Raw genomic sequence first — 112,425 nt, 5'->3', positions numbered from 1 at the left:
TGCCGGTAGTGGATGAAGAACAACAATACATTGGCATCATTTCCAAACGGATGTTGCTCCAGGCTTTAGATCGCGAGGGGGTGAATCATGGCTGATCAGACCAATCCGTGGGGCAGCGCCCCGTCAACCGACAGCGCCGCGCAGGCTGCCGATGCCTGGGGTGGCGCCTCTACTGCCGCGCCGGCTAATGGCGGCGGCGCCGACTGGCTGCACAGCGCCCCTGCGCCGCAGCCGGAACAGTTCAATATCATGGATCCGTTCCATAAGACCCTGATCCCGCTCGACAGCTGGGTGACCCACGCCATCGACTGGATCGTGCTGCACTTCCGTCCGCTGTTCCAGGGGATCCGCGTGCCGATCGACTACATCCTCAGCGCCTTCCAGCAGCTGCTGTTGGGGATGCCGGCGCCGGTGGCGATTATCGTCTTCGCGCTAATCGCCTGGCAGATCTCCAGCCTCGGCATGGGGGTCGCCACTCTGGTATCGCTGATTGCCATCGGCGCCATCGGCGCGTGGTCGCAAGCCATGGTCACTCTGGCGCTGGTCCTCACCGCCCTGCTGTTCTGCATGGTTATCGGCTTGCCGCTGGGGATCTGGCTAGCGCGCAGCCCGCGGGCGGCGAAAATCATCCGCCCGCTGTTGGATGCCATGCAGACCACGCCGGCGTTCGTCTATCTGGTGCCGATCGTGATGCTGTTCGGCATCGGCAACGTACCGGGCGTGGTGGTGACGATTATCTTCGCCCTGCCGCCGATCGTCCGTCTGACCATCCTCGGGATAAACCAGGTACCTGCGGATCTGATCGAAGCGTCGCGCTCATTTGGCGCCAGCCCGCGCCAGCTGCTGTTTAAGGTGCAGCTGCCGCTGGCCATGCCCACCATTATGGCCGGGGTTAACCAGACCCTGATGCTGGCCCTGTCGATGGTAGTGATCGCCTCGATGATCGCCGTCGGCGGCCTCGGCCAGATGGTGCTGCGCGGTATCGGCCGCCTGGATATGGGCCTGGCGACCGTCGGCGGGGTGGGGATCGTGATCCTGGCGATTATTCTTGACCGCCTCACCCAGGCCGTCGGTCGCGACGCCCGCAGTCGCGGCAACCGCCGCTGGTACACCACCGGCCCGCTGGGGCTTATCACTCGCCCTTTCTGTCGATAAGTCGATAACAGCGCCGCTCCCCGGCACCAGCCGATGCCCGGGAGCGGCCCTTCCCGTTAAACAATAAGAGGAACCACCATGCGACATAGTACGATGTTGGCCACCGCCGCCTTTGCCACCCTGCTCGCCACCAGCGCCTTCGCCGCCGACCTGCCGGGTAAAGGGATTACGGTGAAGCCCGCTCAGAGCACTATCTCCGAAGAGAGCTTCCAGACCCTGCTGGTCAGTCGCGCGCTGGAGAAGCTGGGCTACACCGTCGAGAAACCCAGCGAAGTGGACTATAACGTTGCCTATACGTCGATTGCCGCCGGAGATACCACCTTTATCGCCACCAACTGGCAACCGCTGCACGATGACATGTACGCCGCGGCGGGCGGTGATAACAAATTCTATCGCAAAGGAGTGTACGTCTCAGGCGCCGCCCAGGGCTATTTGATCGACAAAAAAACCGCTGAGCAGTACCACATCACCTCCATCGATCAGCTCAAAGATCCGCAGATCGCCAAACTGTTTGATACCAACAATGACGGTAAAGCGGATCTCACCGGCTGTACCCCAGGATGGGGCTGCGAAGCAGTGATTAACCATCAGATTGACGCCTATGGCCTGAGCAAAACCGTCACCCATAACCAGGGCAACTACGCGGCGATGATGGCCGACACCATTGCCCGGTATAAAGAGGGTAAACCGGTGCTCTACTACACCTGGACGCCGTACTGGGTTAGCGACGTGCTGAAGCCTGGCAAGGACGTCGTCTGGCTGCAGGTGCCGTTCTCCTCCCTGCCGGGCGAGCAGAAAAACATCGACACCAAACTGGCCAACGGCGCCAACTATGGCTTCCCGGTGAACACCATGCACATCGTCGCTAACAAAGCCTGGGCGGAGAAAAATCCGGCCGCCGCCACTCTGTTTAGCGTCATGAAGCTGCCGATCGCCGACATCAACGCCGAGAATGCGATGATGCATGAAGGCCATGCTTCCGAAGCCGACATTAACGGCCACGTTGATGGCTGGATCAAAGCCCACCAGCCGCTGTTCGACAGCTGGGTGAAAACCGCCCTCGCCGCGCAGCAGTAAAACCGTTCACGGATAAGGCCCAGCGCCTTATCCGGCCCCCTTGCCCCTTTCTCGTGGCCAGGTCATAGAAAAGCGATTCCAGGAATTTCCATAGTGTTAAGGCGCATCGCGCTCTGTTAAGGTGGAGACATCGGTCAAATTGCCACCTTCACATGGATCCAGCGATAAGTTATTCATATGGAAAACCCCGCGCCCTTAACCTGTGCCTTACCTGAACGCGTCGCCACCGTCGGCGAAGGCATCAAAGACAGTCTCCCCATCGTCATCAGCTACCTTCCGGTGGCATTCGCCTTCGGACTCAATGCCACCCGGCTGGGCTTCACCCCGCTGGAAAGCCTGTTCTTCTCCTGCATTATTTACGCCGGCGCCAGCCAGTTTGTGATCACCGCCATGTTGGCCGCCGGCAGTTCGCTGTGGGTCGCCGCCCTAACGGTGATGGCGATGGATGTCCGCCACGTGCTGTATGGCCCCTCATTGCGCAGCCGCATTCGCTCAGCGCTGGATAAAAAGAAAACCGCCCTCTGGGCCTTCGGCCTGACCGATGAGGTTTTCGCCGCCGCTACCGCCAGGCTGGTTCGCGATAACCGCCGCTGGAGCGAAAACTGGATGCTTGGTCTCGCTTTTACCTCGTGGGCATCGTGGGTGTGCGGCACGCTGGCCGGCGCCTGGTCCGGCAACGGCCTGCTGGTGGATTATCCGGCGGTGGAAGCCGCCCTCGGCTTTATGCTGCCGGCGCTGTTTATGAGCTTCCTGCTGGCCTCTTTCCAGCGTCAGCAGTCACTCTGCGTCACGGCGGCGCTGGCGGGCGCGCTGGGCGGCATTCTGTTATTTTCCATTCCGGCGGCGATCCTCGCCGGAATTGTCTGCGGGTGTCTGACGGCGCTGCTTCAGGCCATGCTCAAGGGGATGCCGGATGAACAGTGAAGTCCTTCTGCTCGGGGTGATAGTCGGCGGCGTCAACTATCTCTTTCGCTATCTTCCTCTGCGTTTGCGCGTCGGCCACGCCCGTCCTGCCCGCCGCGGCCCGGTCAGCGTGCTGCTGGATACCATTGGCATCGCCTCGATTTGCGCGCTGTTGGTGGTCTCCAGCGTGCCGGAGATCCTCGCCGATGCCCATCGCCTGGCGCCGACGCTGACCGGCTTCCTGGTGCTGGGGGCCGCCTTCTGGAAAACCCGCAGCATCATTGTCCCGACCCTGCTGTCGGCGTTTGCCTATGGTCTGGCATGGAAAATCACCAACGGGCTCTAAGCTTTACGTATCAATCTTGGTCAATAATTCATTTGATTTATTTGTCACAATAGTTATTATATCGGCTGTAATTAATGAGGTCATACCCAAATGGATAGTTCGTTTACTCCCATTGAGCAAATGCTCAAGTTCCGCGCCAGCCGCCATGAAGATTTCCCGTTTCAGGAGATCCTGTTAACTCGTCTTTGCATGCATATGCAAGGTAAGCTGCTGGAAAATCGCAATAAAATGCTCAAAGCGCAGGGAATTAACGAGACATTATTTATGGCGCTGATTACGCTGGAGTCACAGGAAAACCACAGCATCCAGCCGTCCGAGCTGAGCTGTGCGCTGGGCTCGTCACGTACCAACGCCACCCGTATCGCTGATGAACTGGAAAAACGCGGCTGGATTGAGCGCCGCGAGAGCGATAACGATCGTCGCTGTTTGCATCTGCAACTGACCGAAAAGGGCCATCAGTTTTTGCGTGAAGTCCTGCCGCCGCAGCATAACTGCCTGCATCAGCTGTGGTCTTCACTTAGCACCAGCGAAAAAGATCAGCTCGAACACATCACCCGCAAACTCCTGAGCCGCCTTGATCAGATGGAAGAAGAAGGCGTGCTAGCGGACTCTCTACGCTAAGGGCGGCGTCGCTCAGCCCATTTTTACGTTGCAAGGAAAACAGCCAGGCCAGCAGATCTCTGCTGGCCTTTCTGATAAACAGGTCGGCTCAGCCGATGTGAAATAATAAGATCGTGGAGAATAACATGAGTGCAAATGCGGAGAGCCAAACCCCGCAGCAACCAGGCAGCAAAAAAGGAAAGCGTAAAGGCGCCCTTCTGTTGTTGACATTGCTCTTCATTATTATTGCCGTGGCATATGGGATTTACTGGTTTCTGGTACTGCGTCACTACGAAGAGACCGACGATGCCTACGTGGCAGGGAATCAGGTACAAATTATGGCTCAGGTCGCGGGCAGCGTGACCAAAGTCTGGGCTGACAACACGGACTACGTGCAGAAAGGCGATCCGCTGGTCACGCTCGATCGGACCGATGCCCAACAGGCGTTTGAAAAGGCTAAGACCCAACTGGCCGCCAGCGTGCGTCAGACCCGCCAGCAGATGATCAACAGCAAGCAGCTGCAGGCAAATATCGACGTCAAAAAAACCGCCCTCGCCCAGGCGCAGGCTGACCTGAACCGCCGCATCCCGCTGGGCGCCGCGAACCTCATTGGCCGCGAAGAGCTGCAGCACGCCCGCGATACCGTCGCCAGCGCACAGGCCGAACTCGACGTGGCAATCCAGCAGTACAACGCCAACCAGGCGATCGTGCTGGGCACCAGGCTGGAACAGCAGCCGGCGGTGCTCCAGGCGGCCACTGAAGTGCGTAACGCCTGGCTGGCCCTGCAGCGTACGCAGATCGTCAGCCCGATTAGCGGCTACGTTTCCCGTCGCTCGGTACAGCCTGGCGCGCAGATCGGCACCACCACGCCGCTGATGGCGGTGGTCCCCGCGACCAACCTGTGGATCGATGCTAACTTTAAAGAGACTCAGCTGGCGCATATGCGTATCGGCCAGCCAGCCACCGTGATCAGCGATATCTATGGCGATGACGTGAAATACACCGGTAAAGTGGTCGGTCTGGATATGGGCACCGGCAGCGCCTTCTCTCTGCTGCCGGCGCAGAATGCTACCGGCAACTGGATCAAAGTGGTACAGCGTTTGCCGGTTCGTATCGAGCTGGATGAAAAACAACTAGCGGAACACCCGCTGCGCATCGGCCTCTCGACGCTGGTGGAAGTCAACACCACCGATCGCGATGGTGAAATGCTGGCCAGCCAGGTGCGGAGCTCCCCGGTTTACGAGAGCAATGCCCGTGAAATCGCTCTCGATCCGGTTAATAAGCTGATAGACGAGATCATTCAGGCCAACGCCGGATAATTCGGGGTGAGTGTAATGCAACAGCAAAAACCGCTGGAAGGCGCGCAGCTGGTCATTATGACCATTGCGCTGTCGCTCGCGACGTTCATGCAGGTGCTGGATTCCACTATCGCCAACGTGGCGATCCCGACCATTGCCGGCAACCTTGGCTCGTCGCTGAGCCAGGGGACCTGGGTCATCACCTCGTTCGGGGTCGCTAACGCCATCTCCATCCCGATCACCGGCTGGCTGGCCAAGCGCGTCGGCGAGGTGAAGCTGTTCCTGTGGTCAACCACCGCCTTCGCCATTGCCTCCTGGGCCTGCGGCGTCTCCAACAGCCTGACGATGCTGATTTTCTTCCGCGTCATTCAGGGGATTGTCGCCGGGCCGCTGATCCCGCTGTCGCAAAGTCTGCTGCTCAGCAACTATCCCCCGGCGAAGCGCTCTATCGCTCTGGCGCTGTGGTCAATGACGGTGATTGTCGCGCCCATCTGCGGTCCGATCCTCGGCGGCTATATCAGCGATAACTATCACTGGGGCTGGATCTTCTTTATCAACGTGCCCATTGGCGTGGCGGTGGTGCTGATGACCCTGCAGACCCTGCGCAACCGGGAAACCAAAACCGAACAGCGGCGGATCGACGGCGTCGGTCTGGCGCTGCTGATCATCGGTATCGGTAGCCTGCAGGTGATGCTGGACCGGGGTAAAGAGCTGGACTGGTTCTCCTCCAATGAGATTATCATTCTGACCATCGTGGCGGTGGTGGCGATAAGCTTCCTGATCGTCTGGGAGCTAACCGACGATAACCCGATTGTCGATCTGTCGCTATTTAAGTCGCGCAACTTCACCATCGGCTGCCTCTGTATCAGTCTGGCCTATATGCTCTACTTCGGCGCCATCGTACTGCTGCCGCAGCTGTTGCAGGAGGTCTACGGCTACACCGCGACCTGGGCCGGCCTGGCGTCGGCGCCGGTGGGAGTGATCCCGGTCATTCTGTCGCCGATTATCGGCCGCTTCGCGCATAAGCTCGACATGCGGCGGCTGGTCACCTTCAGCTTTATTATGTACGCGGTCTGCTTCTACTGGCGCGCCTGGACCTTCGAACCGGGGATGGACTTTGGCGCCTCGGCGTGGCCACAGTTTATCCAGGGCTTCGCGGTGGCCTGCTTCTTCATGCCGTTGACCACCATCACCCTCTCCGGCCTGCCGCCGGAGCGGCTGGCGGCGGCGTCGAGCCTGTCGAACTTCACCCGTACCCTTGCCGGCTCCATCGGGACCTCGATCACCACCACCCTGTGGACCAACCGCGAGGCGCTGCATCATGCGCAGCTCACCGAATCGGTGACCCCCTTTAACCCCAACGCGCAGCAGATATACGATCAGCTGCAGGGCATGGGAATGACGCAGCAGCAGGCGTCCGGCTGGATAGCGCAGCAGATAACCAACCAGGGGCTGATTATCTCCGCCAACGAAATCTTCTGGATTTCTGCGGCTATTTTCATCCTGCTGTTGGGGCTGGTGTGGTTCGCCAGACCACCGTTCAGCGCCGGCGGCGGCGGCGGCGGCGCGCACTAAGCCTCACATAAAGGGACCTCCGGGTCCCTTTTTTACGGCGTCAGGTTGTCCAGTTCTCGCTAGTTTCTGTCTCGTTTGCGAAAGCCCGTCACCCTGCGCTCGGGCAGGATAAAGGCTGACCATTAAGGAGAACACTATGCTGAGCCATCCTGCTGAAAAGTACCGTCCCTATCCGCCGATCGCCCTGCCTGACCGCCGCTGGCCAGACCGGCAAATCAGTCACGCCCCGCGCTGGCTGTCGACTGACCTGCGCGACGGCAACCAGGCGCTGGCGGAGCCCATGGACAGCGCCCGCAAACTGCAGTTCTGGGATCTGCTGCTGGAGTGCGGCTTTAAAGAGATTGAAGTCGCCTTCCCTTCCGCCTCACAAACCGATTTCAACTTTGTCCGCCAGCTGATTGACGAACAGCGCATCCCGGAGGATGTCACCATCCAGGTGCTGACCCAGGCGCGAGACCCGCTGATCCTGCGCACCTTTGAGGCGCTGCGCGGCGCCCGCCGGGCTACCGTCCACCTCTACAATGCCACCGCGCCGCTGTTCCGCGAGCTGGTTTTCGGCATGGACAAGGCCGAGGTGATCGCCCTCGCGACCCGCGCCACCCGGCTTATCCGTCAGCAGTGCGAACAGCAGCCGGAGACCCGCTGGCAATATGAATATTCGCCTGAAACCTTCTGCTTCACCGAGCCCGAGTTTGCGCTTGAGATTTGCGAAGCGGTGGCGGATGTCTGGCAGCCCTGCGCCGAGCGACCGATGATCGTCAATCTGCCGGCGACGGTGGAAGTCAACACCCCCAACGTCTATGCCGATCAGATCGAGTATTTTTGCCGCCACTTCTCCCGCCGCGGCGAGGTCTGCATCAGCGTGCACCCGCATAACGATCGCGGCACCGGCGTCGCCAGCGCCGAGCTGGCGGTGATGGCCGGCGCCGATCGGGTAGAAGGCTGCCTGTTTGGCAACGGCGAACGCACCGGCAACGTCTGTCTGGTGACTTTGGCGATGAACCTCTACAGCCAGGGCATCGACCCTGAGCTTCGCTTCGAGCAGATGAACCGGGTGGTGGAGGTGGTGGAAAACTGCAACCAGATCCCCGTTCACCCGCGCCACCCGTGGGCGGGAAGTCTGGCTTACACCGCCTTCTCCGGCTCCCATCAGGATGCGATCAAAAAAGGGTTTGATGCCCGTCAGCCTGGCGATCCGTGGCAGATGCCCTACCTGCCCATTGACCCGCAGGATATAGGCTGCAGCTATGAGGCGGTGATCCGCGTCAACAGCCAGTCGGGGAAGAGCGGCAGCGCCTGGCTTATCGAACAAAATCATGGTCTGAAACTGCCCCGCGGGCTGCAGCAGGACTTCAGCCAGCACGTTCAGCAGGCCACCGATAGCGACGGCAAAGAGATGACCCACCATGCGCTGTGGCAGCTGTTCCGCACGCGCTACGGGCTGCAGGCGCAGCCGGCGCTGACGCTGCTCGATTATCAGAGCGCCAGCCAGCAGGATGGCCAGCTTTCCCTGCAGGCAACGCTGCGTCACCACGGCGAAACCCGACGCCTGCAGGGCCAGGGCAACGGCCTGCTCTCCGCCGCAGCCAGCGGGCTCAGCGCGCTGTTTCGGCAGCCGTTTATGATCAAGGACTATCATGAGCATACCCTCGGCGCGCGCAGCGACAGCCGGTCGGTGGCCTATATCCGCTGCGTTTTTCCGCAAGGAGAAAGCTACTGGGGCGTGGGTATCGATAATGACGTGGCGCGCGCCTCGCTGCAGGCGCTATGCAATGCGCTCAGCGCCGCCGATCAGGCCGGGGGACGAAAATAGTCGCTGGGGGCGACGCCCATCACCCGACGAAACATGGCGCTGAAGGCGCTGTGGCTACCGTAGCCCAGCTCCAGCGCCACCCGCAGCACGGAGTGGCCCTGCGCCAGGCGCACCAGCGCTTCCATTAGCTTCGCCCGGCGCACCCACTCGCTCCACGTCAGGCTAGTCTGCTGCTGAAAATGGCGGTTTAGGGTTCGCTCGCTCATGCTGCACGCCTTCGCCGCCTGGCCGCTGCTCCAGGCCTCGCCCGGCGCCTCGCGTACCTGCTGGCACAGCCGACGCAGCGTTTCGCTTTGCGGCTCCGGCAGGCCAAACGGCAGGATCGCCATCCCGCGGATCTCATCGAGGATCAGTTCATAAATTCTTTCGTCGCGGCTGGCGGGGGCATAGCGTTCCGCCAGCGCCAGGGATGACACGATCAGTTCCCGCAGCAGCGGCGTGATCTGTACGATCTGGCAGCCCGCCGGAAGATCGGCGCGCGCCAGCGGATCGATAAACAGGGTGCGCGCCGCCACGTTGCCGGTCATGCGCAGCGCGTGCGGCGTTCCCGCCGGCAGCCAGACGCCGCGCCCGGGCGGCACCACCCAGTAGCCTACCGGCGTCGCGACCCGCACCACGCCGCTTAGTATATGCAGCAGTTGGGCGCAGTCATGCTGATGCCAGTCTTCCTGGTCACCGTGGGCATAATCATGGGCAAAGGGCACCAGTGGGCGGTGCTGAAAGGAGAAGGAAAGCGTCGTCGTCATCGCGGCGTCAGAAGAGCGGCCCGGCGACAGGCGTCGGGCCGTGGCGGAAGCACTAGATGTGCAGTTCCTGCAGTTTTTCTTTCGGCAACGCCAGTTCGTCGTTGCTGTTGATGCGCACATCGCGCTCAATGATATGACGAGCGATGTCCTGGGCCTCTTCCAGCGAGTGCATGGTGTAAGTCCCGCACTGGTAGACGTTGAGCTCCGGGATCTGGTTCTGATCTTTCACCTTCAGCACATCGGCCATCGCCGCTTTCCAGGCGTCAGCGACGCGCTGCTCGTCCGGCGTACCAATCAGGCTCATATAGAAGCCGGTGCGGCAGCCCATTGGCGAAATGTCGATAATTTCCACGCCATTCCCGTTCAGATGATCGCGCATAAAGCCCGCGAACAGATGCTCCAGGGTGTGGATACCGCGTTCCGGCATCACTTCCTGGTTCGGTACGCAGAAGCGCAGATCGAAAACGGTGATTTCATCGCCATGCGGCGTGTTCATTTTCTTCGCGACACGCACCGCTGGGGCTTCCATTCGGGTATGGTCGACTGTGAAACTATCTAACAACGGCATTCGTCACCTCCGGGAGTGAATTTTTTTAAAATAAAATGAACTCTTTGTTCAGCCGCGAGTCTCAGTATATGAAAGACGCGCATTTATTATCATCATCATCCCTGAATCAGAGATGAAAGTTTGGCCACAGTGATGTGGCCTTTTTCTTTTCCAGCGCTACGCGTGCCGCGCCAGCAGCGCCTCAAACGGCTCGCTGTCTTCAGCTTCCACTTTCTTCTGTCGCGCCACCGACGCGTCGCGCTCGGCGATAAAATCGTCTTCGCTCAGGATCTCCAGCGGCTCTTCGCGCAGCTGCGTCCGGTAACGATCGGCAAGCGCACGGCCGGTACCGCCAATGCCTTCTTCAATCATAGAACGCAGAATGCGGGCTGAGAAGGTTAATTCCGGATCGTCAAAGCAGGCCAGCAGCTCGTCGCAGACCTGCTGATATGCCTGGCCACCGTGGATACTGTCCAGGGTCTGAGCCACGCGGCGTAAATCGCGGAACAGATCTTTGCCCACCTGAGCCAGCGGGAACTGCGCGCTTTCGCAGCCAATCCCCAGCGTTAAGCCCGGCTTACGCCCTTCCAGAATAACCCGATTCCAGTTGGTGCGGGTGCACAGCAGCTCATCGCTGCTCATCTCCGGCGCGTCGGCCAGCGCGCACCAGACCATAAACAGGTCGAGGAAACGCACCTGCTGGGCGTCAACGCCGATCGGCGAGAACGGATTGATATCCAGCGAACGCACTTCGATATACTCAATACCACCGCGCAACAGCGCATCGGACGGGGTTTCGCCCCGACGGGTGACGCGTTTCGGGCGGATCGGCGCATAAAGTTCATTTTCAATCTGCAGAATGTTGCTGTTGATCTGCAGATACTTGCCGTCTTTCTGCAGCCCGATTTTGGCGTACTCTTCCGACGGCGTTTTAATCGCCCGCTTCAATCCTGCCACATACTCGTGCAGATCGTTAAACGTAATTCCGAGATTGCTTTGCGACTTATTGGTATAACCAAGGTCGCTGAGGCGCAGCGAGGTGGCATACGGCAGGTAATACATGCCGTTGCCCGTTTCCTCAAAGGGCAGCGTTGTCGGTTTGCCTTGCAGGAATGAGGAGCAAATCGCCGGCGAGGCGCCAAACAGATAGGGGATCACCCAGCCAAAGCGATAGTAGTTACGAATTGAGCGGAAATAGCCCGCCGAAATGGCCTCTTTACCACTCTCGGCATCTTCCACACCACATTTTGCCTGCCAGAAGGCCATCGGTAGGGAGAAGTTATAGTGCACGCCGGAGATAGTCTGCATCAGCGCGCCATAGCGGTTCTTCAGCCCCTCGCGATATAGCGTTTTCAGGCGCCCCACGTTAGAGGTGCCGTACTGCGCCAGCTCAATATCCTGACCGGGGGCGATATAGCATGGCATACTCAGCGGCCACATCCGCTCGTCGCCAAGCTGACGCGCGGTATAGCGATGGACATCGCGCATAAAGGTCAGCATATGCTCAATATCGCCATCTACTGGCGTAATGAACTCAAGTAAAGCTTCGGCAAAATCGGTGGTAATCCATTTATGCGTCAGCGCTGAGCCTAACGCCGGAGGGTGACCGGTCGTTGCAAGGGTGCCGTCTGCGTTCACGCGCAGCGTTTCCCGCTCCAGACCACGTTGAATACCCTGCAGAGCCTGCGGATGTTTTTCCAGCCAGGCCAGCGCCTGTGATACGTCCGGGATCAATTTGACCTCCCGCCTGTCGAAATCGTTTGAATAAGCATAATTGTAATGGATGAACTGTCAGTCCAATTAGTGCCACCACGTCATGCCCTGAAGCGTCGCTGCCGCAATAGCGATATAGCGCAGCGCCTTACCAAGGCATAAGAAAAAGAGTACCGGTCCCCAGGAAATGCGCATCCATCCCGCCAGCAAACACAGTAAATCGCCGACAACCGGCGCCCAGCTCAGTAAGAGCGTGACCGCGCCGTAGCGCTTAAGCCAGCCGGCCGCCCGCTCCTGCCAGCGCGAGGTTTTGCGCAGCGGAAACAAGCGCCCCAGAATAACGTTAGTTACCCCTCCAAGGCTATTGCCGATTGTTGCTATTAATACTAACCACCACGGATGACTGACCCCCGCAAGTAGCATAGCCACCAGCACAACCTCCGAATTGCCGGGGAGCAGCGTGGCGCTTAAAAAGCTACTGGCAAACAGCGAGGTGAGTGACAGCGCGTCGCTCACAGCAAACGCACGTCAACTGCGTCCATTCCCGCGCGCTTCGCCGCCTGCAGACCAAAGTCGGCATCTTCGAAGACGACGCATTTTTCCGGCGCGACGCCCATGCGCTCGGCGCACAGCAGGAAGGTATCGGGCGCGGGTTTATGGTTGACCACATGATCGGCCGCCACCACCGCGGAGAAGTAATGACGCAGCCACAGGTGCGCCAGCAGCGCTTCGGCGACGGCGCTCTCGCTGCCGGTTCCCACCGACATCGGGCGACGGCCGTGCCATGCCTTAACCACCTCAATCAGCGGCAACGGGCGTACGCTGTCCAGCAGCATCGCTTTGACGGCCTGGGTTTTTTCCTGCGCCAGGCGATGTGGATCGAGATCGGCCTGGTTGAGTTCGATAATCGCCTGGGCGATTCGCCAGGTTGGTGAGCCATTGAGCGCGACCATCGCCTGTTCGTCGAAACGCATACCGTAGCGGCCCAACACCTCGTTCCATGCCTGCCGATGGGTCGGCTCGGTATCGAGAATGGTGCCATCCATATCAAAGATCAGTCCTGCGTAACCTTCGTACATTGTCTTCTCACCAACCGGTTTGGGAATGATTACTGTAACGCAAAAGCCCGCCGTTGTCGCGGCCAGCGGCGCAGACGACAAAGGCGCCCTCAGGCGCCCCCAAACATTAGGCCGGATAACCAGCCTTATTTAATACGCAGATCGTTCTCGACCATTCGCACGCCCTGCACTCGGCGTGTGACTTCTACGGCTCGTTTAGCGCTCTCCGCGGAGGAGACAAATCCGCTCAGCTGGACGCGGCCTTTAAAGGTCTGGACGCTAATTTCTGAGGACTTAATGTCTTTATCGTTAAAGAGCGCCGTTTTCACCTTGGTGGTCACCACGGTATCGTCAATATAGCCGCCCGTACTCTCCTTTGTAGCCGATCCCGCACAGCCAGCGAGGGCCGTCGTTACCAGCAGCGTCGCGCAAAAAGCAGGTATTGCTTTGAACCATTTCATGGATTTCTCTCCTTGCATTTATCTCAGCCTGATAACGCTGATATACAAGGATAAATTATAGTGGAAAGCGCGTCTTGCCAATAAAAAAGTCAGGATGAAGCCAGTGATGGAAAACGAGGTAATCGGGATGGTGAGAGAAGAGTGAAGATTATGCATTCAGAACGGGTGCTGCGATAATTTCGCAGCCTACGCAACAACATCGTCGTTGTTACTGAGGAGAATATGGTGCATCCGGGAGGATGACTCGGCTACGCCTCGCCCTTTGGGCCGTTGCTTACGCAACGTTATCCCCCCTGGTGCTGGCGATGATTTCGCAGACCATAAAACAACATCGTCGCTGTTACTAAGGAGAATATGGTGCATCCGGGAGGATTCGAACCTCCGACCGCTCGGTTCGTAGCCGAGTACTCTATCCAGCTGAGCTACGGATGCATCGGGAAAGCTATTTTACTGCGGGGTTACTCTCCTGGCACTTACGATGGTTTCGCAAACCAGATAACAACAATGTTGCTGTTACTAAGGAGAATATGGTGCATCCGGGAGGATTACTCGGCTGCGCCTCGCCCTACGGGCCGTTGCTTACGCAACGTTATCCTCCCTGGTGCTGGCGATAATTTCGCAGACCATAAAACAACATCGTCGCTGTTATCAAGGAGAATATGGTGCATCCGGGAGGATTCGAACCTCCGACCGCTCGGTTCGTAGCCGAGTACTCTATCCAGCTGAGCTACGGATGCATCGGGATTAATGCTGTAATTCTGATATCAAATTTCGCGATTTGCCATTCTTATTAAAGAATGGTGCATCCGGGAGGATTCGAACCTCCGACCGCTCGGTTCGTAGCCGAGTACTCTATCCAGCTGAGCTACGGATGCATCGGGAAACTTGCTTTACTACGCGTCAGTGTCACAACTAACACATGCCACACTGAGTATGATGGCCTAATCGGTAGAGTGACTCGATTATGCCTCGCACTGCGGGCCGCTGCTTTCACAGCGCTCTTCTCTCTTAATTCAGAAAGAAGATGGTGCATCCGGGAGGATTCGAACCTCCGACCGCTCGGTTCGTAGCCGAGTACTCTATCCAGCTGAGCTACGGATGCAAAATGGCGGTGAGGCGGGGATTCGAACCCCGGATGCAGCTTTTGACCGCATACTCCCTTAGCAGGGGAGCGCCTTCAGCCTCTCGGCCACCTCACCACACACGCCTCTTTCGAGTGCTTCGAAGAACTTGTTTCTGCTCTTCGTCGCTGCGATGGCGCACATATTACTTTCTGGTACTTATAAGTCAAACACTTTTTCGAGACCTTTTTTCGTTTGCACACTTCGCACGCAATTCGCGTGCAAAAACGGCAAAAAGGGCAATTTATCAACAGGAAATCAGCCCTGACGCTGGCATAACGCCAAACGACCAAAGCGGCAAAGGGTAATGAAAAGCGGTATGGCGCAGGGGGAAAAAACAGAAAAAGGGAAAAAGCGGCGGTAAGTGATGCGCCTCACTGCACAGCGAGGCGCGGAAACCTTAGTAACTGGACTGCTGGGATTTTTCAGCCTGAATACGCTGGTAGATCTCTTCACGGTGAACAGACACTTCTTTAGGGGCGTTTACGCCAATACGAACCTGGTTACCCTTCACCCCTAAAACTGTCACAGTGACCTCATCTCCAATCATGAGGGTCTCACCAACTCGACGAGTCAGAATCAGCATTCTTTGCTCCTTGAAAGATTAAAAGAGTCGGGTCTCTCGTATCCCGGCATTATCCATCATATAACGCCAAAAAGTAAGCGATGACAAATACCTTAGGGTATAAGCAGTCATGGCATCACATTCTGTTAAACCTAAGTTTAGCCGATATACACAATTTCAACCCGACTTTATCGTTATCAGTGTTTCTGACGCAAGGTGCCATAAGCCTCTGGTTATGGCACCTATACCCCTCATACTTAAAGTTGCATGTGTGTTGGCTTTCCTCGCTCACCCCAGTCACTTACTTGAGTAAGCTCCTGGGGATTCGCTGCGTCGCCGCCTTCCTGCAACTCGAATTATTTAGGGTAAATGCGTTTATAGTTATTACAGTTTTGCGCTGACCCAGCCTTTCACACTGGCTAACGCTGCAGGGAGAGCAGACGCATCGGTACCACCGGCCTGCGCCATATCCGGACGACCGCCCCCTTTACCGCCCACCTGCTGGGCGACCATACCAACCAGCTCCCCTGCTTTCACGCGGTCTGTCACATCCTTAGACACACCTGCAATCAGAGAAACCTTACCATCCGCTACCGTAGCTAATACAACGATCGTCGAACCGAGCTGGTTCTTCAGATCGTCAACCATGGTACGCAGCATTTTCGGCTCAACGCCGGTCAGTTCGCTGACCAGCAGCTTAACGCCGTTAATCTCTTCCGCTTTGCTGGAGAGGTTTGCGCTCTCCTGCGCCGCAGCCTGCTCTTTCAGCTGCTGCAGCTCTTTTTCCAGCTGACGGGTACGCTCCAGCGCGGCGCGAACCTTCTCGCCGAGATTGTGGCTGTCACCCTTCAGCAGCTGAGCGATATCATTGAGCTGATCGTTCTGCGCATGCAGGATGGCCATCGCGCCTTCGCCAGTCACCGCTTCGATACGGCGCACGCCAGCAGCGGTGCCAGACTCTGACGTGATGCGGAACAGGCCGATATCGCCGGTACGCGCCGCGTGAGTCCCGCCGCACAGCTCCGTGGAGAAGTCGCCCATCCGCAGAACGCGCACGCGATCGTCGTATTTCTCGCCAAACAGCGCCATGGCGCCGGATGCGCGCGCGGCATCGATATCCATAATGTTGGTTTCGATAGCCAGGTTACGACGGATCTGCGCGTTGACCAGGTCTTCCACCGCACGAATTTCTTCCGGCTTCATCGCTTCAAAATGCGAGAAGTCAAAGCGCAGCGCTTTATCATTGACCAGCGAACCTTTCTGCGCCACATGGGTGCCGAGCACCTGGCGCAGCGCCGCGTGCATCAGGTGCGTCGCGGAGTGGTTGAGACGGATACGCTGACGGCGAGCCTCATCTACGTCGGCCTGCACCGCGTCACCTACTTTTAGTGAGCCGCTGGCGACTTTACCGATATGACCAATAGCCTGGCCGTACTTCTGCGTGTCGCTGACTGCGAAGGAGAAGCCCGCGCCTTTTAATTCGCCTTTATCGCCCACCTGGCCGCCGGACTCCGCATAGAACGGGGTCTGATCAAGGATCACCACCGCTTCCTGGCCAGCGCTAACGCTATCCACCGCTTTGCCGTCGATAAACAGGGCGGTAACCTTGCCGTTCAGCTCCAGATGATCGTAGCCTTTAAATTCAGAGGCGCCGTCAACGCGGATCATCGCATTATAGTCGGCGCCGAAACCACTGGACTCGCGCGCGCGGCGGCGCTGCTCTTCCATTGCGGCTTCAAAACCAGCTTCATCAACCTTGATGTTGCGCTCGCGGCACACATCGGCGGTCAGGTCGACCGGGAAGCCGTAGGTGTCGTACAGACGGAAGGCGGTTTCGCCGTCCAGGGTGTCGCCTTTCAGCTTCGACAGCTCCTCATCCAGCAGCGCCAGGCCGCGCTCGAGGGTGCGGGCAAACTGCTCTTCTTCGGTTTTCAGCACCTGCTCAACCTGAGCCTGCTGCTGCTTCAGCTCGTCGCCGGCGGAGCCCATCACATCGATCAGCGGGGCAACCAGTTTCCAGAAGAAGGTGTCCTTCGCGCCCAGCATGTTGCCGTGACGGATCGCGCGGCGAATGATACGACGCAGCACGTAGCCGCGGTTTTCATTCGACGGGATCACGCCGTCGGCAACCAGGAAGGCGCAGGAGCGAATGTGGTCGGCGATAACGCGCAGCGACTTGTTCGTCAGATCGGTCGCGCCGGTGACTTTCGCCACGCTGGCGATCAGATCGCGGAACAGGTCGATGTCATAGTTGGAGTTAACGTGCTGCAGCACCGCGGCAATACGCTCCAGACCCATACCGGTGTCGACGGACGGCTTCGGCAGCGGCTCCATGGTACCGTCAGCCTGACGGTTGAACTGCATGAAGACGATGTTCCAAATCTCAATGTAACGGTCGCCATCTTCTTCCGGGCTTCCCGGAGGGCCGCCCCAGATATGATCGCCGTGGTCAAAGAAGATTTCGGTGCACGGGCCGCACGGACCGGTGTCGCCCATCTGCCAGAAGTTGTCAGAAGCAAACGGCGCGCCTTTGTTGTCGCCGATGCGGATAATACGCTCGCGCGGAACGCCTACTTCATTGGCCCAGATGTCGAAAGCTTCGTCATCGGTCTCGTAAACGGTAACCCACAGTTTTTCTTTCGGCAGCGCGAACCAGTTCTCACCGGTCAGCAGTTCCCACGCGTATTTGATGGCATCCTGCTTGAAGTAATCGCCAAAGCTGAAGTTGCCCAGCATTTCAAAGAAGGTGTGGTGACGCGCGGTGTAACCGACGTTTTCCAGATCGTTGTGTTTACCACCCGCACGCACGCAACGCTGTGCGGTGGTCGCACGCGAATAATTACGTTTGTCGAGACCAAGGAAGACATCCTTGAACTGGTTCATCCCTGCATTGGTAAACAGCAGGGTCGGATCGTTGTGCGGCACCAGGGAGCTGCTGGCAACTACCTGATGTCCCTTGCTATGGAAAAAGTCGAGAAACGCCTGACGGATCTCAGCGGTGCTCTTGCTCATAATTATCCTGAAATCAAGCTACACGTCATCCTTCAAGTCGCCTCTGTCCTGGCTGCGCTTGCTCTTCCGGCACCGAACTGACGTGCGTTGCGAAAGAGAGTCTCTCTTGCCGCCCTGATGCAGCTTGAATGATTTTGTGTAAAGGAATAATCGCCCAGGCCGCTGCCTGCACAGTCACAACCAGCGGCCCGACGGAATAAAGTGGGAATAAGATAAGTTTTCTTTACGGCGAAGTAAAATCCCGGATGGGTCAATCTGCAAAATTTCGCCAGATTTCCTGGATATCTTCCATCAGGTAGCCGCGGTAAAGCAGGAATCGCTGAACTTTCACTTTTTCAGTAAAGGCGGAAGGTAACGGTTCGCCGTATTTACGCTGTGCCTGCTCCCTGGCAAGGCTCACCCAGTCGATATCGCATTCGCGCATCGCCTGGTCAACGACCTGGCGCGCAATGCCTTTCTGGCTGAGCTCCTGGCGAATGCGCGCCGGACCATAGCCTTTGCGGCTCCGGCTGGCGATGAACTGGCCGACGAAGCGGTTGTCGTCAAGGTAGCGGTTTTCGATACACCAGGCGACAACCTGCTCCAGCTCGTCGGGGGTGGCGTCCAGCGCCTCAGGACCGTTTTTGCTCATCACCGGAGCGACCAGCTTGCGTCGCAGCTCCTGCTCGCTGTGGTCGCGCATCGCCAGAATGCGGATAGCACGGTCCAGCAGGCGGGCGTAGCCGGAGCGGCGTGATGAAGGTTCAGTCACAGGCACCTCGATAATCTCACAAAGCAAAAGGGCTGCCTAAGCAGCCCTGTCAGTCTTGCAGACGATATCAGAAATCCTGTTCGGTTTCTTCTGCGTCGTTGCCGTCAACAACGAAGTCTGGCTTCGCATCCTGATTGTTGAGCAGCAGTTCGCGCACTTTCTTCTCAATCTCTTTCGCCGCCGCCGGGTTCTCTTTCAGCCAGGTGATCGCGTTCGCTTTACCCTGACCGATTTTGTCGCCGTTGTAGCTATACCAGGCACCCGCTTTCTCAATCAGCTTCTCTTTCACGCCGAGGTCTACCAGCTCGCCGTAGAAGTTGATGCCTTCGCCGTAGAGGATCTGGAATTCGGCCTGTTTAAACGGCGCGGCGATCTTGTTTTTCACCACTTTGACGCGGGTTTCGCTGCCGACGACATTGTCGCCCTCTTTCACCGCGCCGATGCGGCGAATGTCCAGACGCACAGAGGCGTAGAACTTCAGCGCGTTACCACCGGTAGTGGTTTCCGGGTTACCGAACATCACGCCAATTTTCATACGGATCTGGTTGATAAAGATCAGCAGCGTGTTGGACTGCTTCAGGTTACCCGCCAGCTTACGCATCGCCTGGCTCATCATACGCGCCGCAAGGCCCATGTGAGAGTCGCCGATTTCGCCTTCGATTTCCGCTTTCGGCGTCAACGCCGCGACGGAGTCGACGACGATAACATCAACCGCACCAGAGCGCGCCAGCGCGTCACAGATCTCCAGCGCCTGCTCGCCGGTGTCCGGCTGAGAACACAGCAGGTTGTCGATATCGACGCCCAGTTTGCGTGCATAGACCGGATCCAGCGCATGTTCAGCATCGATGAACGCACAGGTTTTACCTTCACGCTGCGCTGCGGCGATAACCTGCAGCGTCAGGGTGGTTTTACCGGAGGATTCCGGACCGTAGATCTCGACGATACGGCCCATTGGCAGACCGCCGGCGCCCAGCGCGATATCCAGAGAAAGCGAGCCGGTGGAGATGGTTTCCACATCCATGGTGCGGTCTTCACCCAGGCGCATGATGGAGCCTTTACCGAATTGCTTTTCGATCTGGCCCAGTGCAGCCGCCAACGCTTTCTGTTTGTTTTCGTCGATCGCCATTGTTACTCCTAATCATGCAGGGTAAAGCGTGTTCGCTTCGCCGTTAATATTTGTTCAGTTGAGGCAATTATACTGTATAGTCATACAGTATCAAGTGTTTTGTAGAAATTGTTGCCAGAGCAGATTTAGCGCATAGGCCGTCGCCTGACGACGCACCGCTTCGCGGTCTCCGGCAAAACATTCCCGCCGCGTCACCCCTTGCCCGCTCACGCTGGCGACGCCGAACCATACCGTGCCGACCGGCTTTTCGACGCTGCCGCCATCCGGCCCGGCGACGCCGCTAACGGAGATGGCATAATCCGCACGCGCCGCGCGCAGCGCGCCAATCGCCATCTCCACCACCACCGGTTCGCTTACCGCGCCGTTGTCGCGCAGCGTCGCTTCGCTGACGCCGATCATTTGCGATTTAGCTTCGTTGCTGTAGGTGACAAAGCCACGTTCAAACCACGCCGAGCTGCCGGCAATATCGGTGATCGCTTTCGCAATCCAGCCGCCGGTACAGGATTCCGCCGTGGTCACCGTCGCCCCACGCGCCTTCAGCGCCCGGCCAATCTTCTCGCTTAGCTGCATTAATTCTGAATCGGTCATTATCGCCCCGCTTTGCTCTGGATAAAGAGGCCATCAAAGATAGCACTTTCGACAGAGATATGGGGATGAAGTGGCGATTTTACGAGGGGGGATCCAGAAATGGGTCGTCCTGTGATAACCAGGACGACCAGACAACCTGTTACTTCATGCTGTTAGCGATAAGCTCAACGTTGTGACGCATCATTTTGACGTAACTATCGGCGACGCCGCCCGGCTTAGATAGCGCTTCCGGATAGAGTTCGCCCCCCGGCTGCGCGCCGGTGGCGCTGGCAATCTGCTTCACCAGCCGCGGGTCAAGCTGGTTCTCCATAAACCAGGTATGGACGCCATCCGCTTTGATTTGCTTAATCAGCGCCGCCACCTGCGCCGCGCTGGTCTCGCTCTCTGAAGAGAGCCCCTGTGGCGCGAGGAAGGTCACGTGATAAGCCCGGCCAAAATAGCCGAAAGCGTCATGGCTGGTCAGGACCTTGCGCTTGGCCAGCGGAATGGCGCTGAACTGCGCTTTCGCCCAGCCGTCGAGAGACGTCAGCTGGTCGATATAGCGCTTGCCGCTGCTCGTCAACGCCGCTTTATCTTCCGGGTCGGCTTTCACCAGACCTTCGAGGATATTCTGCGCATACAATGCGCCGTTCGCTGCGCTGTTCCAGGCGTGGGGATCGGTCACCGTTTTACCCTCTTCATCAAGGGTATGGGTCTTGACGCCTTTCGATGCCACCACCAGCTCGCCCTTAAAACCAGAGGCCTTAATCAGGCGATCCAGCCACCCTTCCAGCCCCAGGCCGTTAACCACCACCACGTCGGCCTTGCTGAGCAGCGCGCTATCCTTCGGAGACGGTTCGAAGGTGTGCGGATCGCCGTCCGGGCCGACCAGGGTATCCACATGGACATGCTCCCCGCCGACCTGCTGCGCTATATCACCCAACACCGAAAAACTGCTTACCACATTCAGCGTTTTCGCCATGGCCCCCTGCGCCATCAGGCCGAGGGCCAGCGCGACCACTATTGCACTACGTTTCATCATTTCCTTACCCCATCAATGTGCGCCAACCGACCAGCAGCCGGCTGCGCGTGCCAAAAAATAGCGAAACAAAAAACAGTGCGCTGGCGGTCAGCACAATAGCGGGCCCGGCGGGAAGACTAATCGCCCAGGAGAGGCTTAATCCCAGCCAGGCGCAGAGCGCGCCCATTCCCGCCGCCAGCAGCAGAATGCCCGGCAGCGTGCGCGCCCAGCAGCGCGCGGCGACCGCCGGGAGCATCATTACCCCTACCGCCATCAGCGTGCCGAGCACCTGAAACCCGGCCACCAGATTAAGCACCAGCAGCGCCAGAAAAAGCCCATGCAGCAGCGCAGGCAGCCGCCGGTGATTCACCTGCAGCCAGGCGCTGTCGAACGCCTCGCTGACCAGACCGCGGTAGCACAGCGCAATGCACAATAGCGTCAGGCTGGCGACGCCGCTGACAAACAGCGCCGCATCGCGGTCGACCGCCAGAATGGAGCCAAACAGCAGATGCAGGAGGTCCACGCTGGAGCCGCGCAGCGACACCAGGGTGACGCCCAGGGCCAGCGAGCCCAGATAAAATCCGGCAAAACTGGCGTCCTCTTTTAACGGTGTCCGCCGGCTCACCCACCCGGCCACCAAGGCAACCACGATACCGGCGATGAAGCCGCCGAGGGTCATGGCCAGCAGCGACATGCCGCTCAGCAGATACCCCACCGCCACGCCGGGGAGAATGGCGTGCGACAGCGCATCGCCCATCAGGCTCATGCGCCGCAGCAGCAGGAAGACGCCCAGCATGGTGGTGCTCAGCGACAGCGCCAGACACACCACGAGGGCCCGACGCATAAAGCCGAATTCAATGAAAGGCTGAAAGAAGGTGTGCCAGATCATGCCGACCTCACATGACTGAAGGCCGGGAGCACCGCCCGGGTAGCGCCCCAGCAGGCGCGCTGGGGAGTCAGCAGCAGCGTCTCGGGGAAAAAGTCGGCCACCCGCTGGTTATCATGCAGCACCGCCAGGATGGTCTGTCCCTGCCGGTGCATCTCGAGGATCAAATCCATTAGTTCGCGACTGGTCGCTTCGTCGATACCGGTGAAGGGCTCGTCGAGCATCACCAGCGGCGCCTGCTGCACCATCACCCGGGCAAATAGCATGCGCTGAAACTGGCCGCCGGAGAGCGCTTCGATCGGCGTTTTCGCCAGGCCCGCCAGCCCGACCCGCTCCAGCACCGCGCCGATGCGTCGCCGGGTGCCGCCCCCCAGACCGCGCAGCAGCGACACGCCGGGCCATGCGCCCTGGCTTACCACATCCTGCACGTTGAGAGGAAACTGCGACTCGAGGGCATGGCGCTGCGCCAGCCAGCCGATCACCGGCCGTGTTCCCTGCCAGCGCAGGCGGCCACTGACCGGCGGAAGAAACCCGGCGAGGGTTTTCAGCAGCGTTGATTTTCCGCAGCCATTGAGGCCAACAATTGCCGTCAGGCTGCCGGGGCATATCATCCCGCTCAGCGGAGGGGTGATCGCTACCCCGTCATAGCCGGCAACCAGCTGCTCCAGTTCAATCATGGCAGCGTCACCGCCCACCAGGTTGCTAACCATAGCGCCGCCAGCAGCACGCCTGCGATAGCCGCGCGCGCCGCGCCGGATGCCATAAAAATCGATGTGAACATATCCCCGCCTCAATTTAATGTTATAACATAACAATAACGAAGCGAAGAAAGAATGTAAATCAGCGTCAGTCAGCGGAAATGTAACAAAGGTCAACAAGAGGCATGGAGACGGGAAAAAACGGGGGGATAAGCGCGGCCTCCCCGGCGTCATCCCCCGGTCGCGCTGCGCTTACCGGGGCTAGCAACCGGATACCGGACCGTAGCCCGGATAAGGCGCTACGCGCCGCTATCCGGGGAGGCTGGGAAATTGTCAGCCGGATGAAAGGATTAATAACCGCCGCGGGCCTGCGCAACCGCCAGACCCAGCTGCCAGACGGCCATCGCGTAGTGGGTGCTGTGGTTGTAGCGGGTGATGGTGTAGAAGTTCGGCAGCCCGTACCAGTACTCATAGCCGGTGCCGACGTCCAGCCGCAGCAGGCTGGCCTGCTGATGGTTACCCAGCGGCTGGGTCGGGGTCAGCCCTGCGGCCGCCAGCTGCGAAACGCTGTATTTAGTCTTGAAACCATTCTCCAGCCCCGGGGCCTGCCCCAGCGCCTGCACCGCCACCAGATCGCCGCTCACCCAGCCATGCTGTTTGAAGTAGTTGGCCACGCTGCCGATAGCATCCACCGGGTCCCACAGGTTGATATGTCCGTCACCGTTAAAATCGACCGCATACTGCTTATAGGAGGACGGCATAAACTGACCGTAGCCCATCGCCCCGGCGAAAGAGCCTTTCAGATCCAGCGGGTCGTCGCTTTCGCTGCGCGCCATTAGCAGGAAAGTTTCCAGCTCCGACGAGAAGTATTCGGCGCGGCGCGGGTAGCTAAACGACAGCGTCGCCAGCGCGTCGAGGATCCGGGTTTTGCCCATCACCCGGCCCCAGCGAGTCTCCACGCCGATAATGCCGACGATGATTTCCGGCGGCACGCCGTAAACCTGATAAGCGCGGTTGAGCGCGTCCTGATACTGATTCCAGAACACCACGCCGTTCTGCACATTATCCGGGGTAATGAACTGTTTCTTGTAGCGCAGCCAGGCGCCGGTCGGCCCGGTTGGCGGCAGGCCGGTCGGCGCCTGACGATCCATCAGCCGCAGGACGTAATCCAGGCGCTTTGCCTGCGACAGGATCTCCTGCAGCTGCTGCCTGTCGAAGCCGTGCTTCGCCACCATCTTATCGATAAACTGCGCCGCCGCCGGGTTGTTGGCGAAGTCGCCGCCCATCTGCATCACGTTATGCTGCGGTTCCAGCAAAAAGCCGCCGGTTCCACTCGCCATCTCCGTTTCCGCGGGGGTCTTGGGTTTGCTGCTGCAGGCAGCGAGGAGCACACAAAGGGGAAGTAAAGCCAGATAGCGACGCTTCAACATGGGAATTCCGTTTAACAAATTCAGCAAGGGATAATTATGGTAAAGCATGCGACGACCAACAAGAAAGCGACAATCTGTTTGTAGACAAAATAGTCCTTCAACGGCTCCTCCCCTGCGTGCTTTTATGCCCTGCAACATTTCATCTCGCCCGCATTATCTTTCAAAATAAAATATTTATCTTTCATTTTGCGATCCATTTAACACTTTTAAACCTTTCAAAATGATTAAAATCAGCCTGCGATTAGCAAGAAAAATAACATGCTGAAGGAGAGAACAATGATTGACGTCGTGACCCACGGCGCGGAGTGGTTTATCGGCCTGTTTCAGAAAGGCGGCGAGGTATTTACCGGCATGGTGACCGGGATCCTCCCCTTGCTGATCAGCCTGCTGGTGATCATGAACGCGCTGATCAACTTTATCGGCCAGCAGCGGATCGAGAAGCTGGCGCAGCGCTGCGCAGGAAACCCAATCTCCCGCTACCTGCTGCTACCCTGCATCGGCACCTTCGTGTTTTGTAACCCAATGACGTTAAGCCTCGGTCGGTTTATGCCAGAGAAGTACAAGCCCAGCTATTACGCGGCGGCGTCGTATAGCTGCCACTCAATGAACGGGCTGTTTCCACATATCAACCCCGGCGAGCTGTTCGTCTATCTCGGCATCGCCAACGGCCTCACTACCCTCGGCCTGCCGCTCGGTCCGCTGGCGGTGAGCTACCTGCTGGTTGGCCTGGTGACTAACTTCTTCCGCGGCTGGGTCACCGACCTGACCACCTCGATTTTCGAGAGAAAAATGGCGATTCAGCTTTCCCAGAAAGTGCATCTGTCAGGAGCGACATCATGACCCGTATTCGTATAGAGAAAGGCACCGGCGGCTGGGGCGGCCCGCTTGAGCTCGACGCCGTCGAAGGCAAAAAGATCGTCTATATCACCGCCGGCACCCGCCCGGCGATCGTTGACCGCATCGCCAGCCTGACCGGCTGGCAGCCGGTGGACGGGTTTAAAGAGGGGGAACCAGCGGAAAGCGACATCGGCGTGGCGATTATCGACTGCGGGGGCACCCTGCGCTGCGGGCTCTATCCTAAGCGCCGCATCCCGACGGTGAATATCCATGCCACCGGCAAATCAGGGCCGCTGGCCCAGTACATCACGGAAGATATTTATGTCTCCGGCGTCAAAGAGGACAACATCCAGTGCATCGCTCCCGACAGCGCAGGGGTTTCCGAGCCGCCGGAGGAAAACAAGAGCGCGGGTCGCGATTACGACACCAGCAAGAAGATTACTGAACAGAGCGATGGCCTGCTGGCGAAGGTCGGGATGGGCATGGGTTCGGTGGTGGCGGTGCTGTTCCAGGCCGGGCGCGACACCATTGATACGGTGCTGAAAACCATTCTGCCGTTTATGGCTTTCGTCTCGGCGCTGATCGGCATCATCATGGCCTCCGGCATCGGCGACTGGATCGCCCACGGCCTGGCGCCGCTCGCCAGCCATCCGCTGGGGCTGGTAACCCTGGCGCTGATTTGCTCTTTCCCGCTGCTGTCGCCGTTTCTCGGCCCCGGCGCGGTGATAGCTCAGGTGATCGGCGTGCTGATCGGCGTTCAAATCGGCCTCGGCAACATTCCGCCGCACCTCGCCCTGCCCGCCCTATTCGCCATTAACGCCCAGGCCGCCTGCGATTTTATTCCGGTAGGCCTGTCGCTAGCCGAAGCCCGCCAGGATACCGTGCGCGTCGGCGTGCCGTCGGTGCTGGTCAGCCGCTTTCTGACCGGCGCACCAACGGTGCTGATCGCGTGGTTCGTTTCCGGATTTATTTACCAGTAAGAGGTTCCTGCAGATGACTGTGATTTACCAGACCACCATTACGCACATCGGCGCCTGCGCGACGATGGCGCTGGAAGAGCAAATGCTGATCACCTTCCGCGAGGGCGCCCCGGCGGATATCGAAGAGTACTGCTTTATTCACAACCACGGCGAGCTTGCTGGCACGCTGCAGCCGGGGGCAGAGCTGCAGCTTGGCGAACAGCGCTACCCGGTGACCGCCGTCGGCGAGGTCGCTGAACAAAACCTGCGCGAGCTGGGCCACATCACCCTGCGCTTTGACGGCCATCGTGAAGCGGAGTTCCCAGGTACCGTCCATGTGGCGGGCCCGGTGCCGGACGCCATCGCGCCCGGCTGCGTACTGAAGTTTGTTGCTTAAAAGGAGAGAGAGATGAATCAGGTTGCTGTTGTCATTGGCGGTGGACAAACCTTAGGAGAGTTTCTGTGCCGCGGGCTGGCCGCCGAGGGCTACCGCGTGGCGGTGGTCGATATTCAGAGCGAAAAAGCCAGCCGCGTCGCCCAGGAGATTAACGCTGAGTATGGCGAAGGTATGGCGTACGGCTTCGGCGCCGACGCCACCAGCGAGGCCAGCGTCACCGCCCTGGCCCACGGGGTGGATGAGATTTTTTCGCGCGTCGACCTGCTGGTGTACAGCGCCGGGATCGCCAAGGCGGCGTTTATTAGCGACTTCGCGCTGGGGGATTTCGACCGCTCGCTGCAGGTCAATCTGGTGGGCTATTTTCTCTGCGCCCGCGAGTTCTCGCGGTTGATGATCCGCGACGGCATTAAGGGGCGGATCATTCAGATCAACTCGAAATCCGGCAAAGTCGGCAGTAAGCACAACTCCGGCTACAGCGCGGCGAAGTTCGGCGGCGTCGGGCTGACCCAGTCGCTGGCGCTGGATCTGGCGGAATATGGCATTACCGTGCATTCGCTGATGCTCGGCAATCTGCTGAAGTCGCCGATGTTCCAGTCGCTGCTGCCGCAGTATGCCACCAAGCTCGGTATCGATGAGAGCGAAGTCGAGCAGTACTACATCGACAAGGTGCCGCTGAAGCGCGGCTGCGAATATCAGGATGTGCTGAACGTATTGATGTTTTACGCTAGCCCACAGGCGTCGTACTGCACCGGGCAGTCGATCAACGTCACCGGCGGCCAGGTGATGTTTTAACAGGTTCCCGGATGGCGCTGCGCTTATCCGGGCTACAAAACTGTAGGTCGGGTAAGGCGTTAGCCGCCACCCGACAAAAAAACGGCACCGCGGGTCGCTCGGGTTAGGCGCTCGCGCCGTGACCTGGGCTGTTCCCGCCCCCCTTAAGGAGAGACCTATGGTTACTGCATTAATCATCGTCGCCGCCATCGCCTGGCTTACCCAGCTGGCCTTTGGCGGCTGGCAGATCCGCCGCTTCAATCGCGCCTTTGATAGCCTGTGCCAGCAGGGGCGGGTGGGCGTCGGCCGCTCCGCCGGGCGCTTTCAACCGCGCGCCATCGTCGCCATCGCCGTCGATGATAACGACCGCATTAGCGACACGCTGCTGATGAAAGGCTTCACCATTTTCGCCAGTCCGCAAAAGATCCCGGCTCTGGCAGGCAAACATATTGCGGAATTGCAGCCTGATGTGATCTTTCCCCATGATCCGCGCTGTCAGAATGCACTATCATTAGCGCTTAATCCGAAACATGGATAATTTCGTTGTAAAAGTAAATATCTTGCGAAATTATCACTTCGAAACTTAAACGCAGGATAGACGCCTATGAAACCACGTCAGCGCCAGGCAGCCATTCTCGAGTTCCTGCAGTCGCAGGGAAAATGCTCGGTCGAAGAGCTGGCGCAACACTTCGATACCACTGGCACCACCATCCGCAAGGATCTGGTCACGCTGGAAAACGCCGGCACCGTCATTCGCACCTACGGTGGCGTGGTACTCAACAAGGATGAAGCCGATCCGCCGATTGACCATAAAACGCTGATCAACACCCATAAAAAAGCCCAGATTGCCGAGGCCGCCGTGCGATACATCCACGATGGCGATTCAATTATCCTCGACGCCGGCAGCACCGTGCTGCAGATGGTGCCATTGCTGAGTCACTTCAATAACATCACGGTGATGACCAACAGCCTGCATATCGTCAACGCGCTATCAGAGTTCGATAACGAGCAGACCATCCTGATGCCGGGCGGCACCTTCCGTAAAAAATCGGCCTCTTTTCACGGCCAGCTGGCGGAAAACGCCTTCGAACAGTTCAGCTTCGACAAGCTGTTTATGGGCACCGACGGTATCGATCTGAACGCCGGAGTCACTACCTTTAATGAGGTCTATACCGTCAGCAAAGCGATGTGCAACGCCGCCCGCGAAGTGATCCTGATGGCCGACTCATCCAAGTTTGGTCGTAAAAGCCCCAATATTGTCTGCGGCCTTGAACGCGTGGATAAATTGATTACCGATGCCGATATTGACCCGGAATTCCAGCGAGCGCTGGAAGCCAAAGGCATAGCAGTCATTATTACTGGAGAACATCATGAGTAACTTTTTGTTAGAGGCCGGACGCCAGACCCTGATGCTTGAGCTGCAGGAGGCGAGCCGCCTGCCGGAGCGCCTGGGCGACGACTTCATCCGCGCGGCGGAAACCATTATCCACTGCGAGGGCAAACTGATTGTCTCCGGTATCGGTAAATCCGGCCACATCGGTAAAAAGCTGGCGGCAACCTTCGCCAGCACCGGCACCCCGGCCTTTTTCGTCCATCCGGCGGAAGCCCTGCACGGCGATCTCGGCATGCTCGATAGCCGCGACGTGATGCTGTTTATCTCCTACTCCGGTAGCGCGAAAGAGCTGGATCTCATCGTGCCGCGGCTGGAAGAAAAAGGCATTCCGCTGCTGGCGATGACCGGCAAATCCACCTCGCCGCTGGCGCTGGCGGCGAAAGCGGTGCTGGATATCGCCGTGGAGCGCGAGGCCTGCCCGATGCATCTGGCGCCAACCTCCAGCACCGTCAACACGCTGATGCTGGGCGACGCGTTGGCGATGGCGGTGATGCAGGCGCGCGGTTTCAATGAAGAGGATTTCGCCCGTTCCCACCCGGCGGGCGCCCTCGGCGCGCGGCTGCTGAACAAAGTGCATCACCTGATGCGTCGTGATGAAGAAGTGCCGCGGGTCAATACCGAGGCCAATGTCATGGACGCTATGCTCGAACTAAGCCGAACCGGACTCGGCCTGGTGGCGGTCTGCGATGAAGCCAACCGCGTGCAGGGCGTTTTCACCGACGGCGACCTGCGCCGCTGGCTGGTTGCTGGCGGTACGCTCAACGATGGCGTCACTCGGGCGATGACCCGCAACGGCGTAACGCTGCAGGCGGATAGCCGCGCGGTGGAAGCCAAAGAGCGGCTGATGAAACACAAAATCAGCGCCGCGCCGGTAGTGGATGAGAACGGCCAACTGGTCGGCGCCATTAACCTGCAGAACTTTTACCAGGCGGGGATCCTTTAAGCCCCAGACGTTTCGCCAGCCGATGCAGGTTGGCGACGTCCAGTTCCAGCGCTCGGGCGGTCGCCGCCCAGTTGCGCTGGTTCGCCTCCAGGGCGCGGCTAATCGCTTCTCGCTGAAAAGAGTCAGTCGCCTCGCGCAAATTGACGTTTTCCGTCGCCGGCGCCGCTGCCGCCGTCTCAGTCGGCAACATCGGCGCCGTCACCGCAAACTGGAAATGCTGCGGCTCCAGGACCACTTCATCACCGGCCTGGGTGGCCCGCGCCAGCACCACCGCCCGGTGAATAGCATGCTCCAGTTCGCGCACGTTGCCCGGCCAGGACCACTGCTGCAGCCTGTTTCGCGCCGCCTCAGCCAAAATGACCCGCGCCAGCCCCATCCGCAGGCGGCACTGCTCACAGAAATAGCCCGCCAGCAGCACCACATCGTTCTCCCGTTCGCGTAGCGCCGGAACCGACAGCGGGAAGACGCTCAGCCGATGGTACAGATCGGCGCGAAAGCGCCCTTCCACCACCTCCTGGCGCAGATCGCGGTTCGTCGCCGCCAGCACCCGCACATCGACCCGCAGGCTGCGGTCATCGCCGACGCGCTGAATATCGCCATACTGCAACACGCGCAGCAGCTTCGCCTGCAACGCCAGCGACAGTTCGCCGATTTCATCAAGGAACAGGGTGCCGTTATCAGCCATCTCAAATTTACCGCTGCGGTTGCTGATAGCCCCGGTAAATGCCCCTTTAACATGGCCGAACAGCTCGCTCTCCGCCACGCTTTCCGGCAGCGCCGCGCAGTTGAGATAGACCAGCGGATTGGCGGCTCGCGGCGATCCCTGGTGCACCGCCTTCGCCACCAGCTCTTTACCGGTGCCGGTTTCGCCGCTTATCAGCACGTTTAAATCCGAGGCGGCGACGATATCGATCTCTTTTTTCAGCTGCAGCATGGGCGCCGACAGGCCGATAATCTCCTGACGCTCAGGCTGCGGGTAATTCACCGCCTGCGCCGGCAGGACGTTTTGCGCTTCAAGGCGGGCGATAAGCAGCGCATTATTCAGCGCCCCGGCCACCAGCGCGGCAATCAGCCGCAGCTCTTCATCGCTGAAGCTATCGAAACGATCGGCATCCATGCCGTCCAGGGTCAGCGCGCCAATCAGCGTCTGCCCGGCAAACAGCGGCAGTCCCACGCAGGCATGGACTTTGAGGCTCTCATGACCGGGGATCAGCCCGTCATAGGGGTCGGGCAGGTCGCTATCCGCCGGGAAGCGCACCACATCCCCGGCGCGCGCAATCGCCTCCAGCCGCGGGTGTCCTTCCAGGGCAAAGCGCCGACCGAGCACATCCTGCGCCAGGCCATCGATCGCCAGCGGCACAAACTGATGCGCCTCATAGCGCAGCAGCGCTGAGGCATCGCAGCCAAGAATTTGCCGCAGGGTAGTAATCAGGCGCGAAAAGCGGTCGGTGTGACCAATATCGCTTTGTAAATCTATGGCGATTCTCGCCAGCTCGTCGACGGAAAAACTCATTGCCGCTCCATTGTCATTTTGACAATACGCATTGTCATATCGACTATTTTAACCATTGTCATTTTGACAACAACCAAAATCAGAAAAAATTAAAAACAGATAATTATCAATGAATTAAAAAGTTGGCACGCAACTTGATATAAGCCAGTCAACTGAGTTTAAACACACTGTATTGATTGAGGTTGCTATGTCTATTGTGGTGAAAAATAACATTCTTTGGGTTGGCCAACGTGACTGGGAAGTGCGTGATTTCCACGGCACCGAATATAAAACGCTGCGCGGCAGCAGCTACAACAGCTATCTCATCCGCGAAGAGAAAAACGTGCTGATCGATACCGTCGATCATAAATTCAGCCGCGAGTTCGTACAGAACCTGCGCCGCGAAATCGACCTCGCCGACCTCGACTATATCGTCATTAACCACGCCGAAGAGGACCATGCCGGCGTGCTGACCGAACTGATGATGCAGATCCCCGATACGCCGATCTACTGCACGGCCAACGCCATCGACTCGATCAACGGCCACCATCATCATCCGGAGTGGAACTTCCACGTGGTGAAAACCGGCGATACTCTCGACATCGGTAACGGTAAACAGCTGATCTTCGTGGAAACGCCGATGCTGCACTGGCCGGACAGCATGATGACCTACCTGACCGGCGACGCGGTGCTGTTCAGCAACGACGCCTTCGGCCAGCACTATTGCGACGAACACCTGTTCAACGATGAAGTGGACCAGACTGAACTGTACGAACAGTGCCAGCGTTACTACGCCAACATCCTGACGCCCTTCAGCCGCCTGGTGACGCCGAAAATTACTGAAATCCTCGGTTTCAACCTGCCGGTGGAGATGATTGCCACCTCCCACGGCGTGGTCTGGCGCGATAACCCGACGCAAATCGTCGAGAAATACCTCGAGTGGGCGGCGGATTATCAGGAAGATCGCATCACCATCTTCTACGACACCATGTCCAATAATACCCGCATGATGGCGGACGCCATTGCCCAAGGGATCACCGAGGTTGACCCACGGGTAGCGGTGAAAATCTTTAACGTCGCCCGCAGCGACAAAAACGACATCCTCACCAATGTTTTCCGCTCGAAAGGCGTACTTGTCGGCACGTCCACCATGAACAACGTGATGATGCCGAAAATCGCCGGGCTGGTGGAAGAGATGACCGGGCTGCGTTTTCGCAATAAACGCGCCAGCGCCTTTGGCTCGCACGGCTGGAGCGGCGGCGCGGTAGACCGCCTGTCCACCCGCCTGCAGGATGCCGGCTTTGAGATGTCGCTGAGCCTGAAAGCCAAATGGCGCCCGGATATCGACGCGCTGGAGCTGTGCCGCCAACACGGTCGCGACATCGCTCGCCAATGGGCCCTCTCGCCGCTGCCGGTTGCTGAAGCAGCGACAACACCGGAACCACAGGACTGCGCCTGTGCCGCCGCCGCGGCCGCCGAACTCGGTCCCATGATGCAGTGCAGCGTGTGCCAGTGGGTCTATGACCCGGCGAAAGGCGAACCTAATCAGGATGTACAGCCGGGTACGCCGTGGAGCGAAGTGCCGGACAATTTCCTCTGCCCTGAGTGTTCTCTTGGCAAAGATGTCTTTGACGTACTGGCGACGGAGGCAAAATGAGTGATGGCATCGTCATCATCGGCTCGGGCTTCGCGGCCCGCCAGCTGGTGAAAAATATTCGTAAGCAGGATGCGCAAATCCCGCTGACCCTCATCGCCGCCGATAGCATGGATGAATACAACAAACCGGACCTCAGCCATGTCATCAGCCGCGGACAGAAGGCCGACGATCTGACCCTGCAAAGTGCCGGCGAGTTCGCCGAGCAGTACACTCTGCGTCTGTTTCCCCATACCTGGGTAAGCGATATCGACGCCGAAAACCGGTTAGTGAAGAGCCACGATAACCAGTGGCGCTACGACAAACTGGTGCTGGCCACCGGCGCGACGCCGTTTATCCCGTCGGTGCCGGGGCGCGAGCTGATGCTAACGCTCAATAGCCAGCGCGAATATGGCGCGGCGCAGAGCCGGCTGCACGACGCGAAGCGCGTGCTGATCGTCGGCGGCGGCCTGATTGGCTGCGAACTGGCGATGGATTTCTGCCGCGCCGGTAAAGCGGTAACGGTAGTCGATAACTCCGCCAGCGTGCTGGCGGCGCTGATGCCGCCGGAGGCCAGCAGCCGCCTGCAGCATCGGCTCACCGAGATGGGCGTACATCTGATGCTGAAAACGCAGCTGGAGGGGCTGGAGCAAACCGCCGACGGCATTCGCGTCAGTCTCGATCGCCAGCGCGCGATAACCGTCGATGCGGTGGTGGCCGCCGCCGGCCTGCGCCCGGAAACGTCGCTGGCGCGCCACGCCGGACTGCAGATTAACCGCGGTATTGTGGTCAATAGCCAGCTGCAAACCAGCGACCCGGCGATTTATGCGCTCGGCGACTGTGCGGAAATCAACGGCGTGGTACTGCCGTTCCTGCAGCCGATTTTACTCAGTGCCATGTGCCTGAGTAAAAATCTGCTGGCGCAGGCGGGAGAACTCAAGCTGCCGCCAATGCTGGTGAAGGTGAAAACCCCGGATCTGCCGCTGCATCTGGCCGGCGACACCCGCCGCGACGATCTGACGTGGAATATCGTGGCCGCCAAAGAGGGGCTGGTGGCGAAAGGCGTGGATGCCGAAAACCAGCTGCGCGCCTTTGTGGTCAGCGAAGACAAAATGAAGGAAGCCTTTGCGCTGCTCAAACAACTGGTAAGTTGATGGTTTTCCCGGTTGCGGCGTAAACGCCTTAGCCGGGCTACGGTATTGTCCTGGTAGCCCGGCTAAGCGCAGCGCAAGCCGGGAACATATCCAGCCTAGCGCGCCAGATTGTCGTAGCCGCGCCAGCGATAGTTAAGCACCGATAGCGCCCAACAGGCGACAAACAACCCGACCACCACAAATCCGGCGTCGCCGAGGTTGTCGTTTAACGCCCCTACCCAGCGCCATATTCCGCCGCTGAGCGCAAACTTATCCATCAGCAGGCCCAGCGCTTCCAGGCCGCCGATAAACAGCGCCACCACCACCGAGGTGCCGGTGATGGTCATGTTGTAATAGAGCTTGCGCTGCGGTTTGCTGAACGCCCAGCCGTAGGCGCCGACCATCAGCACGTTATCGAGGGTATCCACCAGCGCCATACCACTGGCGAACAGCGCCGGGAAGACCATAATCGACCAGACGGAAATCCCGCTCGACGCACCGGCGGCGGAGATACCCAGTACGCCGATTTCGGTGGCGGTATCAAAACCGAGGCCAAACAGGAAACCGACCAGGTACATCTGCCAGCTGCGGCTTATCAGACGGAAGGTCTTGCCAAACAGCCAGCTCATCACCCCGCCGCCGCTGACGATTTCGTCGCTCACCGGCTCTCCGCGCTTCCATGCCCGAAAGCTGCGCCACACGCTGCGTAAAATCACCAGGTTGATAAAGGCCATCGCCAGTAAAAACAGGGCCGACACGGCGGTGCCGATAACGCTACCGGTATCATGCAGCCAGCTCATCTGCGTGCTGAAGGCGGTGGCGGTCGCGGCAATCGCCGCCGAGGCCAGCACCACAATCGATGAGTGGCCCAGCGAAAACCACGCCCCGACGGCGAAAGGCCGCCGCCCCTGCTGCATCATCTTGCGGGTCACGTTATCAATCGCCGCAATATGGTCGGCGTCCACCGCGTGGCGCAGGCCGTAGCCCCAGGCCAGCAGGCTGGCGGCCATCAGCGCGCCGCTGTCGCCAAAGGCCTGCAGCGCCCAGCACCAGGCCAGTAAATTCGCCGCGATCAACCCCAGCACCAGACCCGCGGCGCGCGGCTGCTGGCGTAAAACTGTCATTATCATGGTTGTATTCCTTGAGCCTGCCCGCGGGCGGCGGCGATCACCGCCTGACCATAGGCGATTGCGCCGTCGCCGGCCGGCAACTGCTGTGCAAACAGCAGAGTAAAATCCGCCAGATAAAAGGTCAATCGCGCCGCCAGCAGGCGGTTATGCAGCACCCCGCCGCTGCAGACCATCGTGTCGATGCCGCGGACGGTGGCGCAGTCGCGGGCCATCGCCGCCAGTCCACAGGCCAGGGCGTCGTGGAATGCCCAGGCTTTCTGCGCCGGAGTCGCCTGCCAGCTCAGCCATTGCCGCCAGAAGGTCGCTAAATCCAGCGCGTCGTCGCGCCACGGCAGCGTAACCGGGTGGCTGACGCCGGGGCAGCTGGCGGCCAGCGCCTCCAGCCGACAGGCCGCTTCGCCTTCATAGCTCAGACTCTCCGGCGCGCAATCCAGGGCGCAGGCAACGGCATCAAACAGCCGTCCGCAGGATGAGGCGCGCGGCGCGTTAATCCCGCGCTCGATGGCCTGCGCCAGCAGCGGCCAGTTGCGCTGGCGCAGGGTGGCGGCCTGCGGATAATCCTGCCAGTCAGGGACAAAGGCCAAACAGTGGGCCAGCAAATTTCGCCACGGCTGGCGTGCCGCCAGGTCCCCCCCTGGCAGCGCGACGGCCGGCAGCCCGCCAAGATGTTCGCATTCGCGATAGTTGACCCGCAGGCACTCCCCGCCCCACAGCGCGCCGTTCTCCCCCATACCAATACCGTCGAGTGTCAGGGCGATAACGTCCCCGCCGTCAAGCGGCCAGCGGTGCTCCGCCAGGCACGCCGCGGCGTGGGCATGGTGATGCAGCACTGTCTCCAGCGGCAGGGGCAGGGAGGCCGCCCACTGCGTTGAGCGATAGCCGGGATGGGCATCAACCACCACCCGCTGCGGCACAAACGCGTAAATGCTCTGCATCAGCTGCAGGGCGCTGCGCCACTGCTGTTCAACACCTTCCTCGCCAAGATCGCCAAAGTGCTGGCTCAGCACCGCTTCGCTGCCGCGCGCCAGGCAGAAGGTATTTTTCATATCCGCGCCGAGAGCCAGCAGCGGCGGGATGTCTCCTAGCCCCGGCGGCAGCGGCAGCGCGTCCGGGACGTAGCCCCGGGCGCGGCGCAGCATTTCACCGCTTGAGCGCACCAGTGAATCATCCATCCGCTGTACGATGTCGCGATTATGCAAGAGAAAGCCGTCGGCAATGTCGGCTAACTCATTGAGCGCCTGAGCATTACTTAACGCCGGCGGACGGCCGCTAAGGTTGCCGGAGGTCATTACGATGGGGCGCGCCAGGCCCTGCAGAAGCAAATGCTGCAGCGGATTAGACGGCAGCATCACCCCAACTTCCGCAAGCCCTGGCGCAATCTCGTCGCACAGGCCGGAGACCTGCGCTTTGGCAATCAGCACGATGGGGGCCGCAGAGGAGCCCATCAGCGCCGCGGCGTCGGCGGGTAAGCCCGCCGCTGACGGCAACATCACCGCCAGCGGTTTCGCCGGACGGTGTTTTCGCGCCCGCAGCGTGGCAACGGCTGCGGAATTACCGGCGTCGCAGGCCAGATGAAAGCCGCCGATGCCTTTTATCGCCACGATGTCGCCCGCCGCCAGCCGGGCGATAGCCGCCTGCAGCGCCGCCTCGCCGTCCAGCGTTTCCCCCTCTGCCCGCCATTCCAGTCGCGGCCCGCAGTCGGGACAGGCCACCGGCTGGGCGTGAAAACGGCGATCGGCAGGATCGCGGAATTCCGCCTCACAAGGGGAACAGAGCGGGAACGGCGCCATTGCGGTGAAGGGCCGGTCGTAGGGCATGGCGCGAATAATGGTCAGCCGCGGCCCGCAGTGGGTGCAGTTGATAAAAGGATAGCGGTAGCGGCGCGCCCGGGGATCGTTCATCTCCGCGAGGCACGCCGGGCAGGTCGCGGCATCGGGCACGATCTGAGTGCGCATCCGTCCCGTCCCGCTCTCGCGAATGGTGAAATCCTGCGGCAGAGCCGCCCAGCGATAGGGGGTGCAGTCGGTACTGTCGATCCGCGCCAGCGGCGGGCAGTGGTCAGCCAGGGTGGCAGTAAAACCGTCGTCGCCCCCGACCAGCCGCACCAGTACGCCGTCGCCGTCGTTACAGACATCGCCGCAGCGGGCCTGCGCCCGGGCCAGCTGCCAGACAAAGGGGCGGAAACCGACCCCCTGCACTTTACCGCGAATGCGGATTTGCACCCCGTTCATGCCTTGACTTACCAGGCCAGCGCCGTACGGCGACGTTTCTCGATATTCATCTGCTCAAGTTTGTTGCGGTCAACGCACACCAGGGCATGCGTCGGGCACACTTCCATGCAGGCCGGGCCGCTCTCGCGGTGGAAGCAGAGATCGCACTTGTTGGCTTCGGCTTTTTCCGCCACGACGTTCAGTCCGGCGCCGCTATGGCGGATCACCGGGCGCACCACCACCTCCATCGCCCCGTACGGGCAGGCGACGACGCAGGTTTTGCAGCCGATGCAACGCTCCTGCATCACATGGACAAAGCCTTTATCGCGGCTGATGGCGCCGTTCGGGCAGACATTGGCGCAGGGGGCGTCTTCACACTGACGGCAGGCGGTCGCCGTGGAAACATTGACCCCTTTGATCACGTGAATACGCGGCTGAAAGGTGTGAGGCGTCAGGGAGGCGCAGTCCTGATGTTCCTGATGGGATACCACGCAGGCCACTTCGCAAGTGCGACAGCCGATACATTTGCTCGCATCGGCGATAATGAAACGGTTCATCCATTTCTCCAGCAGTAAGAAGGTTACGCGCCGGAGTATGCATAATACGTTCCAATTTTTTAATATATTGATTATAAAGACTATTATAGCTGCGGTTTGCTGTCATCGTCAGTAGTGACGATGACAGCTGACGACGTCAGGCACAGGGGCCCGCCACCAGCGACTCGCGTTCAATCAGCGCTCCGGGAAAGCTTTGCTGAAAGTTGAATTCCCCGCCATCCAGCATAAAGATCAGCCGATTGATGCTCTCTTTAATCATCTCCGTCACCGGCACCCGGACGCTGGCGAGCGACGGCACCATATACGGCGCAAGAGCAATATCGTCAAACCCCACCACCGAGACCTGTTCTGGCACCTTAACGCCCAGCTGGTGAAGCTGCTTCATCGCCCCGATGGCCATATCGTCATTGCTCGCCACCAGCGCGCTGTAGGTAACCCCGCGCTGACGCAGGCTCTCCACCCCCGCCGCCCCGGTTTCCGGCGTCCAGCGCCCTTCGGCGATAAGCGCCTCGTTCAGGGCGATGCCGTGGCCAGCCAGCGCGTCTTTGTAGCCGGCGAGGCGTTCGACGCCGGTGGGCGAGTCAAGGGAGCCGGTAATAAAGGCGATATCGCGATGGCCAAGCGCAATCAGCCGCTCCACTACCCGCATCGCCGAGGCTTTTTGATCGGACCAGACGCAGTGGCTGGCGTGGCGGCGCAGGCGGCGATTAAGCACCATGATCGGCTGCGAGTGGTTCTCAACGATCTCGTCCATCTCATCAACGGTGAGAAAGCGCGGGTAGATGATGATCGCATCGCAGCGCAGATCCAGCAGGTACTGGATCGCCTCCCGCTCCTCTTGCGCGCTGTGCTTGCCGTCGGCCAGGATCAGCTGCCGCCCTTTATCCTCCGTCATCCGCGCCACGTGATACAGCAGTTCGCTAAAATAGACGCCGTGGTACAGGGTATTGGTCACCACCAGGCCGAGGGTTTGCGTGGTTTTGGTCGCCAGGTTGCGCGCCAGCAGATTTGGCCGGTAGCCGCTCTCCGCCACCGCCTTAAACACCCGGTCTTTGGTCTCCTGGCTGACATAGCCGTTGCCCGACAGCACCCGCGAAACGGTCGCCTTCGATACCCCCGCGCGCTTTGCGACCTCCAGCATCGTTGCCATGTGATTCTTCCTGTTGCAAAAGTTGCAGGCAGTGTACTGCACGTTTCCCGCTTTTACAGCACTCCCCTGTTCACCACCGCGATCCGGCTCACGGCGACGCTTAGCGATCAAAATCACAAAATTGAGATCATGTTTTTTTATTTCTTGTGCAATTAAATGAAACTCACCATGATTTTGTGGAACCGGTTTCCTATAAAAACATGGTATCGCCCGGCGATGCGGGGCGGTGGCAGATTAGTACCCTATTGATAAACAGGATAAAATCCGATGTCGAAAAATTATGCAGCCCTGGCGCAACAGATAGTCGCGGCAATCGGCGGGGTCGACAACGTCGCCGCCGTTACCCACTGCATGACCCGTCTGCGCTTCGTGGTTAAAGACGACGAACAGGTCGATAGCTCTACCCTGAAAGGCCTGGCCGGGGTGCTCGGCGTCGTGCGCAGCGATAACCAGTGCCAGGTGATCATCGGCAACACTGTCTCCCAGGCCTACCGCGAGGTGGTGAATCTGCTGCCTGGCGACCTGCGCCCGGCTGAGCCGCAGGGCAAAGCGCCGCTGACCCTGAAACGCATCGGCGCCGGGATCCTCGACGCGCTGATCGGCACCATGTCACCGCTGATCCCGGCGATTATCGGCGGATCGATGGTCAAGCTGCTGGCGATGATCCTCGAGATGAGCGGCGCGTTGCCGAAAGGCTCGCCGACGCTGACCCTGCTGGCGCTTATCGGCGACGGCGCATTTTTCTTCCTGCCGCTGATGGTGGCCGCCTCCGCGGCGGTGAAATTCAAAACTAATATGTCGCTGGCTATCGCCATCGCCGGGGTGCTGGTGCATCCTGGGTTTATCGAATTGATGGCCAAAGCCGCCCAGGGAGAACACGTTGAATTCGCCTTTATTCCGGTTACCGCGGTGAAATACACCTATACGGTGATCCCGGCGCTGGTGATGACCTGGTGCCTGTCGTATATCGAGCGCTGGGTGGATCGCATTACCCCGGCGGTGACGAAAAACTTTCTGAAGCCGATGCTGATCGTGCTGATCGCCGCCCCGCTGGCGATCCTGCTGATTGGCCCGCTGGGCATCTGGATCGGCAGCGCCATTTCCGCGCTGGTGTATACGATCCACAGCTATCTCGGCTGGCTGTCGGTGGCGATCATGGGCGGGCTGTGGCCGCTGTTGGTGATGACCGGTATGCACCGCGTCTTTACGCCGACCATCATTCAGACCATCGCCGAAACCGGCAAAGAGGGTATGGTGATGCCATCGGAGATCGGCGCCAACCTGTCGCTCGGCGGCTCTTCGCTGGCGGTAGCGTGGAAAACCAAAAACCCGGATCTGCGCCAGACGGCGCTGGCCGCCGCGGCATCGGCGATTCTGGCCGGGATTTCCGAACCGGCGCTGTACGGCGTGGCGGTGCGCCTGAAGCGCCCGCTGATCGCCAGCTTAATCAGCGGCTTTATCTGCGGCGCGGTGGCAGGTATTGCCGGACTGGCCAGCCATTCGATGGCGGCGCCGGGGCTGTTTACCAGCGTGCAGTTTTTCGATCCGGCCAATCCAATGACCATCGTCTGGGTGTTTGGCGTGATGGCGCTGTCGGTGGTGCTGTCTTTTGCCCTGACGCTGATCCTTGGCTTTGAGGACATTCCCGTTGAGCAGGCCGCTGCCGACGCCAGAGCGCGCCAGGCCAGGGCCCAGGCATCCCACGCCTGAATACACTATTGATAATGAGGTAATGCATGGCGAGTTTCCCACAGGGATTTTTATGGGGCGGCGCACTGGCCGCCAACCAGTCTGAAGGCGCTTATCTTGAAGGCGGTAAGGGGCTGACCACCGTGGATACCCTTCCCCACGGCGCGCATCGCCTGCCGGTAAAATTAGGCCTGGAGAAGCGCTTTACGCTGCGTGAAGACGAATTTTACCCCAGCCACCAGGCGATCGATTTTTACCATCGCTATAAAGAAGATATCGCCCTGATGGCCGAGATGGGGTTCAGCGTCTTTCGCACCTCCATCGCCTGGAGCCGCCTGTTCCCACGCGGCGACGAACAGCAGCCGAATCCGCAGGGCATCGCCTTCTATCGCTCACTGTTCGAGGAGTGCAAAAAGCACGGTATCGAGCCGCTGGTCACCCTGTGCCATTTTGACGTGCCGATGCATCTGGTGATGGAGTACGGCTCCTGGCGCAACCGCAAAATGGTGGATTTTTTCAGCCACTACGCCCGCACCTGCTTTGAAGCTTTTGACGGCCTGGTGAAATACTGGCTCACCTTCAATGAAATCAACATCATGCTGCACAGCCCCTACTCCGGCGCCGGTCTGGTGTTTGAGGAGGGAGAAAATCAGGAGCAGGTGAAGTATCAGGCCGCGCATCACGAGCTGGTGGCCAGCGCGCTGGCGACGAAAATCGCCCATGAGATTAACCCGCAAAATCAGGTCGGCTGTATGCTGGCCGGCGGTAATTTCTACCCTTACTCCTGCAAGCCGGAAGATGTATGGATGGCGCTGGAGAAGGACCGCGAAAACCTGTTCTTTATCGATGTCCAGGCCCGCGGCGCCTATCCGGTGTGGACCGCGCGGGTGTTCCGGGAAAAGGGGGTCACCATTGCGAAACAGCCGGGCGATGACGAGATCCTCAAAAACACCGTCGATTTCGTCTCCTTTAGCTACTACGCGTCGCGCTGCGCCTCGGCGGAGATGAACGCCAGCAACACCAATGCCGCCAACATCGTCAAGTCGCTGAAGAACCCGCACATTCCGGCCAGCGAATGGGGCTGGGGCATCGACCCGCTGGGCCTGCGCATCACCATGAACATGATGTACGACCGCTATCAGAAACCGCTGTTCCTGGTGGAAAACGGGCTTGGCGCCCGCGATGAGATCGATGCCAATGGGGACATCAATGACGACTATCGCATCAGCTACCTGCGCGAGCACATCAGGGCGATGCGCGATGCTATCGGCGACGGCATTCCGGTGATGGGCTACACCAGCTGGGGCTGCATCGATCTGGTCTCGGCGTCCACCGGCGAGATGAGCAAGCGCTACGGCTTTGTCTATGTCGATCGCGACGATGCCGGCAACGGCACCCTGGCGCGTAAGCGTAAAAAGTCATTCTTCTGGTACCAGAAGGTGATAGCCAGTAACGGCGCCGATCTCGACTAAGCACCCTCGCCCACGCGCGCCCGTTCCCCGCGATAACCGGGGGACGGACGTCGGCTATCTGTTGCATCCATTACATGCTTTTTTCTCGAGCCTGATTCCAGTTTCTGGTTTGCCACCTGTTTACAATAACTGGTATTTTATCCAGTACTTTTACAGGGGTATCTTCAGCAAGGAGCACATCATGAGCGCACAGCACCCTACCGCAGCCAGAGGGATAGCCAGGGCCATTCGCCAGTTAACCGTGGGATATGTCAGAAAACGCCATGAGGACCGCAAAACGCGGGAGACGCGGCGCTACACCCGCCACGCGGCATTAAGCTTAAACGGCGACTGGCTGGAGCAGGCGGGGTTTCCGGTCGGCACGCAGGTCAGAGTCTCGGTGTCGCCCGGTAAATTAGTGATAGAGAATCTTGAGCTGGCAGCGCCGGGAACGGGGCTCCCTTCCGGCCAGTCGTGCGCCGGCGGAGAGCCCGGTTCGCCGCAGGGCTAGTCGTCCGCGGCCTCCAGCTGAGTAAAGCCGCCCTTGCCCTGCCAGCCTGCCAGCTGCTGATACACCCGGGCAACGGCCTCTTTCACCGGCTGGGTCATCGGATAATAAAAACCGACGATATCCGGCTGAATGCCGAGGAAAATCACCTCGCCGACGTCTTCTTTCAGCTGATCGACCAGATAGTTGAGCGGCATGTTATGGGTGGTCATCATAAACATCTCGGCGATGTCGTCGGGATCGATGATGCGAATGTCGCCGGGGTTTAGGCCCATATCGGTGGCATCGACAATCAGCAGGCGTTCGGGGCGTAATTCGCGGATCGCCACGATGTCGTTTTCCGGCGCGCTGCCGCCGTCGATGACCACCCACTGGCCGGCCGGGTTCGCCGCGCACATCTCCGCCAGCAGCGGGCCGGCGCCGTCGTCGCCCATCATGCTGTTGCCGACACAGAGTAAAACGTCAGTCACGTAATCTCCTCACCATCAGGTAGATGGCGCTCTCCTGGTGAATATCATGCAGCATGCTGAGCAGGGTTTTGCTCCACGCCTGCTGCTGCGGGGTCTGCGCGGACTGCGCTTTATCAAAGGCGTTGGCCAGCATCGCCACATGACTGCTGTCGATGACGATTTCGCCATACTTCGGCACGCCCTCCATTTTGCGCCGCGCGGCGCTTCCGGCCTCAAGGGTGGCGATCCATGCCAGATACGCGTCCCACGGGCAGCTCAGCGCCGCCTCCAGACAGTCGATGACGCCGAGGTGGTGGCCAATCGCCAGGCTGTAATAGACCACCTGCTGCGCCTGATCCGGCGTGGCGTCGTTCTCATCAATAAATTTACGGCTCAGCTGACTGAACACCACCGTCTCGCTCATCGGATACGCGCCCCCTCGACCACCTGGTTGAGATGGGTGACGATCTCGGTCAGACGCGGATCTTTCTCCGCCTCTAGCCAGCGCAGCACCTGGCTGTCGCCCTGGCCAAGCAGACGCATATAGTCATCGGCAATCTGCCGTCCATAGCGATAGCCCGCCAGACGCCGCGCTTCGCGATCGATGCGCACCCGCAGAGGCTGCACCATATCGGCATGCAGCAGCTCGGTCGGCTGTTCGTCGAGCTCACCCGGCAGACGGGCATGAATTTTCTGCTCCAGCAGGCCAAGCGCCATGGCGAAGCCGTACAGCGTGGCGGCTGGCGTCGGCGGGCAGCCCGGAATATAGACGTCGACCGGTACGATTTTATCGGTACCGCCCCAGACGCAGTACAGGTCGTGGAAGATGCCGCCGCTGTTGCCGCAGGCGCCGTAGGAGATACAGATCTTCGGATCCGGCGCCGACTGCCAGGCGCGCAGCGCCGGGGAGCGCATCGCGCGAGTCACTGCCCCGGTAAACAACAGAATATCGGCATGGCGCGGCGAAGGCACCACCTTAATCCCGAAGCGTTCAGCGTCGAACAGCGGCGAAAGGGTGGCGAAAATTTCGATTTCGCAGCCGTTGCAGCCGCCACAGTCGACGCGGTAGACGTAGGCCGAACGTTTAATCTTCTTCAGTAGCGAGGCCTTCATGCTGGCGATGGATTCATCCACCGTCATCGGCACGGGAATGCCGTTTTCATCGCGCGGGCCAAGTAAAGTACTCATCAGCTGGCCTCCCTCATATGGCGGGTCAGTTCAATACGATCGGACGGCACCAGGCATTTCTGGCGCTTGCATTCCGGGCAGGTTTCGAAGCTTTCGCGGTGCAGCTCGGCGCGGGTATCGCCGTTATGCTTGAGCAGCGCGATGGCGTAGTCGATCTCCTTCTGCACCGCGAACGGACGCTGGCACTCCCGGCAGTGGCAGATAGCGAAGCGCGACTGCTGGAGGAAATCCTCTTTCTTCCACACCGCCAGCTCATACTCCGGCGACAGCTTAATCGCCGCCGTCGGGCACACCTCTTCACAGCGACCGCAGAAGATGCAGCGCCCGAGATTGAACTGCCACGCCAGCTGGTTAGTGGCCAGATCGATCTCGACCGTCAGGGCGTTCGACGGGCAGGCGTTCACGCAGGCCGCGCAGCCGATACACTGCTGTGGCGTATGCTCCGGCTTGCCGCGAAAGTTTTTGTCCACCGGCATCGGCTCCAGCGGGTAGGCGTGCGTCTCGGTGCCGGTCTTAATAACTTTTTTAATAAAGGTAAACATGGCGATTCCTTATTTCAGCGGCGAGTTTTTACGCTCGATGCTGTAGCGCTCCAGCTCTTTGTATGGCACCACTTTGCTCTTCTTCTTGCGTACATCGACCACGGTCATGCGGTCAGTACAGGAGTAGCACGGGTCGAGGCTGCCGATGATCAGCGGCGCATCGGAAACGGTGTTGCCGCGCAGCATATAGCGCAGGGTCGGCCAGTTGGCGTAAGTCGCCGCCCGGCAGCGCCAGCGATACAGTTTCTGGTTGTCGCCGGTCATGCTCCAGTGGATATCGTCGCCGCGCGGCGCCTCGGAGAAGCCCAGCGCGAAGCGGTGCGGAATATAGGTGAACCCCTCCACCATCAGCGGGCCGCCCGGCAGGTTATCGAGACCGAAATCAATCATATTCAGCGCGGTGTAAACCTCGTTGATCCGCACCTTGAGGCGAGATATCACGTCGCAGCCCTGTTCGCTGTGAACTTCCATCGGCAGCAGGCCGTAACCGACAAACGGGTGGTCGGCGCGGGTGTCGCGGGCGTGGCCGCTGGCGCGCACCATCGGGCCTACGTTGCTGAAGTCGCGGGCGATTTCCGGGTCCAGACGGCCAATACCGACGGTACGCTGTTCCATATTCGGCGTGCTGAGCAGCATATCCACCAGCTCCTGCACGTCGCGACGCATCTGCTGCGCCAGCTGACGGGTCTGGATCATGTCCTCTTTCAGCAGGTCGCGGCGGATCCCGCCGATCAGGTTCAGGCCGTAGGTTTTACGCGCGCCGGTAAGGATCTCTGCCATCTTCATCGAGGTTTCGCGCACGCGGAAGAACTGCATAAAGCCGGAGTCAAAGCCGGTAAAGTGGCAGGCCAGACCGAGGTTCAGCAGGTGCGAGTGCAGGCGTTCCACCTCCAGCAGAATGGCGCGGATCATCTGCGCCCGCTCCGGCACCACGATGCCCATCGCGTTCTCCACCGAGGTGGTGTAAGCGGTGCTGTGGGCGAAGCCGCAGATGCCGCACACCCGGTCCGACAGGAAGGTCACTTCGTTATAGCCCATGCGGGTTTCCGCCAGCTTTTCCATCCCGCGATGGACGTAGAACAGGCGGTAGTCGGCGTCGATAATGTTCTCGCCGTCAACGAACAGGCGGAAGTGGCCAGGTTCATCAGAGGTGACGTGCAGCGGGCCGATCGGCACCACGTTGTTTTTCTTGCTGCCGAGCTCGTTAATAAACTCGTAGGTTTCGGCGTCGGTGGTCGGCGCCGGACGCTGGCGATAATCCATGCTGTCTTTGCGCAGCGGATAGAGTTCGTCCGGCCAGTCGTCCGGCAGCACCAGCCGGCGTTCGTCCGGCAGGCCGACCGGCACCAGGCCGTACATATCACGCACTTCGCGCTCGCCCCATACCGCCGCCGGGACGCGCGGCGTCACCGACGGGTATTCCGGTTTGTTGGCGTCCACTTCCACGCGCACGGTGATCCAGCATTTGGTGCCCTGCTCCATCGACAGCACGTAATAGACCGCGTAGTGGCCGTTGAGCTTACGTTCATCGTTGCCGAACAGCACCGACAGCCAGCCGCCCTGCTGGTAGTAGAGAAACTCCACCACTTCCGGCAGGTAGTTGACCTTCACGGTGATGGTTAACTGGTCTTTAGTCTGCCAGGCTTCGTCCAGCACCACGCCGGGAAAGGCCTGGTGCAGCGCCGCAAGGTAGTGTTGACCGATTTTTTCTTCAGACATGCTCAAACTCTCTTAATCACGCCACCAGCAAGGAGACGAAAGCTAAAAAGGCGAAACCAAACCCGGCCCAGGTGACGCGGGAGGTGGCACAAAAACGCAGACGCGCCATGCTGTTTTCAAACAGCGCGATAATTAGCACCCCAACCACCAGCTTAACGATGGCGACCACCAGCGCCAGCAGCAGGCCGCCGACGCTGAAGCTGGTCATCTGGCCCCACGGAAAGAAGACCCCGACAAACATCTGCAGCACCACCAGCTGTTTGAGGCTGATGCCCCACTTCAGGATGCCAAAGCCGCTACCGCTGTATTCCGACAGCGGCCCTTCCTGCAGCTCCTGCTCCGCTTCCGCCAGATCGAACGGCAGTTTGCCCATCTCGATAAAGGTGGCGAAGGCGCAGGCGCATAACGCCAGAATCAGTGGAATGCTGCGCGCCGCCGGCCAGTGGTAAAGGGTATCGGTGATGGCGCTGATATGGGTCGAGCCGGCGACCTGCGCCGCCACCCACAGGCCCAACAGCAGGATCGGCTCCACCAGCACGCCGAGCATCGCTTCGCGACTGCTGCCCAGCGCGGTAAACGGGCTGCCGGTGTCCAGACCGGAAATGGCAAAGAAGAAACGGGCGATGGCGAACAGGTAGATCAGGGTGATGAGATCCCCCAGCACCGGCAGCGGGGAGTCTACCGTCACCACCGGCAGCGCGGTGGCGATGGTCAGCATCACGCCCACCATGACGTACGGCGTCAGGCGAAACACCCAGCCCGAGGCGTCAGGACCGACGCTCTGGCGGCCCAGCAGTTTCAGGATATCGCGATACTCCTGCAGTACCCCCGGTCCACGGCGGTTATGCAGCCGCGCGCGGGCGACGCGAACGATCCCGGACAACAGCGGCGCGACGGCAAACAGCACCAGCGCCTGTAGCAATGCAATTAACAGACTCATTCTCAGGCTCCTCGCGAAATGACAATCACCACCAGCACCGCCAGCTCAACCAGCGCGATCCCGCGTAGCAGCGCCGGCGCCGAGGCCGATTGCCAGCCCGGCACCAGACGCACCGGATTCAGCCAGTGACGCAGCTTCAGCAACGGCGCAAAGGCCTCTTTCACCGGCATGGCAAAGCCGTGGGCCGTTACCACCATCGACTGCTCGTGGTCGTAACCGCAGACCCACGCCGCGCCGCGCGAGCGCGCCGCCAGGCGATCGCCTTTAAAGAAGATCATCAGCAGGAACGGCAGCAGCGGGCAGGCAATAAGCAGCAGCGCGATCATCGGCTGCGACACCACGCTCGATACCTGAGCCTGCACCGGGAAGGCGCCGCTCACCAGCGGCAGCAGCCACGGCGCGGCGATGCCGCCAACGAGGCAGAAAACCGCCGCCAGCACCACGCTCAGGGTCATCAGCCAGGGGGCGCAGGTAGCGTTTTCCGCCTCTTTCGTCCGCGGCGCGCCGAGGAAGGTCACGCCGTAGACTTTCGCCATACACATCACCGCCAGTGCGCCAGTGATCGCCAGGCCAACGGCCAGTAGCGGCCCCAGCAGACGGCCGATAAACAGGTCGCCAGTGCTCATTTTGAAGAAGGATTGATAGATAACCCATTCGCCGGCGAAGCCGTTCAGCGGCGGCAGGGCCGCCATTGCCATCAGCCCCACCAGCATGGCGAGGGAGATCAGCGGCATTTTTTTACCGATGCCGCCCAGCTTCTCGATATCGCGATGACCGGTGCGGAACCACACCGCTCCGGCACCGAGGAACAGCGTGGTTTTGAACAGGCTGTGGTTAATCAGGTGATACATGCCGCCGATAAAGCCCAGCACCATCAGCGTGCTGTTGCGGGTCGCCACGCCGGTGACGAAGGCGCCCAGCCCCAGCAGGATAATGCCGATATTCTCCAGGGTGTGATAGGCCAGCAGGCGCTGAATGTTATGCTCCATCAGCGCATACAGTCCGCCGATAAAGGCGGTGATCATCCCCAGCGCCAGCAGCATCACGCCCCACCACAGCGGCGGCACGCCGCCGGCCAGCGAAACGGTCAGCATGCCGTACAGACCAACCTTCATTACCACCGTGGAAAACAGCGCGGCGGCCGGCGCGCTGGCCCCGGCGTGAGCCTGCGGCGCCCAGCCGTGCAGCGGGATCGCCCCGGCCAGCAGGGCGAACCCCACCAGACCCGGCAGCCAGAGCAGCGGGTTCTGCATCATATCCACCGCCTGAAGGTTGATCTGCGCCAGCTCGAGGGTGCCGTAGGTTGACCACACCAGCCAGCAGGTCCAGGCCATCAGTAGAGTACCGAGACGCCCCAGGGCAAACCACAGCTTACCGGAGGCGGCGCAGCCGGTGAGAAACGCCGCGCAGAGCGCCATGATCTCCGCCATCACCACCAGTGAACCGATATTGGTCACCACCACCGCGCAGGTCGCGGCGGCCAGCAGCAGGTTGACCAGCGGGCCGTTGGCCTTCACCTGCGGGTGGCGATGCCAGCTAATATTGAACAATGACACCGGCAGCGCCGACAGGCCGATGGCCAGCAGCCACAGCGCGTTGACGCCCCCCACCCGTATCGTCAGGTGGAGAAACTGCAGCATGCCGCCGTGGATCCGCTCCGGCATCAGCAGCGCGGCGCCGCCGGCGACCACCAGCATGGCGCTGGCCACCGCGCCGCCGATCCCGGCAATGGCGCCGCTGAGCGGTTTGCGCATGGCAAACAGAAAGGCCAGTACGGCGCTGGCGGCATACCACGCCACCGCCTGATTCACTAATCCAATTACACTCATTCCCTCTCCCCCTGTTGCGCCTGGAACAGCGACAAGTCGCCAAGGTCGGTATTAAAGGTCAGCTGGCGTTTACGCTTGCTGGCCTGGGCGATATCACGGCTATCCACCAGCATCAGCGCGTTGGTCGGACAGGTCCGCACGCAGGCCGGGCCCTGGTCATCGAAGTGGCAGAGGTCGCATTTCACGGCAATAGCGCGCACGCCCGGTACCCAGTCGAGCAGCGAGCTGACGCGCGCCGGCGCCGGCGGCGCGGGGGGCGCCAGCCGGGTATTGGCATTCGCCGGGATATCCAGCGGGCGGCTGCCGGAAAATTCAATGGCGCCGAACGGGCAGGCAATGCCGCACAGTTTGCAGCTTACGCACAGGCTCTCGTTGAGCTGGACCGCGCCATCGACGCGCTGGATGGCGTTAACCGGGCAGACGGTGGCGCAGGGAGCATCTTCACAGTGGTGGCACATCTGCGGTGCCGATTCTTTTTCATTACGCATCACCTGCAGCCGCGGCATAGCCTGCAGGCCGTGCTGGCGATGCGTCTCAGAGCAAGCGGCTTCGCAGGTGCGGCAGCCGATACAGACAGTGGAGTCAGCAATTACAAAACGGTTCACCGGGTCATCCTCGGGTGAAAGTCATTTTTGACGAAATCAGGTTGCGCAGGTGTCATTTTCGACACGTGTCGACACCTTACGATCAGTGGGTCAGCGCCAGATGGCTTAAATCCACCGGTTGGTCTTGTTCCATGGCGTCATACAGACGGTCATAGACGGTGGCGATAATCGCCAGATAGTGCTCCAGCACCTGGTCGCGGGAGCGGTTGCTGATGCGGCCGTCCACCGTGCCATCCATTGCGAGGGTGGCCTGAGCAATCAGATACTTATCACCGCCGTTTTTGTTTTCGACGTAGTACTCGATGGTGTGGCTGTTGAAGCCTTCCGCGAGGGCGACGAACACCTGAAAATGGCCGAACAGCACGAAGCACAGCTCTTTGTCCGGCGCGCAGCTCATCGCGTGATGCAGGCGGGCCTTCGACAAGGTGATCCCCTGAACCAGCGAGTTACAGTAGATGTGCCACTGCTCCTGCTGCTGCCGGTGACGGTCGGCGATGTAATCCGCCTTTTCACTTATTTCCCAAATAGTCATATCGGTTTCTCCGTAGCATGAGATGCACCCTCTAAGCATTTTTCATGCCATGTTTTATTTAATTGATTTAACTATGTTTTTTTATCAACCTCTGCCGATGCGACATGTCGATGACAGCCCCGGGGCGTCGACATCGACATTGACTGCCACGACGATTTCATTCTGGCATCGTTATTGCATAGAAGGCGCATCGCGATACGGAGGCGACTATGCACGAAATCACCCTCAGCCAGCGGGCGCTGGAAATTATTGAACAACAGGCGCAGCAGGCCGGCGCGCGGCGGGTTACCGGCGTGTGGCTTAAGGTCGGCGCATTTTCCTGCGTGGAAGCCAGCGCCCTGACCTTCTGCTTTGAGCTGGTCTGCCGCGGCACGCTGGCGGAGGGGTGTGAATTGCATATCACCGAACAACAGGCTGAATGCTGGTGCGATCGCTGTCAGCAGTACGTCCATCTTGTCTCGCAGCACATTCGCCGCTGCCCGCACTGCAATAACGACCAGCTGCAGATCGTGGCGGATGACGGCTTACAGATTCAGCGTTTAGAATTGGAGTAAATTATGTGTACAACATGCGGCTGTGGCGAAGGCAACCTCTATATTGAAGGAGACGAACGAAACCCGCATTCCGCGTTCCGCAGCGCCCCCTTCGCGCCCGCCCCACGCCAGACGATGACCATCACCGGTGTCAAAATCGACCACTTCGCCCCCACCCGCACGCCAGAGGGCGACCTGCATTACGGCCACGGCGAAGCGGGTACCCACGCCCCGGGGCAGAGCCAGCGGCGGATGCTGGAAGTGGAGATCGACGTGCTGGATAAAAACAACCGCCTGGCGGCACGCAACCGCGCACGCTTCGCTGCAAAACAGCAGCTGGTGCTAAATCTGGTTTCCAGCCCCGGCTCCGGCAAAACCACCCTGCTCACCGAAACCCTCACCCGGTTGAAAGGACGCGCCGACTGCGCGGTGATTGAAGGCGATCAGCAAACGGTCAATGACGCCGCCCGCATTCGCGCCACCGGCACCCCGGCGATTCAGGTCAATACCGGGAAAGGCTGCCATCTCGACGCCCAGATGATCGCCGACGCCGCCCCGCGCCTGCCGCTGGCTGACCGCGGCATTCTGTTTATCGAAAACGTCGGCAACCTGGTCTGCCCGGCCAGCTTTGATCTCGGCGAGCGCCATAAGGTGGCGGTGCTGTCGGTCACCGAAGGCGAAGACAAACCGCTGAAGTATCCGCATATGTTCGCCGCCGCCAGCCTGATGCTGCTCAACAAAGTCGACCTGCTGCCGTATCTCAATTTCGACGTTGAGCGGTGCCTGGCCTGCGCCCGCGAGGTCAATCCGCATATTGAAATTATTCTTGTCTCCGCCACCAGCGGCGAAGGCATGGAGCAGTGGCTCACCTGGCTGGAGACGCAGCGATGTGCATAGGCATTCCGGGACAAATTTGCGCCATCGACGGCGTGCTGGCGAAGGTGGAAGTTTGCGGTATTCAGCGCGACGTCGACCTGACGCTGGTCGGCGCCGTTGATGAGCAGGGCCAGCCGCGGCTCGGCCAGTGGGTGCTGGTGCACGTCGGCTTCGCCATGAGCGTCATTAATGAAGCCGAAGCCCGTGACACCCTCGAGGCGCTGCAAAATATGTTTGACGTGGAGCCGGACGTCGGCGCGCTGCTGTACGGCGAGGAGCGATAATGCGTTACGTAGATGAATACCGCGCCCCCGAACAGGTGATGCAGCTGGTGGCCCATCTTCAGCAGCGTGCTCGTCTGCTGCCGCACACCGCCGCGCGACCGCTGCGCATCATGGAGGTCTGCGGCGGCCATACCCATGCCATTTTTAAATTCGGGCTCGACCAGCTGTTGCCGGAGAACATCGAATTTATTCATGGGCCCGGCTGCCCGGTGTGCGTCCTGCCGATGGGGCGCATCGACGCCTGCATTGAGATTGCCAGCCGCCCGGGAGTGATCTTCTGCACCTTCGGCGACGCCATGCGCGTGCCGGGTAAAAACGGCTCGCTTCTGCAGGCGAAAGCCCGCGGCGCCGATGTCCGCATCGTTTACTCGCCGATGGACGCTCTGCGGCTGGCGCAGCAAAATCCGCAGCGCGAGGTGGTCTTTTTTGGTCTTGGTTTCGAAACCACCATGCCCGCTACCGCCCTGACCCTGCGTCAGGCGCGAGAGCGCAACGTCGATAACTTCTACTTTTTCTGCCAGCACATCACCCTGCTGCCGACCCTGCGCAGCCTGCTGGACCAGCCGGAGAACGGAATCGACGCCTTTCTCGCCCCGGGCCACGTCAGTATGGTGATCGGCACCGAGGCCTACGGCTTTATCGCCAGCGACTATCACCGTCCTTTAGTGGTCGCCGGTTTCGAACCGCTTGATCTACTGCAAGGCGCGGTGATGCTGGTTGAGCAGACAATAGCGCAGCGCAGCGATGTGGAAAATCAGTACCGTCGCGTGGTGCCGGATGAGGGCAACCCGCTGGCGCAGGCGGCGATGGCCGACGTCTTCCGCCTGGATGGCGACAGCGAATGGCGCGGCCTGGGGGTCATCAGCGACTCCGGCGTGCAGCTTACGCCAGCCTATCAGCGCTTCGATGCCGAGGCGCATTTTCGCCCGGCGCCGCAGCGCGTGTGCGACGACCCGCGCGCCCGCTGCGGCGAGGTGCTGACCGGCCGCTGTAAACCGCACCAGTGCCCGCTCTTCGCCAGCACCTGCAATCCGCAAAGCGCCTTTGGCGCGCTAATGGTCTCCTCTGAAGGGGCCTGCGCCGCCTGGTATCAATATCGCAGTCAGGAAAATGAAGTATGAAAAGCGTCCAGTTAGCCCACGGTAGCGGGGGACAGGCAATGCAGCAGCTGATCGGCGACCTGTTTATGCAGGCCTTCGCCAACCCCTGGCTGGCGGAGCAGGAGGATCAGGCGCGCCTCGATCTGGCGGCGCTCGCCGCCCAGGGGGACCGCCTCGCCTTCTCCACCGACAGCTACGTGATTGACCCGCTGTTCTTTCCCGGCGGCAATATCGGCAAGCTTGCCGTCTCCGGTACCGCCAACGATGTGGCGGTCAGCGGCGCCATCCCGCGCTATCTTTCCTGCGGCTTTATTCTCGAAGAGGGGCTGGAGATGGCCACCCTGGAAGCGGTGGTCGCCAGCATGGCCGACACCGCCCGGGCGGCAGGGATCGCCATCGTCACCGGCGACACTAAAGTGGTGCCGCGCGGCGCGGCGGATAAGCTGTTTATTAACACCGCCGGCATCGGCGCCATCCCGGCGGACATTCGCTGGGGGACGCAGCAGATTAGCGCCGGTGATGTGCTGCTGGTCAGCGGCACGCTGGGGGATCATGGCGCCACCATCCTTAACCTGCGCGAGCAGATGGGGCTGGACGGCGCGCTGTCCAGCGACTGCGCGGTGCTGACGCCGCTTATCCAGACCCTGCGCCCGCTGAGCGGAGTGAAAGCCCTGCGCGACGCCACCCGCGGCGGGGTTAACGCGGTCGCCCATGAGTTCGCCGCCGCCAGCGGCTGCGGCATCGAACTGCAGGAGGCAACGCTGCCGGTCAACGACACGGTGCGCGGCGTCTGCGAGCTGCTTGGTCTGGACGCCCTGAACTTCGCCAATGAAGGCAAGCTGGTGCTCGCCGTCGCCCGCGACGAGGCGGAAAACGTGCTGGCGCATTTGCGGTCTCACGCGTTAGGACGCGATGCGGCGATAATCGGCGAAGTGGTCGTCCGCCCGGGCGTACGTTCCGTTGGGCTGTACGGCGTGAAGCGGACGCTCGATCTTCCCCACGCCGAACCGCTGCCGAGAATTTGTTAACGACGGCGTCGGGTCCCGGATAGCGGCTGGCGCCTTATCCGGGCTACAAAACTGCGCGCACATGTAGCCCGGCTAAGCGCAGCGCGAGCCGGGAAAAAGCCAGCGTAATTATTTTGCCCAAACCAGCGGGCGCCCATGGATGGGTTAAAGCGGCAATAACCGCTTTATTAACATACTATTATTTGTACCATCATTTTCTTATGCGCCGCGTTGTCGGCGCGTTTTGGACGTAAGCAATGTCGTATACACCGATGAGCGATCTCGGCCAGCAGGGGCTGTTCGATATCACCCGGCTTTTATTACAGCAGCCCGATCTGGCCGCGCTAAGCGAAACCCTGACCCGTCTGGTGCAACAGTCCGCGCTGGCCGATGAGGCGGCCATCATCCTGTGGAACGCGGGTAATCACCGCGCGGCCAGGTACGCCTGCGATGAGGCCGGCCATCCGGTAAGCTACGAGGATGAAACCGTCCTGGCCCACGGTCCGGTGCGTCGCTTACTCTCCCGGCCGGATGCCCTGCATTGCGATCATGAAACCTTTGCCGACACCTGGCCGCAGCTTATCCGCAGCGGGCTCTATCGCCCGTTCGGATACTATTCGCTGCTGCCGCTGGCGGCGGACGGGCGGATCTTCGGCGGTTGCGAATTCCTCCGCCGTGACAACCGGCCGTGGAGCGAGAAAGAGTTCCAGCGGCTGCATACCTTCGCGCAGATCGTCGCCGTCGTCACCGAACAGATTCAGAACCGGGTCAGCAATAACGTCGATTACGATCTGCTGTGCCACGAGCGCGACAACTTTCGCATCCTGGTGGCGATCACCAACGCGGTGCTCTCGCGACTGGATATCGACGAGCTGGTCAGCGAGGTGGCGAAAGAGATCCATCGCTACTTCCGGATCGACGCCATCAGCGTGGTGCTGCGCAGCGACCGCAAGGGGAAGCTCAACATCTATTCCACGCATTATCTTGACGCCAGCCACCCGGTTCACGACCAGAGCGAGGTGGATGAAGCCGGCACCCTCACCGAGCGCGTGTTCAAAAGCAAAGAGATGCTGCTGCTTAATCTGCACGAACATGACACTCTCGCGCCGTATGAGAAAATGCTCTTCGAGATGTGGGGCAATAAGATCCAGACCCTGTGCCTGCTGCCGCTGATGTCCGGCAATACCCTGCTCGGGGTGCTTAAGCTGGCGCAGTGCGACGAACAGGTCTTCACCACCACCAATCTCAAGCTGCTGCGGCAGATCGCCGAGCGGGTGTCGATCGCTATCGATAACGCCCTCGCCTACCGCGAAATTCAGCGCCTGAAAGAGCGGCTGGTGGATGAGAACCTCGCCCTCACCGAGCAGCTCAATAATGTCGAGAGCGAATTCGGGGAGATTATCGGCCGCAGCGAGGCGATGAACAATGTGCTCAAGCAGGTAGAGATGGTGGCGCAGAGCGACAGCACCGTGCTGATCCTCGGCGAAACCGGCACCGGCAAAGAGCTTATCGCCCGCGCTATCCACAACCTCAGCGGACGCAACGGTCGGCGGATGGTGAAGATGAACTGCGCGGCGATGCCCGCCGGGCTGCTGGAGAGCGATCTGTTCGGCCACGAACGCGGCGCGTTCACCGGGGCCAGCGCCCAGCGTATCGGCCGCTTCGAACTGGCGGACAAAAGCTCCCTGTTCCTCGATGAAGTGGGCGATATGCCGCTGGAACTGCAGCCCAAACTGCTGCGCGTCCTCCAGGAGCAGGAGTTCGAACGTCTGGGGAGCAACAAGCTGATTCAGACCGACGTTCGATTGATCGCCGCCACCAACCGCGATCTCAAGCAGATGGTTATCGACAGGGAATTCCGCAGCGATCTCTACTACCGGCTCAACGTGTTCCCGATCCACCTGCCGCCGCTGCGCGAACGCCCCGACGATATCCCGCTGCTGGTGAAGGCGTTTACCTTTAAAATCGCCCGCCGCATGGGGCGCAATATCGACAGCATTCCGGCGGAAACCCTGCGCACTCTGACGCGTATGGAGTGGCCGGGCAACGTGCGCGAGCTGGAAAACGTTATCGAACGGGCGGTATTGCTCACCCGCGGCAACGTACTGCAGCTCTCCCTGCCGGAGCGGGATATCGTGGAAGCCCCGCGGACGCCGGCGGTCCTGCCTGAGGAAGGTGAGGATGAATATCAGCTGATCGTCCGGGTGCTGAAGGAGAGCAACGGCGTGGTGGCCGGGCCGAAAGGCGCCGCCCAGCGGCTGGGGCTCAAGCGCACCACGCTCCTGTCACGCATGAAGCGGCTGGGTATTAATAAAGACGAACTGGTGTAACCTCGCGCGCTCCCCCTTTCCGCGCCGGTGAGAGGGAGCGCTGGCGCAGCGCGCTATTTATCGCTGGTAAAACCGTTGCTGGTCGCCAGTTCGGCAAACCACAGCGCATTGCGTTTTATCTGTCGCTCGCCGGTCTCCAGATCCAGTCGCCAGAAGCCGTAGCGCCGTTTGAAGGCATTGATCCACGACCAGTTGTCGATAAACGTCCACTGGTGCACGCCAAAGCAGTTCGCGCCGTCGGCTATCGCCCGATGCAGCTGCACCAGATGCTCCTCCATCAGCTGGATGCGGAAAGTATCGTCTATCACCCCGTCCGCCCCGGGCTCGCCCTCTGATTGTCGATCCATCGCGATGCCGATTTCCGCGAGATACCACTTAATATTGCCGTAGTTATCGCGAATATTGGCGGCAATGTCATAGATCGCCTGCGGCAGGATCTCGTTGTTATCACGATAAGGATTAAAGCGGCCCTGCGGGTTCACCGCGTTTTCGAAATAGTATTCCGGGGTGAAATAATCGAGGTCATATTCGCTCTCACGCGCTTTTACCCGCCGCGGCACATAATAGTTTACCCCAAGAAAATCGATATCCGCGCTGAGGATCAACGCCGCGTCGTCTTTGCTGGTCGTCGGCAGGCAGTCGTGGGCGGCAAGGATCTCGCACAGCGCTTTGGGGAATTCATGTTTTACCAGCGGGTCAAGGAAGCTGCGGTTAAAAAACAGGTCGGCATACCCGGCGGCTTTTTTATCCGCGTCGCTGTCGGTGAGGGTATAGCTCGGGGTCAGGTTGAGCACCACGCCGATCTCGCCCGCCAGCGCCAGTTCACGATAAGCCGTTACCGCTTTGGCGTGCGCCAGCATAATGTTAAACGCCACCTGCGCCGCCAGCCGACCATCTTTCTTACACGGATAGTGGAAGTCGTACAGGTAGCCTCCCTCAACCGGCACAATCGGCTCGTTGAAGGTTATCCAGTATTTAACCTTATGGCCAAACAGGCTAAAGGCGGTGCGGGCAAAGCGGGCAAACAGCTCGGCTACGTGCGCCGATTCAAAGCCGCCGTACTGTTTCTGCAGCGCTTCCGGCATATCAAAGTGGTAGAGATTGATCATCGGCTCAATGCCGTTAGCGATCATCTCATCCAGATAGGCGTGATAAAAACGCACCGCGTCCGGGTCCGGCGCGCCGGTTTCCAAATCAGCGATCAGTCGTGACCACTGTATCGAGGTACGAAATGAGTTGAAGCCGGTCTGTTTCATCAGCGCCACGTCCTGCGGATACTGATGATAAGTATCACACACGGTCTGCGGCCCTACCTGCTGATAAAATCGCTCCGGCTGTTCGGCAAACCAACTGTCCCAGATGGAACGATGGCGCTTATTGGTGACCCCTTCCGTTTGCGGGCCGGACGCCGCCGCCCCCCACAGGAACCCTTGCGGAAACTGATACTGCTGCATAACCTCTCCTTCGAAAAAAGGCTGCGCCCGTCTGGCGCAGCCTGAACGTACTACTCAGCGACCACTTCGATCGATTTAATGAACATATAGCCCCAGTCGCCGGCGAAGCGGCCGAAGTCAATCTGATTGCTCCCGGCTTTAAGCGTCACCGGTATCCGCAGCTGCTGGCCCTGCTCATCCGTCTGCGGGAAGGCCACGGTCTGCGGAGCGCCCCCGTTGACGACAAATGAGTTCTGCTTACCGCCCCATTTGCCGTTGAAGGTTACATTGAGCAGGAACTGACCGCTCCACGGCGCCTGCACCTGCCAGCTGACCTTATCCCCCTCGTTGGCAAATGGGCCGAGGAAGCCGTCCTCGCCAACTGTCAGCGCGTCTTTATCACTCTTCATCACCGTCAGCCGCCCCTCAGCCACGCCATAAACTTCGCCGTGATAACGACAGAAATCCGCTGGCGCTTTCCCCGTCGCCTCGCCCACCGTCACGGTCACGGTTTTGCTGCTTTTCAACAGCCCATCGTCCGCCGTGAACGTCAGCGCATAGGTGCCTGGCGCCGTAAACCAGGCCCGGGTTTGAGCCCGATCGGCATGGCAGAAATGCACCTGGCCATCGCCGGCGTGCTGCCAGCCCACCTTAACCTCTCGCGACGGCAGGCCATCGTCCTGCCAGCTGGCCGTAAGCTCGACGCCCTGGTCCTGCGTGGTGGTTAGGGCCGGTTCCAGCGTGACAACCGGCGGCTGATTCTCCTCGCTATGCTGCACGCTAATCACATTGGAAGGGGCCGAACGACCACTCTCGTTTTTCGCCGTCACCCGGTAGTAATACGTGTGCCCGAGCTGAAGCTGACGATAATCGTCGCGGAACAGAACCATGGTTTCCGGATTCCATTCGTTAACGCCATCGGAGATATCCCGGCCCACCACCGTCCACGGCCCGGTCGGTGAGGCGGCGCGTTCGACATCGTAGCTGCGTCCTACCGCAGCGCCCATCCAGTTGATCGCGAAGGGCGAGGTGCTCTCGCGCAGCAAAGGCGCGTCCGGCTTCGGCAGCGGCGCCATCGTCTGCTGCCCGGCCATCTGCGCCGCGGCGGTGCGCACCAGATCGACCACCGCCTGCTCCTGGTTCGCTTCGCCTTCTTTGGCAAACCCCGGCAGGTGGTAGCTGTAGTGCCCGGTCGACTCCTTATGCCAGTAGAAGCCGCCGTCGTGACGATGGCCGCGGAAGCCCCAGATAAGCCCGCCGGCGGCTTGCGCCCCGTTGACCTCGCTGTGAACAATCGACTGCATAATGGCGTTCAGTTGATCCGCCGGCAGCAGGCCAAACTCGCCGACGAGATAGACTTTTTGTCCGCCGACGGCGCGCAGATCCTGCGTCACCTGCCCGGGATGGTTATTATCGGCATTGGTGTAATAGTGATTGCTGACGATATCCACATTGGGGTCGGTCAACGCAAAGGAATTGATTTTCTTATAGGTGCCATCCACCACCAGCTGATGAGGGGCCCACTTTTTAATCCACGCCGCGGTCTGATGCAGGAAATCGGCGTTGGTATCCTCCAGCTCGTTACCGGTTTCCCAGGCCATGATCGCCTTTTCATCATAATAGGCGCGGCCGGTGACGGTATTTGTCCGGGTGATAACCTGGCGGATCACATCCAGATAGGCTTTGAAGGTCTTGCTATCGGTCCGATAAAAGTCTTCCGCTTTTTCATGATAGAACGCCGCAAGCTGCTCGCGCCCGCCCCACCACCACCAGTGGTCGATAAACGGCAGGATCAGACGCAATCCCTGTTTATCCGCTTCGGCAATCATGTTGTCATACACCCGCATGGCTTTCTCATTCAGCCGCGGCATGCCGTCCGCCGTTTCCGGCGCCAGAATATGGGTCTCGCGCCCGCAGGCCTTATCAAATTCCTGCTGCACCGACAGCACGTAGACGCGCTGGGCTTTCGCCCCGGTTTGCACCATCGCCTGGATCCAGTTTTGCTGCTCCTGGGCCGTTGGCCATTTAAAGTATTGCCCCCAGCCGCGCGGGTCTGCCCTGCAGGGGCCGCGGGCGTCGTCTTCAATGCGGTGTAGCTCCGGCGCGTGGATCCCGGCGAAACGAAACACCTTGTCGCCGTCCTTGAGGGTGGCGCCGTCGCGAGTGATAAAGTGCGTAAAGTGCGAGCGCTCGGCGGCCAGCGCCCCGCCGGCCCCCAGCGCGGACAGCAGCCCCATCAGCAGCAGGTTTTTCATCGGCTTCATCGTTCTCTCTCCTTAGAACCAGACCTCGGCCTGTACGCCGAAGTTAACGGTGTCGGTAGAGCCACTGCGGGAATACCCGCCGGCGGTGATAGTATTGGTATCCCAGTTGTAGTTACCGTCTAATGCATCGGAGACACCTTTATCCCACTTCGCGTAGGTGACGAAGAAGCGCAGCTGCGGGCGTGCCCAGAAACCGGAGTCAAAGGTCAGGGTTGGCGCAACGGTGACTTTGGTCAGGCCGCCTTTGCCTTTGCCGTTTACTCCTTTGTAGTTTTTGTCATCCAGGTATTCGTAGCCCAGCTCGTACTGCATGGCAAAGTTGCGGGTGATCTGATGATAAGGGCGGATACCAGCGACCCACATCGAGCGTCCCCAGCCATTTTCATCTTCTGTCCACCAGCGGTAGTTTTTATCTTTCTGCCAGAAAGCGAAGGTCGAGATCTCCAGGTCGCCCATCGAGGCCACGCTATCCAGCACCACTCGCCAGGACTGGGTGTTTTCCAGGTTGGCCCAGCCCCAGCCGTTTTTACCCAGCGAGTCACCCGCCGCCAGCCCTTTCCCGTACTGCAATGCGAGGCGGGAGTATCCTCCGGTCAGACCATAGAAGCCGTCAAAGTTATAAATACCGGTCACGCCATAGCCCTTCTCGGCGGAAGTCGGATGGTTTTCGTTACGGTTCATGTGGTGGCCGATCAGCTCCAGATCGAAGCCTGTCCCCGCGATCTTTTTCAGCCACAGGTTGAGAGAATAGTCATCCGGGTAGCCCTGATCTCCCTTATCCACCGGGTAGGCTTTGGTTTCATCGGTGGGTGAAAAGGCGTACACCCCGGCGTCGAAGCGGGCGAAGCCGAGATCCATGTTGTCGAAGCCGCCTCCGGTGCCGTTGTACTGAATGTACTCCCAGTCGAACTGATGGCTGGAGGTGTTGGAGCTGCTATAGCGCTTACCGGCCCAGAAGGTCATCTCCGGCGCAAAATCCAGATTGCTCAACTCGGCGAACCCTTCACGAAACTGTACGTCATGGCCATCGTCATCCTGACAGTTCCAGTCGGAGGTGCATTTCGACTGGTGAGTGAGGTTGGCCTGCACTTTCGCCACCACGCCGCTGTCCGCCGTCAGCGTCACGGTCGGGATCAGTTCGATCTTGGTGTCTTCTTCGTTGCCCAGTCGCCACTTACCGTCTGGCATCAAGCCGACGGAGTCCGCGCGGTTGCCATCGGAGTTCGCCAGGATCCCGGAGCGGATATAGCCATGCAGCGCAAAATCATACTTCGGATCGGCGCAGGCCGGGCTGCTGGCCCCTGCCAGCGAGAGGAGAGCCAGAGGTATTGAGTGTTTCAGCTTTATCATTATTTTTTCCCACGTTATGTTTGTTAACACGAACCGATAACGGAGGGGAAATTTACGGATCAAAAACGGAAATGTACATCCACTCACGGAAAGCGCTTTCCATAATTGCCTATCTGGTTCACAAAATTAGCTCTGCGGCGAATATATTCGTGAGACTGATCACATAAAATGACAAGAATGCCGCCGGGCGCCGGCAGTGGAGCGGAAGGAGGAGGAGATGAGCAGGTGCCGCCGGGGGATAAGCCGCCGACGGCGAGAGGATCAGCGTTCGGTTTCCGCGAGCTGACGTTCGTACACTTTGAAGAAGGGGCGATAGAGCATCCAGGCGTTAAACATCGCGAACAGGCTCATGCACAAATTTTTCCAGCTGCCGTTCGCCGACCATGCCGCCCCCAGCGGGGAAGGCATCGACCATGGCAGCATCGCCACCGCGCGGTCGAGGATACCCAGCTGAGTTAAATACCATGCGATACAGGCGTTTATCAGGGGAACAAAGAGAAACGGCAGTAAAAAAACCGGGTTCATGATCACCGGAAAACCAAACAGTATCGGCTCGTTGATATTAAACAGCGACGGCAGCAGGCCAATCTTGGCCACGCTTTTCAGCTGCCGCGAGCGGCTGCGCATCGCCATCAGCACCAGAGGCAAAGTGGAGCCAATACCGCCGATCAGCAGGTAAAAATCCCAGAACCCCTGCAGATAAATATGCGGCAGCGTTGGCGAACCCGCCGCCAGCGCCTGCTGATTTTCAAACAGATAGGCCATCCAGAAGGGGTTCATGATCCCGGTGATGATCAGCGCGCCGTGGATACCGATAAACCAGAGTAAGTTACAGATAAATAAAGAGATAAGTACCGCCATCAGCGTGTCGGACGCCAGCACCAGCGGCCGCACCGCTTCGCTGATCAACTCCGGTACGATGCGTCCGGTGGTCTGCAGCAGTATGGCATTCATCACGCTTATCGACAGCATCACCACCAGCAGCGGGATCAGCAGTTGAAAGCCATTGCGGGTCATCAGCGGCACTTCATCAGGCAAGCGAATACACCAGCCTTTTTTGTAAAAAAAGCGAATTATCTCAATGGAATAGGTGCTGGATATCAGGGCGGTAAATATCCCCATACCGCCGAGATAAACATTGCTCACCGCAGTCTCGCGAAAGCCGATAAACAGCAGAAAAGCCAGACACCCGGTTAAACCGCAGAGCCGTTCCGGCAGACGGTACTGCTTGGCGAGACTGGCGCTGGCGCCGAAGGCGACAATCAGCGCCACCAGGCCAATAGTTAGCTGAAAGGTCGGCAGCAGGATAGGCCGCAGCAGCAAATAGACCTGGCCGAAACGCGAGGCGCCGTCGATGGAAACGGGCGGAAACAAAATGGGAACTAACAGGCTGCCAACAATCACAAAGGGCATAGCCAGCGCAAAGCTATCGCGCATCGCCGTAATGTGGTTGTTGCGCGTCAGAACGTTCGCCAGCGGCGCCAGCCGCTGCTCGATGATGTCCACGGCCACATTCATTAACTGAATGTTCATACTCCTACCTTTGCGAATGGTTGTCTCGCCGGGATGATCGCCCACAACACCGGAAAGTGAAAGCCTGCCATAGGTGATCATGGTCACAATTAATAAATCCACAAACGGAAAGCGCTTTCCGTAATGCATCCATTTTGACTATAGTCCGCTCATCCAACCTCATCAGGAGCGGTAATTATGAAAAAAATTATGTTGTGTTGTTCAGCAGGCATGTCCACCAGCCTGCTGATGAAAAAAATGATTACGGAAGCCGAACAGCGGGGCCTGCCGGTAGAGATCAACGCCTATGGCGTAGCGGAGTTCGCCGAACAGGTCGGCCATTATCAGGTGGTGCTGTTGGGGCCGCAGGTGAAATACATGCAGCAGGATCTGCAAAAACAGGCGGATAAATACGGTATCCGCGTCGAACCCATCAATATGATGGACTACGGCATGCAAAAAGGCGCCGCGGTCCTTGATTTCGCCCTTTCCCTTATCGAAAACAAGAACTAAGGAAAGATCATGAGCTCTCTGTACGCTAAACTGATCGACGTGATCGAACGGCAGATCACGCCGCTGGCCGGCGCGATCGGCCAGCAAAAATATGTCACCTCGATCCGCGATGGCTTTATCACTGCCCTGCCCTTTATGATCGTCGGCTCGTTCCTGTTGGTGTTTATCTTCCCGCCGTTTTCTCCGGATACGACGTGGGGGTTTGCCCGCGCCTGGCTGCAATTTTCGCTCGATCATCGCGATGCGCTGATGCTGCCGTTCAACTTCAGCATGGGGGTGATGACCCTGTTTATCGCCGTCGGGATCGCCGCCAGCCTCGCCAAACACCATCATCTGGACTCGCTGACCGCCGGGATGCTGTCGCTGATGTCGTTTCTGCTGGTAGCCGCGCCGCTGAAAGATGGCCAGATCTCTACTGCCTACTTCTCCGGTCAGGGGATCTTTACCGCCATTCTGGTGGCCATCTATTCCACCGAGCTGTACGCCTTCCTCAAACGGCATAACATCACCATTCGCCTGCCGCCGGAAGTGCCTGCCGGGGTGGCGCGCTCGTTTGAAATCCTGATCCCGGTGCTGGCGATCATTCTGACGCTGCATCCGCTGAACCTGTTTATCGAAGCCCAGCTGGGGATGATCATTCCGGAAGCGATCATGTCGCTGGTGAAGCCGCTGGTCGCGGCTTCCGATACGCTGCCGGCGATCCTGCTGTCGGTGCTGGTCTGTCAGGTGCTGTGGTTCGCCGGGATCCACGGCGCGCTGATCGTCACCGGGATCATGAACCCGTTCTGGATGGCCAACCTGTCGGTCAATCAGGCGGCCATGGCCGCTGGCACCGCTATCCCGCACATCTATGTCCAGGGCTTCTGGGATCACTATCTGCTGATCGGCGGCGTCGGCTCCACCCTGCCGCTGGCGCTGATGCTGCTGCGCAGCAAGGCCGTGCATCTGCGGACGATCGGCCGGATGGGGGTCGTGCCGGGCGTATTTAACATCAACGAACCGATTCTGTTCGGCGCGCCGATCATCATGAACCCGCTGTTTTTCCTGCCGTTCGTGCTGGTGCCGATGGTCAACGCGACCCTGGCGTACTTCGCGCTGAAGCTGGACCTGGTCAGCCGCGTAGTGTCGATGACGCCGTGGACAACGCCGGCGCCTATCGGCGCCTCGTGGGCGGCGAACTGGAGCTTTAGCCCGGTGATCCTGTGCCTCATTTGTATGGCTACCGCCATGGTGATGTACCTGCCATTTCTCAAAGCTTACGAAAAACAGCTGCTGGCCCAGGAGCGTGAAAACGCCGTCGGCCAGGCTGACAACGCGGCGCAGACCGCTTAACGCTAACGATTCAGAGGATAATCATGGAATTAGAAGAACAGGTGATGGGGATCATCATCAATGCCGGCCAGTCACGTAGCCTGTGCTACGAAGCGCTGCACGCCGCTAAAGCGGGTGATTTCGCCACCGCCGACGCCAAAATGCAGGAAGCGGCGCACTATTCCCGCGAAGCTCACCTTGTACAGACCCAGCTTATCGAAGCTGACGAAGGCGAGGGAAAAACCAAAATGACGCTGGTAATGGTCCATGCTCAGGATCACCTGATGACATCCATTCTGGCGAAAGAGCTGATTGCCGAACTGATTGCGATTTACCGCGCGCAGCCGCTTCACGCCTAGCGCCTTGCCCGGCCAGACGCGCTGGCCGGGCCTGATTCCCCGAGGTCACTATGTTACATCTTGGAATAGATATTGGCGGCACCAAAATGGAAGCCGTACTGCTGGACCCGGCGGGCGAATGCGTCCAGCGCCTGCGCCGGCCGACCCACAAAGAGAGCTATGACGCCTTTATGCGTCAGCTGCTGACCCTGATTGCCGATATTCGCGCGGTCAGCCCGCAGCCGTTCACCCTGGGGATCGGCCTGCCCGGGGCTATCGATCCGCAAAGCGGACGCATTAAAAACTGCAACTGCCTGGTGCTCAACGGTCACGATCTGCGCCGGGATATTATGCAGCAGCTTGGCCAGCCGGTGTGGATGGCAAACGATGCCGACTGCTTCACCCTTTCGGAGGCGGTGGATGGCGCCGGCGCCGGAGCTACCACCGTCTTCGGGGTGATTATCGGTACCGGCTGCGGCGGCGGGATCGCCGTTCATCAACAGCTGCTCAGCGGCCCCAACGCTATCGCCGGGGAGTGGGGGCATAATCCGCTGCCGGGCTATACCCCTGAGCGCGATGGTCCGCCGCAGCCCTGCTACTGCGGCAAAACGAACTGCATCGAAAGCTTTCTCTCCGGCACCGGCTTCGCCCGCCGCTATGGGGAACAAGCCCGTGCGGAAGCCATTGTCGCCGCGGCGCAAAACGGCGATCCGCGCGCGCTGGCCCACTGGCGACACTTTATCGATGCCTTTGCCCGCAGCCTGGCGTCGGTGATCAATATTCTCGACCCGCAGGTGATTGTGCTGGGCGGCGGTCTGTCCAACGTCAGCCAGATCTATCGCGATCTGCCTGCCGCCATCGTGCCGTGGATCTTCTCCGACACCTGCCGCACGCAGATCAAACCGGCCCGTTTCGGCGACGCCAGCGGCGTGCGCGGCGCGGCCTGGCTGCCCCGGCTTCCCGGCGCCGCGCAAGGGCAGCGGTAGACACTTTTTTCAGCAGGTATGTTAAGCTAGGCGAAAATGTTCAGACAGAAAAAGCCATGCCAACGATTGATGATGTTTCAAGATTAGCGAATGTCTCAAGAGCGACGGTATCCCGCGTGCTGACCGGCACCCGGGGCGTGCGCGAAGAGAGCCGGGAAGCTGTGCTGCGGGCCGTTGAAGAACTCAACTATCGCCCGAGCTTTGCCGCGCAAAACCTCGCCAGTCAGACATCCAGCCACGTTGGTCTGGTGATTTCCGCGCAGGACGAAAGCCACGGCGCACGTCTGCTGCCGCTGCTCTCTCAGGCGCTGAAAGGGCTGAATAAAAGCCTGCTGGTCCAGTACGTCAGCGACCCGGTAGAGCAGGCGGCGGTAATCGACGATCTGCAGCGCCAGTGCGTGGCGGTGGTGGTGCTGGGCGCCGTTGCCGCCGACGCGCCGCGCAACGTTATCGCCTTTGACCGCTTCGGCGTCGCCGGGAGCAACAGCCAGGGCTATGACTTCGCCTTTGCCACCGAAAGCGCCTGCCGCTATGTGATTGGCAAGGGACACCGCAACATCGCCCTGCTGGTGGACAGCGATAGCGACGATGCCAGCCGTCAGATGCTGGAAGGCTACCGCAACGTCCTGCAGAACTACTCCATTCCTTTTAACCGTCAGCTGGTGCTGACGGCCAACGATGACGTCGAGCAGGCGCTGCTGACCTTAATTAACAGCTTCAGTAAATACTCAGTCATTATCGTTAAACGCGACCGCTACGCGGCTGAGGCGATGCGTCTGCTGCGCGAATTCACCATCGCCGTCCCGCAGGAGGTCTCCCTGCTGAGCCTTGAGGATTCCCCGCTCGCCTCGCTGCTCTACCCGCCGCTGACCTGCATCTCCTGGCCACTGGAGGCGCTGCTGGATAACTGTATTCAGCGTATTCGCAGCCTGATTGACGACCGGCCAACCTTCGCCACCGAGGGCCGCTCGCTGGCTGGCCGCCTGATCCCGCGCCAGTCGGTCGCCGATATCTCTTGATCTTCGCCCGGTTGGCGCCGGGCCAGACTTACCTCCCCTTTTCGCGCTTTCGTTTCCCGGCTCATTATTACCCACGCATGCAAATAAGAATTATTTTCATTTATAAATAGCTTGTGCTATATAACATAGCAATGGCTATAAATGCTGGGAAATTAACCACACCATTGCGAGGGATCCTATGCTACACCTGACACCGCTGAAATCATTGCTGCTGGCCAGCGCGCTGGCTCTGCTGGCCGCGACGCCGGCCTCGGCGCAGGAGAAATTCAGGGTTATCACCACCTTCACGGTTATCGCCGATATGGCGCAGAACGTGGCCGGCGACGCCGCCGACGTGAGCTCCATTACTAAACCGGGCGCGGAGATCCATGATTACCAGCCCACGCCCGGCGATATCAAACGCGCGCAGGGGGCGCAGCTGATCCTCAGCAATGGGCTTAATCTCGAACGGTGGTTTGCCCGTTTTTATCAGCACTTAAAAGGCGTTCCGGAGGTGGTGGTCAGCGAGGGGATCCAGCCGATGGGCATCAGCGCGGGTCCCTATAGCGGGAAGCCCAATCCCCATGCCTGGATGTCGGCAGATAACGCCCTGATCTATGTCGATAACATTCGCGATGCGCTGGTGAAGTACGATCCGCCTCACGCCGACACCTATCGCCGTAACGCCGAGGCCTACAAAGAGAAGATCCGTCAGACGATGGCGCCGCTGCAGGCCAGACTGGCGCAGCTGCCGGCGGATAAGCGCTGGCTGGTCACCAGCGAGGGAGCCTTCTCCTATCTGGCCCGCGACTATGGCCTGCGCGAACTGTATCTGTGGCCGATCAATGCCGACCAGCAGGGCACCCCGCAACAGGTGCGCAAGGTTATCGACACCATGAAGAAAGAACGCATCCCGACCATCTTCAGCGAAAGCACCATCTCCGATAAACCGGCGCGTCAGGTGGCGCGGGAAGCCGGGGCCCACTACGGCGGCGTGCTGTATGTCGATTCGCTGAGCGCCGCCGACGGCCCGGTGCCGACCTGGCTCGACCTGCTGCGCGTCACCACCGAAACCATCGTCAACGGTATCCAGGACGGGATGAGGAAGCAGCCATGAATGCAGCGCAATCGGGACTGTATGTCGACCAGCTCACCGTCACCTGGCGCAACGGCCACACTGCCCTGCGCAACGCCTCGTTCAGCGTGCCGCGCGGCTCCATTGCCGCGCTGGTGGGGGTTAACGGCTCGGGTAAATCCACGCTGTTTAAAGCGCTGATGGGCTTTGTCCGCGTTGGTCACGGCGAGATCGCCATACTCGGCCAGCCGGTCAACCGCGCGCTGCGCCAGAACCTGGTCGCCTATGTCCCGCAGTCGGAAGAGGTGGACTGGTCCTTCCCGGTGCTGGTGGAGGATGTGGTGATGATGGGCCGCTACGGCCATATGGGCTGGCTGCGGCGGGCAAAGCCGCGCGATCGCGAGATTGTCGATACTGCACTGGCCCGCGTGGGCATGAGCGAGTACCGCCATCGGCAGATTGGCGAGCTCTCCGGCGGGCAGAAAAAGCGCGTCTTTCTTGCCCGCGCCATCGCTCAGCAGGGTCAGGTGATCCTGCTGGATGAACCTTTCACCGGCGTCGATGTGCAGACCGAAGCGCGGATCATCAGCCTGCTGCGCGAGCTCCGCGATGAGGGCTGTACCATGCTGGTCTCCACCCACAACCTCGGGTCAGTGAGTGAATTTTGTGATTATACGGTGATGGTGAAAGGCACCGTGCTGGCCAGCGGCCCGACAGAAACCACCTTCACTGCCGAGAATCTGGAGCGGGCTTTCAGCGGCGTGCTGCGCCACGTCGCGCTCACAGGCGGGGAAGCACAGGTTATCACCGATGACGAGCGGCCGTTTATCAGCCGGCGCGCGGCGGGAGGCCCACGATGAGCTGGCTGCTGGAGCCGTTTGGCTATTACTATATGCTCAATGCGATGTGGGTGTCGGCGCTGGTGGGCGGCGTCTGTGCGTTTCTCTCCTGCTACCTGATGCTCAAAGGCTGGTCGCTGATTGGCGACGCCCTCTCCCACTCGATTGTGCCCGGCGTCGCCGGGGCCTATATGCTCGGCCTGCCTTTCGCGCTCGGCGCGTTTCTCTCCGGCGGCCTGGCGGCGGGCAGCATGCTGTTTTTGCAACAGCGCTCGCGGCTAAAAGAGGATGCCATTATCGGGCTGATCTTCTCCTCCTTCTTCGGGATCGGGCTGTTTATGGTGTCGCTGAATCCGACGTCGGTGAATATCCAGACCATCATCCTCGGCAATATTCTGGCCATCGCCCCGGAGGATATTATCCAGCTGGCAGCGATCGGCTTTATCTCAATGGCGATTCTGCTGCTGAAGTGGAAAGACCTGATGGTGACCTTCTTTGATGAACACCACGCCCGCTCGATTGGCCTGAACACCCGCGGCCTGAAGCTGCTGTTCTTTACCCTGCTGGCCGCCTGCACCGTGGCGGCGCTGCAGACCGTCGGCGCCTTTCTGGTCATCTGCCTGGTGGTCACTCCCGGGGCCACCGCGTGGCTGTTAACCGATCGCTTCCCGCGCCTGCTGGCCATCGCCGTGGCTATCGGCAGCCTGACCAGTTTCTTCGGCGCCTGGCTCAGCTACTATCTCGACGGCGCCACCGGCGGCATTATCGTGGTCGCGCAAACGCTGCTGTTCCTCATCACCTTTATCTTCGCGCCGAAGCACGGCCTGCTGGCCAGCCGCCGCCGCGCCAGGGAGGCCGCATGCTGAACCTGTTCCTGGCCCCGTTCCAGTTTCCTTTTATGGTCAATGCGATAGCGATATCGATCGTCGTCGCCATTCCCTGCGCGCTGCTGTCGGTGTTTCTGGTGCTCAAAGGCTGGGCGCTGATGGGCGACGCCATGAGCCACGCGGTCTTTCCGGGCGTGGTGCTGGCCTACATTATCGGCATCCCCTTCGCCATCGGCGCGTTTATCGCCGGTCTGCTGTGCGCCGTGACGACCGGTTTTCTCGACGATAACAGCCGACTCAAGCGCGATACCATCATGGGGATTGTCTTCTCCGGCATGTTTGGCGCCGGACTGGTGCTGTACGTAGCGATCCAGTCCGATGTTCATCTCGACCATATCCTGTTCGGCGATATGCTGGGGATCTCCCTCCGCGATATTGGGCAAACGACGGCGATCGCACTGGTGATTGCGTTGATTATCGGTCTCAAATGGCGGGATTTTTTGCTGCACGCCTTCGATCCAACGCAGGCTAAAGCCAGCGGCCTGCGCGGCGGATTGCTGCACTACGGCCTGCTGTGCATGATCGCCCTGACCATCGTCGCGACGCTGCAGTCGGTGGGGATTATTCTGTCGATTTCGCTGCTGATTGCCCCCGGGGCGATCGCGCTTCTGCTGGTGAGACGCTTTATCCACGCCCTGCTGCTGGCGGTAGCGGTGGCCATCGGCTGCTCGGCGGGAGGGGTGTGGCTGGCGTTTTATCTCGACAGCGCGCCAGCGCCGACTATCGTGGTGCTGTTTACCGCGCTGTTTGTGGTCGCCTTTGTCGCAAGCACGATCCGCGATAGTCAGAAACAGAAAACTTCAGCAATTATCCCCGGTGGCGGCTAACGCCTTGCCGGGGCTACAAGAGCACGACTTGTCGCCCGGCTGCGCAGCGCTGACCAGGGAAAGCCGCTACTTTTTCGGTCGATATTTTTCCGGCAGCGGCGGCACCGGGCGCCTGTCGTCCAGCAGATGGCGAACAGTGAGGATCGGGTGGCGCCAGAGCATCCGCGGCCCGGCCCAGCGCATAATCTGCTTCATCTCCTCGCGCTTCGCCGGCTGGTAGCAATGCACCGGACACTGCTTGCAGGCCGGTTTGTTCTCGCCAAACACGCACTTATCAAGGCGCTTGTCAGCGTAGGCGTTCAGCGCCTGATAGTGCGCATTATCGGCCTGCGCCTCGGGACAGCGCCGCTGGTAGAGGGCAATCATCCGCTGAATCGTCATTTTTTCCCGTTCGATACGCTTCCCCATCTCCCCGCCTTTCGTCTTTTTTAAGATGCATTTATCATACACCTTAATATCCATACCCGACCAGACTCACTGCTTCAGATGTTGAATCAACTGCAGGGCTGCCCCGGACAGAACCCCGAAATGGCTGTAGGCATAGAAATCCCGGATAAAAACGCTGCCCTCGAGCTCAAACGGGCGCAGCAGGCCAAGCGCTTCTTCGTGTCGGTAAACCGGGGCCGGCATCGACGTTAACAGATCGCTCTCGCACAGAAAGGCCTTAATGGCCGAGGATGAGGCGCACTCAATAACCGGCTGCGGACAGGGTAGCTGCCGGGCGCGAAAGATATCCGCCAGGATGTTCATTGGCGTACTAGACGGCGGCGGCATAATCCACGGATAGTCCAGCATCGCCTCCAGGGTGACGTCCGCCGCCTGATGCAGCGGGTGGTGCTGCCTGGCGACGATGCAGATCCGGTCCTGCCAGTTAATTTTGCCCCGCACCACGATTTTCTCATCATGCGGTAAGGGACCGCAGAGGGCGATATCGATGTCGTGCATCAGCAACAGCTTATACAGCTCGGAGTCAATGCGGTCGACGATCCGCAGATGGATCTGGGGATGGCGCTGATGGAAAGCCGCCAGCTTATCGATGAAATGGCTGGTCAGCAGACTGGAAACGCAGCCAATCCGCAGAATGCCTTTCCCGGCGCCGCGGATGAGCTCAATTTCCTCGCGCGCCTTTTGTTCGGTATTCAGCATCGTCAGCGCGTAGGGTAAAAAGGCGCTGCCATATTCGCTCAACGCCATGCCGTGCTTATGTCGTTCGAATAAGGATGCGCTCAGGTCCGCTTCCAGGCTCAATAGCAGTCGGCTCAGTCCCGACTGGGTGATCCCCATTTTCTCTGCGGCCAGGGTCATATTGCCTTCGCGGGCGACGGTAATAAATGCCTGAATCTGCTTAAATTTCATTGGCATGATATTTACTCATTGAATAAACGGTTTTTGCATTTCCCCTACGCCCTTTTTTAGCGAATAAATATCGCTATCAATACGCTCAAAAATCACCGGAACGCATACTTCAAAAGGATTTATTTATCTCACCACCCACGGCAAAACACATTTCTGAACCGAAGATAATTTATAATGAGAATATATCACCATGACACAGAACAATATTCTATTAATTTCAGGCGCTATATTACCGGTCATCATTACCGTCATCATCGGCTATATTAGCGGTAAACGAAAAGACTTTAACTGGCAGCAGGCGGGAGACATCAATAAAATTGTGATGCTCTACGCATTGCCGCTAAGTATTTTCAGCAATATGGTGATGACGCCGCGACACATCGTCATGACCATGGGCCCGGTCGCCGTGGCTATCATCCTGGCGCTGATTCTCAGCTTCGTCATTCCCTTACTGGTCGCCCGCTATCTGTTTCGACGCGACCTCGCCCTCAGTACGCTGCAGGCGCTGGCCATCGGCTCGCCGGCAGTCCCGTTTATCGGCACCTCAGTGCTGGCCTTTTTATTTGGCACCGTCAGCGCGTCGCTGATCACCGTGTCCAGCATCACGCAAAACGTCTTCCAGCTGCCGCTGGTGATGATACTGATGTCGGTCGCCACCGGCGATAAGAGCCAGCATATTTCCTTTGGCGCACGGGTGGTGAACGCCATTAAACAACCCGTGGTCTGGTCGCCGGTAATCGCCCTGATCATCGTGCTGGCGGATATCCATATTCCGCAGACTATCTCGATGTCGCTGGGTCTGCTGGGCAAAGCCTCTGGCGGGCTGGCGCTGTTTGCCGCCGGGATCGTGCTCTATACGCGCAGCATTGTTATCACCACCGCTACCATTATCACCGTTATCGCCCGCAATATTCTGGTCCCCGGCGCCTGCTATCTCATTTTATTAAAAATGGGCTTCAGCATGGAGCAAATAAAGGAAGTCGTATTGACGATGGCTATCCCGGTAGGCTCCATCGCGATAATTATTGCTATGCAGTATAAAACCGGCGAGCAGGAAATGGCCTCGACGATGGCGCTGAGTATTATTGCCTCCATCATTACGATGGGCGGATTTATTTTCTTAACCTTTTAATTACCGCGATTACACCGCGTGAATACGGAGAGAATATGGCCTCTATCACATTATCGGCTGCTGAACTGTTACTGCATCGGCTACAGGCGCTGGACGTGGCGTATATTTTTATCAACTCGGGCACCGATTATCCTCCAGTCATTGAAGCCTGGGCAAAGGCCCGGGCGACCGGGCAAAAGGTACCGGAGTTAGTGATCTGCCCGCATGAAAACGCCGCCATCGGCATGGCCCATGGCTATTACCTCGGCACCGGCAAGGTGCAGGCGGTGATGGTTCACACCAACGTCGGGCTAGCCAACGCCGCCTGCGGCGTCATCAATCTGGCGAACAGCAATATTCCGGTGCTGATTTTTGGCGGCCGCACGCCGATAAGCGAACATTCCCACTTCGGCTGCCGTAATACGCCGATTGGCTACGGCCAGGAGATGCGCGACCAGGCGGCGCTGATCCGTGAATCCGTGAAGTGGGATTTTGAACTGCGGCTGGCCGATCAGATCGGCGAGCATGTTGACCGGGCCTGGGCGATCGCCAGCTCCCTGCCGAAAGGGCCGGTCTACCTGAGCTTACCGCGTGAGCCACTGTGCGAAACCTTTGCCGTCGATGAGGCCGCGCTGCAGGCTGGCCCTTCGCAGCAGCCGGTCCGCTATGCGCCAGTCCGGGAAGATATCGCCCGCGCAGCCGAGGCAATCGCCTGCGCCAGACACCCGGTCATCTTCGCCCAGCGCGGCGCCCGAACGGCGGAAGGCTTTGCGCGCCTCGATAGTCTGGTGCGCGAATGGGCGATCCCTCTGGTGGAATACTGGGGCACCGAGGTTACCCTGAGCGCCGATAATCCCCTGCTCGCCGGGGCTGATCCCAGCGTCTGGCTCGCTGACGCCGATGTGATTCTGGTGGTCGACTCGCAGGCGCCATGGATGATCGCCGAGGGCGACTGTCGCCAGGACTGCACCGTGATCCAGATGGGGCCCGATCCGCTCTTCTCCCGCTACCCGGTGCGCGGCTATCGCGCGGACATCAACCTGGCGGGCGAGACCGATGAAGTCTTCAGCCTGCTGGAAGAGGCGCTGCGCCCGCTGCAGGCCGCCCGCCAGCAGCATGTGGCGGAGCGGGCGGCATATACGCAGAGCCGCATCCAGCAACAGAAAAACCAGCGCGACGCGCTTCTCCATGCCAGCCAGACCGGGGCCATTACCAAACCCTGGCTCAGCTACTGCCTCGGCCATCTGGCTAATCAACACCGCGGCCGGATCGTTTCTGAACTGACCACGCTGCCGCAGTTTGCCGGACTGACCCATGCCGAGAGCTATTACCAGGAAGCGCTGGCCGGCGGCCTGGGCGAAGCCCTGCCCATCGCGCTGGGGCTGCAGCTTGCGCGCCGGGAAGAGCTGATTATTGCCGCCGTCGGCGACGGGTCGTACCTGTTCGCCAACCCTGCGGTCTGCCACCATATTGCGGAGGTAATGAAGCTTCCTGTCCTCGTCGTGGTCGGAAATAACGGCGGGTGGGGCGCCGTCGCGGGCGGCACCAAAGCGCTCTACCCGGACGGCTACGCGGCCCGCGCGGAAACCATTCCAGCCACCGCCTTTACCACCTCGCCGGATTTCGCCGCGATCGCCGCCTCCAGCCGCGCGGCGGCCCTGTCGGTTTCCCGGGCCGAAGATCTCCCCGGCGTGCTGGAAGAAGCGGTATCCCTCATACGCACCCGCCGACAAAGCGTGCTGGTTGACGTGCAGTTATCCCGCTAACGGCTTCTCCTCCGGGCGCTTGTCGTCCGGAGGGGGTTGTCACCCCTTCTGGTCACCTTTATCCACATGGCCCAGCGGCTTCTCCGGGAAGCAGACATCGCGCACCCGGCGTTTCAGCTCGGCCGCATCCGGAAAACCGCCATCCTGCTTGCGCTCCCAGATCTGCTGACCGTCGACATCGATCGTGAAGATCCCACCGGTCCCCGGCACCAGCGTCACCGAGGCGATGTCGGTGCTGAAGGTATGTAACAGCTCCTGCGCCATCCAGCTGGCGCGCAGCATCCAGTTGCACTGGGAACAGTAGGTGATGGTGATGGCCGCTTTTGAGTTCATCGTCGTCTCGCTAAGTCTGAAAGGGCAAATTGTAAACAAAGTGCAGTTTAAATGAAGAACACATGATTATTTTGCTGCAAACGATAATACCTATCATTACCATTCGCAATCAACAAATGGAGTAAGACCCCATCCGCAACGGAAAAGACGGAGCAACCTGCATCTCTGGAAGTAACGCGTGAGCCGATACTAATAACGATCAAGGCGTGGCGACTATGTACAAATCGACTCCGTCAGCAGCATGGTGTAAAAAACGCCTGCTGGTGACCTCTTTGTTTGCAGCAATTTATCAGACTTCTGCCATCGCAGCAGACACTTCCGCCGTTAGCGGCGAGGCGGTGGATGACACCTCGGAACAAATGACCGTCACCGCCCCCGAGCCGGTGCAGAAAGCCGGTAGCGAACACAGCATCAGCGCCCGGGAGCTGGAGAATAAAGGCGCTAACGATTTCGGCTCAATCATGCGCTATGAGCCGCTCATCAGCGCCACCGGGGCCAGCGGCGGCTCCGGCAACGGCAAAAGCGGCTTCGACCGCGGAGGTTACACCGGCTACAACATTCGCGGTATGGAGAGCAACCGCGTCGGTATCGACGTGGACGGTATCGCGCAACCCAACGCCACCGGCCGCGGCTACGTCGGCCGCGCCGGGCTCAACACCTTCGGCATCGGCCGCGATTATATCGACCCGTATATGTACGGCAGCGTGGATATCCAGTCCGGGGCCACCCCGACGGAAACGGCCAACAGCGCTATCGGGGGGAATGTCTCCTTCCGCCCGAAATCAGCGGATGATTACCTGCGCCCGGGCAAGACCAGCGCCTTCGGCTACCGCAGCGGTTACGACTCTGCGGATCGCAGCTGGCACAACGGGGTGACCGTCGCCGGCGGCGATGAGTTCCTGCGCGGAATTTTGGTCTACAGCCGCCGTGACGGTCAGGAAACCGAAAACAACAGCGGCACCGTCGACGCCTACCCGGCGAACTGGCATTCCGATGCTTTTCTGGCCTCCGGGATCTGGCAGCCTAACGATGAGCACAAGCTGACCAGCACCTTCGACTATTACCATAAAACCAACCACACCCACTACGATACCTGGGACTCCAGCGGCAACAGCACCATCGGCACCGCCAACCAGACCAGCCAGACCCGGCGCTGGGGCCTGAGCCTGAAGGATGACTGGACGCCGATGAACGACTACCTCGACAGCGTCTCCACAAAAATCTACTACCAGCATACCGAAGCCCATGACTGGACTTATATGCCGGACAGCGTCACCCGCAGAATGCAGACGGTGAACTCTAACTACGATACCGACACCTGGGGCCTGCAGACCGCGCTGGCGAAAACCCTGGGCCGCCACGATCTGAGCGCCGGTTTCAACGCCAGCACCAGCAAAACCCAGCGGCCGTTCAGCCAGTCGCCGATCCCCAGCGTTTACAGCGAGATCATGCAGCCGGAGGCAGACAGCCGCAGCTACACCCTCGGCGGCTTTGTCCAGGATAAGATCAACTTCGATCTCGACAGCCACAACTTCGCCGTTATTCCCGGCGTGCGCGTGGTGCATCAATCGACTAAGCCGGAAAATCTGTCCGATCTCGCCGCCAACAGCAGCGTGCTGAGCGAATCGTCGGTGGCGAATCTGTACGGCAAAAACAGCGATACCCAGGTTCTGCCGTCGTTGACCTTCCAGTACGACCTCACCCCGCGCCTGATGACCTACCTGCAGTACCAGCGCGGGGCGCAGTTCCCCAACGCCAGCCAGCTGTATGGCTCCTGGAACCTCGGCTCCAGCTACGCCGGCAGCCAGCAGTATGCCCTGATCGGCAATACCGATCTGAAGACGGAAACCAGCGATAATCTCGAGTGGGGGCTGAAAGGGGAAGTTACCGAAGGCATCACCCTGCGCACGGCGCTGTTCTACAACAGCTATAAGAACTTTATCGCCTATACCCGCTATACCCGCGCCAACAATCCGGGCCAGTTCACGAATGTGCCGTCGAACATCTACACCATTTATCAGGCGGAAAACCGCGATAAAGCCTATATCTACGGCGGTGAGATTAGCACTAAATTTAACTTTGGCACCTGGTTTGAGCAGGTGGACGGCCTGAGCGCCACCCTCGCCCTCGGCTATAGCGAAGGGAAATCGAAATCCAGCTACAGCGGCGATAAATACGTCGACCTCGACAGCGTGGCGCCAATGAAAGCCATCGTCGGCGTGGCGTGGGACGATCCGGCGAAACGCTACGGCACCGCCCTGACGGCGACCTTTGTCAAAGGGAAACAGGCGACCGCCACCAACCGCGAAAGCTACAGCAACAGCGGATCCGCCATCACCGATGCCAGCAGCGACTATATGCGCGTGCCGGGCTACGGCATGCTGGACTGGACCGCGTACTGGCAGGTGGCGAAAAACGTGCGCCTCAATGGCGGGGTCTACAACCTCACCGATCGTAAATACTGGGATTACCTGAGCAGCCGCAATATCGAGACCGGCACCAACCAGGACGCCAACGATAAAGCGCTGGCGGTGATGCCGGGCCGCACCTGGCAGCTGGGCGTCAACGTCGACTTCTGATTGCCCGAATAATAACGCACCTGCCCCCGGCCCGCCGGCCGGGGATATTCATCGTCGAGAAGGATATGATTATGCCAAATGCACACCCTGACCTGTGGCAGCGCTACCAGGCCACCAAAGCGGCCAGTACCGCGAAATATGCCCGCGATATCGCCGCGGAAATGGGGATCAGCGAAGCCGAGCTGACCGCCGCCCGCCTCGGCCATGATGCCGTGCGCCTGAGCGATGACGCCCGGGCGCTGATTGCCGCCCTGGAGCGCGTCGGCGAAACCAAATGCATCTGCCGCAACGAGTATGCCGTGCATGAGCAGGTGGGCCAGTTCACGCACCAGCACCTCAGCGGCCACGCCGGGCTGGTGCTGAACCCGCGCGCGCTCGACCTGCGTCTGTTCCTCAGCCAGTGGGCCAGCGCCTTCCATCTGAACGATAATGGCCGTCAGAGCATCCAGTTTTTCGACCACCACGGCGACGCCCTGCTGAAAGTCTATGCGACCACGCAGACCGACATGGCGGCCTGGGAGACCCTGATCGCGGAATATCGGGTGGCGGCGCCGGCACCGCTGACCCTGCGCACGCTGGAGCCGGTGAAATATGCCGATACCGCCGACGGCGCCGCCCTGGAGAACGACTGGCGCGCGATGACCGACGTTCACCAGTTCTTCGGTCTGCTGCGTAAATATCAGCTTTCCCGCCAGCAGGCCTTCCGTCTGGTGAGCGACGACCTCGCCTGCCGCGTGGATCGCCATGCGCTGCCGTCGCTGCTGGAGACGGTGCGCCAGGAGGGCAATGAAATCATGATTTTCGTCGGCAATCGCGGCTGCGTGCAGATCTTTACCGGCGCCCTGGAAAAGCTGGCCCCCATGCGCGGCTGGCTGAATATCTTCAATACTACTTTTACCCTGCATCTGCGCGAAGAGAGCGTCGATGAAGTGTGGGTGACCCGCAAGCCGACTTCGGACGGACACGTCACCAGCGTCGAACTGTTCGCTAAAGACGGCACCCAGATTGCCCAGCTCTACGGCCAGCGCAGCGAGGGGCACCCCGAGCAGACGCAATGGCGCCAGCAGGTAGACCGCCTGACCCGTGAAGGGCAGCCCGCATGATGCGCTGGTTACTGCTCTTCATCGCTTTCCCGCTGCTGAGTCACGCCGCCGTTGAGCGGCTCGTCACCCTCGGCGGAGATGTCACTGAGATCGTCTACGCCCTTGACGCGGAACAGAGCCTGGTGGCGCGGGACAGCACCAGCAGCTGGCCCCCGGCGGCGCAAAAGCTGCCGGACGTCGGCTACCTGCGACAGCTGAACGCCGAGGGGATCCTCGCGTTACGCCCGCAGCTGGTATTAGCGAGCGCCCAGGCGCAGCCCTCGCTGGTCTTACACAAAGTGCAGGCGAGCGGGGTGAAGGTGGTTAACGTGCCGGGCGGCGAAAGTCTGTCCGCGATCGATAACAAAGTGGCTGTCATTGCCGAAGCGTTAGGCAAAACGGCGGCAGGCGACGCGCTGCGCCAGCAGCTTCAGCAGCAGATCGCCGCCATTCCCACGCAGCCGGTTGCTAAGCGGGTGCTGTTTATTCTCAGCCACGGCGGAATGAATACCCTGGTGGCCGGACAGCATACCGCGGCCGATAGCGCCATTCGCGCCGCCGGATTGCAGAACGCGATGCAGGGCTTCGACCACTATCGCGCCATGTCGCAGGAAGGGGTCGCCGCCAGCCAGGCGGATCTGGTGGTGATCTCCGCCGATGGTCTCAAAGGGATGGGCGGCGAAGCCGGGCTGTGGAAACTGCCCGGCCTGGCGCAGACCCCGGCGGGGCGTCATAAACAGCTGCTGACGATCGACGATATGGCCCTGCTGGGCTTCGGGCCGCGCACACCGCAGGCGATAATCGCGCTGCGAAACAAAGCGGAGCAGTTGCCCTGATGCGCCCTGCCCTCGCTCGCCGTTTGCTGCTGATGACGCTGCTGCTGGTCTCCCTGACGTTGTTTGCCACCACCCTCGGCGCCATGCGCTTGCCGCTGGTCAACCTGCTGCCTTCCGGGGATGACATGCTGCGCCATATCTGGCTGACCATCCGTCTGCCGCGGGTGCTGCTGGCCCTGCTGGTGGGCGCGGCGCTGGCCCTCTCCGGCTGCGTGATGCAGGGGCTGTTTCGCAACCCGCTTGCCGACCCGGGCCTGCTGGGCATCAGCAGCGGCGCCGCGCTGGCGGTGGCCAGCTGGCTGGTGCTCCCGTTCTCCGCTGCGGGGCTGATCGCCCTGTATATGCCGATGCTGGCGGCGTTTATTGGCAGCCTGGCGGTGATGGTGGTGATTTTCATCCTCAGTCGGGCGGAGGAGGGTTCGCTGTCGCGCCTGCTGCTGGTGGGGATCGCCATCAACGCGCTGTGCGGCGCGCTGGTCGGCGTCCTGTCCTGGCTGAGCAATGACGCCCAGCTGCGCCAGCTGTCGCTGTGGGGAATGGGCAGTCTGGGCCAGGCCGAATGGCCGACGCTGCTGGTGGCCGCGACCTTGATTATCCCGGCTGCGCTGGCGGTGTGGTGGATGGCGTCCCGCCTCAATCTGCTGCAGCTTGGCGATGAAGAGGCGCACTATCTCGGGGTCAACGTGCAGGCGCTGCAGCGCTGGCTGCTGCTGTGCAGCGCGGTGCTGGTGGCCGTCGCGGTGGCCATCAGCGGAGTCATCGGCTTTATCGGCCTGGTGGTGCCGCACCTGATGCGCCTGTGGCTGGGACCGGACCATCGCGGACTGATCCCCGGCTCGCTGCTGGCCGGCGCGATCCTGCTTCTGCTGGCCGACACCCTGGCCCGCACCGTGGCGGCGCCGGCGGAGATACCGGTCGGTCTGCTCACCAGCCTGCTGGGCGCCCCCTGGTTTCTGTGGCTGGTCTTTCGTCGGGAGAACTCCAGACATGGTTAATGAATACTGCGCCCAGGGGCTGTCACTTCACCTTGGTAAACGACAGATTATCGACAACGTCTCCGTCGCGCTGCGCGGCGGCGAGATGACGGCGCTTATCGGGCCGAACGGCGCCGGGAAATCCACTCTGCTGCGCCTGTTGACCGGCTATCTGACTCCGGACAGCGGCACCCGCCATCTTGCAGGCAAGCCGCTGGAGGCCTGGTCCCCCGAGGCGCTGTCGCGCCGGCGGGCGGTCATGCTGCAGCGAACGGCCCTGCAGGCCGACTGGACGGTGGAAACGGTCATTGCCATGGGACGCTCACCGTGGGGCGCGACGGCGGATCCGGCGGTGCTGGCGGCGGTGATGGCCGTCACCGGCTGCGATGGCCTTGCCGGTCGCCGCTATCCCGGCCTCTCCGGCGGCGAGCAGCAGCGGGTGCAGCTGGCCCGCTGTCTGGCGCAGCTTTGGCGCGACGGCGCGCCGCAGGGCTGGCTGTTTCTCGATGAGCCCACCTCGGCGCTGGACCTTTACTATCAGCAGCACCTGCTGCGTTTGCTCAAACGGCTCACCGCCGGCGGGCAACTGCACGTCTGCGTGGTGCTGCATGACCTTAACCTCGCCGCCCTGTGGGCCGACCGCATCCTGCTGCTCCACCAGGGACATCTGGTCGCCCAGGGCACGCCGCAGGAGGTGATCCAGCAGCCGGTTATCCATCGCTGGTACGGGGCGGATGTCCGCCTCGTCCAGCACCCGGACAACGCGGTCCCCCAGGTTTATCTGGCGCCGTAACCCCCGCGCGGCGCAACTGGAATCCGGATCGCGCCGCGCGCTTTCGTCGGTTTCCCTCACCTGCCCATCTCCGTTATTATGTCTCATCCATGTGATAACGACGAAAACTACAAAATCGCAGCCATTTAAAATCAGGGATCTGGATAACACCCCATGAGCACAATTGACAATCTCGACGCCCACACGCCGATGATGCAGCAGTATCTCAAGCTAAAGGCGCAACATCCTGACATTCTGCTGTTTTACCGGATGGGGGATTTTTACGAGCTATTTTATGACGATGCGAAACGCGCCTCGCAGCTGCTCGATATCTCGCTGACCAAGCGCGGCGCCTCCGCGGGCGAACCGATACCCATGGCCGGCATCCCCCACCACGCCGTAGAGAACTACCTCGCCAAACTGGTCAATCAGGGCGAGTCGGTGGCCATTTGCGAGCAGATTGGCGACCCGGCCACCACCAAGGGGCCGGTCGAGCGTAAAGTGGTGCGTATCGTCACCCCGGGCACCATTAGCGATGAAGCGCTGCTGCAGGAGCGCCAGGACAACCTGCTGGCCGCCATCTGGCAGGACAGCAAAGGCTTCGGCTACGCGACGCTGGATATCAGCTCCGGGCGCTTTCGTCTGAGCGAACCGGCCGACCGCGAAACCATGGCGGCAGAGCTGCAGCGCACCAACCCGGCGGAACTGCTGTATGCGGAAGATTTTGCCGAATCGTCGCTGATCGAGGGCCGCCGCGGTCTGCGCCGTCGCCCGCTGTGGGAATTTGAAATCGACACCGCGCGCCAGCAGCTAAACCTGCAGTTCGGCACCCGCGATCTGGTCGGCTTCGGCGTCGAAAACGCCCCGCGCGGCCTGTGCGCCGCCGGCTGCCTGCTGCAGTATGTCAAAGACACCCAGCGTACCTCGCTGCCGCACATCCGCTCCATCACCATGGAACGCCAGCAGGACAGCATCATTATGGATGCCGCCACCCGCCGTAACCTCGAGATCACCCAGAATCTGGCCGGCGGCACCGACAACACCCTGGCCTCGGTACTCGACTGTACGGTGACGCCGATGGGTAGCCGGATGCTCAAGCGCTGGCTGCATATGCCGGTCCGCGATACCGCCGTGCTGGTGGAGCGCCAGCAGACCATCGGCGCGCTGCAGGAGCGCTATACCGAGCTGCAGCCGGTGCTGCGCCAGGTCGGCGATCTGGAGCGTATTCTGGCGCGTCTGGCGCTGCGTACCGCCCGGCCGCGCGATCTTGCCCGCATGCGTCATGCCCTGCAGCAACTGCCTCTGCTGCGTGAGCTGCTGGCCGACGTTGACAGTCAGCCGGTGCAAAAATTGCGCGAGAAAATGGGCGAGTTCACCGAACTGCGCGAACTGCTGGAGCGCGCGGTGATCGACGCCCCGCCGGTGCTGGTCCGCGACGGCGGGGTCATCGCCCCGGGCTATAGCGAAGAGCTGGACGAGTGGCGGGCGCTGGCCGATGGCGCCACCGATTATCTCGATAAGCTGGAGATCCGCGAGCGCGAGCGGCTGGGCCTCGATACCCTGAAAGTCGGCTACAACGCCGTCCACGGCTACTACATCCAGATCAGCCGCGGCCAGAGCCACCTCGCGCCGATCCACTACGTGCGCCGCCAGACGCTGAAGAACGCCGAACGCTACATTATTCCTGAGCTGAAGGAATACGAAGATAAGGTGCTGACCTCCAAGGGCAAAGCGCTGGCGCTGGAAAAACAGCTTTATGACGAACTGTTCGACCTGCTGCTGCCGCATCTCGCCGACCTGCAAACCAGCGCCAGCGCGCTGGCCGAGCTGGACGTGCTGGTCAACCTGGCGGAACGCGCGGAAACCCTGAACTATTGCTGCCCGACCTTTAGCGATAAGCCAGGCATTCGCATCAGCGAAGGCCGTCACCCGGTGGTCGAGCAGGTGCTGAAAGAGCCGTTTATCGCTAACCCGCTGCAGCTGGCGCCGCAGCGGCGGATGCTGATCATTACCGGGCCGAACATGGGCGGTAAAAGTACCTATATGCGCCAGACCGCGCTGATTGCGCTGCTGGCCTATATCGGCAGTTACGTCCCGGCGCAGAAGGTGGAGATCGGGCCCATCGATCGCATCTTTACCCGCGTCGGCGCGGCGGATGACCTGGCCAGCGGCCGCTCGACCTTTATGGTGGAGATGACTGAAACCGCCAATATCCTGCACAACGCTACCGAACACAGCCTGGTGCTGATGGATGAGATTGGCCGCGGCACGTCCACCTACGACGGGCTATCGCTGGCGTGGGCCTGTGCGGAAAATCTGGCCAACAAAATCAAGGCGCTGACGCTGTTCGCCACCCACTACTTCGAGCTCACTCAGCTGCCGGAGAAAATGGAAGGCGTTGCCAACGTCCACCTCGACGCGCTGGAGCACGGCGATACCATCGCCTTTATGCACAGCGTGCAGGACGGCGCGGCCAGCAAGAGCTATGGCCTGGCGGTCGCCGCGCTGGCGGGGGTGCCGAAAGAGGTGATCAAGCGCGCGCGGCAGAAACTGCGCGAGCTGGAGAGTATCTCGCCCAACGCGGCGGCGACCCAGGTCGACGGCACGCAGATGTCGCTACTCGCCGCCCCGGAAGAGACCTCGCCTGCGGTTGAGGCGCTGGAGAATCTTGATCCGGACTCCCTGACCCCGCGTCAGGCGCTGGAGTGGATCTACCGTCTGAAAAGCCTGGTCTAGCCACCCATTAAGGTGAAAAACGGCAGCGCTGTGAAGCGCTGCCGTTTTAGTAAACAAAAAAATGGGTGTTAGAGGATGCGTCCTGACAACCCATACGCGGGGTTGCCCCCGCGGGGATGCTACTTCTTCGATTCGTAAGCGAGAACAGCTTTAAACTCAATATTACGCTCTTTAATACTCAGCTCGCATAGTGAGCTGTGCACCAACAGCGTAAATCCCAGTACCGTAATACAGAGTACGATGATTGCCACAAGGGCATATTTTGTCAGCATATCTTGCCTCCCTGCAAAGAAGAGACTAACATCTGAATTGTCTATGTTCATTCGCTAGCCTCAGTTGATAGAAATATCTCCTGGGGCTTTCGTCTGTCTGGGGTCCTGGTAATGCTCAAGGCCAGACAGCCTCAAGCACCCGCCGCAATTCTACACTCGTCAGGGCGTGAAATTTATCTGCAAGGAATTAATCAGACGAATTTTATAATAATCTGGATGCAGGCTCGCAAAGTCATCCCGGTATATTAACCCTTCACGTAATTTTTTAATTTAATGAAAAAAATAATTTCCATAATTGTACTAAATATAAAAAAGGCCCGACTTAGCGGGCCCCTTTCATTAACGCTTATCTTCCGGCAATAGCGGCGGTACGTGCGGCACCTGCGGCGCCTCATCGATATCTTTCTGCGTCATGCGGAACGCTTCCGGATAGTGTTCGCGGCTGGTGCGGCGCAGCGGCTCGGTATCTCGCCAGGTGTAAAGACAGTGCTGGCACTGATACACGGTCCAGACCCCTTTCACCGGCGAGGTCGCCATGACTTCAATCTTTTCATCGGCGCAACGTGGACAAATCATCTTCTTCTCCTTATTTACGGTTGGCCAGCATAGCGGTCAGTTTTTCAGCCCAGGCTTTGGTTTCCGGCAGATCCTGCACCGGCTGGCTGTAGTGACCGCGAAGGTCCGGCGCAACCGGGGTGGTGGCGTCGATAATCAGTTTGTCGGTAATGCCTGCCGGGCTGGAGCCTGGGTCAAGTTCAAGGACCGACATGTTCGGCAACTGCACCAGGTCTCCCGCCGGGTTAACCTTCGAGGAGAGCGCCCACATCACCTGCGGCAGGTTGAACGGGTCGACGTCTTCATCAACCATGATCACCATCTTCACATAGCCGAGGCCGTGGGGAGTGGTCATCGCCCGCAGGCCCACCGCGCGGGCAAAACCGCCGTAGCGTTTTTTGGTGGAGATGATCGCCAGCAGACCATGGGTGTACATGGCGTTGACCGCCTGCACCTCCGGAAATTCGGCCTTCAGCTGCTGATACAGCGGTACGCAGGTCGCCGGGCCCATCAGATAGTCAATCTCGGTCCACGGCATACCGAGGTAGAGCGATTCAAAAATCGGTTTGCTGCGATAAGAGACTTTGTCGATACGCACTACCGTCATGTTACGACCGCCGGAGTAGTGACCGGTAAATTCACCGAACGGCCCCTCGATCTCACGCTTACGCCCTTCAATGACCCCTTCGAGGATCACTTCCGAACCCCAGGGCACGTCAAAGCCGGTCAGCGGCGCGGTAGCGATGGGATACGGGCTCTCGCGCAGCGCGCCAGCCATCTCATATTCAGACTGATCGTATTTCAGCGGCGTGGCGCCCATCAGGGTAATAATCGGGTCGTTACCGAGGGTAATGGCGATCGGCAGATCTTCCCCACGCTCTTCCGCTTTGTGCAGGTGCAGCGCGATATCGTGCATCGGTACCGGCTGCAGGCCGAGCTTGCGCTTGCTTTTCACTTCCATGCGGTAGATACCGACGTTTTGCTTACCGAAGTTATCTTTATCCAGCGGATCGCGCGAAACGACACAGGCTTTATCGAGGTAGAAACCGCCGTCACCATCGTTGAGGCGGAACAGCGGCAGAATATCGAACAGGTTGATATCATCGCCATCAACAGTATTTTCTGCCCACGCCGGGTTGGCGCGGCGCTCTGGCGTCACCGGGAAGTTATCCCAGCGGCGAATGAACTCATCAATCTGCTTTTTCACCGGCGTGTTAGGCGGCAGGCCCAGCGAGATGGCATGGTTCTGCCACGAGCCGATGGTGTTCATCGTCACGCGAGCGTCGTTAAAGCCGCGAATATTATCGAACCACAGCGCCGGGGCACCGTCGCCGATGCGTCCGGTAGCATTGGCGGCCGCCGCCAGATCGGGCTCAGCGTTCACCTCTTCACTGATTTTCAGCAGTTGTCCCTGGTCATCCAGCGCCTGCAAAAAGCTGCGCAAATCATCAAAAGCCATTATTCGATCTCCTGTGCAAATTGTTCTGCCGTGCGCAAGCCGTTCCAGCGGCGCGCTTTGTGATAGTCGAGGCCAAACTGATCCAGCACCCGGGTGACGATATGATTGGTGATATCGTCAACCGTCTCCGGGTGGTTGTAGTAAGCTGGCATGGGCGGGACCATCGCCACGCCCATGCGGGACAGCGCCAGCATGTTCTCCAGATGGATCGTGCTGAGCGGCATTTCCCGCGGGACCAACACCAGCTTGCGCCCCTCTTTGAGCACCACGTCCGCCGCGCGGCCCACCAGCCCTTCGGCATAACCCGCGCGAATGCCTGCAAGCGTTTTCATACTGCAGGGAATAACGATCATGCCGTCGGTACGAAATGAACCGGATGAGATGGTGGCGGCCTGGTCTGCCGGGCTGTGGGAAAAGTCCGCCAGCGCGGCCACTTCGCGCGCCGTCCAGGGCGTTTCCAGCTCGATGGTGGTTTTGGCCCATTTCGACATCACCAGATGGGTTTCCACCTCCGGCATATCGCGCAGCGCCTGCAGCAATGCCACCCCAAGCGGTGCCCCGGTGGCCCCCGTCATCCCAATAATCAGTTTCATTCCAGACCTCATTACTTTTGTTCGTGTACGAACTTTATATTTAAACTACCCCCTCCAGCTCTTATTGGCAAGATCGTTCGTATACGTGCGCATTTTTAATCAAAACGCAGAAAGGGTATAAAAAGGCGTACGAACGGCTATCATAGAGGTGACAGTTTTGTTACGGAGTATTCATGGAGTTACGAAACGAAGCATTCCACCTGCTGCGCCAGCTTTTTCAACAGCATACCGCCCGCTGGCAGCAGGCGTTGCCGGACCTGACTAAACCTCAGTATGCGGTGATGCGCTCGGTAGCGGAGCACCCCGGGATCGAACAGGTGGCGCTGATTGAAGCGGCGGTCAGCACCAAGGCTACGCTGGCGGAGATGCTCAGCCGAATGGAAGCGCGCGGCCTGGTGCGCCGGGAGCACGATCCGGCCGATAAACGCCGCCGTTTTGTCTATCTGACCGACGAAGGCGAGGCGTTGCTTAACCGTTCCATTCCGCAGGGCAATGAGGTCGATGACGAGTTTCTCGGCCGCCTGAGCGATGACGAGCGCGAGCAGTTCTCCCGGCTGGTGCACAAAATGATGGCGCCCTGAACGGGCGCTTAACCGACCTTCTCGCGCAGGAAGTCAATAAATGCCCGCACCCGGGTCGGCAAATGCTGCGAGTCGGGATAAAGGGCATACACGCCCTGCTGTGGGAAATGGTATTCCGGCAGGAGCGGCACCAGCTCCCGCTGCGCCACCTTTTTGGCTACCAGCCATGCGGGCAGCAAGGCGACGCCGCATCCCGCCAGAGCAAAGCTCATCAGCGCCGTAGCGCTATCAGCAGAAAACCGCGGCGCGCTGGCTATCGCGAAATCCACCTCTGTCTGGTGATCCGTGCGCAGCTGCCAGCGCAGCGGCGTCGGCAGGCGCTCGTGAATAATCCACTCAGCTTGCGCCAGATCGGACAGCGTCTGCACCGGATGGCTTGCCAGCCAGGCCGGAGAGGCGACGGGCAGGATCGCGAAACTGGCTATCCGCGTCGCACGATAGCGGGAATCGGCCAGCGTACCGAGGCGTATCGCCACATCAAATCGTTCTGAAATGAGGTCGGCATGATGGGAGGAGGAGACGTGGCGCACCCGCAGCGCCGGATGACGACGGGCGAACGCGGCCAGCGCTGGAATGATAACCTGCGCGCCATACTCCGGCGTGGTGGTGATCCGGAGCTCCCCGCTTAAGCCGCTATGGCTGGCCCGCACTTCATCCTGGAGATTTTCCGCCGCGTTCAGGAGCGCCACCCCGCGCTGATAGAACAGCACCCCGGCGTCAGTGAGCCGCAAACGCCGCGTCGAACGCAGCAGCAGCGTCACCCCCAGCTCATTTTCCAGCTGCCGTACGTTAAAGCTAACCACCGCCTTGGTCTGCCCCAGCGCCGCTGCGGCCAGGGTGAAACTGCCGGCATCTACCACGGCGATAAACATGGTCACGCGCTGAAGATTAAGCATCGTCGTCCGGATGATTGTCAAAAATATTCAGACAGTATATCCCGATTAGTCCCGTTTATCCCTCGCTGCGGCAGGTTTACAGTAGCCGCCTGTCTGAGGGAGTGAACCATGACCTACCGCCACCGCGTTGCCACCGTTTTTCTGTTCGGTTTTTTTCTCGATTTGATCAATATGTTTATCGCCAGCATCGCCTTTCCGGCAATCAGCCGCGCGCTGGCGGTTTCCGTCTCGCAGCTGGCGTGGGTCAGTAATGCCTATATTCTCAGTCTGACGGTCGTTGTGCCGTTCAGCGCCTGGCTCAGCGAGCGCTGGGGGGCGAAACGGCTGTTTTTACTCTCGCTGGGGCTGTTCAGCCTCGGCGCGCTGGCGGCAGGACTTGCCAACAGCCTGAGCGAACTGATTTTATGGCGGACGCTGCAGGGGATGGGCGGCGGGCTGTTAATCCCCCTCGGCCAGGCGCTGACGTGGCCGCTGTTTCAGCCGCATGAGCGGGCGAAGCTGTCGGCGGCGGTGATGCTGGTCGGCCTGCTGGCCCCCGCCTGCTCGCCGGCGATCGGCGGCCTGTTAGTCGAGGCGTTCAGCTGGCGCTGGGTCTTTTTCGCCAGCCTGCCTGTGGCTCTGCTAACCTTTGTGCTGGCGGTGCGATGGCTGAACGACACCCCCGGTCCGGTTCGCCCGACTCGCTTTCTTCCACTGTCGCTGCTGGCCGATCCCCTGCTGCGCTTCGCGATGCTGATCTACCTCTGCGTGCCGGGGATGTTTATTGGCGTCAACGTGGTGGGGATGTACTACCTGCAACGCGTCACCGGGATGGCGCCGGGGGCAATCGGTGCCCTGATGGTGCCCTGGTCGCTGGCCTCGTTTGCCGCCATCACTTTTACCGGCAGATATTTCAACCGCTTCGGGCCCCGGCCGCTGGTCGTCATCGGCTGCCTGCTTCAGGCGATGGGGATCATGCTGCTGCTGAAGATCGATGCGGACAGCCCGCTGGCGCTGTTGATTCTGGCCTTTACGCTGATGGGCGGCGGAGGCAGCTTATGCAGCAGCACCGCGCAAAGCAGCGCTTTCCTGCATACGCCTGCCGAAGAGATGCCTGACGCCAGCGCGCTATGGAATCTTAACCGCCAGCTCAGCTTCTTGGCCGGCAGCGCCCTGCTCGCCCTGCTGCTGAGGGTATTCCCGCCGGCCTACGCCTGGCAGGGGGTATTTATCAGCGCCGCTGTCATTACCCTGTTGCCGCTGCTGTTTTGCCTGCGGCTGAATAATCGGGCGATTATCCATCGCCTGCACACCACTCTGGAGAAGTCATGAATCCTTATCTGCAGGAAGTCCTCGATGCCCATGTCCTTATCGAACGCTGGTTAAGCCATGGCGAAGGAAGCGCTGAGGCGCTGATGAAGCGTTTTGCCGCCGATTTTACCATGATCCCCTTGAGCGGTGAGAAGATGGACTACCCAACGGTGAGCCGTTTTTTCCATCACGCCGGCGGCAGCCGTCCGGGGTTAGATATCGTAGTGGATCAGATGGAAATCATCAGCGAGTGGCACGACGGTGCCGCAGTGCTATATCGTGAAAGCCAAACGCTGGCGGATAGCAGTCAGAACGTTCGCTGGTCGACGGCGATTTTTCAGCAAGCGGAAGGGAAAATTGTCTGGCGCCATCTGCAGGAAACCCGCCTCGGCTAGCCCAAAGAAAAAGGCCCCGACTTTCGAGGGGGCCTTTTTGACAGAAAACGTCTTATTCGCGGAAGAGCGCTTCGATATTCAGCCCCTGTCCCTGCAGAATTTCCCGCAGGCGACGCAGACCTTCCACCTGGATCTGCCGCACGCGTTCGCGGGTCAGGCCAATTTCACGGCCCACATCCTCCAGCGTGGCAGCTTCATAACCCAGCAGACCAAAACGACGTGCCAGAACTTCACGCTGCTTGGCGTTCAGTTCGAACAGCCATTTGACGATACTTTGCTTCATATCATCGTCCTGCGTGGTGTCTTCCGGGCCGTTCTCTTTCTCATCGGCCAGAATATCCAGCAGCGCTTTTTCTGAATCGCCACCCAGCGGAGTATCCACGGAGGTGATGCGCTCGTTCAGACGCAGCATACGGCTGACGTCATCGACCGGTTTGTCCAGCTGTTCGGCGATCTCTTCCGCGCTAGGCTCGTGGTCCAGCTTATGGGACAACTCGCGCGCGGTACGCAGATAGACGTTCAGCTCTTTAACAATATGGATCGGCAAACGGATCGTACGGGTTTGGTTCATGATCGCCCGTTCAATAGTCTGGCGGATCCACCAGGTCGCGTAGGTCGAAAAACGGAACCCACGTTCCGGGTCAAACTTCTCAACGGCGCGGATCAGGCCGAGGTTACCTTCTTCAATCAGATCCAGCAGCGCCAGACCACGATTGCTGTAACGACGGGCAATCTTCACCACCAGACGCAAGTTACTTTCAATCATGCGACGGCGTGAAGCGACATCACCACGCAGTGCGCGACGCGCGAAATAGACTTCCTCTTCCGCGGTCAGCAGTGGGGAATAACCAATCTCTCCAAGATAAAGCTGAGTGGCGTCAAGTACGCGCTGGGTTGCGCCTTGCGACAGCAGCTCTTCCTCAGCCAGATCGCTATCACTGGGTTCCTCTTCTACTAAGGCTTTCTCGTCGAAAACCTCAATTCCGTTCTCATCAAATTCCGCGTCTTCATTTAAATCATGAACTTTCAGCGTATTCTGACTCATAAAGGTGGCTCCTACCCGTGATCCCTGAGCAAAGCACCTTCCACGGCACATCAACAAACGACGCCTGGACGATTTCCCCTGCCCTCTCTGCGAGAGGAACGTAGACACCGCCCTGGCGCCTGTTAGCTGATGCTTCGCTTATCCGTACTTTGCCAAATTATCGCTGCGGTAAGTACTGCAGCGGGTTGACGGATTTCCCCTTGTAACGAATTTCAAAATGTAATCTTGTTGAGCTGGTTCCGGTGCTACCCATGGTAGCGATTTTCTGCCCCGCTTTGACTTCCTGTTGCTCCCGAACCAGCATGGTATCGTTATGAGCGTAGGCACTCAGGTAATCATCGTTGTGTTTGATGATAATAAGATTACCGTAGCCGCGCAGTGCGTTACCGGCATAGACGACGCGCCCATCGGCGGTCGCGACAATAGCCTGTCCCTTACTGCCTGCAATATCGATACCTTTATTGCCGCCTTCCGCGCCGCTAAAGTTCTCGATAACCTTGCCATCAGTCGGCCAGCGCCATGCTGAGATCGGCGAACTGGTTGACGTACTGCTTGCAGTCGGCTGGGTTGTGCTCACCGTTGTTGGTGCCGTCACCGGCGCGACAACCGTTGTGGTTGTGGTCGCTGGTTTATTATTAGGCAACATCTTGGTAGCACTCTGTTCACCTGAAGATTCAGAATACGTAATAGTCGGTTGTGAAGCAACCACCGCGGTCGATTTTTGTGCAGAAGTTGTGCTGGTCGTCGCACCGCCGCTCGCTCTTGCGCTGGCCTGAGAAACGGCGTTTTCGCCGGTGATCGGCTGGCCTGAGGCGTTACCGACCTGCAGTACCTGCCCCACGTTCAGCGCGTACGGGGCCGGGATGTTGTTGCGTTGCGCCAGGTCGCGGAAATCGTTGCCGGTGACCCAGGCGATATAGAATAGCGTGTCGCCGCGTTTTACCGTATAGGTACTGCCGCCGGTATAGCTACCTTTCGGAATATCGCCATATTTGCGGTTGTAAACGATCCGGCCATTTACCGTCTGTACCGGCTCCTGCGCCACCGGCGCCGGCTGCGGCTGAATGGTCTGGGTCTGCATCGGCTGAATCGGCTGCGCCTGAGGAGCGGACTTGACGCCGGAGGGTGGCGGCGTAATCAGCATGCCGGAGTTGGTGCTGGAAGAGGCGGCGCCGCCGGCAGAGCTAACCGGCGCAGGCGGATTATTGGTGTTGGTACACCCGGCCAGCCAGAGTGAAACCAGTGAAAGAGCCGCAATACGGCTGACGGTAAATTTGGTGCTTCCCGCGCTCATTTATCCCCCAGGAATATGTTAACTGCCAATATCTTGCTTACCGGGCGGCGCCCGGCCAGGACACTGAAAAATGTGTCCACCCTACGCCTAAAGTCAGGCAAAAAAAACCTGGAATAATCCGGGTCTCAGGCCAGCTCCCCCTTCACCAGGGGAACAAAGCGAACGGCCTCGACGGTATCAATGATAAATTCGTTGCCCCGACGACGGATCCGTTTGAGAAACTGATGCTCTTCGCCGACCGGCAGCACCAGCACGCCGTCATCATCCAGTTGCGCCAGCAGCGCGGTCGGTATTTCCGGCGGCGCCGCTGTCACAATAATGGCATCAAACGGCGCCCGCGCCTGCCAACCTTGCCACCCATCGCCATGACGGGTTGAAACATTATGTAAATCAAGTTGTTTCAGGCGACGACGCGCCTGCCACTGTAAACTCTTAATTCGCTCTACCGAGCATACGTGATGCACCAGATGCGCCAGGATGGCCGTCTGGTAGCCGGAACCGGTGCCGATCTCCAGCACCCGCGACTCCGGCGTCAGCGTCAGCAGCTCGGTCATCCGCGCCACCATATACGGCTGGGAGATGGTCTGCCCCTGGCCAATCGGCAGCGCGGTGTTTTCCCACGCTTTATGTTCAAAGGCTTCATCAACAAACTTTTCGCGCGGGACCAGCGCGATCGCCTCGAGGACACGTTCATCGACGATGCCCTGCGCGCGCAGTTGATTCAACAAACTTTCAACACGTTTACTTACCATTGCCTGTCAACCCCGACACGTTCCAGCCAATCGGTGACCACCTCATGCGCCTGATGGGCGGTTAAATCGACGTGCAATGGCGTCACGGAAACATAGCCTTCATCCACTGCCGCAAAATCGGTGCCCGGCCCGGCATCGCGCTTATCGCCCGGCGGGCCAATCCAGTACAGGGTGTTGCCGCGAGGATCTTGTTGCGGGATCACCTGGTCGGCCGGATGGCGGTTGCCGCAGCGGGTCACGCGAATGCCCTTGATTTGATCAAGCGGGAGATCCGGCACGTTGATGTTAAGGATCCGCCCGGTACGCAGCGGCTCGCGGCTTAAGGCGCGCAGAATGGTGCAGGTTACCGCCGCGGCGGTATCGTAATGCTGATAGCCGTTCAGCGACACGGCCAGCGCGGGGAACCCCAGATGACGGCCTTCCATCGCCGCGGCCACGGTGCCGGAATAGATGACGTCGTCGCCCAGGTTGGGGCCGGCATTAATGCCGGAAACCACGATGTCCGGACGCGGGCGCATCAGCGCGTTCACGCCGAGATAGACACAGTCGGTCGGGGTGCCCATCTGGACGGCGATGTCGCCATTTTCAAAGGTAAACGTACGCAGGGACGATTCCAGCGTCAGCGAATTTGAGGCCCCGCTGCGGTTACGATCGGGTGCAACCACCTGGACCTCGGCAAACTCCCTTAAGGCCTTCGCCAGGGTCTGTATCCCCGGCGCATGGATCCCGTCATCGTTACTCAGCAATATTCGCATAGTCACCCGTTGTATTGATAAGCTCCCTGACCACGCTGGTGGCGAAGCTGCCCGCCGGCAGCCAGAAACGCAGTTCAACGGTTACGTCATCCCACCAGTTCCAGCTGAGCCGCTGTGGATAGAGAAGCATCGCCCGGCGCGCCGCCTCGACTTTCTCCCGCACCAGCAGCGCCTGCAACGCGGTTTCCTCGGCGATCGCGGCCTGCTCGAAAGCCAGGGCGTCGCGCTGGCTTCCCCAGTCGCCGCTGCCCGGCAGCGTGGCCGTAATCATCAGTTCGCGGTTATGCACCCGCGCCTGCGAAACCTCGAGTTCTTCCGGTGTGACGACAAACCAGCTCCCGCGCCCCGCTAATTGTAGCGCATCGCCATCAACGACCTGATTAAATTCCGTTTTTTTTAATCTAATACTCACTTGCTGATTAAACAACGCGCTGCGGGCTGCCGACAACCAAAAACTGCGCTTATTGCGATCGCGCACTGGCGCGCCGCTCTCCGCCCAGCGCAGGGCACCCTGCAGGTTACTGCCGCCAATGCCGAAGCGCTGCGCGCCGAAATAGTTCGGCACTCCCCGTTCAGCGATGGCCTGCAGACGCGTCTCCACGTCCTGGCGATCGCTAATCTCGCGCAGGATCACGGTAAACTGGTTGCCTTTCAGCGCGCCTAAACGCAGCTTACGCTTATGGCGAGCATATTCCAGTACCTGGCAGCCCTCGAGCTGAAATTTGCTCAGGTCCGGCATCTCTTTGCCGGGCACCCGGGCGCACAGCCACTGCTCGGTGACCGCGTGCTTATCCTTTTGCCCGGCGAAGCTCACTTCACGGGCGTGGATCTTAAGGAATTTCGCCAGCGCGTCGGCGACAAAGCGCGTATTGCAGCCGTTTTTCAGGATCCGCACCAGCACGTGTTCGCCTTCGCCGTCCGGGGCAAAGCCCAGATCTTCCACCACCAGAAAATCTTCCGGATTGGCTTTCAGCAGCCCACTGCTCTGCGGCTTGCCGTGCAGCCAGGTCAGTTGGTCAAAGGCGATCATTTGTCGGCCTTACGCAGCAGCGCAACCGCTTCGCAGGCGATCCCTTCCCCGCGGCCGGTGAAGCCGAGCTTCTCGGTGGTGGTCGCTTTCACGTTGACGTCGTCCATATGGCAGCCGAGATCCTCAGCGATAAAGACGCGCATCTGCGGAATATGCGGCAGCATTTTCGGCGCCTGGGCAATAATCGTGATGTCGACGTTGCCGAGCGTATAGCCCCTGGCCTGAATGCGGCGCCATGCTTCGCGCAGCAGTTCGCGGCTATCGGCGCCTTTAAACGCCGGATCGGTATCGGGGAACAGCTTGCCGATATCGCCCAGCGCCGCAGCGCCAAGCAGCGCGTCGGTCAGCGCATGCAGCGCGACGTCGCCGTCGGAGTGGGCCAGCAGCCCTTTTTCATAAGGAATGCGTACCCCGCCAATGATGATTGGGCCTTCACCGCCAAAAGCGTGTACGTCAAAACCATGTCCAATTCGCATTAAGCTTTCTCCTGGTGTCGGGAACGGGTGAGGTAAAATTCAGCCAGCGCCAGGTCTTCCGGGCGCGTCACTTTAATATTATCCGCGCGTCCGGCGACCAGCTGCGGATGGAAGCCGCAGTACTCCAGCGCCGAGGCTTCATCGGTGATAGTGGCTCCCTCGTTTAGCGCGCGAGTGAGGCAATCCACCAGCAGCTCGCGAGGGAAAAATTGCGGGGTGAGCGCATGCCACAGGTCATTGCGGTCGACGGTATGGGCGATAGCGGTTTTGCCCGGCTCGGCGCGCTTCATGGTGTCGCGCACTGGCGCCGCAAGGATCCCGCCGACGCGGCTGGTTTCGCAGAGCGACAGCAGGCGGCTGAGGTCGTCCTGATGCAGGCAGGGGCGCGCGGCGTCATGCACCAGCACCCACTGCGCCTCCGGCAACGCCTGCAGGCCGGCAAGCACCGAATCGGCGCGCTCGGCGCCGCCATCCACCACGGTAATCTGCGGATGCTGCGCCAGCGGCAGCTGGCTGAAGCGGCGATCGCCGGGGCTGACGGCAATCACCACCCGCTGGACGCGCGCATCCACCAGCAGCGCGGCGACCGCGTGTTCGAGAATCGTTTTGTTACCGATTGAGAGATATTGTTTCGGGCATTCCGTTTGCATGCGGCGGCCGAAACCGGCTGCCGGCACCACGGCGCAAACGCCCGGAAAAGTGGCTGCCATGTTGTAATCCTGGGCCTGGTTATCGATTGTTCTGCTGTTGCCCCGATGCCTGATTGCGTTTAGACGCATCCGGTACCAGACGATAGAAGGTTTCGCCCGGGCGGGTCATGCTGAGTTCATTGCGCGCACGCTCCTCAATCGCTTCCTGCCCGCCGTTGAGGTCGTCAATTTCGGCAAACAGCTGATCGTTGCGTGCTTTTAATTTGGCGTTAGTCGCCTGCTGGGCGGTGACGTCGTCGTTAACCCGCGTGTAGTCGTGCAGGCCGTTTTTACCGAACCACAGCGAATACTGTAGCCAGACCAGCAAAGCTAATAATAGCAGCGTTAGTTTACCCATCCTGCCCCCTGAAAAACGGCATCATCATCCCAAAACTCGCCCGGGTACGCTACCGGGGCGCGCGGACGATGCCGCGTAACGCGGGGACTGTACCATATTTTTGCTGTCGATACCCATGCTTGATTCATACCAGCAACGGGTTATCCCAACAGCCAGAGGAAGAGTAGCGCAAACATCAGCCCAACGGTCAGGATGGTCGCGCTGACGCTATAGAGCAGTTTGCCATTGAGCAGAGAGTGCAGCGCAATACCGACCACCACCGCCACCGGCATCAACGCAAGGAAGAATGGCCAGGTGTAGAGGAGAAAGAAGAGTGTATTACTGCCATAGAGAAGGAAGGGAATACCCAGCGCCAGCAGCCACGAAATAAAGCCCACGGCAGCGCCCGACAAAGACCAGGTGGTCTCGTCGCCGATCGCCGGAGGCGGTTCTGAACGAATAATACTGAGGTTCTGGGTATTGCGCATATCGAATCCTGTAGACCGGGCAACCGGCACCCCTCGATGCCGCTGCCGTTTCAGGATCTGATAATATCGCTCTGTTGCAGCAGGTCTAATAGTTGGTGCACCAAATTTGTTACCAATTGTTCACCATCCAGATGAATTTCCGCCTTTTCCGGTGCCTCATAGACCGAGTCTATACCGGTGAAATTGCGTAATTCCCCTGCCCGCGCTTTCTTATACAATCCTTTCGGATCCCGCGCCTCGCAGATGGCCAGCGGGGTATCGACGAACACTTCGATAAAGCGTCCTTCCCCGAGGCGCTCGCGCACCATCTGCCGTTCCGCACGGTGCGGAGATATAAATGCCGTCAATACCACCAGCCCGGCATCGACCATCAGCCTGGCCACTTCGCCGACGCGGCGAATGTTCTCTTTGCGATCCTCATCGCTGAATCCCAGGTCGCTGCACAGGCCATGGCGCACGTTATCGCCGTCCAGCAGATAGGTGCTGACGCCGCGCTCATGCAGGGCCTCCTCCAGCGCCCCAGCGACGGTGGATTTACCCGACCCCGAAAGGCCGGTAAACCACAGCACCACGCCGCGATGGCCGTGATGCTGTTCCCGCTGCTGTTGGGTCACAGGGTGGGCATGCCAGACGACGTTTTCGTCATGCTGGGCCATTATTTGCCTCCCAGCAGGTCGCGGGCGTCCCAGTGCGGGAAATGTTTACGGATCAGCTGGTTCAGCTCCAGCTCGAAGGCGCTGTACTGTGATGCCGAAGTCGATGCCTGCAGGTGCGGCTCGTTGACCATCCCGGCGCCGACGGTGACGTTGGTCAGGCGATCGATAAAGATAAGCCCGCCGGTCACCGGGTTTTGCTGATACGGATCCAGCACTAAAGGTTCGTCAAAGGTCAGCTCCACCAGGCCGATGCCGTTCAGCGGCAGAGACTCGACTTCACGCTGGGTCAGGTTGTTAATATCGACCTGGTAGCGGATAGCGTCGACGCGAGCGCGGGTCTTCTTGCCGGCGATTTTGATGTCGTAGCTCTGGCCCGGGGTCAGCGGCTGTTCGGCCATCCACACCACGTCGATGCTGGCGCTCTGTACCGCCGGCAGCGAGGCTTGCGCGTCAACCAGCAGGTCGCCGCGACTGATGTCGATTTCATCTTTCAGCACAAGGGTAATGGCTTCGCCGGCGGCGGCTTCCTGCAGGTCGCCGTCGAAGGTGACGATACGCGCTACGCTCGATTCGACGCCCGACGGCAGCACCTTCAGACGCTGGCCAACCTGCACGGTACCGGAGGCGACCGTGCCGGAGAAGCCGCGGAAATCAAGGTTCGGACGGTTAACATACTGCACCGGGAAGCGCAGCGGCTGGCTCTCGACCACCCGCTGGATCTCCACGGTTTCGAGGACTTCCAGCAGCGTCGGGCCACTGTACCACGGCATATTCGCGCTCTGGCTGGCGACATTATCGCCTTCCAGCGCCGACAACGGCACAAAGCGGATATCAAGGTTGCCCGGCAGCTGCTCGGCAAAGGTCAGATAATCTTCCCGGATCTCGTTGAAGCGCGCTTCGCTAAACTCGACGAGATCCATTTTGTTGACAGCCACCACCAGGTGTTTAATGCCCAGCAGCGTAGAGATAAAGCTGTGGCGACGGGTTTGATCCAGCACGCCTTTACGGGCGTCGATCAGCAGAATCGCCAGGTCGCAGGTGGACGCCCCGGTGGCCATATTGCGCGTGTACTGCTCGTGCCCCGGGGTGTCGGCGATGATAAATTTGCGTTTTTCGGTTGAGAAGTAGCGATAGGCCACGTCGATGGTGATGCCCTGCTCGCGCTCGGCCTGCAGGCCGTCCACCAGCAGCGCCAGGTCCAGCTTTTCGCCCTGGGTGCCGTGACGCTTGCTGTCGTTGTGCAGCGAAGAGAGCTGGTCTTCATAGATCTGGCGCGTATCGTGCAGCAGGCGGCCAATTAAGGTGCTTTTGCCGTCATCGACGCTGCCGCAGGTCAAAAAACGCAGCAGGCTCTTGTGCTGTTGCGCGTGCAGGTAAGCTTCTACGCCGCCTTCGTTGGCAATTTGTTGGGCAATGGTCGTGTTCATGGCGGCTCCTTAGAAATACCCCTGACGTTTCTTCAGCTCCATCGAGCCGGCCTGGTCGCGGTCAATGACGCGCCCCTGACGTTCGCTGGTGGTCGATACCAGCATCTCTTCAATAATTTCGGGTAGCGTCTGCGCTTCAGACTCCACCGCGCCGGTCAGCGGCCAGCAGCCGAGGGTACGGAAACGCACCATCCGTTTTTCAATCACCTCGCCCGGCTGCAGATCGATACGGTCGTCATCGATCATCATCAGCATACCGTCGCGCTCCAGCACCGGACGCTCAGCGGCCAGATACAGCGGCACGATTTCAATATTTTCCAGATAGATGTACTGCCAGATATCCAGCTCGGTCCAGTTGGAGAGCGGGAAGACGCGGATGCTTTCGCCTTTGTTAATCTGGCCGTTGTAGTTGTGCCACAGCTCCGGACGCTGATTTTTCGGGTCCCAGCGGTGGAAACGGTCGCGGAAGGAGTAGATGCGCTCTTTCGCGCGGGATTTCTCTTCGTCGCGACGCGCGCCGCCGAACGCGGCGTCAAAGCCGTATTTGTTCAGCGCCTGCTTCAGGCCTTCGGTTTTCATGATATCGGTATGCTTGGCGCTGCCGTGGACAAACGGGTTGATGCCCATCGCCACCCCTTCCGGGTTTTTATGCACCAGCAGTTCACAGCCGTAGGCTTTAGCGGTCCGGTCGCGGAACTCATACATCTCACGGAATTTCCAGCCGGTATCGACGTGCAGCAGCGGGAACGGCAGGGTTCCCGGATAAAACGCTTTGCGCGCCAGATGCAGCATTACGCTGGAATCTTTCCCGATGGAGTACATCATTACCGGGTTAGAAAATTCGGCGGCCACCTCACGAATAATATGGATGCTTTCCGCCTCCAGTTGCCGCAGGTGAGTGAGTCGTTTTTGGTCCATAACCGTTCCTTAAGCCAGATTGACCACCGAAGCGTTAAACCCCTCGGCGGATGATGTATGTTGAAACCAGGCGAGCTGCTGATGCAGCTGCACCACTTCGCCTACCACCAGCAGGGCGGGCATCGGGGCGTCTTTCGTCAGGTGTTCGAGTTGTTGCAATGTGCCGGTTATCGTCTGCTGATCGTCACGGGTGCCACGGGAAATCACCGCCACCGGCGTGTCGCTGTCGCGACCGTGGGCGATCAGCTGGGCGCTGATTTCCGCTGCCTTCATGGTGCCCATGTAGATCGCCAGCGTTTGTTGGCTCTTCGCCAGCAGCGACCAGTCGAAGGGGGCGCTGTCCGGCTTATAGTGGCCGGTGACAAAGACGGCGCTTTGCGCATAATCGCGATGGGTCAGCGGAATACCGGCGTAGGCCGTCGCTCCGGCGGCTGCGGTGACGCCCGGCACCACCTGGAACGGGATCCCCGCCTCGGCGGCAGCCTGCAGCTCTTCTGCGCCGCGGCCAAAAATAAACGGATCGCCGCCCTTCAGGCGCACGACGGTTTTCCCCGCCTTCGCCGCCTCCACCAGCAGCTGATTGGTTTCATGCTGCGGCACCGAATGCTCGCCGGCGCGTTTGCCAACGCAGATCAGCTCGGCATCGCGGCGCACCAGCTCGAGAACCGGCTGAGTCACCAGATGATCGTGGAAAACCACGTCCGCCTGCTGGATCGCCTGCAGACCGCGAAGGGTCAGCAGCCCGGCATCGCCCGGCCCGGCGCCGACCAGAATAATTTCTCCCGTCTCGCGTTCGGGTTTGTCGAGCTCATCCTGCAGCGCTTTTTCCGCCTCCGCAGAGTTGCCCGCCACCATCAGGCTGGCGAAGCGGCCGGTAAAGACGCGCTCCCAGAAGCGGCGACGCGCTTCGGTGGTCGTCAGGCGGGTTTTCAGATGGTTGCGCCAGTAGCTTGCTGATTCCGCCAGCCGACCGAGATTCGTCGGCAGCAGCGCTTCGATTTTTTCACGCAGAATGCGCGACAGCACCGGCGCTTTACCGCTGGAGGAGATCGCCACCAGCAGCGGCGAACGGTCGACGATAGAAGGGAAAACAAACGAGCACAGCGCCTGGTTATCCACCACGTTGACCAACCGGTAGCGCGCGTTAGCTGCCGCAAATACCCGCTGGTTAAGCGCCTCATCCTCGGTGGCCGCAATCACCAGAAAGACATCATCCACCAGCGAGTCGCTGAATTCCGTCGCCCGCCAGCTGAGTGCCTGGCGCGCAGCCAGATCGGCCAGCGCCGGTGACAGCGTTTCAGCGACCACCTGCACCTGCGCCTGGGCGCGCAGCAGGAACTTGATCTTACGTTCAGCAATCTCGCCGCCGCCGATCACCAGCACGGGCCTTTGTTTCAGTTCGGCAAAAAGGGGCAAGTAATCCACGGTGCAACAACTCTCTTACATTCAGCGATACTGCGACTATAGGGTGCGCCTTAGAGCAAATGAAATTACGAAATGGAATGAGTTGTGACACAAAGGAATAACGCGGCGGAAATACAAATATCAAAAAGTGCTTAACGCGCTATTTTTCCGCTATTTAAGAGCAATTGAAATTGTTTAACCGCGGTCACAGTTTCATACTGTACGCGTCAAATTGTCTTGTTCGTGTAAGGACCCCTTATGTTTTCCGCGTTGTGCCGCCGTCTGCTTCCGCTGGCGCTCGGCACCGGTTTTGTTTTTGCCGCCGCCCCCGCATTCAGCGCGCTGGGCGACACCGCCAGTAGCCAGGCCCGCCATATCGCCACCGTCTTCCCGGGACGAATGACCGGAACGCCGCCGGAAATGCTCTCAGCTGACTATCTGCGCCAGCAGTTCGCCCTGATGGGGTATCAGAGCGACGTGCGAAGCTTCAATACCCGCTATATCTATACCGACAGCAATCAGCGCAAGAACTGGCATAACGCCACCGGCAGTACGGTGATCGCCGCCCATGAAGGTAAAGTGCGCCAGCAGATTATTATCATGGCACACCTCGACACCTATGCGCCGCAGAGCGATAAAGACGTGGAGAACAACCTCGGCGGCCTGACGCTGCAGGGCATCGACGACAACGCGATGGGACTTGGCGTATTGCTGGAGCTGGCGGAGCATTTAAAGAACGTCCCTACCCGCTATGGCATCCGCTTTATCGCCACCAGCGGTGAAGAGGAAGGCCGTCTCGGCGCGCAAAACCTGCTGCAGCGGATGAGCGAAGCGGAAAAGAAAAATACCCTGCTGGTGATCAATCTCGATAATCTGGTGGTGGGCGATAAGCTTTACTTCAACAGCGGCCGCAGCACGCCGGCCTCGGTGCGCAAGCTGACCCGCGACCGCGCGCTGGCTATCGCTCGCAGCAAGGGCATCGCCGCCTACACCAACCCGGGACTTAATCCGGCTTATCCGAAAGGCACCAGCTGCTGCAATGACGCCAGCGTCTTCGACAACGCCGGGATCCCGGTGCTGTCGGTCGAGGCGACTAACTGGTCACTCGGCAAAAAAGATGGCTATCAGCAGCGGAGCAAATCGGCCAGTTTCCCGCAGGGAACCAGTTGGCATGACGTCCAGCTTGATAATCAGCAGTATATCGACCACGCGCTGCCGGGGCGCATCGAACACCGCGGACGCGAGGTAGTGAAAGTCATGCTGCCGCTGGTGAAAGAGCTGGCGAAGGTGGAGAAGAAAAGCTAATACGCACAAAAGAACGCGCGGTATCGCCCGCGTGTTCTTTTTGAATTATCACTCAGAGGAAGAGCTAACAGCTTAACCCTCGTGCAATCCGCACTCGCGTTTAAGCCCGAAGAACCGGGTCTCTTCTTCTGCCATGCCCGGCTCCCATTTGCGGGTGGTGTGGGTATCGCCTACCGAGAGATAGCCCTGATCCCACAGCGGGTGGTACTTCAGCCCGTGCTTTTGCAGGTACTGATACACCGTGCGGTTATCCCAGTCGATAATCGGTAGCACCTTGAACACCCCGCGCTGGACCGCCAGCACCGGAAGCGTTGCCCGGCTGCCCGACTGCTCGCGGCGCAGACCGGCAAACCACGTCTGCGCGTTGAGCTCTTTCAGCGCCCGGTTCATCGGCTCAACCTTGTTGATCTCATTGTATTTCTCAATGCCCTCAACGCCCTGCTCCCACAGCTTGCCGTAGCGCGCCTCCTGCCAGGCCGCGCTTTCAGCCGCGCGGTAGACCTTCAGGTTCAGCTTGAGCTTGTCCGTCAGCTCGTCAATAAACTGATAGGTTTCCGGGAACAGGTAGCCGGTATCGGTGAGGATCACCGGAATATCCGGGCGGATCTGATTCACCAGATGCAAACTGACCGCCGCCTGAATGCCAAAGCTCGACGACAGCACATAGTTTCCCGGCAGATTTTCCAGCGCCCACGCCACACGCCCTTCGGCGTCAAGCTTTTCCAGTTGGGCGTTGGTTTCCGCGAGTGCCAGAATGCGTTCCACTTTCGGCAATGCATTAAGCGCGTTTAGATCGAGTACGGACATATGAACCTCGTTTGCCTGTTTTGCCGGACGACACTGCGTTCGTCCGGCCTACGGGTTTCGCTGGCCCGGATCGCTACGCGCCACCGGGCACCAGGATGTTATTCCCAGAAATCGCGGGCTGGGTCGAGCACCGGGCGAATGATGCCCGCACGCACCGTAAAATCGCCGAAGCCTTCACCCGCTTCGCGCTCTTTCGCCCAGCGCCCTACCAGTTCGTCTAGCGAGTCGAGAATTTCCGACTCGGTAATATTCTCCCGGTACATCCGCGGGATGCGGGTGCCGTTGCGGTTACCGCCGATGTGCAGGTTATAGCGGCCCGGCGCTTTGCCCACCAGTCCCACTTCCGCCAGCATCGCGCGGCCGCAGCCGTTCGGGCAGCCGGTGACGCGGGTGACGATATGCTCATCGCTCACGCCGTGCTTGCTCATCACCCCTTCCACCTTGTCGATAAACGACGGCAGGAAACGCTCGGCTTCCGCCATCGCCAGCGGGCAGGTCGGGAAGGAGACGCAGGCCATCGAGTTTTCGCGCTGCGGGGTGACGGCATTCATCAAACCATGATCCCGCGCGAGCTTCTCGATCCGCGCCTTCTGATCTTCGGGTACGCTGGCGACAATCAGGTTCTGGTTAGCGGTGATGCGGAATTCGCCTTGATGGACCTTAGCAATCTCCAGCAGGCCAGTCTTCAGCGGACGACCCGGATAATCGAGAATGCGGCCGTTTTCAATAAACAGCGTCAGGTGCCACTTATCATCAATCCCCTTCACCCAGCCGATGCGATCGCCGCGGCCGGTAAATTCGTACGGGCGGATCGGCTCAAACTTAATGCCTGCCCGGCGCTCCACTTCCGCTTTGAAGGTTTCGACACCGACGCGCTCAAGGGTGTACTTGGTTTTCGCATTCTTACGGTCGGTACGGTTGCCCCAGTCGCGCTGGGTGGTCACAACCGCTTCCGCTACCGCCAGGGTATGCTCCAGCGGCAGATAACCGAATTCGCTCGCCGTGCGGGCGTAGGTTTTTTTGTTACCATGTTCGATAGAGAGACCGCCGCCCACCAGCAGGTTAAAGCCCACCAGCTTGCCGTTTTCGGCGATCGCCACGAAGTTCATGTCGTTGGCGTGCAGATCGATATCGTTCTGCGGCGGGATCACCACCGTGGTTTTAAACTTACGCGGCAGATAGGTCTGGCCGAGGATCGGCTCTTCGTCAGTAGTGGCGACCTTTTTCTGATCCAGCCAGATCTCGGCATAAGCGCGGGTACGCGGCAGCAGATGCTCAGAGATCTTTTTCGCCCACTCGTAGGCCTCAGCGTGCAGCTGCGACTCGTAGGGGTTGGAGGTGCACAGCACGTTACGGTTCATATCGTTGGCGGTGGCCAGCGCGTCCAGCCCCACCGAGTGCAGCATCTGATGCACCGGCTTGACGTTCTTTTTCAGAATGCCGTGGAACTGAAAGGTCTGCCGGTTGGTCAGGCGAATACTGCCGTAAATGGTGTTCTCAGCGGCAAACTTATCGATCGCCTTCCACTGGGTGGTGGTGATCACCCCGCCCGGCAGACGGCAGCGGAGCAGCATCGCATGACGCGGCTCCAGCTTCTGGGCGGCGCGCTCCGCGCGGATATCGCGATCGTCCTGCTGGTACATGCCGTGGAAACGGATCAGCAGGAAGTTATCGCCTTTAAAACCGCCGGTCAGACCGTCGTTTAAATCTTCCGCAATGGTGCCGCGCAGGTAGTTGCTCTCAAGCTTCATGCGCTCGGCATCGCTCAGTTTACCTTCGACCACTAAAGGCCCCGGATGTTTTTCGCTCATTAGTAGACATCTCGCTGATAACGGCGCTCAACGCGCAGCTCACTTAAAAATTCGTCCGCCGCTTCGGCGTCCATCGCGCCGTATTCGGCAATCACTTCCAGTAAGGTGTTTTCCACGTCCTTCGCCATACGATTGGCGTCGCCGCAGACATAAATGTGGGCGCCGTCATTGATCCAGCGCCACAGCTCGGCCCCCTGCTCGCGCAGTTTGTCCTGCACATAGATTTTTTGTTGTTGATCGCGGGACCAGGCCAGATCGATACGGGTCAGCAGACCTTCCTTCACATAGCTCTGCCACTCCACCTGATAGAGGAAATCTTCGGTGAAGTGCGGGTTGCCGAAGAACAACCAGTTCTTGCCTTGCGCTCCGTCCGCAGCGCGCTGCTGCATAAAGGCGCGGAACGGCGCAATACCGGTGCCCGGGCCAATCATGATCACCGGGGTCTCCGGGTTGGCTGGCAGACGGAAGTTGTCGTTGTGTTCGATAAAGACACGGACTTCGCCATCCTCTTCCACGCGGTCGGCGAGGAAGCTGGAGGCGCCGCCAGCCCGGGCGCGGCCTTCAATTTCATAGCGCACCACGCCCACGGTGACATGCACCTCGCTCTCCACTTCCGCCTGTGAGGAAGCAATAGAATACAGGCGCGGCGTCAGCGGACGCAGCAGACCGATTAACGCCTCAGCGTCCAGCTGCGCTGGAGAGAAACGGACCATATCGACGATCGGCGTCGCGGCGGCATACTGCTGCAACTGAGCTTTATCGCCCACCAGCGGCAGCAGCGATTCGCTGCGCGTCAGGGTGGCGTAGTTTTCAACGATAGTCGCGGTGTTAACCGTCAGCTCAAAATGCCACTGCAGGGCTTCCGACAGCGGCAGAGTTTTACCCTCAACGGTCACCGGCTCGTCGCCTTTCAGCCACAGCAGCTCCACCAGCTCTTTCACCAGCTGAGGATCGTTCTGGTACCAGACGCCCAGGGCGTCGCCCGGCTGATAGCGCAGACCGGAATCACCGAGGTCTATTTCGATATGGCGCACATCTTTTTCTGAATTGCGGCCGGTGATTTTCTGATTGACCGACAGGGTCGCCGTCAGGGGCGCTTCTTTGGTATATGGGCTGGTGTGAATATCGTTCACCGCGCCGCTGGTGGCCAGCTGAGCGGGCGCAGCGACCGGCGCACGGGCCTTCAGCGCCTCAACCACGCGCGCGCGCCATTCAGCGGCCGCGGCCTGATATTCAACGTCGGCATCAACGCGATCGAGCAGACGTTCCGCGCCGAGCTCGGCCAGCTTGTTGTCGAAATCTTTGCCGGACTGACAGAAAAATTCATAAGAGGTATCGCCGAGACCAAAGACGGCGAACGCGGTCCCGTCCAGCTTCGGCGCTTTCTTAGAGAATAGGAACTTATGCAATGCGACCGCTTCTTCCGGCGGCTCTCCTTCCCCCTGGGTGGACGTCACTACCACCAGCAGTTTTTCCGCAGCAATTTGTTTGAATTTATAATCGCCTGCATTCACCAGCTTCACGTTCAGCTTCGCCGCCAGCAGATCGTCACGCAGCGCTTCGGCGACGCGGCGGGCGTTGCCGGTTTGCGAGGCGGAAATCAGCGTGATCGTCGGTACCTCGGCGGCCGGGGCGGGGGCGGCTACCGCCGCGCCGGACTGCTGATTCAGCACGCCCCAGAAATAGCCAGATACCCAGGCGAGCTGAGTGGGCGTGAAGTCAGTGGTGGCCGCCTGAAGGCGCGCCAGTTGCTCCGGGTTGAGCGGCAGCAAGTTGGAAGGTGGGGCCTGTGTCGTCATGCGTCGTTTGTTCCAGTAAGCAAAGCTGTTATTCGCACCCTGTCAGCGCGACAAAAACAGAAGAGAATAGAAGGTTAACGGCGGGCATAGTAACAATTAAAGAAGGGATGGAAATAATAAATAACCAAATGGACTAACCTGTTTTAGTTGTAGTTATTAACAACAAAATCGATTAAATAAGCAATTGAAATATAAGAGATTAAATCAAATAAAGCAGATAAACATGTCCATTTTCTGTTCACGGCCGTTTTAGTTAATGCGAAAAAATGTACTTTCCGGTACCCTACGGCGGTTTTTTTCGTCCTGTTGAGAGTCAATGATGTCCACCACGCTGTTTAAAGATTTCACCTTCGAAGCCGCCCACCACCTGCCGCACGTCCCGGAAGGACACAAATGCGGTCGCCTGCATGGCCACTCCTTTATGGTGCGTCTGGAGATCACCGGTGAAGTCGATCCCCATACCGGGTGGATCATGGATTTTGCCGAGCTGAAGGCCGCCTTTAAGCCGACATACGATCGCCTCGACCACTATTATCTGAACGATATTCCTGGTCTGGAAAACCCCACCAGCGAAGTGCTGGCCAAATGGATCTGGGATGAGATGAAACCGCGGGTGCCGCTGCTGAGCGCCGTGATGGTCAAAGAGACCTGCACCGCCGGCTGCGTCTATCGCGGCGAGTAAGCGAAAAAAAGCCCGGTCAGTACGCTGCCGGGCTTTTTTATCAGGCAATATTCAGATACTTGTGCGTCTGCATAGACAGGCGCCAGTTGCGGGCGATGCAGGTGTCGATACACAGGCGCGTCGCATCTTCTTTCTGACTGATCGGCTGCAGGGCGATGATCCGCGGTTTGTCATCGCTCAGCGTTTCCAGCAGTTCGTCCAGCGCTTCTATGTCGCGGACGCGCCCTACCGGATGCTTGATCTCATCCGCCCGCTGCAGGGCCTGAGACAGCACGTCATAGCCACCGCGCATGTTGACCTTCGGGGAAACCGTCACCCAGGTATTGGGGCTGCAGCGTACTTCATGGGTGCCGCTGGTTTCAATCTGACAGCTAAAGCCGTTTTGTTCCAGAAGCGAGGTTAACGGCGTTAAATCATGAATGCAGGGCTCACCGCCGGTAATAACCACGTGGCGGGCTGTCCACCCCTGCCGCCCAATAATCGCCAGCAGATCCTCGCTGCTTGCCGGGCCCCACTTGTCGCTCTCTTTGGTTTTCGCCAGGATGCTGAACAACGACACTTCCCGATCGGCCAGCTTGTCCCAGGTATGCTTGGTGTCACACCACGCGCATCCTACCGGGCATCCCTGCAGACGAATAAAGATGGCAGGCACGCCGGTGAAGTAACCCTCGCCTTGCAGGGTCTGGAACATCTCGTTAATCGGGTACTGCATAGTCATCTCTGTTTAGGGTGATAAACGTTCATTATCGCAGATTTCGCTGCCCAGGTCTTGTCCTGCGCTGCGATCGCTTTTTTACCCCTCCGTCAATATCCGTGTCGGGAATAATATTATTGATTAAAAAAGCAATCTTTTCTTTTGGCTTAGTTTATTAGCATGGTAAGAATTAAAATAAATAGCATTCTGACGCGCGGGGGGAAATATGTAACAGAAAATGTTATTCCTGTCATTCAGGATAAAATAAAAGGTCCAAGAACCAAAATAAAAAACCTTAAAATACAGTAATGTACAAACTGATACATGAAAGAGTGAATTATCTGGCCGATCTGCGAGTCCAATTCTATCCCCCGGTAATAATAACCTTAAACTGGTCTTAATAAAGCCCTGATCGGGCCCCTTTTTTATTTAATTGTCGTTTACTTTTGCCCGCCTAGAATCCCGCAGACCAACCATAATGAGATAGCGTTTATGACCACATTATTAATTACCGGCGTTACGGGGTTTCTGGGCGGTGCCGCGTTAGAGAAAATACTCCATCAGGAAACCCGGTTAGATCTGCTGCTGCTGGTACGTGCTGATAGCCCCGAGGCTGGCCTCGAACGGGTCAAAGAGAACATGCGTAAGTTCAACATCGCCGAGGAGAAGCTGGCGATGTTGCGCCAGCAGCATATCCTTCTGGGCGATCTCGCCTCTCCGGAGCATTTTCTTAACGATCCGCGCCTCGATCAGGTCACGCACATCCTCAACTGCGCCGCTGTCGCCTCATTTGGCAGCAACCCGCTTATCTGGAAGGTTAACGTTGAGGGCACGCTGCGCCTGGCGCAACGTATGGCGCAGGTGACGGGTCTGCAGCGCTTTCTGCACGTCGGTACGGCGATGTCATGTTCGCCTGAACCGGATTCACTGGTCGCCGAAAGCGCGGAGTTTCGGGAACGCGCTGAGCACCTGGTGGAATATACCCACTCGAAGTCGACCATCGAGCAGCTGATGCAGCAGCAGTGCCCTACGCTACCGCTGGTAATTGCCCGCCCCTCTATCGTGGTGGGTCATACCCATCACGGCTGCCGGCCTTCCAGCAGTATTTTCTGGGTGTTCAGCATGGGGCTGATGCTGCAGAAATTCATGTGCTCCATGGAGGACCGAATTGACGTTATCCCGGTGGACTACTGCGCCGACGCCCTGCTAATGCTGCTTAACCAGCCTCTGGCTCACGGCGAGGTGGTGCATATCTCTGCTGGCGAAGAGAACAGCGTGAAGTTTGCCGAAATCGACCGGGCGATGGCTCAGGCCCTGGAGCAGGCGCCGGTGGGGGATAAGTACGCCCAGGTGAGCTATGAAACGCTGGTCAAAATGAGACGCGAACTGAAAGGGATATTTGGGCCATGCAATGAGCGGCTGATGCTGAAAGCCATGCGCTTATACGGCGCATTCGCCACACTGAACGTGCGCTTTAGTAACGACAAGCTGCTGAGCATGGGGATGCCAAAACCGCCGCGCTTTACCGATTACATCGACCGCTGCGTGGAAACCACCCGCGGATTGTCGATCCCTCAGCAAATGGCCGTCGACTTTAAATAATGGCCGCAGGCGTAAAAAAAAATGCCAGCCCGAAGGCTGGCATGATTATTTCACAAGGACAGGATTAAGCCTGGCCTTTGATCTCTTTACGACCGTTGAACGGCGCTTGCTCACCCAGCGCTTCTTCGATACGAATCAGCTGGTTGTATTTAGCAACGCGGTCAGAACGGCTCATAGAACCAGTTTTGATCTGGCCTGCAGCGGTACCGACAGCCAGGTCGGCAATGGTAGCGTCTTCAGTTTCGCCAGAACGGTGAGAGATAACAGCGGTGTAGCCAGCGTCTTTCGCCATCTTGATAGCAGCCAGAGTTTCGGTCAGAGAACCGATCTGGTTGAACTTGATCAGGATGGAGTTAGCGATGCCTTTTTCGATGCCTTCTTTCAGGATCTTGGTGTTGGTTACGAACAGGTCGTCACCAACCAGCTGGATTTTGTCGCCCAGTACTTTGGTCTGGTAAGCGAAACCTTCCCAGTCAGATTCGTCCAGACCATCTTCGATGGAGACGATCGGGTACTGTTTGGTCAGCTCTTCCAGGAAGTGAGTGAACTCTTCAGAGGTGAATGCTTTGTTGCCTTCGCCAGCCAGAACGTATTTACCGTCTTTGTAGAATTCAGACGCCGCGCAGTCCATCGCCAGGGTGATGTCTTTGCCCAGCTCGTAGCCTGCAGCTTTAACCGCTTCAGCGATAACAGCCAGCGCTTCGGCGTTGGAACCCAGGTTCGGCGCGTAGCCGCCTTCGTCACCAACGGCAGTGTTCATGCCTTTGGACTTCAGCACTTTCGCCAGGTGATGGAACACTTCAGAACCCATGCGTACTGCTTCTTTCAGGGTCGGCGCGCCAACCGGCTGAATCATGAATTCCTGGATGTCGACGTTGTTGTCAGCGTGCTCACCGCCGTTGATGATGTTCATCATCGGAACCGGCATGGAGTATTTGCCCGGAGTGCCGTTCAGTTCAGCGATGTGCGCGTACAGCGGCAGGCCTTTGGACGCAGCAGCTGCTTTGGCGTTCGCCAGAGAAACGGCCAGGATAGCGTTCGCACCGAAGTTAGATTTGTTTTCAGTACCGTCCAGGTCGATCATGATCTTGTCGATGCCAGCCTGATCTTTAGCATCTTTGCCCAGGATTGCCTGAGCGATCGGGCCGTTTACCGCAGCAACAGCTTTGGTTACGCCTTTACCCAGGAAACGGGATTTGTCGCCATCGCGCAGTTCCAGCGCTTCGCGGGAACCAGTAGAAGCACCTGACGGAGCAGCTGCCATACCGACGAAACCACCTTCCAGGTGTACTTCGGCTTCAACAGTCGGGTTACCACGGGAGTCGATGATTTCACGACCGATGACTTTAACGATTTTGGACATTAGGTTTTCCTCAGTACAAGTTAAACTAAAACTCCAGACAAACAATGCACCCGGATGGGTGCATTGCCGTTCAAACTCTTTTTACTTCGCCTGGCGTTTCTGGTACTCGCTCGCGGCTTTCACAAAGCCGGCAAACAGCGGGTGTCCATCACGCGGCGTCGAAGTAAACTCCGGGTGGAACTGGCAGGCCACAAACCACGGATGGTTCGGCACTTCGATGATCTCGACCAACTGATCATCCCCGGAACGGCCCGCAACGCGCAGACCGGCAGCTTCAATCGGTTTCAACAACATGTTGTTGACTTCGTAGCGGTGACGATGACGCTCGGTGATGGTCGGCTCGCCGTAAAGCTGGCGTACCAGAGAATCATCACTCAGCTGGCACTGCTGCGCGCCCAGGCGCATGGTGCCGCCCAGATCGCTCTTCTCAGAGCGGACTTCAACGTTGCCATCTTCGTCACGCCATTCGGTAATCAGGGCCACGACCGGGTATTTACAGTCTGGCACAAATTCCGT

Annotated in this window: 110 protein-coding genes and 5 tRNA genes (2 of these 115 cut by a window edge); 50 read left to right on the top strand and 65 right to left on the bottom strand. The window is 59.5% G+C overall.

Going from position 1 to position 112,425, the window contains the following annotated elements:
- The 9 genes from proV to leuA all read left to right on the top strand — a co-directional run.
- On the top strand, positions 1-95 hold the final stretch of the coding sequence (gene proV / locus ACR809_RS05650; protein ID WP_002914328.1) for a glycine betaine/L-proline ABC transporter ATP-binding protein ProV. It extends 1,108 nt beyond the left edge of the window; the window shows 95 of its 1,203 coding nt (coding positions 1,109-1,203); its start codon lies beyond the left edge, outside the window; the stop codon is at positions 93-95.
- Positions 88-1,155 (top strand): glycine betaine/L-proline ABC transporter permease ProW, encoded by a 1,068-nt coding sequence (proW, locus tag ACR809_RS05645; RefSeq protein ID WP_004174727.1) that lies wholly within the window; start codon positions 88-90, stop codon positions 1,153-1,155. Before proV ends, proW begins: the two co-directional genes overlap by 8 nt.
- Positions 1,156-1,233: 78 nt before the next feature.
- On the top strand, positions 1,234-2,232 hold the full coding sequence (gene proX / locus ACR809_RS05640; RefSeq protein ID WP_002914330.1) for a glycine betaine/L-proline ABC transporter substrate-binding protein ProX: 999 nt from the start codon (positions 1,234-1,236) through the stop codon (positions 2,230-2,232).
- A 177-nt stretch (positions 2,233-2,409) separates the two neighbouring features.
- Positions 2,410-3,156, top strand: coding sequence for an AzlC family ABC transporter permease (locus ACR809_RS05635; RefSeq protein WP_004180986.1), 747 nt, complete (start codon positions 2,410-2,412; stop codon positions 3,154-3,156).
- A complete protein-coding gene (ygaH, locus tag ACR809_RS05630; protein WP_002914335.1) occupies positions 3,146-3,481 on the top strand; it encodes an L-valine transporter subunit YgaH in 336 nt (111 codons plus the stop codon). The genes ACR809_RS05635 and ygaH overlap by 11 nt, the downstream gene beginning before the upstream one ends.
- Before the next feature lie 90 nt (positions 3,482-3,571).
- Positions 3,572-4,102 carry a transcriptional repressor MprA gene (gene mprA, locus ACR809_RS05625; protein WP_002914337.1) on the top strand — a complete coding sequence of 177 codons (531 nt, stop codon included), beginning with the start codon at positions 3,572-3,574 and terminating at the stop codon, positions 4,100-4,102.
- 125 nt (positions 4,103-4,227) lie between these two features.
- Positions 4,228-5,400 (top strand): multidrug efflux MFS transporter periplasmic adaptor subunit EmrA, encoded by a 1,173-nt coding sequence (gene emrA / locus ACR809_RS05620; RefSeq protein ID WP_002914339.1) that lies wholly within the window; start codon positions 4,228-4,230, stop codon positions 5,398-5,400.
- Between the two features lie 15 nt (positions 5,401-5,415).
- Positions 5,416-6,954 (top strand): multidrug efflux MFS transporter permease subunit EmrB, encoded by a 1,539-nt coding sequence (emrB, locus tag ACR809_RS05615; protein WP_002914342.1) that lies wholly within the window; start codon positions 5,416-5,418, stop codon positions 6,952-6,954.
- 136 nt (positions 6,955-7,090) lie between these two features.
- Positions 7,091-8,767, top strand: a complete 1,677-nt coding sequence (gene leuA, locus ACR809_RS05610; RefSeq protein WP_004185353.1) for a 2-isopropylmalate synthase — start codon at positions 7,091-7,093, stop codon at positions 8,765-8,767.
- Here leuA and ACR809_RS05605 read toward each other — a convergent pair.
- The 20 genes from ACR809_RS05605 to mltB all read right to left on the bottom strand — a co-directional run bounded on the left by ACR809_RS05605 (position 8,746) and on the right by mltB (position 24,469).
- A complete protein-coding gene (locus ACR809_RS05605; protein WP_004149452.1) occupies positions 8,746-9,513 on the bottom strand; it encodes an AraC family transcriptional regulator in 768 nt (255 codons plus the stop codon). The genes leuA and ACR809_RS05605 overlap by 22 nt on opposite strands.
- Positions 9,514-9,565: 52 nt before the next feature.
- On the bottom strand, positions 9,566-10,081 hold the full coding sequence (gene luxS / locus ACR809_RS05600; RefSeq protein WP_002914351.1) for an S-ribosylhomocysteine lyase: 516 nt from the start codon (positions 10,079-10,081) through the stop codon (positions 9,566-9,568).
- Positions 10,082-10,237: 156 nt separating this feature from the next.
- The gene (gene gshA / locus ACR809_RS05595; RefSeq protein WP_002914353.1) at positions 10,238-11,794 is read right to left on the bottom strand and encodes a glutamate--cysteine ligase; all 1,557 of its coding nucleotides are present in this window, start codon (positions 11,792-11,794) and stop codon (positions 10,238-10,240) included.
- A 66-nt stretch (positions 11,795-11,860) separates the two neighbouring features.
- On the bottom strand, positions 11,861-12,289 hold the full coding sequence (locus ACR809_RS05590; protein ID WP_002914355.1) for a YqaA family protein: 429 nt from the start codon (positions 12,287-12,289) through the stop codon (positions 11,861-11,863).
- Complete coding sequence (yqaB, locus tag ACR809_RS05585; RefSeq protein WP_122051097.1) at positions 12,286-12,852, bottom strand: fructose-1-phosphate/6-phosphogluconate phosphatase; 567 nt, start codon at positions 12,850-12,852, stop codon at positions 12,286-12,288. The genes ACR809_RS05590 and yqaB overlap by 4 nt, the downstream gene beginning before the upstream one ends.
- Positions 12,853-12,977: 125 nt before the next feature.
- The gene (locus ACR809_RS05580) at positions 12,978-13,292 is read right to left on the bottom strand and encodes a BON domain-containing protein (RefSeq protein WP_002914359.1); all 315 of its coding nucleotides are present in this window, start codon (positions 13,290-13,292) and stop codon (positions 12,978-12,980) included.
- Between the two features lie 355 nt (positions 13,293-13,647).
- Positions 13,648-13,724 (bottom strand) — tRNA-Arg (locus tag ACR809_RS05575).
- 228 nt (positions 13,725-13,952) lie between these two features.
- A tRNA-Arg gene (locus ACR809_RS05570) sits at positions 13,953-14,029 on the bottom strand.
- Positions 14,030-14,090: 61 nt separating this feature from the next.
- Positions 14,091-14,167, bottom strand: a tRNA-Arg gene (locus ACR809_RS05565).
- A gap of 150 nt (positions 14,168-14,317) precedes the next feature.
- Positions 14,318-14,394: transfer RNA gene (locus ACR809_RS05560), tRNA-Arg, on the bottom strand.
- 4 nt (positions 14,395-14,398) lie between these two features.
- A tRNA-Ser gene (locus ACR809_RS05555) sits at positions 14,399-14,491 on the bottom strand.
- 322 nt (positions 14,492-14,813) lie between these two features.
- Entirely contained in the window at positions 14,814-14,999 is a 186-nt protein-coding gene (gene csrA / locus ACR809_RS05550; RefSeq protein WP_000906486.1) for a carbon storage regulator CsrA, read from the bottom strand.
- A 363-nt stretch (positions 15,000-15,362) separates the two neighbouring features.
- A complete protein-coding gene (gene alaS, locus ACR809_RS05545) occupies positions 15,363-17,990 on the bottom strand; it encodes an alanine--tRNA ligase (RefSeq protein WP_122051095.1) in 2,628 nt (875 codons plus the stop codon).
- Between the two features lie 250 nt (positions 17,991-18,240).
- Positions 18,241-18,741, bottom strand: a complete 501-nt coding sequence (gene recX / locus ACR809_RS05540; RefSeq protein ID WP_002914767.1) for a recombination regulator RecX — start codon at positions 18,739-18,741, stop codon at positions 18,241-18,243.
- Between the two features lie 67 nt (positions 18,742-18,808).
- Positions 18,809-19,867, bottom strand: a complete 1,059-nt coding sequence (gene recA, locus ACR809_RS05535) for a recombinase RecA (protein ID WP_002914769.1) — start codon at positions 19,865-19,867, stop codon at positions 18,809-18,811.
- 90 nt (positions 19,868-19,957) lie between these two features.
- Entirely contained in the window at positions 19,958-20,455 is a 498-nt protein-coding gene (pncC, locus tag ACR809_RS05530; protein ID WP_002914771.1) for a nicotinamide-nucleotide amidase, read from the bottom strand.
- 139 nt (positions 20,456-20,594) lie between these two features.
- Positions 20,595-21,473 carry a metal ABC transporter substrate-binding protein gene (locus ACR809_RS05525; RefSeq protein WP_102098269.1) on the bottom strand — a complete coding sequence of 293 codons (879 nt, stop codon included), beginning with the start codon at positions 21,471-21,473 and terminating at the stop codon, positions 20,595-20,597.
- 7 nt (positions 21,474-21,480) lie between these two features.
- Positions 21,481-22,344 (bottom strand): metal ABC transporter permease, encoded by an 864-nt coding sequence (locus tag ACR809_RS05520; RefSeq protein ID WP_004149458.1) that lies wholly within the window; start codon positions 22,342-22,344, stop codon positions 21,481-21,483.
- Complete coding sequence (locus ACR809_RS05515) at positions 22,341-23,051, bottom strand: metal ABC transporter ATP-binding protein (protein ID WP_004217109.1); 711 nt, start codon at positions 23,049-23,051, stop codon at positions 22,341-22,343. Before ACR809_RS05515 ends, ACR809_RS05520 begins: the two co-directional genes overlap by 4 nt.
- A gap of 338 nt (positions 23,052-23,389) precedes the next feature.
- Positions 23,390-24,469 (bottom strand): lytic murein transglycosylase B, encoded by a 1,080-nt coding sequence (gene mltB, locus ACR809_RS05510; RefSeq protein WP_004174694.1) that lies wholly within the window; start codon positions 24,467-24,469, stop codon positions 23,390-23,392.
- Between the two features lie 276 nt (positions 24,470-24,745).
- Here mltB and srlA point away from each other — a divergent pair, with 276 nt between their 5' ends.
- From srlA to gutQ, 7 genes are all read left to right on the top strand, one after another.
- Positions 24,746-25,309 carry a PTS glucitol/sorbitol transporter subunit IIC gene (srlA, locus tag ACR809_RS05505; RefSeq protein WP_002914812.1) on the top strand — a complete coding sequence of 188 codons (564 nt, stop codon included), beginning with the start codon at positions 24,746-24,748 and terminating at the stop codon, positions 25,307-25,309.
- Positions 25,306-26,286: a PTS glucitol/sorbitol transporter subunit IIB gene (gene srlE / locus ACR809_RS05500; protein ID WP_048264790.1), complete on the top strand. Its 981-nt coding sequence runs from the start codon at positions 25,306-25,308 to the stop codon at positions 26,284-26,286. The genes srlA and srlE overlap by 4 nt, the downstream gene beginning before the upstream one ends.
- A 13-nt stretch (positions 26,287-26,299) precedes the next feature.
- Positions 26,300-26,662, top strand: a complete 363-nt coding sequence (gene srlB, locus ACR809_RS05495) for a PTS glucitol/sorbitol transporter subunit IIA (RefSeq protein ID WP_004174693.1) — start codon at positions 26,300-26,302, stop codon at positions 26,660-26,662.
- Positions 26,663-26,674: 12 nt separating this feature from the next.
- Positions 26,675-27,454, top strand: a complete 780-nt coding sequence (gene srlD / locus ACR809_RS05490) for a sorbitol-6-phosphate dehydrogenase (RefSeq protein ID WP_002914815.1) — start codon at positions 26,675-26,677, stop codon at positions 27,452-27,454.
- Positions 27,455-27,611: 157 nt separating this feature from the next.
- Entirely contained in the window at positions 27,612-27,971 is a 360-nt protein-coding gene (gutM, locus tag ACR809_RS05485; protein WP_004145754.1) for a transcriptional regulator GutM, read from the top strand.
- Positions 27,972-28,037: 66 nt separating this feature from the next.
- Positions 28,038-28,811: a glucitol operon DNA-binding transcriptional repressor SrlR gene (gene srlR, locus ACR809_RS05480; protein WP_004181024.1), complete on the top strand. Its 774-nt coding sequence runs from the start codon at positions 28,038-28,040 to the stop codon at positions 28,809-28,811.
- The gene (gene gutQ / locus ACR809_RS05475) at positions 28,804-29,769 is read left to right on the top strand and encodes an arabinose-5-phosphate isomerase GutQ (RefSeq protein WP_004174691.1); all 966 of its coding nucleotides are present in this window, start codon (positions 28,804-28,806) and stop codon (positions 29,767-29,769) included. Before srlR ends, gutQ begins: the two co-directional genes overlap by 8 nt.
- On the opposite strand, the gene norR is transcribed toward gutQ, so the two are convergent.
- Complete coding sequence (gene norR / locus ACR809_RS05470; RefSeq protein WP_102098467.1) at positions 29,732-31,282, bottom strand: nitric oxide reductase transcriptional regulator NorR; 1,551 nt, start codon at positions 31,280-31,282, stop codon at positions 29,732-29,734. The genes gutQ and norR overlap by 38 nt on opposite strands.
- Positions 31,283-31,469: 187 nt before the next feature.
- Here norR and norV point away from each other — a divergent pair, with 187 nt between their 5' ends.
- Positions 31,470-32,918 (top strand): anaerobic nitric oxide reductase flavorubredoxin, encoded by a 1,449-nt coding sequence (gene norV, locus ACR809_RS05465; RefSeq protein ID WP_122051094.1) that lies wholly within the window; start codon positions 31,470-31,472, stop codon positions 32,916-32,918.
- Positions 32,915-34,048, top strand: a complete 1,134-nt coding sequence (gene norW / locus ACR809_RS05460) for an NADH:flavorubredoxin reductase NorW (RefSeq protein WP_002914823.1) — start codon at positions 32,915-32,917, stop codon at positions 34,046-34,048. Before norV ends, norW begins: the two co-directional genes overlap by 4 nt.
- Positions 34,049-34,143: 95 nt before the next feature.
- Here the strand turns inward: norW and ACR809_RS05455 are convergent, their stop codons facing one another.
- From ACR809_RS05455 to ACR809_RS05440, 4 genes are all read right to left on the bottom strand, one after another.
- Entirely contained in the window at positions 34,144-35,157 is a 1,014-nt protein-coding gene (locus ACR809_RS05455; RefSeq protein ID WP_004174687.1) for a HoxN/HupN/NixA family nickel/cobalt transporter, read from the bottom strand.
- The gene (gene hypF / locus ACR809_RS05450; RefSeq protein ID WP_102098271.1) at positions 35,154-37,388 is read right to left on the bottom strand and encodes a carbamoyltransferase HypF; all 2,235 of its coding nucleotides are present in this window, start codon (positions 37,386-37,388) and stop codon (positions 35,154-35,156) included. Before hypF ends, ACR809_RS05455 begins: the two co-directional genes overlap by 4 nt.
- 8 nt (positions 37,389-37,396) lie before the next feature.
- Positions 37,397-37,924 carry an electron transport protein HydN gene (gene hydN / locus ACR809_RS05445; RefSeq protein WP_002914875.1) on the bottom strand — a complete coding sequence of 176 codons (528 nt, stop codon included), beginning with the start codon at positions 37,922-37,924 and terminating at the stop codon, positions 37,397-37,399.
- A gap of 136 nt (positions 37,925-38,060) precedes the next feature.
- Entirely contained in the window at positions 38,061-39,074 is a 1,014-nt protein-coding gene (locus ACR809_RS05440; RefSeq protein ID WP_004174685.1) for a LacI family DNA-binding transcriptional regulator, read from the bottom strand.
- 267 nt (positions 39,075-39,341) lie between these two features.
- Here ACR809_RS05440 and ascF point away from each other — a divergent pair, with 267 nt between their 5' ends.
- From ascF to ACR809_RS05425, 3 genes are all read left to right on the top strand, one after another.
- A complete protein-coding gene (gene ascF, locus ACR809_RS05435; RefSeq protein WP_108452581.1) occupies positions 39,342-40,784 on the top strand; it encodes a PTS cellobiose/arbutin/salicin transporter subunit IIBC in 1,443 nt (480 codons plus the stop codon).
- 26 nt (positions 40,785-40,810) lie between these two features.
- Positions 40,811-42,235, top strand: coding sequence for a 6-phospho-beta-glucosidase (locus ACR809_RS05430; RefSeq protein WP_122051093.1), 1,425 nt, complete (start codon positions 40,811-40,813; stop codon positions 42,233-42,235).
- 181 nt (positions 42,236-42,416) lie between these two features.
- Positions 42,417-42,725: a SymE family type I addiction module toxin gene (locus ACR809_RS05425; protein WP_002914883.1), complete on the top strand. Its 309-nt coding sequence runs from the start codon at positions 42,417-42,419 to the stop codon at positions 42,723-42,725.
- Here the strand turns inward: ACR809_RS05425 and hycI are convergent.
- From hycI to hycA, 9 genes are all read right to left on the bottom strand, one after another.
- The gene (hycI, locus tag ACR809_RS05420) at positions 42,722-43,192 is read right to left on the bottom strand and encodes a hydrogenase maturation peptidase HycI (protein WP_004174683.1); all 471 of its coding nucleotides are present in this window, start codon (positions 43,190-43,192) and stop codon (positions 42,722-42,724) included. The two genes, ACR809_RS05425 and hycI, sit on opposite strands and share 4 nt — an antisense overlap.
- Entirely contained in the window at positions 43,185-43,595 is a 411-nt protein-coding gene (locus ACR809_RS05415; RefSeq protein WP_002914887.1) for a formate hydrogenlyase maturation HycH family protein, read from the bottom strand. The genes hycI and ACR809_RS05415 overlap by 8 nt, the downstream gene beginning before the upstream one ends.
- Complete coding sequence (locus tag ACR809_RS05410) at positions 43,592-44,359, bottom strand: NADH-quinone oxidoreductase subunit B family protein (RefSeq protein WP_002914891.1); 768 nt, start codon at positions 44,357-44,359, stop codon at positions 43,592-43,594. Before ACR809_RS05410 ends, ACR809_RS05415 begins: the two co-directional genes overlap by 4 nt.
- Positions 44,359-44,901, bottom strand: a complete 543-nt coding sequence (locus ACR809_RS05405) for a formate hydrogenlyase complex iron-sulfur subunit (RefSeq protein WP_004181037.1) — start codon at positions 44,899-44,901, stop codon at positions 44,359-44,361. Before ACR809_RS05405 ends, ACR809_RS05410 begins: the two co-directional genes overlap by 1 nt.
- A 9-nt stretch (positions 44,902-44,910) precedes the next feature.
- Positions 44,911-46,620 (bottom strand): formate hydrogenlyase subunit HycE, encoded by a 1,710-nt coding sequence (gene hycE / locus ACR809_RS05400; RefSeq protein WP_004151044.1) that lies wholly within the window; start codon positions 46,618-46,620, stop codon positions 44,911-44,913.
- A gap of 16 nt (positions 46,621-46,636) precedes the next feature.
- Positions 46,637-47,560 (bottom strand): respiratory chain complex I subunit 1 family protein, encoded by a 924-nt coding sequence (locus ACR809_RS05395; RefSeq protein WP_004149485.1) that lies wholly within the window; start codon positions 47,558-47,560, stop codon positions 46,637-46,639.
- Positions 47,561-47,562: 2 nt separating this feature from the next.
- Positions 47,563-49,389, bottom strand: coding sequence for a formate hydrogenlyase subunit 3 (gene hycC / locus ACR809_RS05390; RefSeq protein ID WP_004890213.1), 1,827 nt, complete (start codon positions 49,387-49,389; stop codon positions 47,563-47,565).
- A complete protein-coding gene (locus ACR809_RS05385; protein WP_004151047.1) occupies positions 49,386-49,994 on the bottom strand; it encodes a 4Fe-4S dicluster domain-containing protein in 609 nt (202 codons plus the stop codon). The genes hycC and ACR809_RS05385 overlap by 4 nt, the downstream gene beginning before the upstream one ends.
- Before the next feature lie 82 nt (positions 49,995-50,076).
- Positions 50,077-50,526: a formate hydrogenlyase regulator HycA gene (gene hycA / locus ACR809_RS05380; RefSeq protein WP_002914925.1), complete on the bottom strand. Its 450-nt coding sequence runs from the start codon at positions 50,524-50,526 to the stop codon at positions 50,077-50,079.
- Positions 50,527-50,735: 209 nt separating this feature from the next.
- Between hycA and hypA the strand changes: the two genes are divergently transcribed.
- From hypA to flhA, 6 genes are all read left to right on the top strand, one after another.
- Positions 50,736-51,080 carry a hydrogenase maturation nickel metallochaperone HypA gene (gene hypA, locus ACR809_RS05375; protein WP_122051092.1) on the top strand — a complete coding sequence of 115 codons (345 nt, stop codon included), beginning with the start codon at positions 50,736-50,738 and terminating at the stop codon, positions 51,078-51,080.
- Positions 51,081-51,083: 3 nt separating this feature from the next.
- A complete protein-coding gene (hypB, locus tag ACR809_RS05370; protein WP_004890205.1) occupies positions 51,084-51,956 on the top strand; it encodes a hydrogenase nickel incorporation protein HypB in 873 nt (290 codons plus the stop codon).
- On the top strand, positions 51,947-52,219 hold the full coding sequence (locus tag ACR809_RS05365; RefSeq protein ID WP_002914934.1) for a HypC/HybG/HupF family hydrogenase formation chaperone: 273 nt from the start codon (positions 51,947-51,949) through the stop codon (positions 52,217-52,219). Before hypB ends, ACR809_RS05365 begins: the two co-directional genes overlap by 10 nt.
- Positions 52,219-53,340, top strand: coding sequence for a hydrogenase formation protein HypD (gene hypD / locus ACR809_RS05360; protein WP_004151048.1), 1,122 nt, complete (start codon positions 52,219-52,221; stop codon positions 53,338-53,340). Before ACR809_RS05365 ends, hypD begins: the two co-directional genes overlap by 1 nt.
- Positions 53,337-54,347 carry a hydrogenase expression/formation protein HypE gene (hypE, locus tag ACR809_RS05355; RefSeq protein ID WP_122051091.1) on the top strand — a complete coding sequence of 337 codons (1,011 nt, stop codon included), beginning with the start codon at positions 53,337-53,339 and terminating at the stop codon, positions 54,345-54,347. The genes hypD and hypE overlap by 4 nt, the downstream gene beginning before the upstream one ends.
- A gap of 236 nt (positions 54,348-54,583) precedes the next feature.
- Complete coding sequence (flhA, locus tag ACR809_RS05350; RefSeq protein ID WP_004185384.1) at positions 54,584-56,656, top strand: formate hydrogenlyase transcriptional activator FlhA; 2,073 nt, start codon at positions 54,584-54,586, stop codon at positions 56,654-56,656.
- A gap of 53 nt (positions 56,657-56,709) precedes the next feature.
- On the opposite strand, the gene ACR809_RS05345 is transcribed toward flhA, so the two are convergent.
- From ACR809_RS05345 to ACR809_RS05330, 4 genes are all read right to left on the bottom strand, one after another.
- A complete protein-coding gene (locus ACR809_RS05345) occupies positions 56,710-58,110 on the bottom strand; it encodes a glycoside hydrolase family 1 protein (protein ID WP_002914970.1) in 1,401 nt (466 codons plus the stop codon).
- Positions 58,111-58,160: 50 nt separating this feature from the next.
- Positions 58,161-60,353: a CBM35 domain-containing protein gene (locus ACR809_RS05340; RefSeq protein WP_060568155.1), complete on the bottom strand. Its 2,193-nt coding sequence runs from the start codon at positions 60,351-60,353 to the stop codon at positions 58,161-58,163.
- Between the two features lie 12 nt (positions 60,354-60,365).
- Positions 60,366-61,703: a maltoporin gene (locus tag ACR809_RS05335; RefSeq protein ID WP_002914972.1), complete on the bottom strand. Its 1,338-nt coding sequence runs from the start codon at positions 61,701-61,703 to the stop codon at positions 60,366-60,368.
- 261 nt (positions 61,704-61,964) lie between these two features.
- Positions 61,965-63,236, bottom strand: a complete 1,272-nt coding sequence (locus ACR809_RS05330) for a PTS sugar transporter subunit IIC (RefSeq protein ID WP_094641722.1) — start codon at positions 63,234-63,236, stop codon at positions 61,965-61,967.
- A 177-nt stretch (positions 63,237-63,413) separates the two neighbouring features.
- Between ACR809_RS05330 and ACR809_RS05325 the strand changes: the two genes are divergently transcribed.
- The 9 genes from ACR809_RS05325 (at position 63,414) to ACR809_RS05285 (ending at position 70,989) form a co-directional block, all read left to right on the top strand.
- A complete protein-coding gene (locus ACR809_RS05325) occupies positions 63,414-63,728 on the top strand; it encodes a PTS sugar transporter subunit IIB (protein ID WP_023287933.1) in 315 nt (104 codons plus the stop codon).
- Between the two features lie 9 nt (positions 63,729-63,737).
- The gene (locus ACR809_RS05320; RefSeq protein WP_004145789.1) at positions 63,738-65,060 is read left to right on the top strand and encodes a PTS cellobiose transporter subunit IIC; all 1,323 of its coding nucleotides are present in this window, start codon (positions 63,738-63,740) and stop codon (positions 65,058-65,060) included.
- 23 nt (positions 65,061-65,083) lie between these two features.
- Positions 65,084-65,398 (top strand): PTS lactose/cellobiose transporter subunit IIA, encoded by a 315-nt coding sequence (locus ACR809_RS05315; RefSeq protein ID WP_002914983.1) that lies wholly within the window; start codon positions 65,084-65,086, stop codon positions 65,396-65,398.
- Between the two features lie 50 nt (positions 65,399-65,448).
- The gene (locus tag ACR809_RS05310; protein ID WP_004149504.1) at positions 65,449-66,363 is read left to right on the top strand and encodes an ROK family protein; all 915 of its coding nucleotides are present in this window, start codon (positions 65,449-65,451) and stop codon (positions 66,361-66,363) included.
- Between the two features lie 56 nt (positions 66,364-66,419).
- Positions 66,420-67,382, top strand: coding sequence for a LacI family DNA-binding transcriptional regulator (locus ACR809_RS05305; RefSeq protein ID WP_004181055.1), 963 nt, complete (start codon positions 66,420-66,422; stop codon positions 67,380-67,382).
- Between the two features lie 178 nt (positions 67,383-67,560).
- Complete coding sequence (locus ACR809_RS05300; RefSeq protein ID WP_004174672.1) at positions 67,561-68,478, top strand: metal ABC transporter substrate-binding protein; 918 nt, start codon at positions 67,561-67,563, stop codon at positions 68,476-68,478.
- Complete coding sequence (locus ACR809_RS05295) at positions 68,475-69,296, top strand: manganese/iron ABC transporter ATP-binding protein (protein WP_040226988.1); 822 nt, start codon at positions 68,475-68,477, stop codon at positions 69,294-69,296. Before ACR809_RS05300 ends, ACR809_RS05295 begins: the two co-directional genes overlap by 4 nt.
- On the top strand, positions 69,293-70,141 hold the full coding sequence (gene sitC / locus ACR809_RS05290; RefSeq protein ID WP_004151054.1) for an iron/manganese ABC transporter permease subunit SitC: 849 nt from the start codon (positions 69,293-69,295) through the stop codon (positions 70,139-70,141). The genes ACR809_RS05295 and sitC overlap by 4 nt, the downstream gene beginning before the upstream one ends.
- Positions 70,135-70,989, top strand: coding sequence for a metal ABC transporter permease (locus tag ACR809_RS05285; protein WP_002915035.1), 855 nt, complete (start codon positions 70,135-70,137; stop codon positions 70,987-70,989). The genes sitC and ACR809_RS05285 overlap by 7 nt, the downstream gene beginning before the upstream one ends.
- A gap of 66 nt (positions 70,990-71,055) precedes the next feature.
- Here the strand turns inward: ACR809_RS05285 and ACR809_RS05280 are convergent, their stop codons facing one another.
- A complete protein-coding gene (locus ACR809_RS05280) occupies positions 71,056-71,397 on the bottom strand; it encodes a nitrous oxide-stimulated promoter family protein (RefSeq protein WP_032412958.1) in 342 nt (113 codons plus the stop codon).
- Positions 71,398-71,463: 66 nt separating this feature from the next.
- The gene (locus ACR809_RS05275; RefSeq protein WP_004151056.1) at positions 71,464-72,351 is read right to left on the bottom strand and encodes a LysR family transcriptional regulator; all 888 of its coding nucleotides are present in this window, start codon (positions 72,349-72,351) and stop codon (positions 71,464-71,466) included.
- Positions 72,352-72,535: 184 nt separating this feature from the next.
- Here ACR809_RS05275 and ACR809_RS05270 point away from each other — a divergent pair, with 184 nt between their 5' ends.
- Positions 72,536-73,477 carry an AEC family transporter gene (locus tag ACR809_RS05270; protein ID WP_002915041.1) on the top strand — a complete coding sequence of 314 codons (942 nt, stop codon included), beginning with the start codon at positions 72,536-72,538 and terminating at the stop codon, positions 73,475-73,477.
- A gap of 35 nt (positions 73,478-73,512) precedes the next feature.
- Positions 73,513-75,222, top strand: a complete 1,710-nt coding sequence (locus ACR809_RS05265; protein ID WP_102013836.1) for a thiamine pyrophosphate-requiring protein — start codon at positions 73,513-73,515, stop codon at positions 75,220-75,222.
- A 39-nt stretch (positions 75,223-75,261) separates the two neighbouring features.
- On the opposite strand, the gene ACR809_RS05260 is transcribed toward ACR809_RS05265, so the two are convergent.
- Positions 75,262-75,555, bottom strand: a complete 294-nt coding sequence (locus tag ACR809_RS05260) for a SelT/SelW/SelH family protein (protein ID WP_002915045.1) — start codon at positions 75,553-75,555, stop codon at positions 75,262-75,264.
- Positions 75,556-75,770: 215 nt separating this feature from the next.
- Here ACR809_RS05260 and ACR809_RS05255 point away from each other — a divergent pair, with 215 nt between their 5' ends.
- The 6 genes from ACR809_RS05255 to mutS all read left to right on the top strand — a co-directional run bounded on the left by ACR809_RS05255 (position 75,771) and on the right by mutS (position 84,534).
- Positions 75,771-78,134, top strand: coding sequence for a TonB-dependent receptor domain-containing protein (locus ACR809_RS05255; protein WP_102013835.1), 2,364 nt, complete (start codon positions 75,771-75,773; stop codon positions 78,132-78,134).
- Positions 78,135-78,205: 71 nt separating this feature from the next.
- The gene (locus ACR809_RS05250) at positions 78,206-79,237 is read left to right on the top strand and encodes a hemin-degrading factor (protein ID WP_032412959.1); all 1,032 of its coding nucleotides are present in this window, start codon (positions 78,206-78,208) and stop codon (positions 79,235-79,237) included.
- Complete coding sequence (locus ACR809_RS05245; RefSeq protein WP_023280468.1) at positions 79,234-80,052, top strand: heme/hemin ABC transporter substrate-binding protein; 819 nt, start codon at positions 79,234-79,236, stop codon at positions 80,050-80,052. Before ACR809_RS05250 ends, ACR809_RS05245 begins: the two co-directional genes overlap by 4 nt.
- Positions 80,052-81,047 (top strand): FecCD family ABC transporter permease, encoded by a 996-nt coding sequence (locus ACR809_RS05240; protein WP_004174663.1) that lies wholly within the window; start codon positions 80,052-80,054, stop codon positions 81,045-81,047. The genes ACR809_RS05245 and ACR809_RS05240 overlap by 1 nt, the downstream gene beginning before the upstream one ends.
- Positions 81,040-81,819 carry a heme ABC transporter ATP-binding protein gene (locus tag ACR809_RS05235; protein WP_004149516.1) on the top strand — a complete coding sequence of 260 codons (780 nt, stop codon included), beginning with the start codon at positions 81,040-81,042 and terminating at the stop codon, positions 81,817-81,819. The genes ACR809_RS05240 and ACR809_RS05235 overlap by 8 nt, the downstream gene beginning before the upstream one ends.
- 153 nt (positions 81,820-81,972) lie before the next feature.
- Positions 81,973-84,534: a DNA mismatch repair protein MutS gene (mutS, locus tag ACR809_RS05230; RefSeq protein ID WP_004151059.1), complete on the top strand. Its 2,562-nt coding sequence runs from the start codon at positions 81,973-81,975 to the stop codon at positions 84,532-84,534.
- 119 nt (positions 84,535-84,653) lie between these two features.
- Here mutS and ACR809_RS05225 read toward each other — a convergent pair whose 3' ends face one another.
- The 4 genes from ACR809_RS05225 to ACR809_RS05210 form a co-directional block, all read right to left on the bottom strand.
- Positions 84,654-84,806, bottom strand: coding sequence for a Hok/Gef family protein (locus ACR809_RS05225; protein ID WP_002915097.1), 153 nt, complete (start codon positions 84,804-84,806; stop codon positions 84,654-84,656).
- Positions 84,807-85,145: 339 nt separating this feature from the next.
- Complete coding sequence (locus tag ACR809_RS05220; RefSeq protein ID WP_002915098.1) at positions 85,146-85,382, bottom strand: non-oxidative hydroxyarylic acid decarboxylases subunit D; 237 nt, start codon at positions 85,380-85,382, stop codon at positions 85,146-85,148.
- A gap of 10 nt (positions 85,383-85,392) precedes the next feature.
- Complete coding sequence (locus ACR809_RS05215) at positions 85,393-86,820, bottom strand: non-oxidative hydroxyarylic acid decarboxylases subunit C (protein WP_122051090.1); 1,428 nt, start codon at positions 86,818-86,820, stop codon at positions 85,393-85,395.
- Complete coding sequence (locus ACR809_RS05210) at positions 86,820-87,413, bottom strand: non-oxidative hydroxyarylic acid decarboxylases subunit B (protein ID WP_002915099.1); 594 nt, start codon at positions 87,411-87,413, stop codon at positions 86,820-86,822. The genes ACR809_RS05215 and ACR809_RS05210 overlap by 1 nt, the downstream gene beginning before the upstream one ends.
- Positions 87,414-87,586: 173 nt before the next feature.
- On the opposite strand from ACR809_RS05210, the gene ACR809_RS05205 reads away from it, so the two are divergent.
- On the top strand, positions 87,587-87,994 hold the full coding sequence (locus ACR809_RS05205) for a MarR family winged helix-turn-helix transcriptional regulator (protein WP_002915102.1): 408 nt from the start codon (positions 87,587-87,589) through the stop codon (positions 87,992-87,994).
- Positions 87,995-88,002: 8 nt separating this feature from the next.
- Here the strand turns inward: ACR809_RS05205 and ACR809_RS05200 are convergent, their stop codons facing one another.
- Entirely contained in the window at positions 88,003-88,890 is an 888-nt protein-coding gene (locus tag ACR809_RS05200) for a LysR family transcriptional regulator (protein WP_004181081.1), read from the bottom strand.
- A gap of 108 nt (positions 88,891-88,998) precedes the next feature.
- Here ACR809_RS05200 and ACR809_RS05195 point away from each other — a divergent pair, with 108 nt between their 5' ends.
- A complete protein-coding gene (locus ACR809_RS05195; RefSeq protein ID WP_122051089.1) occupies positions 88,999-90,201 on the top strand; it encodes an MFS transporter in 1,203 nt (400 codons plus the stop codon).
- Complete coding sequence (locus tag ACR809_RS05190) at positions 90,198-90,575, top strand: hypothetical protein (protein WP_002915104.1); 378 nt, start codon at positions 90,198-90,200, stop codon at positions 90,573-90,575. The genes ACR809_RS05195 and ACR809_RS05190 overlap by 4 nt, the downstream gene beginning before the upstream one ends.
- A 52-nt stretch (positions 90,576-90,627) precedes the next feature.
- Here the strand turns inward: ACR809_RS05190 and rpoS are convergent, their stop codons facing one another.
- The 13 genes from rpoS to cysG form a co-directional block, all read right to left on the bottom strand.
- Positions 90,628-91,620 carry an RNA polymerase sigma factor RpoS gene (rpoS, locus tag ACR809_RS05185; RefSeq protein ID WP_002915106.1) on the bottom strand — a complete coding sequence of 331 codons (993 nt, stop codon included), beginning with the start codon at positions 91,618-91,620 and terminating at the stop codon, positions 90,628-90,630.
- 157 nt (positions 91,621-91,777) lie between these two features.
- Complete coding sequence (nlpD, locus tag ACR809_RS05180) at positions 91,778-92,914, bottom strand: murein hydrolase activator NlpD (protein ID WP_004149542.1); 1,137 nt, start codon at positions 92,912-92,914, stop codon at positions 91,778-91,780.
- Positions 92,915-93,039: 125 nt separating this feature from the next.
- Entirely contained in the window at positions 93,040-93,666 is a 627-nt protein-coding gene (locus ACR809_RS05175; protein WP_122051088.1) for a protein-L-isoaspartate(D-aspartate) O-methyltransferase, read from the bottom strand.
- A complete protein-coding gene (gene surE / locus ACR809_RS05170) occupies positions 93,660-94,421 on the bottom strand; it encodes a 5'/3'-nucleotidase SurE (RefSeq protein ID WP_004174648.1) in 762 nt (253 codons plus the stop codon). The genes ACR809_RS05175 and surE overlap by 7 nt, the downstream gene beginning before the upstream one ends.
- The gene (truD, locus tag ACR809_RS05165; protein ID WP_004174647.1) at positions 94,402-95,451 is read right to left on the bottom strand and encodes a tRNA pseudouridine(13) synthase TruD; all 1,050 of its coding nucleotides are present in this window, start codon (positions 95,449-95,451) and stop codon (positions 94,402-94,404) included. Before truD ends, surE begins: the two co-directional genes overlap by 20 nt.
- A complete protein-coding gene (ispF, locus tag ACR809_RS05160) occupies positions 95,448-95,927 on the bottom strand; it encodes a 2-C-methyl-D-erythritol 2,4-cyclodiphosphate synthase (protein ID WP_023342108.1) in 480 nt (159 codons plus the stop codon). The genes truD and ispF overlap by 4 nt, the downstream gene beginning before the upstream one ends.
- Positions 95,927-96,637: a 2-C-methyl-D-erythritol 4-phosphate cytidylyltransferase gene (gene ispD, locus ACR809_RS05155; RefSeq protein WP_122051087.1), complete on the bottom strand. Its 711-nt coding sequence runs from the start codon at positions 96,635-96,637 to the stop codon at positions 95,927-95,929. Before ispD ends, ispF begins: the two co-directional genes overlap by 1 nt.
- A 19-nt stretch (positions 96,638-96,656) precedes the next feature.
- Positions 96,657-96,974 (bottom strand): cell division protein FtsB, encoded by a 318-nt coding sequence (gene ftsB / locus ACR809_RS05150; RefSeq protein WP_002915156.1) that lies wholly within the window; start codon positions 96,972-96,974, stop codon positions 96,657-96,659.
- Positions 96,975-97,114: 140 nt separating this feature from the next.
- Positions 97,115-97,441 carry a DUF3561 family protein gene (locus tag ACR809_RS05145; RefSeq protein ID WP_002915157.1) on the bottom strand — a complete coding sequence of 109 codons (327 nt, stop codon included), beginning with the start codon at positions 97,439-97,441 and terminating at the stop codon, positions 97,115-97,117.
- A gap of 50 nt (positions 97,442-97,491) precedes the next feature.
- Positions 97,492-98,097 carry an adenylyl-sulfate kinase gene (gene cysC / locus ACR809_RS05140; RefSeq protein WP_002915158.1) on the bottom strand — a complete coding sequence of 202 codons (606 nt, stop codon included), beginning with the start codon at positions 98,095-98,097 and terminating at the stop codon, positions 97,492-97,494.
- Positions 98,097-99,524 carry a sulfate adenylyltransferase subunit CysN gene (cysN, locus tag ACR809_RS05135; protein ID WP_004181094.1) on the bottom strand — a complete coding sequence of 476 codons (1,428 nt, stop codon included), beginning with the start codon at positions 99,522-99,524 and terminating at the stop codon, positions 98,097-98,099. Before cysN ends, cysC begins: the two co-directional genes overlap by 1 nt.
- Positions 99,525-99,533: 9 nt before the next feature.
- Positions 99,534-100,442, bottom strand: a complete 909-nt coding sequence (cysD, locus tag ACR809_RS05130; RefSeq protein WP_002915160.1) for a sulfate adenylyltransferase subunit CysD — start codon at positions 100,440-100,442, stop codon at positions 99,534-99,536.
- A gap of 9 nt (positions 100,443-100,451) precedes the next feature.
- Positions 100,452-101,858 carry a siroheme synthase CysG gene (gene cysG, locus ACR809_RS05125; RefSeq protein WP_162992569.1) on the bottom strand — a complete coding sequence of 469 codons (1,407 nt, stop codon included), beginning with the start codon at positions 101,856-101,858 and terminating at the stop codon, positions 100,452-100,454.
- 246 nt (positions 101,859-102,104) lie between these two features.
- On the opposite strand from cysG, the gene ACR809_RS05120 reads away from it, so the two are divergent.
- Positions 102,105-103,151, top strand: a complete 1,047-nt coding sequence (locus ACR809_RS05120; RefSeq protein ID WP_004174643.1) for an aminopeptidase — start codon at positions 102,105-102,107, stop codon at positions 103,149-103,151.
- Positions 103,152-103,223: 72 nt separating this feature from the next.
- Here the strand turns inward: ACR809_RS05120 and cysH are convergent, their stop codons facing one another.
- From cysH to cysJ, 3 genes are all read right to left on the bottom strand, one after another.
- Entirely contained in the window at positions 103,224-103,958 is a 735-nt protein-coding gene (cysH, locus tag ACR809_RS05115; protein ID WP_002915177.1) for a phosphoadenosine phosphosulfate reductase, read from the bottom strand.
- Between the two features lie 98 nt (positions 103,959-104,056).
- Positions 104,057-105,769 (bottom strand): assimilatory sulfite reductase (NADPH) hemoprotein subunit, encoded by a 1,713-nt coding sequence (gene cysI / locus ACR809_RS05110; RefSeq protein ID WP_004142787.1) that lies wholly within the window; start codon positions 105,767-105,769, stop codon positions 104,057-104,059.
- On the bottom strand, positions 105,769-107,568 hold the full coding sequence (cysJ, locus tag ACR809_RS05105) for an NADPH-dependent assimilatory sulfite reductase flavoprotein subunit (protein ID WP_004151065.1): 1,800 nt from the start codon (positions 107,566-107,568) through the stop codon (positions 105,769-105,771). The genes cysI and cysJ overlap by 1 nt, the downstream gene beginning before the upstream one ends.
- A gap of 316 nt (positions 107,569-107,884) precedes the next feature.
- Here cysJ and queD point away from each other — a divergent pair, with 316 nt between their 5' ends.
- Positions 107,885-108,250 (top strand): 6-carboxytetrahydropterin synthase QueD, encoded by a 366-nt coding sequence (queD, locus tag ACR809_RS05100; RefSeq protein WP_004174641.1) that lies wholly within the window; start codon positions 107,885-107,887, stop codon positions 108,248-108,250.
- 40 nt (positions 108,251-108,290) lie between these two features.
- Here queD and queE read toward each other — a convergent pair whose 3' ends face one another.
- Positions 108,291-108,962, bottom strand: coding sequence for a 7-carboxy-7-deazaguanine synthase QueE (gene queE, locus ACR809_RS05095; protein ID WP_002915210.1), 672 nt, complete (start codon positions 108,960-108,962; stop codon positions 108,291-108,293).
- Between the two features lie 474 nt (positions 108,963-109,436).
- Here queE and ACR809_RS05090 point away from each other — a divergent pair, with 474 nt between their 5' ends.
- Positions 109,437-110,546: an SDR family oxidoreductase gene (locus ACR809_RS05090; RefSeq protein WP_004210593.1), complete on the top strand. Its 1,110-nt coding sequence runs from the start codon at positions 109,437-109,439 to the stop codon at positions 110,544-110,546.
- Positions 110,547-110,610: 64 nt separating this feature from the next.
- On the opposite strand, the gene eno is transcribed toward ACR809_RS05090, so the two are convergent.
- Together eno and pyrG are read right to left on the bottom strand one after the other, a co-directional pair.
- Positions 110,611-111,909: a phosphopyruvate hydratase gene (gene eno / locus ACR809_RS05085; RefSeq protein ID WP_002915213.1), complete on the bottom strand. Its 1,299-nt coding sequence runs from the start codon at positions 111,907-111,909 to the stop codon at positions 110,611-110,613.
- An 81-nt stretch (positions 111,910-111,990) separates the two neighbouring features.
- A protein-coding gene (gene pyrG, locus ACR809_RS05080; RefSeq protein WP_004142808.1) for a glutamine hydrolyzing CTP synthase crosses the window boundary here: on the bottom strand, positions 111,991-112,425 show its 3' portion. The gene runs 1,203 nt beyond the window's last position; 435 of the gene's 1,638 nt are visible here — the last part of the coding sequence; its start codon lies off the right edge, out of view; it ends in the stop codon at positions 111,991-111,993.

This window comes from Klebsiella sp. CD33, assembly GCF_051992865.1.
GTDB lineage: Bacteria > Pseudomonadota > Gammaproteobacteria > Enterobacterales > Enterobacteriaceae > Klebsiella > Klebsiella pneumoniae.
The sequence above is the reverse complement of the archived record's forward strand: the minus strand, read 5'-3'. Positions and strand labels throughout refer to the sequence as shown.

What these genes read in the sequence shown, in the direction of transcription:
- ACR809_RS05245 (WP_023280468.1), top strand. Translation starts at nt 79,234, where the DNA reads ATGATGCGCTGGTTACTGCTCTTCATCGCTTTCCCGCTGCTGAGTCAC.
- norW (WP_002914823.1), top strand. Translation starts at nt 32,915, where the DNA reads ATGAGTGATGGCATCGTCATCATCGGCTCGGGCTTCGCGGCCCGCCAG.
- ACR809_RS05300 (WP_004174672.1), top strand. Translation starts at nt 67,561, where the DNA reads ATGCTACACCTGACACCGCTGAAATCATTGCTGCTGGCCAGCGCGCTG.
- surE (WP_004174648.1), bottom strand. Translation starts at nt 94,421, where the DNA reads ATGCGAATATTGCTGAGTAACGATGACGGGATCCATGCGCCGGGGATA.
- cysI (WP_004142787.1), bottom strand. Translation starts at nt 105,769, where the DNA reads ATGAGCGAAAAACATCCGGGGCCTTTAGTGGTCGAAGGTAAACTGAGC.
- hypD (WP_004151048.1), top strand. Translation starts at nt 52,219, where the DNA reads ATGCGTTACGTAGATGAATACCGCGCCCCCGAACAGGTGATGCAGCTG.
- hypE (WP_122051091.1), top strand. Translation starts at nt 53,337, where the DNA reads ATGAAAAGCGTCCAGTTAGCCCACGGTAGCGGGGGACAGGCAATGCAG.
- ACR809_RS05255 (WP_102013835.1), top strand. Translation starts at nt 75,771, where the DNA reads ATGTACAAATCGACTCCGTCAGCAGCATGGTGTAAAAAACGCCTGCTG.
- ACR809_RS05295 (WP_040226988.1), top strand. Translation starts at nt 68,475, where the DNA reads ATGAATGCAGCGCAATCGGGACTGTATGTCGACCAGCTCACCGTCACC.
- ACR809_RS05205 (WP_002915102.1), top strand. Translation starts at nt 87,587, where the DNA reads ATGGAGTTACGAAACGAAGCATTCCACCTGCTGCGCCAGCTTTTTCAA.
- queE (WP_002915210.1), bottom strand. Translation starts at nt 108,962, where the DNA reads ATGCAGTACCCGATTAACGAGATGTTCCAGACCCTGCAAGGCGAGGGT.
- ACR809_RS05365 (WP_002914934.1), top strand. Translation starts at nt 51,947, where the DNA reads ATGTGCATAGGCATTCCGGGACAAATTTGCGCCATCGACGGCGTGCTG.
- pncC (WP_002914771.1), bottom strand. Translation starts at nt 20,455, where the DNA reads ATGACCGATTCAGAATTAATGCAGCTAAGCGAGAAGATTGGCCGGGCG.
- leuA (WP_004185353.1), top strand. Translation starts at nt 7,091, where the DNA reads ATGCTGAGCCATCCTGCTGAAAAGTACCGTCCCTATCCGCCGATCGCC.
- ACR809_RS05335 (WP_002914972.1), bottom strand. Translation starts at nt 61,703, where the DNA reads ATGATAAAGCTGAAACACTCAATACCTCTGGCTCTCCTCTCGCTGGCA.
- ACR809_RS05315 (WP_002914983.1), top strand. Translation starts at nt 65,084, where the DNA reads ATGGAATTAGAAGAACAGGTGATGGGGATCATCATCAATGCCGGCCAG.
- recA (WP_002914769.1), bottom strand. Translation starts at nt 19,867, where the DNA reads ATGGCGATCGACGAAAACAAACAGAAAGCGTTGGCGGCTGCACTGGGC.
- proW (WP_004174727.1), top strand. Translation starts at nt 88, where the DNA reads ATGGCTGATCAGACCAATCCGTGGGGCAGCGCCCCGTCAACCGACAGC.
- cysC (WP_002915158.1), bottom strand. Translation starts at nt 98,097, where the DNA reads ATGGCCCAGCATGACGAAAACGTCGTCTGGCATGCCCACCCTGTGACC.
- csrA (WP_000906486.1), bottom strand. Translation starts at nt 14,999, where the DNA reads ATGCTGATTCTGACTCGTCGAGTTGGTGAGACCCTCATGATTGGAGAT.
- hypA (WP_122051092.1), top strand. Translation starts at nt 50,736, where the DNA reads ATGCACGAAATCACCCTCAGCCAGCGGGCGCTGGAAATTATTGAACAA.
- norR (WP_102098467.1), bottom strand. Translation starts at nt 31,282, where the DNA reads ATGAGTTTTTCCGTCGACGAGCTGGCGAGAATCGCCATAGATTTACAA.
- norV (WP_122051094.1), top strand. Translation starts at nt 31,470, where the DNA reads ATGTCTATTGTGGTGAAAAATAACATTCTTTGGGTTGGCCAACGTGAC.
- ACR809_RS05145 (WP_002915157.1), bottom strand. Translation starts at nt 97,441, where the DNA reads ATGCGCAATACCCAGAACCTCAGTATTATTCGTTCAGAACCGCCTCCG.
- ACR809_RS05515 (WP_004217109.1), bottom strand. Translation starts at nt 23,051, where the DNA reads ATGGTTAGCAACCTGGTGGGCGGTGACGCTGCCATGATTGAACTGGAG.
- ACR809_RS05345 (WP_002914970.1), bottom strand. Translation starts at nt 58,110, where the DNA reads ATGCAGCAGTATCAGTTTCCGCAAGGGTTCCTGTGGGGGGCGGCGGCG.
- mutS (WP_004151059.1), top strand. Translation starts at nt 81,973, where the DNA reads ATGAGCACAATTGACAATCTCGACGCCCACACGCCGATGATGCAGCAG.
- yqaB (WP_122051097.1), bottom strand. Translation starts at nt 12,852, where the DNA reads ATGTACGAAGGTTACGCAGGACTGATCTTTGATATGGATGGCACCATT.
- proX (WP_002914330.1), top strand. Translation starts at nt 1,234, where the DNA reads ATGCGACATAGTACGATGTTGGCCACCGCCGCCTTTGCCACCCTGCTC.
- srlR (WP_004181024.1), top strand. Translation starts at nt 28,038, where the DNA reads ATGAAACCACGTCAGCGCCAGGCAGCCATTCTCGAGTTCCTGCAGTCG.
- mltB (WP_004174694.1), bottom strand. Translation starts at nt 24,469, where the DNA reads ATGTTGAAGCGTCGCTATCTGGCTTTACTTCCCCTTTGTGTGCTCCTC.
- ispF (WP_023342108.1), bottom strand. Translation starts at nt 95,927, where the DNA reads ATGCGAATTGGACATGGTTTTGACGTACACGCTTTTGGCGGTGAAGGC.
- ACR809_RS05525 (WP_102098269.1), bottom strand. Translation starts at nt 21,473, where the DNA reads ATGAAACGTAGTGCAATAGTGGTCGCGCTGGCCCTCGGCCTGATGGCG.
- ACR809_RS05220 (WP_002915098.1), bottom strand. Translation starts at nt 85,382, where the DNA reads ATGATTTGTCCACGTTGCGCCGATGAAAAGATTGAAGTCATGGCGACC.
- cysH (WP_002915177.1), bottom strand. Translation starts at nt 103,958, where the DNA reads ATGTCCGTACTCGATCTAAACGCGCTTAATGCATTGCCGAAAGTGGAA.
- srlB (WP_004174693.1), top strand. Translation starts at nt 26,300, where the DNA reads ATGACTGTGATTTACCAGACCACCATTACGCACATCGGCGCCTGCGCG.
- ACR809_RS05235 (WP_004149516.1), top strand. Translation starts at nt 81,040, where the DNA reads ATGGTTAATGAATACTGCGCCCAGGGGCTGTCACTTCACCTTGGTAAA.
- ACR809_RS05425 (WP_002914883.1), top strand. Translation starts at nt 42,417, where the DNA reads ATGAGCGCACAGCACCCTACCGCAGCCAGAGGGATAGCCAGGGCCATT.
- ACR809_RS05455 (WP_004174687.1), bottom strand. Translation starts at nt 35,157, where the DNA reads ATGATAATGACAGTTTTACGCCAGCAGCCGCGCGCCGCGGGTCTGGTG.
- luxS (WP_002914351.1), bottom strand. Translation starts at nt 10,081, where the DNA reads ATGCCGTTGTTAGATAGTTTCACAGTCGACCATACCCGAATGGAAGCC.
- queD (WP_004174641.1), top strand. Translation starts at nt 107,885, where the DNA reads ATGATGTCCACCACGCTGTTTAAAGATTTCACCTTCGAAGCCGCCCAC.
- mprA (WP_002914337.1), top strand. Translation starts at nt 3,572, where the DNA reads ATGGATAGTTCGTTTACTCCCATTGAGCAAATGCTCAAGTTCCGCGCC.
- ACR809_RS05635 (WP_004180986.1), top strand. Translation starts at nt 2,410, where the DNA reads ATGGAAAACCCCGCGCCCTTAACCTGTGCCTTACCTGAACGCGTCGCC.
- nlpD (WP_004149542.1), bottom strand. Translation starts at nt 92,914, where the DNA reads ATGAGCGCGGGAAGCACCAAATTTACCGTCAGCCGTATTGCGGCTCTT.
- ACR809_RS05250 (WP_032412959.1), top strand. Translation starts at nt 78,206, where the DNA reads ATGCCAAATGCACACCCTGACCTGTGGCAGCGCTACCAGGCCACCAAA.
- ACR809_RS05310 (WP_004149504.1), top strand. Translation starts at nt 65,449, where the DNA reads ATGTTACATCTTGGAATAGATATTGGCGGCACCAAAATGGAAGCCGTA.
- ACR809_RS05605 (WP_004149452.1), bottom strand. Translation starts at nt 9,513, where the DNA reads ATGACGACGACGCTTTCCTTCTCCTTTCAGCACCGCCCACTGGTGCCC.
- srlE (WP_048264790.1), top strand. Translation starts at nt 25,306, where the DNA reads ATGACCCGTATTCGTATAGAGAAAGGCACCGGCGGCTGGGGCGGCCCG.
- hypF (WP_102098271.1), bottom strand. Translation starts at nt 37,388, where the DNA reads ATGAACGGGGTGCAAATCCGCATTCGCGGTAAAGTGCAGGGGGTCGGT.
- ACR809_RS05120 (WP_004174643.1), top strand. Translation starts at nt 102,105, where the DNA reads ATGTTTTCCGCGTTGTGCCGCCGTCTGCTTCCGCTGGCGCTCGGCACC.
- ACR809_RS05270 (WP_002915041.1), top strand. Translation starts at nt 72,536, where the DNA reads ATGACACAGAACAATATTCTATTAATTTCAGGCGCTATATTACCGGTC.
- ispD (WP_122051087.1), bottom strand. Translation starts at nt 96,637, where the DNA reads ATGGCAGCCACTTTTCCGGGCGTTTGCGCCGTGGTGCCGGCAGCCGGT.
- ACR809_RS05520 (WP_004149458.1), bottom strand. Translation starts at nt 22,344, where the DNA reads ATGATCTGGCACACCTTCTTTCAGCCTTTCATTGAATTCGGCTTTATG.
- ACR809_RS05330 (WP_094641722.1), bottom strand. Translation starts at nt 63,236, where the DNA reads ATGAACATTCAGTTAATGAATGTGGCCGTGGACATCATCGAGCAGCGG.
- ACR809_RS05325 (WP_023287933.1), top strand. Translation starts at nt 63,414, where the DNA reads ATGAAAAAAATTATGTTGTGTTGTTCAGCAGGCATGTCCACCAGCCTG.
- ACR809_RS05260 (WP_002915045.1), bottom strand. Translation starts at nt 75,555, where the DNA reads ATGAACTCAAAAGCGGCCATCACCATCACCTACTGTTCCCAGTGCAAC.
- eno (WP_002915213.1), bottom strand. Translation starts at nt 111,909, where the DNA reads ATGTCCAAAATCGTTAAAGTCATCGGTCGTGAAATCATCGACTCCCGT.
- ACR809_RS05265 (WP_102013836.1), top strand. Translation starts at nt 73,513, where the DNA reads ATGGCCTCTATCACATTATCGGCTGCTGAACTGTTACTGCATCGGCTA.
- ACR809_RS05090 (WP_004210593.1), top strand. Translation starts at nt 109,437, where the DNA reads ATGACCACATTATTAATTACCGGCGTTACGGGGTTTCTGGGCGGTGCC.
- ACR809_RS05225 (WP_002915097.1), bottom strand. Translation starts at nt 84,806, where the DNA reads ATGCTGACAAAATATGCCCTTGTGGCAATCATCGTACTCTGTATTACG.
- rpoS (WP_002915106.1), bottom strand. Translation starts at nt 91,620, where the DNA reads ATGAGTCAGAATACGCTGAAAGTTCATGATTTAAATGAAGACGCGGAA.
- alaS (WP_122051095.1), bottom strand. Translation starts at nt 17,990, where the DNA reads ATGAGCAAGAGCACCGCTGAGATCCGTCAGGCGTTTCTCGACTTTTTC.
- hycA (WP_002914925.1), bottom strand. Translation starts at nt 50,526, where the DNA reads ATGACTATTTGGGAAATAAGTGAAAAGGCGGATTACATCGCCGACCGT.
- ACR809_RS05440 (WP_004174685.1), bottom strand. Translation starts at nt 39,074, where the DNA reads ATGGCAACGATGCTGGAGGTCGCAAAGCGCGCGGGGGTATCGAAGGCG.
- ACR809_RS05320 (WP_004145789.1), top strand. Translation starts at nt 63,738, where the DNA reads ATGAGCTCTCTGTACGCTAAACTGATCGACGTGATCGAACGGCAGATC.
- ftsB (WP_002915156.1), bottom strand. Translation starts at nt 96,974, where the DNA reads ATGGGTAAACTAACGCTGCTATTATTAGCTTTGCTGGTCTGGCTACAG.
- ACR809_RS05430 (WP_122051093.1), top strand. Translation starts at nt 40,811, where the DNA reads ATGGCGAGTTTCCCACAGGGATTTTTATGGGGCGGCGCACTGGCCGCC.
- cysN (WP_004181094.1), bottom strand. Translation starts at nt 99,524, where the DNA reads ATGAACACGACCATTGCCCAACAAATTGCCAACGAAGGCGGCGTAGAA.
- hydN (WP_002914875.1), bottom strand. Translation starts at nt 37,924, where the DNA reads ATGAACCGTTTCATTATCGCCGATGCGAGCAAATGTATCGGCTGTCGC.
- gutM (WP_004145754.1), top strand. Translation starts at nt 27,612, where the DNA reads ATGGTTACTGCATTAATCATCGTCGCCGCCATCGCCTGGCTTACCCAG.
- srlA (WP_002914812.1), top strand. Translation starts at nt 24,746, where the DNA reads ATGATTGACGTCGTGACCCACGGCGCGGAGTGGTTTATCGGCCTGTTT.
- hypB (WP_004890205.1), top strand. Translation starts at nt 51,084, where the DNA reads ATGTGTACAACATGCGGCTGTGGCGAAGGCAACCTCTATATTGAAGGA.
- ACR809_RS05195 (WP_122051089.1), top strand. Translation starts at nt 88,999, where the DNA reads ATGACCTACCGCCACCGCGTTGCCACCGTTTTTCTGTTCGGTTTTTTT.
- ACR809_RS05215 (WP_122051090.1), bottom strand. Translation starts at nt 86,820, where the DNA reads ATGGCTTTTGATGATTTGCGCAGCTTTTTGCAGGCGCTGGATGACCAG.
- ACR809_RS05340 (WP_060568155.1), bottom strand. Translation starts at nt 60,353, where the DNA reads ATGAAGCCGATGAAAAACCTGCTGCTGATGGGGCTGCTGTCCGCGCTG.
- ACR809_RS05190 (WP_002915104.1), top strand. Translation starts at nt 90,198, where the DNA reads ATGAATCCTTATCTGCAGGAAGTCCTCGATGCCCATGTCCTTATCGAA.
- flhA (WP_004185384.1), top strand. Translation starts at nt 54,584, where the DNA reads ATGTCGTATACACCGATGAGCGATCTCGGCCAGCAGGGGCTGTTCGAT.
- ACR809_RS05405 (WP_004181037.1), bottom strand. Translation starts at nt 44,901, where the DNA reads ATGTTTACCTTTATTAAAAAAGTTATTAAGACCGGCACCGAGACGCAC.
- sitC (WP_004151054.1), top strand. Translation starts at nt 69,293, where the DNA reads ATGAGCTGGCTGCTGGAGCCGTTTGGCTATTACTATATGCTCAATGCG.
- emrA (WP_002914339.1), top strand. Translation starts at nt 4,228, where the DNA reads ATGAGTGCAAATGCGGAGAGCCAAACCCCGCAGCAACCAGGCAGCAAA.
- ACR809_RS05240 (WP_004174663.1), top strand. Translation starts at nt 80,052, where the DNA reads ATGCGCCCTGCCCTCGCTCGCCGTTTGCTGCTGATGACGCTGCTGCTG.
- ACR809_RS05410 (WP_002914891.1), bottom strand. Translation starts at nt 44,359, where the DNA reads ATGAGTACTTTACTTGGCCCGCGCGATGAAAACGGCATTCCCGTGCCG.
- ACR809_RS05285 (WP_002915035.1), top strand. Translation starts at nt 70,135, where the DNA reads ATGCTGAACCTGTTCCTGGCCCCGTTCCAGTTTCCTTTTATGGTCAAT.
- ACR809_RS05305 (WP_004181055.1), top strand. Translation starts at nt 66,420, where the DNA reads ATGCCAACGATTGATGATGTTTCAAGATTAGCGAATGTCTCAAGAGCG.
- cysD (WP_002915160.1), bottom strand. Translation starts at nt 100,442, where the DNA reads ATGGACCAAAAACGACTCACTCACCTGCGGCAACTGGAGGCGGAAAGC.
- ascF (WP_108452581.1), top strand. Translation starts at nt 39,342, where the DNA reads ATGTCGAAAAATTATGCAGCCCTGGCGCAACAGATAGTCGCGGCAATC.
- ygaH (WP_002914335.1), top strand. Translation starts at nt 3,146, where the DNA reads ATGAACAGTGAAGTCCTTCTGCTCGGGGTGATAGTCGGCGGCGTCAAC.
- srlD (WP_002914815.1), top strand. Translation starts at nt 26,675, where the DNA reads ATGAATCAGGTTGCTGTTGTCATTGGCGGTGGACAAACCTTAGGAGAG.
- ACR809_RS05175 (WP_122051088.1), bottom strand. Translation starts at nt 93,666, where the DNA reads ATGGTAAGTAAACGTGTTGAAAGTTTGTTGAATCAACTGCGCGCGCAG.
- ACR809_RS05415 (WP_002914887.1), bottom strand. Translation starts at nt 43,595, where the DNA reads ATGAGCGAGACGGTGGTGTTCAGTCAGCTGAGCCGTAAATTTATTGAT.
- truD (WP_004174647.1), bottom strand. Translation starts at nt 95,451, where the DNA reads ATGATCGCCTTTGACCAACTGACCTGGCTGCACGGCAAGCCGCAGAGC.
- cysJ (WP_004151065.1), bottom strand. Translation starts at nt 107,568, where the DNA reads ATGACGACACAGGCCCCACCTTCCAACTTGCTGCCGCTCAACCCGGAG.
- ACR809_RS05275 (WP_004151056.1), bottom strand. Translation starts at nt 72,351, where the DNA reads ATGCCAATGAAATTTAAGCAGATTCAGGCATTTATTACCGTCGCCCGC.
- ACR809_RS05210 (WP_002915099.1), bottom strand. Translation starts at nt 87,413, where the DNA reads ATGAAACTGATTATTGGGATGACGGGGGCCACCGGGGCACCGCTTGGG.
- hycC (WP_004890213.1), bottom strand. Translation starts at nt 49,389, where the DNA reads ATGAGTGTAATTGGATTAGTGAATCAGGCGGTGGCGTGGTATGCCGCC.
- ACR809_RS05580 (WP_002914359.1), bottom strand. Translation starts at nt 13,292, where the DNA reads ATGAAATGGTTCAAAGCAATACCTGCTTTTTGCGCGACGCTGCTGGTA.
- ACR809_RS05200 (WP_004181081.1), bottom strand. Translation starts at nt 88,890, where the DNA reads ATGCTTAATCTTCAGCGCGTGACCATGTTTATCGCCGTGGTAGATGCC.
- emrB (WP_002914342.1), top strand. Translation starts at nt 5,416, where the DNA reads ATGCAACAGCAAAAACCGCTGGAAGGCGCGCAGCTGGTCATTATGACC.
- hycE (WP_004151044.1), bottom strand. Translation starts at nt 46,620, where the DNA reads ATGTCTGAAGAAAAAATCGGTCAACACTACCTTGCGGCGCTGCACCAG.
- ACR809_RS05280 (WP_032412958.1), bottom strand. Translation starts at nt 71,397, where the DNA reads ATGGGGAAGCGTATCGAACGGGAAAAAATGACGATTCAGCGGATGATT.
- gutQ (WP_004174691.1), top strand. Translation starts at nt 28,804, where the DNA reads ATGAGTAACTTTTTGTTAGAGGCCGGACGCCAGACCCTGATGCTTGAG.
- ACR809_RS05395 (WP_004149485.1), bottom strand. Translation starts at nt 47,560, where the DNA reads ATGAGTCTGTTAATTGCATTGCTACAGGCGCTGGTGCTGTTTGCCGTC.